The organism is Rhizobium sp. OAE497 (genome assembly GCF_040546565.1).
Classification (GTDB): Bacteria; Pseudomonadota; Alphaproteobacteria; order Rhizobiales; family Rhizobiaceae; genus Rhizobium.
In genome coordinates this window covers 2,501-116,737 of the sequence record NZ_JBEPOA010000001.1, presented here as the reverse complement: position 1 = coordinate 116,737, position 114,237 = coordinate 2,501, and the positions used below count along the sequence as shown (strand labels likewise).

103 protein-coding genes, 2 tRNA genes, 2 rRNA genes, 1 other RNA gene and 1 pseudogene (1 of these 109 running past the window's edge) are annotated in these 114,237 nt (G+C 61.8%); 58 read left to right on the top strand and 51 right to left on the bottom strand.

Annotation, left to right across the window (positions count from 1 at the left end):
• From ABIE40_RS00560 to ABIE40_RS00500, 13 genes are all read left to right on the top strand, one after another.
• Positions 1-741, top strand: partial view of a carbon-phosphorus lyase complex subunit gene (locus tag ABIE40_RS00560; protein ID WP_199629838.1) — the 3' portion only. 366 nt of this gene lie to the left of the window's left edge; the window shows 741 of its 1,107 coding nt (coding positions 367-1,107); the start codon falls outside the window, past its left edge; its stop codon occupies positions 739-741.
• Positions 738-1,616 (top strand): alpha-D-ribose 1-methylphosphonate 5-phosphate C-P-lyase PhnJ, encoded by an 879-nt coding sequence (locus ABIE40_RS00555; protein ID WP_199629839.1) that lies wholly within the window; start codon positions 738-740, stop codon positions 1,614-1,616. Before ABIE40_RS00560 ends, ABIE40_RS00555 begins: the two co-directional genes overlap by 4 nt.
• The gene (phnK, locus tag ABIE40_RS00550; protein ID WP_199629840.1) at positions 1,613-2,389 is read left to right on the top strand and encodes a phosphonate C-P lyase system protein PhnK; all 777 of its coding nucleotides are present in this window, start codon (positions 1,613-1,615) and stop codon (positions 2,387-2,389) included. The genes ABIE40_RS00555 and phnK overlap by 4 nt, the downstream gene beginning before the upstream one ends.
• A 2-nt stretch (positions 2,390-2,391) precedes the next feature.
• Entirely contained in the window at positions 2,392-3,102 is a 711-nt protein-coding gene (gene phnL / locus ABIE40_RS00545; protein WP_112714130.1) for a phosphonate C-P lyase system protein PhnL, read from the top strand.
• Positions 3,099-3,716, top strand: coding sequence for a DapH/DapD/GlmU-related protein (locus tag ABIE40_RS00540; RefSeq protein ID WP_199629841.1), 618 nt, complete (start codon positions 3,099-3,101; stop codon positions 3,714-3,716). The genes phnL and ABIE40_RS00540 overlap by 4 nt, the downstream gene beginning before the upstream one ends.
• 115 nt (positions 3,717-3,831) lie before the next feature.
• Positions 3,832-4,677, top strand: a complete 846-nt coding sequence (gene phnC, locus ABIE40_RS00535; protein WP_199629842.1) for a phosphonate ABC transporter ATP-binding protein — start codon at positions 3,832-3,834, stop codon at positions 4,675-4,677.
• Between the two features lie 91 nt (positions 4,678-4,768).
• Positions 4,769-5,674: a phosphonate ABC transporter substrate-binding protein gene (phnD, locus tag ABIE40_RS00530; protein ID WP_199629843.1), complete on the top strand. Its 906-nt coding sequence runs from the start codon at positions 4,769-4,771 to the stop codon at positions 5,672-5,674.
• A 68-nt stretch (positions 5,675-5,742) separates the two neighbouring features.
• The gene (phnE, locus tag ABIE40_RS00525) at positions 5,743-6,714 is read left to right on the top strand and encodes a phosphonate ABC transporter, permease protein PhnE (protein ID WP_199629844.1); all 972 of its coding nucleotides are present in this window, start codon (positions 5,743-5,745) and stop codon (positions 6,712-6,714) included.
• Between the two features lie 8 nt (positions 6,715-6,722).
• Positions 6,723-8,063, top strand: coding sequence for a phosphonate ABC transporter, permease protein PhnE (gene phnE, locus ABIE40_RS00520; RefSeq protein ID WP_199629845.1), 1,341 nt, complete (start codon positions 6,723-6,725; stop codon positions 8,061-8,063).
• 131 nt (positions 8,064-8,194) lie between these two features.
• Positions 8,195-8,890: a DUF1045 domain-containing protein gene (locus ABIE40_RS00515; RefSeq protein ID WP_199629846.1), complete on the top strand. Its 696-nt coding sequence runs from the start codon at positions 8,195-8,197 to the stop codon at positions 8,888-8,890.
• 11 nt (positions 8,891-8,901) lie between these two features.
• Positions 8,902-10,041, top strand: coding sequence for an alpha-D-ribose 1-methylphosphonate 5-triphosphate diphosphatase (locus tag ABIE40_RS00510; protein WP_199629847.1), 1,140 nt, complete (start codon positions 8,902-8,904; stop codon positions 10,039-10,041).
• Positions 10,038-10,637, top strand: a complete 600-nt coding sequence (gene phnN, locus ABIE40_RS00505) for a phosphonate metabolism protein/1,5-bisphosphokinase (PRPP-forming) PhnN (protein ID WP_130279371.1) — start codon at positions 10,038-10,040, stop codon at positions 10,635-10,637. Before ABIE40_RS00510 ends, phnN begins: the two co-directional genes overlap by 4 nt.
• Before the next feature lie 12 nt (positions 10,638-10,649).
• Positions 10,650-11,147, top strand: coding sequence for a GrpB family protein (locus ABIE40_RS00500; protein ID WP_199629848.1), 498 nt, complete (start codon positions 10,650-10,652; stop codon positions 11,145-11,147).
• A gap of 33 nt (positions 11,148-11,180) precedes the next feature.
• On the opposite strand, the gene ABIE40_RS00495 is transcribed toward ABIE40_RS00500, so the two are convergent.
• The gene (locus ABIE40_RS00495) at positions 11,181-13,613 is read right to left on the bottom strand and encodes a DNA translocase FtsK (protein ID WP_199629849.1); all 2,433 of its coding nucleotides are present in this window, start codon (positions 13,611-13,613) and stop codon (positions 11,181-11,183) included.
• A 165-nt stretch (positions 13,614-13,778) separates the two neighbouring features.
• Complete coding sequence (polA, locus tag ABIE40_RS00490) at positions 13,779-16,775, bottom strand: DNA polymerase I (RefSeq protein ID WP_199629850.1); 2,997 nt, start codon at positions 16,773-16,775, stop codon at positions 13,779-13,781.
• A 413-nt stretch (positions 16,776-17,188) separates the two neighbouring features.
• Between polA and ABIE40_RS00485 the strand changes: the two genes are divergently transcribed.
• Complete coding sequence (locus ABIE40_RS00485; RefSeq protein WP_199629851.1) at positions 17,189-17,605, top strand: MarR family winged helix-turn-helix transcriptional regulator; 417 nt, start codon at positions 17,189-17,191, stop codon at positions 17,603-17,605.
• A 2-nt stretch (positions 17,606-17,607) separates the two neighbouring features.
• Here ABIE40_RS00485 and ABIE40_RS00480 read toward each other — a convergent pair whose 3' ends face one another.
• Positions 17,608-19,986 carry a bifunctional diguanylate cyclase/phosphodiesterase gene (locus ABIE40_RS00480; protein WP_199629852.1) on the bottom strand — a complete coding sequence of 793 codons (2,379 nt, stop codon included), beginning with the start codon at positions 19,984-19,986 and terminating at the stop codon, positions 17,608-17,610.
• A gap of 216 nt (positions 19,987-20,202) precedes the next feature.
• Between ABIE40_RS00480 and ABIE40_RS00475 the strand changes: the two genes are divergently transcribed.
• The gene (locus ABIE40_RS00475) at positions 20,203-21,588 is read left to right on the top strand and encodes a dipeptidase (RefSeq protein WP_199629853.1); all 1,386 of its coding nucleotides are present in this window, start codon (positions 20,203-20,205) and stop codon (positions 21,586-21,588) included.
• A gap of 466 nt (positions 21,589-22,054) precedes the next feature.
• Positions 22,055-22,888, top strand: coding sequence for an SH3 domain-containing protein (locus ABIE40_RS00470; RefSeq protein WP_130279377.1), 834 nt, complete (start codon positions 22,055-22,057; stop codon positions 22,886-22,888).
• Between the two features lie 191 nt (positions 22,889-23,079).
• On the opposite strand, the gene ABIE40_RS00465 is transcribed toward ABIE40_RS00470, so the two are convergent.
• Positions 23,080-23,259 (bottom strand): hypothetical protein, encoded by a 180-nt coding sequence (locus ABIE40_RS00465; protein WP_112714162.1) that lies wholly within the window; start codon positions 23,257-23,259, stop codon positions 23,080-23,082.
• Between the two features lie 243 nt (positions 23,260-23,502).
• Here ABIE40_RS00465 and ABIE40_RS00460 point away from each other — a divergent pair, with 243 nt between their 5' ends.
• The 3 genes from ABIE40_RS00460 (at position 23,503) to dnaJ (ending at position 29,222) form a co-directional block, all read left to right on the top strand.
• A complete protein-coding gene (locus ABIE40_RS00460; RefSeq protein WP_199629854.1) occupies positions 23,503-25,830 on the top strand; it encodes a transglycosylase domain-containing protein in 2,328 nt (775 codons plus the stop codon).
• A gap of 269 nt (positions 25,831-26,099) precedes the next feature.
• Positions 26,100-28,010 (top strand): molecular chaperone DnaK, encoded by a 1,911-nt coding sequence (dnaK, locus tag ABIE40_RS00455; RefSeq protein ID WP_112714166.1) that lies wholly within the window; start codon positions 26,100-26,102, stop codon positions 28,008-28,010.
• Positions 28,011-28,088: 78 nt separating this feature from the next.
• Complete coding sequence (dnaJ, locus tag ABIE40_RS00450; protein WP_199629855.1) at positions 28,089-29,222, top strand: molecular chaperone DnaJ; 1,134 nt, start codon at positions 28,089-28,091, stop codon at positions 29,220-29,222.
• 58 nt (positions 29,223-29,280) lie between these two features.
• Here the strand turns inward: dnaJ and ABIE40_RS00445 are convergent, their stop codons facing one another.
• Positions 29,281-30,219: an AraC family transcriptional regulator gene (locus tag ABIE40_RS00445; protein ID WP_354540943.1), complete on the bottom strand. Its 939-nt coding sequence runs from the start codon at positions 30,217-30,219 to the stop codon at positions 29,281-29,283.
• A gap of 77 nt (positions 30,220-30,296) precedes the next feature.
• On the opposite strand from ABIE40_RS00445, the gene ABIE40_RS00440 reads away from it, so the two are divergent.
• Together ABIE40_RS00440 and ABIE40_RS00435 are read left to right on the top strand one after the other, a co-directional pair.
• Positions 30,297-31,280: an oxidoreductase gene (locus ABIE40_RS00440; protein ID WP_199629856.1), complete on the top strand. Its 984-nt coding sequence runs from the start codon at positions 30,297-30,299 to the stop codon at positions 31,278-31,280.
• Between the two features lie 198 nt (positions 31,281-31,478).
• Positions 31,479-31,685 carry a hypothetical protein gene (locus ABIE40_RS00435; RefSeq protein ID WP_199629857.1) on the top strand — a complete coding sequence of 69 codons (207 nt, stop codon included), beginning with the start codon at positions 31,479-31,481 and terminating at the stop codon, positions 31,683-31,685.
• An 81-nt stretch (positions 31,686-31,766) separates the two neighbouring features.
• On the opposite strand, the gene ABIE40_RS00430 is transcribed toward ABIE40_RS00435, so the two are convergent.
• Together ABIE40_RS00430 and ABIE40_RS00425 are read right to left on the bottom strand one after the other, a co-directional pair.
• A complete protein-coding gene (locus ABIE40_RS00430; RefSeq protein ID WP_112714176.1) occupies positions 31,767-32,120 on the bottom strand; it encodes a helix-turn-helix domain-containing protein in 354 nt (117 codons plus the stop codon).
• 104 nt (positions 32,121-32,224) lie between these two features.
• The gene (locus tag ABIE40_RS00425; RefSeq protein WP_199629858.1) at positions 32,225-33,268 is read right to left on the bottom strand and encodes a SagB/ThcOx family dehydrogenase; all 1,044 of its coding nucleotides are present in this window, start codon (positions 33,266-33,268) and stop codon (positions 32,225-32,227) included.
• A gap of 398 nt (positions 33,269-33,666) precedes the next feature.
• On the opposite strand from ABIE40_RS00425, the gene ABIE40_RS00420 reads away from it, so the two are divergent.
• Complete coding sequence (locus ABIE40_RS00420; RefSeq protein WP_112714180.1) at positions 33,667-33,885, top strand: hypothetical protein; 219 nt, start codon at positions 33,667-33,669, stop codon at positions 33,883-33,885.
• Here ABIE40_RS00420 and ABIE40_RS00415 read toward each other — a convergent pair.
• A complete protein-coding gene (locus ABIE40_RS00415; protein ID WP_199629859.1) occupies positions 33,882-34,685 on the bottom strand; it encodes a helix-turn-helix domain-containing protein in 804 nt (267 codons plus the stop codon). The two genes, ABIE40_RS00420 and ABIE40_RS00415, sit on opposite strands and share 4 nt — an antisense overlap.
• Positions 34,686-34,865: 180 nt before the next feature.
• Here ABIE40_RS00415 and ABIE40_RS00410 point away from each other — a divergent pair, with 180 nt between their 5' ends.
• Positions 34,866-35,066, top strand: coding sequence for a hypothetical protein (locus ABIE40_RS00410; RefSeq protein ID WP_130279381.1), 201 nt, complete (start codon positions 34,866-34,868; stop codon positions 35,064-35,066).
• Positions 35,067-35,220: 154 nt separating this feature from the next.
• Positions 35,221-36,009 (top strand): YdcF family protein, encoded by a 789-nt coding sequence (locus ABIE40_RS00405; RefSeq protein WP_199629860.1) that lies wholly within the window; start codon positions 35,221-35,223, stop codon positions 36,007-36,009.
• A gap of 3 nt (positions 36,010-36,012) precedes the next feature.
• On the opposite strand, the gene ABIE40_RS00400 is transcribed toward ABIE40_RS00405, so the two are convergent.
• Complete coding sequence (locus ABIE40_RS00400) at positions 36,013-36,483, bottom strand: hypothetical protein (RefSeq protein ID WP_112714188.1); 471 nt, start codon at positions 36,481-36,483, stop codon at positions 36,013-36,015.
• A gap of 122 nt (positions 36,484-36,605) precedes the next feature.
• On the opposite strand from ABIE40_RS00400, the gene ABIE40_RS00395 reads away from it, so the two are divergent.
• On the top strand, positions 36,606-37,241 hold the full coding sequence (locus ABIE40_RS00395) for a trimeric intracellular cation channel family protein (RefSeq protein ID WP_199629861.1): 636 nt from the start codon (positions 36,606-36,608) through the stop codon (positions 37,239-37,241).
• Between the two features lie 3 nt (positions 37,242-37,244).
• On the opposite strand, the gene irrA is transcribed toward ABIE40_RS00395, so the two are convergent.
• Complete coding sequence (irrA, locus tag ABIE40_RS00390; RefSeq protein ID WP_130279385.1) at positions 37,245-37,664, bottom strand: iron response transcriptional regulator IrrA; 420 nt, start codon at positions 37,662-37,664, stop codon at positions 37,245-37,247.
• A gap of 300 nt (positions 37,665-37,964) precedes the next feature.
• On the opposite strand from irrA, the gene fabA reads away from it, so the two are divergent.
• From fabA to ABIE40_RS00365, 5 genes are all read left to right on the top strand, one after another.
• Positions 37,965-38,471 carry a 3-hydroxyacyl-[acyl-carrier-protein] dehydratase FabA gene (fabA, locus tag ABIE40_RS00385; RefSeq protein ID WP_199629862.1) on the top strand — a complete coding sequence of 169 codons (507 nt, stop codon included), beginning with the start codon at positions 37,965-37,967 and terminating at the stop codon, positions 38,469-38,471.
• A 53-nt stretch (positions 38,472-38,524) separates the two neighbouring features.
• Positions 38,525-39,748 carry a beta-ketoacyl-ACP synthase I gene (gene fabB / locus ABIE40_RS00380; protein ID WP_112714194.1) on the top strand — a complete coding sequence of 408 codons (1,224 nt, stop codon included), beginning with the start codon at positions 38,525-38,527 and terminating at the stop codon, positions 39,746-39,748.
• 4 nt (positions 39,749-39,752) lie between these two features.
• A complete protein-coding gene (fabI, locus tag ABIE40_RS00375) occupies positions 39,753-40,559 on the top strand; it encodes an enoyl-ACP reductase FabI (protein WP_112714196.1) in 807 nt (268 codons plus the stop codon).
• A gap of 103 nt (positions 40,560-40,662) precedes the next feature.
• A complete protein-coding gene (locus ABIE40_RS00370; protein ID WP_199629863.1) occupies positions 40,663-40,845 on the top strand; it encodes a type II toxin-antitoxin system HicA family toxin in 183 nt (60 codons plus the stop codon).
• A 10-nt stretch (positions 40,846-40,855) separates the two neighbouring features.
• Complete coding sequence (locus ABIE40_RS00365) at positions 40,856-41,281, top strand: type II toxin-antitoxin system HicB family antitoxin (RefSeq protein WP_354540942.1); 426 nt, start codon at positions 40,856-40,858, stop codon at positions 41,279-41,281.
• Here the strand turns inward: ABIE40_RS00365 and ABIE40_RS00360 are convergent.
• The 9 genes from ABIE40_RS00360 to rimP form a co-directional block, all read right to left on the bottom strand.
• A complete protein-coding gene (locus ABIE40_RS00360) occupies positions 41,256-42,272 on the bottom strand; it encodes a class I SAM-dependent methyltransferase (protein ID WP_199629865.1) in 1,017 nt (338 codons plus the stop codon). The genes ABIE40_RS00365 and ABIE40_RS00360 overlap by 26 nt on opposite strands.
• 75 nt (positions 42,273-42,347) lie before the next feature.
• Positions 42,348-44,486: a polyribonucleotide nucleotidyltransferase gene (gene pnp / locus ABIE40_RS00355; protein ID WP_112714200.1), complete on the bottom strand. Its 2,139-nt coding sequence runs from the start codon at positions 44,484-44,486 to the stop codon at positions 42,348-42,350.
• Positions 44,487-44,815: 329 nt separating this feature from the next.
• Complete coding sequence (rpsO, locus tag ABIE40_RS00350; protein ID WP_026283114.1) at positions 44,816-45,085, bottom strand: 30S ribosomal protein S15; 270 nt, start codon at positions 45,083-45,085, stop codon at positions 44,816-44,818.
• A gap of 169 nt (positions 45,086-45,254) precedes the next feature.
• Positions 45,255-46,187: a tRNA pseudouridine(55) synthase TruB gene (gene truB / locus ABIE40_RS00345; RefSeq protein WP_199629866.1), complete on the bottom strand. Its 933-nt coding sequence runs from the start codon at positions 46,185-46,187 to the stop codon at positions 45,255-45,257.
• 14 nt (positions 46,188-46,201) lie between these two features.
• Complete coding sequence (rbfA, locus tag ABIE40_RS00340) at positions 46,202-46,606, bottom strand: 30S ribosome-binding factor RbfA (RefSeq protein WP_112714204.1); 405 nt, start codon at positions 46,604-46,606, stop codon at positions 46,202-46,204.
• Between the two features lie 74 nt (positions 46,607-46,680).
• On the bottom strand, positions 46,681-49,377 hold the full coding sequence (gene infB / locus ABIE40_RS00335) for a translation initiation factor IF-2 (RefSeq protein ID WP_199629867.1): 2,697 nt from the start codon (positions 49,375-49,377) through the stop codon (positions 46,681-46,683).
• Between the two features lie 98 nt (positions 49,378-49,475).
• Positions 49,476-50,162 carry an RNA-binding protein gene (locus ABIE40_RS00330; protein ID WP_210341259.1) on the bottom strand — a complete coding sequence of 229 codons (687 nt, stop codon included), beginning with the start codon at positions 50,160-50,162 and terminating at the stop codon, positions 49,476-49,478.
• Positions 50,162-51,766 (bottom strand): transcription termination factor NusA, encoded by a 1,605-nt coding sequence (nusA, locus tag ABIE40_RS00325; protein WP_112714210.1) that lies wholly within the window; start codon positions 51,764-51,766, stop codon positions 50,162-50,164. The genes ABIE40_RS00330 and nusA overlap by 1 nt, the downstream gene beginning before the upstream one ends.
• A 60-nt stretch (positions 51,767-51,826) precedes the next feature.
• Positions 51,827-52,432: a ribosome maturation factor RimP gene (gene rimP, locus ABIE40_RS00320; protein ID WP_112714212.1), complete on the bottom strand. Its 606-nt coding sequence runs from the start codon at positions 52,430-52,432 to the stop codon at positions 51,827-51,829.
• Positions 52,433-52,683: 251 nt separating this feature from the next.
• On the opposite strand from rimP, the gene ABIE40_RS00315 reads away from it, so the two are divergent.
• Both ABIE40_RS00315 and ABIE40_RS00310 read left to right on the top strand, forming a co-directional pair.
• Positions 52,684-54,315: an MFS transporter gene (locus ABIE40_RS00315; RefSeq protein ID WP_199629868.1), complete on the top strand. Its 1,632-nt coding sequence runs from the start codon at positions 52,684-52,686 to the stop codon at positions 54,313-54,315.
• Between the two features lie 11 nt (positions 54,316-54,326).
• Positions 54,327-54,776 carry a GNAT family N-acetyltransferase gene (locus ABIE40_RS00310; RefSeq protein ID WP_199629869.1) on the top strand — a complete coding sequence of 150 codons (450 nt, stop codon included), beginning with the start codon at positions 54,327-54,329 and terminating at the stop codon, positions 54,774-54,776.
• A gap of 3 nt (positions 54,777-54,779) precedes the next feature.
• Here the strand turns inward: ABIE40_RS00310 and ABIE40_RS00305 are convergent, their stop codons facing one another.
• Together ABIE40_RS00305 and recR are read right to left on the bottom strand one after the other, a co-directional pair.
• Positions 54,780-56,039, bottom strand: coding sequence for a lytic murein transglycosylase (locus ABIE40_RS00305; RefSeq protein ID WP_130279393.1), 1,260 nt, complete (start codon positions 56,037-56,039; stop codon positions 54,780-54,782).
• Positions 56,040-56,045: 6 nt separating this feature from the next.
• Positions 56,046-56,651, bottom strand: a complete 606-nt coding sequence (gene recR, locus ABIE40_RS00300; RefSeq protein ID WP_199629870.1) for a recombination mediator RecR — start codon at positions 56,649-56,651, stop codon at positions 56,046-56,048.
• Positions 56,652-56,708: 57 nt separating this feature from the next.
• Between recR and ABIE40_RS00295 the strand changes: the two genes are divergently transcribed.
• Entirely contained in the window at positions 56,709-57,338 is a 630-nt protein-coding gene (locus tag ABIE40_RS00295) for an MOSC domain-containing protein (protein ID WP_354540941.1), read from the top strand.
• Here ABIE40_RS00295 and ABIE40_RS00290 read toward each other — a convergent pair.
• The 4 genes from ABIE40_RS00290 to ffs all read right to left on the bottom strand — a co-directional run bounded on the left by ABIE40_RS00290 (position 57,328) and on the right by ffs (position 60,334).
• Positions 57,328-57,939, bottom strand: a complete 612-nt coding sequence (locus ABIE40_RS00290; protein WP_130279466.1) for a LysE family translocator — start codon at positions 57,937-57,939, stop codon at positions 57,328-57,330. The two genes, ABIE40_RS00295 and ABIE40_RS00290, sit on opposite strands and share 11 nt — an antisense overlap.
• Positions 57,940-57,976: 37 nt before the next feature.
• The gene (locus ABIE40_RS00285) at positions 57,977-58,300 is read right to left on the bottom strand and encodes a YbaB/EbfC family nucleoid-associated protein (RefSeq protein ID WP_112714224.1); all 324 of its coding nucleotides are present in this window, start codon (positions 58,298-58,300) and stop codon (positions 57,977-57,979) included.
• Between the two features lie 22 nt (positions 58,301-58,322).
• A complete protein-coding gene (locus ABIE40_RS00280; RefSeq protein ID WP_130279396.1) occupies positions 58,323-60,191 on the bottom strand; it encodes a DNA polymerase III subunit gamma/tau in 1,869 nt (622 codons plus the stop codon).
• Positions 60,192-60,237: 46 nt separating this feature from the next.
• Positions 60,238-60,334, bottom strand: an RNA gene (gene ffs / locus ABIE40_RS00275) — signal recognition particle sRNA small type.
• 89 nt (positions 60,335-60,423) lie between these two features.
• Here ffs and ABIE40_RS00270 point away from each other — a divergent pair.
• From ABIE40_RS00270 to ABIE40_RS00250, 5 genes and pseudogenes are all read left to right on the top strand, one after another.
• Positions 60,424-60,834, top strand: coding sequence for an HIT domain-containing protein (locus ABIE40_RS00270; RefSeq protein WP_199629872.1), 411 nt, complete (start codon positions 60,424-60,426; stop codon positions 60,832-60,834).
• Entirely contained in the window at positions 60,831-61,790 is a 960-nt protein-coding gene (gene nudC, locus ABIE40_RS00265; protein WP_199629873.1) for an NAD(+) diphosphatase, read from the top strand. The genes ABIE40_RS00270 and nudC overlap by 4 nt, the downstream gene beginning before the upstream one ends.
• 3 nt (positions 61,791-61,793) lie before the next feature.
• Entirely contained in the window at positions 61,794-62,489 is a 696-nt protein-coding gene (locus ABIE40_RS00260; protein WP_199629874.1) for a helix-turn-helix transcriptional regulator, read from the top strand.
• A 67-nt stretch (positions 62,490-62,556) separates the two neighbouring features.
• Complete coding sequence (locus ABIE40_RS00255) at positions 62,557-62,781, top strand: hypothetical protein (protein WP_354540940.1); 225 nt, start codon at positions 62,557-62,559, stop codon at positions 62,779-62,781.
• Positions 62,782-62,880: 99 nt separating this feature from the next.
• Positions 62,881-63,249, top strand: a pseudogene (locus ABIE40_RS00250) (VOC family protein).
• Between the two features lie 32 nt (positions 63,250-63,281).
• Here ABIE40_RS00250 and ABIE40_RS00245 read toward each other — a convergent pair.
• Positions 63,282-64,142 carry a prephenate dehydratase gene (locus ABIE40_RS00245; protein ID WP_112714238.1) on the bottom strand — a complete coding sequence of 287 codons (861 nt, stop codon included), beginning with the start codon at positions 64,140-64,142 and terminating at the stop codon, positions 63,282-63,284.
• A 10-nt stretch (positions 64,143-64,152) separates the two neighbouring features.
• Positions 64,153-64,908, bottom strand: a complete 756-nt coding sequence (locus tag ABIE40_RS00240; RefSeq protein ID WP_199629876.1) for a 3-deoxy-manno-octulosonate cytidylyltransferase — start codon at positions 64,906-64,908, stop codon at positions 64,153-64,155.
• Positions 64,909-65,063: 155 nt separating this feature from the next.
• Between ABIE40_RS00240 and ABIE40_RS00235 the strand changes: the two genes are divergently transcribed.
• Entirely contained in the window at positions 65,064-65,642 is a 579-nt protein-coding gene (locus ABIE40_RS00235) for a c-type cytochrome (protein ID WP_112714242.1), read from the top strand.
• A 72-nt stretch (positions 65,643-65,714) separates the two neighbouring features.
• Here the strand turns inward: ABIE40_RS00235 and ABIE40_RS00230 are convergent, their stop codons facing one another.
• A complete protein-coding gene (locus ABIE40_RS00230; protein WP_130279403.1) occupies positions 65,715-66,662 on the bottom strand; it encodes an AEC family transporter in 948 nt (315 codons plus the stop codon).
• Positions 66,663-67,074: 412 nt separating this feature from the next.
• Here ABIE40_RS00230 and ABIE40_RS00225 point away from each other — a divergent pair, with 412 nt between their 5' ends.
• A complete protein-coding gene (locus ABIE40_RS00225; RefSeq protein ID WP_199629877.1) occupies positions 67,075-68,067 on the top strand; it encodes an adenosine kinase in 993 nt (330 codons plus the stop codon).
• On the opposite strand, the gene ABIE40_RS00220 is transcribed toward ABIE40_RS00225, so the two are convergent.
• The gene (locus ABIE40_RS00220; RefSeq protein WP_112714248.1) at positions 68,060-68,599 is read right to left on the bottom strand and encodes an SH3 domain-containing protein; all 540 of its coding nucleotides are present in this window, start codon (positions 68,597-68,599) and stop codon (positions 68,060-68,062) included. The genes ABIE40_RS00225 and ABIE40_RS00220 overlap by 8 nt on opposite strands.
• Positions 68,600-68,783: 184 nt before the next feature.
• Here ABIE40_RS00220 and ABIE40_RS00215 point away from each other — a divergent pair, with 184 nt between their 5' ends.
• On the top strand, positions 68,784-69,785 hold the full coding sequence (locus tag ABIE40_RS00215; protein WP_112714250.1) for a 2-hydroxyacid dehydrogenase: 1,002 nt from the start codon (positions 68,784-68,786) through the stop codon (positions 69,783-69,785).
• On the opposite strand, the gene ABIE40_RS00210 is transcribed toward ABIE40_RS00215, so the two are convergent.
• The 3 genes from ABIE40_RS00210 to recF are packed head-to-tail and all read right to left on the bottom strand — an operon-like array spanning position 69,782 to position 72,182.
• Positions 69,782-70,252, bottom strand: coding sequence for a GNAT family N-acetyltransferase (locus ABIE40_RS00210; RefSeq protein ID WP_199629906.1), 471 nt, complete (start codon positions 70,250-70,252; stop codon positions 69,782-69,784). The two genes, ABIE40_RS00215 and ABIE40_RS00210, sit on opposite strands and share 4 nt — an antisense overlap.
• Positions 70,252-71,061, bottom strand: coding sequence for a molybdopterin-synthase adenylyltransferase MoeB (locus tag ABIE40_RS00205; protein WP_199629878.1), 810 nt, complete (start codon positions 71,059-71,061; stop codon positions 70,252-70,254). The genes ABIE40_RS00210 and ABIE40_RS00205 overlap by 1 nt, the downstream gene beginning before the upstream one ends.
• Positions 71,058-72,182, bottom strand: a complete 1,125-nt coding sequence (gene recF / locus ABIE40_RS00200; protein ID WP_199629879.1) for a DNA replication/repair protein RecF — start codon at positions 72,180-72,182, stop codon at positions 71,058-71,060. The genes ABIE40_RS00205 and recF overlap by 4 nt, the downstream gene beginning before the upstream one ends.
• A gap of 68 nt (positions 72,183-72,250) precedes the next feature.
• Between recF and ABIE40_RS00195 the strand changes: the two genes are divergently transcribed.
• Together ABIE40_RS00195 and ABIE40_RS00190 are read left to right on the top strand one after the other, a co-directional pair.
• Entirely contained in the window at positions 72,251-73,429 is a 1,179-nt protein-coding gene (locus ABIE40_RS00195; RefSeq protein ID WP_199629880.1) for a hypothetical protein, read from the top strand.
• 373 nt (positions 73,430-73,802) lie between these two features.
• Entirely contained in the window at positions 73,803-74,390 is a 588-nt protein-coding gene (locus ABIE40_RS00190; protein WP_199629881.1) for a transglutaminase-like cysteine peptidase, read from the top strand.
• A 123-nt stretch (positions 74,391-74,513) separates the two neighbouring features.
• Here ABIE40_RS00190 and ABIE40_RS00185 read toward each other — a convergent pair.
• Both ABIE40_RS00185 and ABIE40_RS00180 read right to left on the bottom strand, forming a co-directional pair.
• Positions 74,514-74,589 (bottom strand) — tRNA-Ala (locus ABIE40_RS00185).
• A 151-nt stretch (positions 74,590-74,740) separates the two neighbouring features.
• Positions 74,741-75,130, bottom strand: coding sequence for a TIGR02300 family protein (locus ABIE40_RS00180; RefSeq protein ID WP_112714260.1), 390 nt, complete (start codon positions 75,128-75,130; stop codon positions 74,741-74,743).
• 219 nt (positions 75,131-75,349) lie between these two features.
• On the opposite strand from ABIE40_RS00180, the gene ABIE40_RS00175 reads away from it, so the two are divergent.
• The 3 genes from ABIE40_RS00175 to rpsA all read left to right on the top strand — a co-directional run bounded on the left by ABIE40_RS00175 (position 75,350) and on the right by rpsA (position 78,521).
• A complete protein-coding gene (locus tag ABIE40_RS00175) occupies positions 75,350-76,003 on the top strand; it encodes an FMN-binding negative transcriptional regulator (RefSeq protein WP_199629882.1) in 654 nt (217 codons plus the stop codon).
• Entirely contained in the window at positions 76,000-76,644 is a 645-nt protein-coding gene (cmk, locus tag ABIE40_RS00170) for a (d)CMP kinase (protein WP_199629883.1), read from the top strand. Before ABIE40_RS00175 ends, cmk begins: the two co-directional genes overlap by 4 nt.
• A 176-nt stretch (positions 76,645-76,820) precedes the next feature.
• Positions 76,821-78,521: a 30S ribosomal protein S1 gene (gene rpsA, locus ABIE40_RS00165; RefSeq protein WP_112714266.1), complete on the top strand. Its 1,701-nt coding sequence runs from the start codon at positions 76,821-76,823 to the stop codon at positions 78,519-78,521.
• Positions 78,522-78,599: 78 nt separating this feature from the next.
• Here the strand turns inward: rpsA and ABIE40_RS00160 are convergent, their stop codons facing one another.
• The 3 genes from ABIE40_RS00160 to ABIE40_RS00150 form a co-directional block, all read right to left on the bottom strand.
• The gene (locus ABIE40_RS00160) at positions 78,600-80,099 is read right to left on the bottom strand and encodes a hypothetical protein (protein ID WP_199629884.1); all 1,500 of its coding nucleotides are present in this window, start codon (positions 80,097-80,099) and stop codon (positions 78,600-78,602) included.
• Between the two features lie 230 nt (positions 80,100-80,329).
• The gene (locus tag ABIE40_RS00155) at positions 80,330-80,956 is read right to left on the bottom strand and encodes a ribonuclease D (protein WP_112714270.1); all 627 of its coding nucleotides are present in this window, start codon (positions 80,954-80,956) and stop codon (positions 80,330-80,332) included.
• Between the two features lie 81 nt (positions 80,957-81,037).
• The gene (locus tag ABIE40_RS00150) at positions 81,038-81,847 is read right to left on the bottom strand and encodes a MerR family transcriptional regulator (RefSeq protein WP_112714272.1); all 810 of its coding nucleotides are present in this window, start codon (positions 81,845-81,847) and stop codon (positions 81,038-81,040) included.
• Between the two features lie 204 nt (positions 81,848-82,051).
• Between ABIE40_RS00150 and ABIE40_RS00145 the strand changes: the two genes are divergently transcribed.
• Both ABIE40_RS00145 and ABIE40_RS00140 read left to right on the top strand, forming a co-directional pair.
• A complete protein-coding gene (locus ABIE40_RS00145; RefSeq protein WP_112714274.1) occupies positions 82,052-83,332 on the top strand; it encodes a 4-aminobutyrate--2-oxoglutarate transaminase in 1,281 nt (426 codons plus the stop codon).
• A gap of 22 nt (positions 83,333-83,354) precedes the next feature.
• On the top strand, positions 83,355-84,836 hold the full coding sequence (locus ABIE40_RS00140; RefSeq protein WP_199629885.1) for an NAD-dependent succinate-semialdehyde dehydrogenase: 1,482 nt from the start codon (positions 83,355-83,357) through the stop codon (positions 84,834-84,836).
• A 40-nt stretch (positions 84,837-84,876) separates the two neighbouring features.
• Here ABIE40_RS00140 and ABIE40_RS00135 read toward each other — a convergent pair whose 3' ends face one another.
• The gene (locus ABIE40_RS00135) at positions 84,877-85,086 is read right to left on the bottom strand and encodes a SlyX family protein (RefSeq protein WP_112714278.1); all 210 of its coding nucleotides are present in this window, start codon (positions 85,084-85,086) and stop codon (positions 84,877-84,879) included.
• Between the two features lie 159 nt (positions 85,087-85,245).
• On the opposite strand from ABIE40_RS00135, the gene uxaC reads away from it, so the two are divergent.
• Entirely contained in the window at positions 85,246-86,661 is a 1,416-nt protein-coding gene (gene uxaC, locus ABIE40_RS00130) for a glucuronate isomerase (RefSeq protein ID WP_199629886.1), read from the top strand.
• Entirely contained in the window at positions 86,658-88,112 is a 1,455-nt protein-coding gene (locus ABIE40_RS00125; RefSeq protein WP_199629887.1) for a mannitol dehydrogenase family protein, read from the top strand. Before uxaC ends, ABIE40_RS00125 begins: the two co-directional genes overlap by 4 nt.
• Before the next feature lie 223 nt (positions 88,113-88,335).
• On the opposite strand, the gene ABIE40_RS00120 is transcribed toward ABIE40_RS00125, so the two are convergent.
• The 7 genes from ABIE40_RS00120 to ABIE40_RS00090 all read right to left on the bottom strand — a co-directional run bounded on the left by ABIE40_RS00120 (position 88,336) and on the right by ABIE40_RS00090 (position 97,064).
• On the bottom strand, positions 88,336-90,786 hold the full coding sequence (locus tag ABIE40_RS00120; RefSeq protein ID WP_199629888.1) for a GcvT family protein: 2,451 nt from the start codon (positions 90,784-90,786) through the stop codon (positions 88,336-88,338).
• A 1-nt stretch (position 90,787) separates the two neighbouring features.
• A complete protein-coding gene (locus tag ABIE40_RS00115) occupies positions 90,788-91,663 on the bottom strand; it encodes a phosphotransferase (protein WP_199629889.1) in 876 nt (291 codons plus the stop codon).
• Between the two features lie 72 nt (positions 91,664-91,735).
• On the bottom strand, positions 91,736-92,812 hold the full coding sequence (locus ABIE40_RS00110) for an ABC transporter ATP-binding protein (protein WP_199629890.1): 1,077 nt from the start codon (positions 92,810-92,812) through the stop codon (positions 91,736-91,738).
• 23 nt (positions 92,813-92,835) lie between these two features.
• Positions 92,836-93,909 (bottom strand): Gfo/Idh/MocA family protein, encoded by a 1,074-nt coding sequence (locus tag ABIE40_RS00105; protein WP_199629891.1) that lies wholly within the window; start codon positions 93,907-93,909, stop codon positions 92,836-92,838.
• Positions 93,910-93,929: 20 nt separating this feature from the next.
• Complete coding sequence (locus ABIE40_RS00100) at positions 93,930-94,817, bottom strand: carbohydrate ABC transporter permease (protein ID WP_112714290.1); 888 nt, start codon at positions 94,815-94,817, stop codon at positions 93,930-93,932.
• Positions 94,810-95,772, bottom strand: a complete 963-nt coding sequence (locus tag ABIE40_RS00095) for a carbohydrate ABC transporter permease (RefSeq protein WP_199629892.1) — start codon at positions 95,770-95,772, stop codon at positions 94,810-94,812. The genes ABIE40_RS00100 and ABIE40_RS00095 overlap by 8 nt, the downstream gene beginning before the upstream one ends.
• A 5-nt stretch (positions 95,773-95,777) precedes the next feature.
• Positions 95,778-97,064 carry an ABC transporter substrate-binding protein gene (locus ABIE40_RS00090; protein WP_199629893.1) on the bottom strand — a complete coding sequence of 429 codons (1,287 nt, stop codon included), beginning with the start codon at positions 97,062-97,064 and terminating at the stop codon, positions 95,778-95,780.
• A 207-nt stretch (positions 97,065-97,271) separates the two neighbouring features.
• Here ABIE40_RS00090 and ABIE40_RS00085 point away from each other — a divergent pair, with 207 nt between their 5' ends.
• From ABIE40_RS00085 to ABIE40_RS00065, 5 genes are all read left to right on the top strand, one after another.
• Positions 97,272-97,949, top strand: a complete 678-nt coding sequence (locus ABIE40_RS00085; protein ID WP_199629894.1) for a TetR/AcrR family transcriptional regulator — start codon at positions 97,272-97,274, stop codon at positions 97,947-97,949.
• Positions 97,950-98,080: 131 nt separating this feature from the next.
• Entirely contained in the window at positions 98,081-99,229 is a 1,149-nt protein-coding gene (locus ABIE40_RS00080) for a Gfo/Idh/MocA family protein (protein ID WP_199629895.1), read from the top strand.
• A gap of 2 nt (positions 99,230-99,231) precedes the next feature.
• The gene (locus ABIE40_RS00075; RefSeq protein WP_199629896.1) at positions 99,232-100,398 is read left to right on the top strand and encodes a dihydrodipicolinate synthase family protein; all 1,167 of its coding nucleotides are present in this window, start codon (positions 99,232-99,234) and stop codon (positions 100,396-100,398) included.
• A gap of 24 nt (positions 100,399-100,422) precedes the next feature.
• Positions 100,423-101,253 carry a sugar phosphate isomerase/epimerase family protein gene (locus ABIE40_RS00070; protein WP_199629897.1) on the top strand — a complete coding sequence of 277 codons (831 nt, stop codon included), beginning with the start codon at positions 100,423-100,425 and terminating at the stop codon, positions 101,251-101,253.
• 42 nt (positions 101,254-101,295) lie between these two features.
• Positions 101,296-102,570, top strand: a complete 1,275-nt coding sequence (locus ABIE40_RS00065) for a Gfo/Idh/MocA family protein (RefSeq protein ID WP_199629898.1) — start codon at positions 101,296-101,298, stop codon at positions 102,568-102,570.
• A gap of 33 nt (positions 102,571-102,603) precedes the next feature.
• On the opposite strand, the gene ABIE40_RS00060 is transcribed toward ABIE40_RS00065, so the two are convergent.
• From ABIE40_RS00060 to ABIE40_RS00050, 3 genes are read right to left on the bottom strand one after another with little or no spacing between them, the layout of a single operon-like run.
• Complete coding sequence (locus tag ABIE40_RS00060) at positions 102,604-103,617, bottom strand: hydroxyacid dehydrogenase (protein ID WP_199629899.1); 1,014 nt, start codon at positions 103,615-103,617, stop codon at positions 102,604-102,606.
• Positions 103,614-105,467 (bottom strand): DUF2264 domain-containing protein, encoded by a 1,854-nt coding sequence (locus tag ABIE40_RS00055; protein ID WP_199629900.1) that lies wholly within the window; start codon positions 105,465-105,467, stop codon positions 103,614-103,616. The genes ABIE40_RS00060 and ABIE40_RS00055 overlap by 4 nt, the downstream gene beginning before the upstream one ends.
• Before the next feature lie 9 nt (positions 105,468-105,476).
• A complete protein-coding gene (locus ABIE40_RS00050; protein ID WP_130279428.1) occupies positions 105,477-106,502 on the bottom strand; it encodes a LacI family DNA-binding transcriptional regulator in 1,026 nt (341 codons plus the stop codon).
• 137 nt (positions 106,503-106,639) lie between these two features.
• Here ABIE40_RS00050 and ABIE40_RS00045 point away from each other — a divergent pair, with 137 nt between their 5' ends.
• The 3 genes from ABIE40_RS00045 (at position 106,640) to ABIE40_RS00035 (ending at position 110,158) form a co-directional block, all read left to right on the top strand.
• The gene (locus ABIE40_RS00045) at positions 106,640-107,926 is read left to right on the top strand and encodes an ABC transporter substrate-binding protein (protein WP_199629901.1); all 1,287 of its coding nucleotides are present in this window, start codon (positions 106,640-106,642) and stop codon (positions 107,924-107,926) included.
• 168 nt (positions 107,927-108,094) lie between these two features.
• Positions 108,095-109,906, top strand: coding sequence for a class I SAM-dependent methyltransferase (locus ABIE40_RS00040; RefSeq protein WP_199629902.1), 1,812 nt, complete (start codon positions 108,095-108,097; stop codon positions 109,904-109,906).
• Positions 109,907-110,002: 96 nt separating this feature from the next.
• Entirely contained in the window at positions 110,003-110,158 is a 156-nt protein-coding gene (locus ABIE40_RS00035; RefSeq protein WP_199629907.1) for a hypothetical protein, read from the top strand.
• 144 nt (positions 110,159-110,302) lie between these two features.
• Here the strand turns inward: ABIE40_RS00035 and ABIE40_RS00030 are convergent.
• From ABIE40_RS00030 to ABIE40_RS00020, 3 genes are all read right to left on the bottom strand, one after another.
• Positions 110,303-110,379 (bottom strand) — tRNA-Met (locus tag ABIE40_RS00030).
• Between the two features lie 290 nt (positions 110,380-110,669).
• Positions 110,670-110,784: ribosomal RNA gene (rrf, locus tag ABIE40_RS00025) — 5S ribosomal RNA — on the bottom strand.
• A gap of 209 nt (positions 110,785-110,993) precedes the next feature.
• Positions 110,994-113,795 (bottom strand): 23S ribosomal RNA (locus tag ABIE40_RS00020).
• Positions 113,796-114,237: the final 442 nt, after the last annotated feature.

Below are 114,237 nucleotides of genomic sequence, written 5' to 3'. Positions count from 1 at the left end.
GACTATACGCACCGCTTGCTCGACCCGTCGCTGCTGACGGATGAAGAGGTTGAAGAGCCGGCTCAGCGTCAGGCCGAAACCGGCCGCGTCATCCGCGTCTCCGAAATCCTCGGCCAGGAAGGCCTGATCGAAGACGATGATTCGATGCCCGAAGATCACGAGATCGGCGACCTGACGCGCGAGCCGATGGAATTCCCGATGAGCCGGGATCTGCGCCTGCAGGCGCTGGCCCGCGGCGACGAAGGCTTCCTCCTGGCGCTCGGCTACTCGACGCAGCGCGGCTACGGCCGCAACCACCCCTTCACCGGCGAAATCCGCATCGGCGAAGTCGAGGTGGAGTTCGACGTGCCCGAACTCGGCTTTGCCGTTTCGCTCGGCACGATCCAGGTCACCGAATGCCAGATGGTCAACCAGTTCAAGGGTTCGGCCAAGGCTCCGCCGCAGTTTACCCGCGGCTATGGCCTGGTCTTCGGCCAGAGCGAGCGCAAGGCAATGTCGATGTCGCTCGTCGACCGCGCGCTGCGCGCCGGTGAGCTCGGCGAGGACGTGACGGCACCGGCTCAGGACGAGGAATTCGTCATCTCGCATGCCGACAACGTCCAGTCGACCGGCTTCGTCGAGCATCTGAAGCTGCCGCATTACGTCGACTTCCAGGCCGAACTCGACCTCGTGCGCCGCATGCGGCGCGACTTCGAGGCAAGCCGCAACAATGGCGAAGCAATGAAGGAAGCAGCAGAATGACCGATCTTGCCAGCTACAATTTCGCCTATCTCGACGAGCAGACGAAGCGGATGATCCGCCGGGCGATCCTGAAAGCGATCGCCATTCCCGGCTACCAGGTTCCCTTCGCCAGCCGCGAAATGCCGATGCCCTACGGCTGGGGCACCGGCGGCGTTCAGGTGACCGCCTCGATCATCGGCCCTGACGATGTGCTCAAGGTCATCGACCAAGGCGCCGACGACACGACGAATGCCGTCTCGATCCGCGCCTTCTTCCAGAAGGTCGCCAATGTCGCGGTGACCACGCATACGAAGGACGCGACGATCATCCAGACGCGTCACCGCATTCCCGAAGAGAAGCTCGGCACCAACCAGGTGCTGGTCTACCAGGTGCCGATCCCCGAGCCGCTGCGCTTCCTCGAACCGCGCGAGACCGAGACCCGCAAGATGCACGCGCTCGAGGAATACGGCCTCATGCATGTGAAGCTCTACGAGGACATCGCCCATAACGGCCGGATCTCCAAGACCTATGCCTATCCGGTGAAGGTCGCGGGCCGCTACGTCATGGACCCGTCGCCGACCCCGAAATTCGACAATCCGAAGATGCACATGTCGGATGCGCTGCAGCTCTTCGGCGCCGGCCGCGAGAAGCGCATCTATGCGGTGCCGCCCTATACGGAAGTCGTCAGCCTCGACTTCGAGGACTACCCCTTCGAGATCCAGCGCTTCGGCAAACCCTGCGCGCTCTGTGGCGCCGAAGAGGTCTATCTCGACGAAGTCATCCTCGACGACAAGGGCGGGCGCATGTTCGTCTGCTCCGATACCGACCATTGCGAAGACCGCCGCGAGCACGGCCATGCCGGCGAAATGCTTGCGCCCAAGGAGGCTGCGGAATGACCGAAACACCGCTTCTCAAAGTCAACGACGTCTCGAAGTTCTATGGCAACCGTATCGGCTGCCGGAATGTATCCTTCGAGCTCTGGCCGGGCGAAGTGCTTGCCATCGTCGGCGAATCCGGCTCCGGCAAGACGACGCTGCTCAACTGCATCTCGACGCGCCTGATGCCGACGACCGGCAGTGTCGAGTATCATATGCGCGACGGCAGCTACCGCGACCTCTATCGCATGAACGAGGCCGAGCGCCGCTTCCTGATGCGCACCGACTGGGGCTTCGTGCACCAGAACCCGGCCGACGGCCTGCGCATGACGGTTTCGGCCGGTGCAAACGTCGGCGAGCGGCTGATGGCGATCGGTGACCGGCATTATGGCAAGATCCGCTCGACGGCCATCGACTGGCTGGAGCGTGTCGAAATCAATGCCGAACGCATCGACGACCAGCCCCGCGCCTTCTCCGGCGGCATGCGCCAGCGCCTGCAGATCGCCCGCAACCTCGTGACCGGCCCCCGCCTCGTCTTCATGGACGAGCCGACCGGCGGTCTCGACGTCTCGGTTCAGGCCCGCCTGCTCGATCTCGTCCGCGGGCTCGTCAACGATCTTGGCCTCGCGGCGATCATCGTGACCCACGATCTCGCGGTCGCGCGCCTGCTCTCGCACCGGATGATGGTGATGAAGGACGGCAATGTCATCGAACACGGTTTGACCGACCGCGTGCTCGACGATCCGCGCGAGCCTTATACCCAGCTTCTCGTTTCCTCCATCCTGCAGGTGTGACCATGGCAACGCCACTCGTCGTTTCGGAAGTCGCAAAAAGCTTCACAATGCATCTGCGCGACGGCATCAAGCTGCCGGTCGTTTCGGATGTCACCTTCTCCGTTGCAGCCGGCGAATGCGTCGTGCTCGGCGGCCCCTCGGGCATCGGCAAGAGCTCGCTCCTGAAGATGATCTACGGCAACTATGCCGTCGACACCGGCCAGATCCTGGTCAACCACCAGGGCCGCGTCGTCGACCTTGCATCCGCCGATCCGCGCACGATCATCGATGTGCGCAAGCGCTCGCTCGGCTATGTCAGCCAGTTCCTGCGCACGGTACCGCGCGTTGCGGCGATCGATGTCGTGGGAGAGCCGCTCGTGGCACGCGGCGTGCCGGTCAGCGAAGCCCGCGAGAAGGCAGCCGAGCTTCTCACGAAGCTCAACCTGCCCGAAGCCCTCTGGCAGCTGCCGCCAGCAACCTTCTCCGGTGGCGAACAGCAGCGCGTCAACATCGCCCGCGGCTTCATCACCGATCACACGATCCTGCTGCTCGACGAGCCGACGGCGTCGCTCGATGCCACCAACCGCGCTGTCGTGGTCGGCATGATCGCCGAGAAGAAGAAGGCTGGCGTCGCCCTGCTCGGCATCTTCCATGACGAGGAAGTGCGCGAGGCCGCCGCCGACCGCATTCTCGACGTCCAGAAGTTCTCTCCCAGAAAGGCCATCGCGGCATGACCCGGAAAATCGGTGAAAAGCCCTACATCCACGAGACGGCATCGGTCAGCGATGCCACGCTCGGCCGCTATACCGAGGTCTCGGAGCGTTGCCGGATCAGCGAAGTCGAGTTCGACGACTATTCCTACATCATGCAGGATGGCTCGATCTGGTGCGCGACGATCGGCAAGTTCGTCAACATCGCCGCCGCGGTGCGCATCAACGCCACCAACCATCCGACCTGGCGGGCGACGCTGCATCACTTCACATACCGCGCCAGCGACTACTGGCCGGATGCCGACATGGAGACGGAATTCTTCGAGTGGCGCCGCTCCAACCGCGTCACCATCGGCCATGATGTCTGGATTGGGCATGGCGCCACGGTCCTGCCCGGCGTGACTGTCGGCAATGGCGCAGTCATCGGCGCAGGCGCGGTCGTCTCCAAGGATGTCGCCCCCTACACGATCGTCGGCGGCGTTCCCGCAAAGCTCATTCGCGAGCGCTTTGCGAAGGGTGTCGGCGAGCGGATGGACAAGCTTGCCTGGTGGGATTGGGAGCATTCGAAACTGCGTTCGGCGCTCGACGATTTCCGCGCGCTTTCGGCCGAAGATTTCCTTAGCCGGCATGGTACGTAAAGCACCTTCGCCGGTGGCCTTTATGACAGTCATTACACAAAACTGACATTGGAGGTTCATCAAGCAGGACTAATGCACTCCGAGACGAAGACCCTGGATTGCAAGGAAGAGCATGATGTTCGAGCTGAAGAATGTCACCCGCCGTTTTGGCAACAAGCTGGCAGTGGATTCCGTAACGCTCGATATTCCCCAGGGTCAGATGGTCGGCATTATCGGCCGTTCCGGCGCCGGCAAATCGACGCTTCTGCGGATGATCAATCGCCTGCAGGAGCCGACCTCCGGCTCCATCCGTTTCGGCGGCGTCGAAGTCTCCTCGCTGCGTGGCGAGGCTCTCCGTAACTGGCAGCGCGACTGCGCGATGATCTTCCAGCAGTTCAATCTCGTGCCGCGTCTCGATGTCCTGACCAACGTGATGCTCGGCCGCCTGAACCATCGCCCGACGATGCTTTCGCTCCTCAACATCTTCAGCCGCGAAGAGCGCATCCACGCGATCGCGGCTCTCGAGCGCCTCGGCATCGAACAGACGGCGTTGCAGCTTGCCGGTACGCTTTCGGGCGGTCAGCAGCAGCGTGTGGCAATCGCCCGTGCCCTGATGCAGAAGCCGAAGATGGTTCTGGCCGACGAGCCGATCGCCTCGCTCGACCCGCTGAACGCCAAGATCGTCATGGACGCGCTGCGCGACATCAACGAACGCGAAGGCATCACCGTCGTCACCAACCTGCACACGCTCGACACGGCGCGCAGCTATTGCGAGCGGATCGTCGGCATGGCCGGCGGGCGCGTCGTCTTCGACGGCAAGCCGGCCGATCTCGACGCCTCGGCCGTCAAGGAAATCTATGGCACCGACAAGGACGGCGCCGGCATCGACGAAACCATGACGTCGACCTCGATCAACATTCCTGCGGCAGCTGCCGCCCATCAATCCGCCGGCCTGCAACCGCTGGCGTTGGCCGGTCTCTGAGCGAGACGGCTGCGATCGACCGCCCGCGTCAAGGGCACAGTTCTTCGTAACAGAGAGACCACCGGGGACACCGGTCAATCAGGAGAGTACCATGTTGAAGAAAGCACTCTTTGCCGCGACGGCGCTTTTCGCGCTGGCCGGCGTCTCGCATGCTGCAGACCTCAAGGAATTCCGCGTCGGCATTCTCGGCGGCGAAAACGAAACCGACCGTCTGCGTAACTACGCCTGCCTCGCCGACCACCTGAAGCAGGAATTCGGATTCGAGAAGGTTTCGCTCTTCCCGGCCGCCGATTATGACGGCGTTATCCAGGGCCTCCTCGGCGGCACGCTCGACTTCGCAGAACTCGGCGCTTCCGGCTACGCAGCCGTCTACCTGAAGGACGCAAAGGCCGTTACCCCGATCCTGACGACGCAGCAGAAGGACGGCTCGACCGGTTACTACTCGATCGGTCTCGCTCTGAAGTCCTCCGGCATCAAGACGATCGCCGACGCCAAGGGCAAGAAGCTCGGCTACGCCGATCCGGACTCCACCTCGGGCTACCTCGTTCCGCTGACGCAGATCCCGAAGGACACGGGCATGCCGAACGACCAGTTCTTCGCCTCCACGCAGTTCAACGGCGGCCACGAGAACAACCTTCTCGCCGCCTATGACGGCAAGGTTGACGTTGCAGTCGACGACTCCTCGGGCCTCGGCGATTTCAAGGACGGCTACACCTCCGGTACCTTCCGCAAGGAAGTAGACAAGGGCGCAGTCGATCCGAACAAGCTCGTCGAAGTCTGGCGCTCGCCGCTGATCCCGAACGGCCCGCTCGTCGTTCGCAACGAGCTCGGCGAAGAGTGGCAGAAGAAGCTGGCTGCCTTCTTCACGGCCCTGCCGGAGAAGGACCACAAGTGCTTCACCGCCATCGAAGGCGGCGACTACAAGGGCTACGCCCCGGTTACCCACGAATTCTACAACGCCGTTGTAGACGTTCGTAAGGCTGCTATCGGCGGCTGATCGACCTGCATTCATCGGGGGCGGCCGTCATCGGCCGCCCTTTTTCCTGCGAAGAAGCGGACGACCCCATGACCCTTGCCGATTCCCGGACCCACACGCCCGAACTCCAGCAGAGCAGCCGCGATATCGGCGATGCCTGGGGCCGCATGGTGTCTCGCCGCCGTCTCTATACCGGCATCGGCCTCGTCCTGCTGCTGATTGCCTTCGTGAGCTCCGTGCGCTTTGCCGACGAGAGCAATGCCGGCCATTTCTTCGACCGCCTTCCGCATCTCTTCGACTTCCTGAGCTGGCTTATTCCCAAGGACTGGCACGACGTCTGGCGCGCGCTGTTCGATATTGCGAGCCCGAACGACAAGGGCGGCGAGGAGTTCAACTTCGCCAAGGGCCGGGTCTACGTTTTCGGCGATTTCTATATTCCTGAATATTTCGAGCTGATGATCATCACGATCAACGTCGCTCTCGTATCGACGATCATCGGTTTCATCTTTGCGGTGCCGCTGAGCTTCTTCGCGGCTCGCAACCTCACCAAGAACTGGCCGCTGCGCGTCTTCGCCAAGCGCGTCATGGAATTCCTGCGCGCCTTCCCTGAGATCGTTATCGCCGGCCTGTTCTCTGCCATCCTTTCGATCGGCCCGGTCGCAGCCATCATCGCCGTGTCGCTGCATACGATCGGCGCGCTCGGCAAGCTGTTCTACGAAGTCGTCGAGAATATCGACATGAAGCCGGATGAGGGCATGAAGGCGGTTGGCGCCAACTGGCTGGAGCGCGTGCGCTTCGCCGCCATGCCGCAGGTCCTGCCGAATTTCGCCTCCTATGCGCTGCTGCGTCTGGAAATCAACGTGCGCGCTTCGACCATCATCGGTGCGGTCGGCGGCGGCGGTATCGGCGAAGAGCTGAAGCTCTCGATCTCGCGCGGCTTCGGCGCCAAGACGGTCGCTCTCGTGCTGCTGCTCTTCATCACCATCGTTGCGGTCGACCAGTTCTCCGCATGGCTGCGCCGCCGCCTGGTTGGCGAGCACGCTTTCCTTCTGCAACATTGAGGCCCGCCATGACGGTTATCGACGCAAACCGGATGCACGAGATCGAGGCGCGCTATCCCGAATATTTCCACCGCTCCTTCCGCCAACGCTTCGGCGGTCTGGTGGCGGTCATCGCGACGCTGCTCTATGGCATGTATGCCGTCTGGTTCTTCGATCTGCCGAAGCTGCTGGCCGAGGCCCATTGGGAGCGCGTCGGCATCTATATGAGCCAGTGGGTGAGCTACGACGTTCAGCCCGAATTCCGCATTCAGGACGACGGCTCGATCGAGACCCGCTATCCGCGCTTCTCGCCGCTCGGCGACGATCCGCATCCGGAATGGGTGAAGAACGAGCCCGGCAGCGTCACCGTCTTCGTCAGCGGCACGAACCGCACTGTCGTGGTCACCAAAGCTATGACGACGGTGACGGCGCACGGCATCAGCGTTCCTGTCGACCTGTCGTCGGGCCAGCCGAAGGTCGTCGGCGAGGTGCCCTCCTGGATGACCGTTTATGACGACAACGTGCTTGCCGACCTTGGCTTTGCAGGCGACGTCAGCATCGCATCGGACCGCGTGAAGGTGCGCAAGCGCTTCCTTGGATGGGCAAACTTTGTCTTCGACACGCACTCGCCGTTCTTCGACAAGCCGGCCGGTGAAGTCGCCAGCCTGATCGTTTCAGGCCCGCGTCTCGACCCCAGCCAGTCGAACCTGTCGCTCGCCTTCGACAATATCTGGAACAACTCGGCCTGGCAGCATGGCGACGTCTGGACCAAGCTTTTCCAGACGATCGTGATGGCCTTCCTCGGTACGCTGCTCGGCTCGCTGGCGGCCTTCCCGCTCGCCTTCCTTGCTGCCCGCAACATCACGCCAAACCGGTTTCTGAACCAGATCCTGAAGCGCTTCTTCGACTTCCTGCGCTCGGTCGACATGCTGATCTGGGCGCTGTTCCTGACGCGCGCCTTCGGCCCCGGCCCGCTTGCAGGCTCCGGCGCGATCTTCCTGACGGAAACCGGCACGCTCGGAAAGCTCTATTCCGAAGGTCTCGAAAACATCGACAACAAGCCGCGCGAAGGCATCAAGTCGACGGGCGCCTCGACGATGCTGGTCCATCGCTACGGTGTCATGCCGCAGATCGTCCCGGTGATCGTCAGCCAGACGCTCTACCAGTGGGAATCGAATGTTCGTGGCGCGACGATCATCGGCGCAGTCGGTGCCGGCGGTATCGGCCTCAAGCTCTGGGAAGCGATGCGCACGAATTCCAACTGGGAAAACGTCGCCCACATGGTCATCCTGATCCTGATCGTCGTCTTCCTGTTCGACATGGCCTCGAACGCGCTGCGCCACCGGCTGATGGGCACCAAGACGCATTAAAAAGATGATGGCGCCACGGCGTCATCATCATTCTGTCACGGAAATCTTTTAGCCGGAAGCAAGCTTGCAGTCCGCGGTCAAATCACTGACATTGCGACCCCTGCCTCAGACATTTTTCCGGGATAAGACCTTTGCGATACGCCCTCTATTTTTCGCCGCCGCAGGATGATTCCCTGACGCGCGCCGCTGCAGAATGGCTCGGCCGCGATGCCTTTTCTGAAGAAACTTACCCGGCTCCCGAAGAGCCCGGCCTGCCCGGCGCGGAGCAGTTCGAGCTCACCGCCGATCCCCGCCGCTACGGCTTCCACGCGACGATCAAGGCGCCCTTTGCGCTTGCCGCTTCGGTGACGGAAAAGGATCTGATGGCTGTCGTCGAGGATTTCGCGGCGCGCACGCCGGCCTTCGAAATCCCCGAACTCGTGCTTGGGCAGCTCGGTCGCTTCTTTGCGCTCGTTCCCGGCTCGCTGCATCAGCCGCTTCAGGATTTCGCCGCAAGCGTGGTAAAGTCCTTCGAGCCGTTTCGTGCCGCCCTTTCGGAGGCCGACATTGCCCGGCGCAAGCCCGAGAAGCTGACGGAAAGCCAGCGCGCCAACTTGATGCGCTGGGGCTACCCCTACGTCATGGACGACTTTGGCTTCCACATGACGCTGACGGGGCAGGTTCCCGAGGAGCGCTCGGCGCTGATGAAATCGATCCTGGAACAGCGCTTTGCCGCCTTCACCGGCCGGCCGCTTCCGATTTCCGGCATTGCCGTCTTCACCGAGGAGACGCGCGGCGCCCCATTCAAGGCTCATAGCTGGCTGCCGCTTGCCGGCACCAAACGCTGAAAGACAATGACATGACCAAAGAGACCGTGCTTTCCAATGCCCGCATCATTCTCGAAGACGAGATACTCCACGGCTCGCTGCTGATCCGGGATGGCAAGATCGCCGATATTTCCGAAGGCGCGTCTGCCCACGGCGAGGACTTCGAGGGCGATTATCTGCTGCCCGGCCTCGTCGAACTGCACACCGATCATCTGGAAGGCCACTACTCGCCGCGCCCCGGCCTGCGCTGGAACATGACGGCAGCCATTCAGGCGCATGACGCCCAGATCGTCACGTCGGGTATCACCACGGTTTTCGACTGCCTGCGCATGGGCGCCGATGAAGACGGCGGTTTCGACCATGGCGAGATGCGCGGTATGGCTGACGCCATCCAGAAGGCCGAGCAGGAAGGGCGTCTGCGAGCCGAGCACCTGCTGCATCTGCGCTGCGAGGTTTCCGCCGACAACGTGCTTGAGCATTTCGCCGATTTTGAAAACGATCCCTATGTCCGCCTCGTCTCGCTGATGGACCATGCACCGGGCCAGCGTCAGTTCCAGACCATGGACCAGTACATCTTCTATTACCAGAAGAAGCGCGGCCTCTCCGACGAGGCCTTTGCCAAGTTCATCGAGAAGCGCCTTGGCGAATCCGCCCGCAACTCGACCCCGCACCGCATTGCCATTTCCAAGGTCTGCAACGAGCGCGGCATCACCATTGCCAGCCATGACGACGCGACCATGGAACATGTCGACGAGGCGATCGAGAACGGTGTTCGTCTGGCGGAATTCCCGACCAGCTTCGACGCCGCCAAGGCTTCGCACGAGCACGGCATGAGCGTTCTGATGGGCGCGCCGAACATCGTGCGCGGCAAGTCGCATTCCGGCAATATCGCTGCCCGTGATCTCGCCGAGCGCGGCGTTCTCGATGTTCTCTCGTCCGACTACGTGCCGCTCAGCCTGCTCTATGCGCCGTTCATCATCGCCGACGAGGTCGAATCCATCTCGCTGCCGAAGGCGATCGCCATGGTCACCTCGACCCCGGCCCGCACGGTCAGCCTCGACGACCGCGGCCGCATCGCCACCGGCCTGCGCGCCGATCTCGTGCGCGTATTCCGCGACGAGGGCGTTCCGGTGACGCGTTCCGTCTGGCGCGAAGGGCGCCGTGTCGCATGAACCCGTCGCACGAACCCCACATCGTTCCCGGCACCGAACACGGCATCATGGTCGTCGTCGTCGGACCGAGCGGCGCCGGCAAGGATACGCTGATGGCGCTGGCGGCCCAGCATTTCGGCAGCCGCCCCAATGTTCACTTCGTCCGCCGCGTCATCACCCGTGACGGCGATGCCGGCGGCGAGGATCATCTCGCCGTTTCCGAAGCCGGATTCGCATCGATGGAACAGTCCGGCAGCTTCGCCGTCTGGTGGGAAGCGCATGGCCTGAAATACGGCATTCCGGCTGAGGTGTCGGTTGCGCTCTCGAAGGGGCACTTGGTGATCGCCAATGGCTCCCGCTCGGCGCTGCATCGTTTCCACGCTGCCTTCCCGCGGCTGAAGGTGATCAATGTCACGGCGCGGCCGGAAGTACTTGCGGGGCGCCTCGAAGCGCGCGGCCGCGAGACCCATGAGGACATCATGGCCCGCCTCGCCCGTGGTTCGCTGACAGTGCGCGGCGACTATGACGTCATCAATCTCGACAATAGCGGGTCTCTGGCCGAAGCCGAGCGCAAGATCATCGACACGATGAACGGTTTTCTGGCGGAAGTCGCCTGACGGGGAGAGATCATGGCCATCGTCGTCCTGCCTTATGATGACAGATGGCCCGAACTCTTCGCACAGGTTTGTAGTGAGCTTGCGCCGATCTTTGCGGGACTGGCGCCGGCTTTCCACCATGTCGGCAGCACGTCCGTTCCCCGTCTCGCGGCAAAGCCGAAGATCGACCTGCATGCCGCCTTCGCGGATCTGGCGACCGTCGCCGCAGCGGTCGAGCGGATGCAGACCGTTGCCGGTTACACCTATCATGGCGACAAGTACGGCGATGAGAGCTGGACCTTTACCAGCGGCAAGACCTACGGCTCCCGGCTCTATCTCTGCACGGCAGACAATCGTGTGCTCCGCGACCGCATCCTGTTTCGCGATTATCTCAGGACCCATCCCGAGCGGGCCGATGCCTATGCCGCACTGAAGCTGCGGCTGATGAGCGAGGCCGATGACGACTGGGATTATTATACCGGCGGCAAGACGGAATTCGTTCGCGAGACGGTGCGGCTGGCGCAGCTGTAAGGTTTGAGGGACTTCCCCCTCAAACCCTGATCTTTATTCGCCCTCGTTCCGGGCCGAGACGATTTCGCGCTTGCCGACATGGTTTGCCGGGCCGACGAGGCCTTCCTTTTCCATGCGTTCGACGAGCGATGCGGCGCGGTTATAGCCGATGCCGAGGCGGCGCTGGATGTAGGAGGTCGAGCACTTCTTGTCGCGCAGGACGACCTTGACCGCCTGCTGATAGAGCTCGTCGCCATCCTCGGCGCCCATGGCGCTCTTGTCGAAGACGGCGCTGTCTTCGGCTTCCTCTTCGTCCTCATCACCTGCCGTGACCGTATCCAGATATTCCGGACGGCCCTGGGTCTTCAGGTGTGCCACGACCTTCTCGACCTCGAGGTCCGAGACGAAGGGGCCGTGGACGCGAGCAATGCGACCGCCGCCCTGCATGTGCAGCATATCACCCTGGCCGAGCAGCTGTTCGGCACCCTGTTCGCCAAGGATCGTGCGGCTGTCGATCTTCGAGGTCACCTGGAAGGAGATCCGGGTCGGGAAGTTCGCCTTGATCGTGCCGGTGATGACGTCGACCGAGGGGCGCTGTGTCGCCATGATCAGGTGGATGCCGGCGGCACGCGCCATCTGCGCCAGACGCTGGATCGCGCCTTCGATATCCTTGCCGGCCACCATCATCAGGTCAGCCATTTCGTCGACGATGACGACGATGTAAGGCATCGGCGTCAGGTCGAGTTCCTGCTGCTCCTCGATCGGCGCACCGGTGCCCTTGTCGAAACCGACGGGGACCATGATGTGGATCGTCTCATCCTTCTCGCGGGCCTGCGCCACGCGGCCGTTATAGCCGTCGATATTGCGCACGCCGAGGCGCGACATCTTGCGATAGCGCTCTTCCATCTCGCGAACGGCCCATTTCAGCGCCATGACGGCCTTCTTGGGGTCTGTCACGACAGGGGTCAGCAGGTGCGGGATGCCGTCATAGACGGAGAGCTCCAGCATCTTCGGATCGACCATGATCAGGCGGCACTGTTCCGGCGACATGCGGTAGAGCAGCGACAGGATCATCGTGTTGATGGCGACCGACTTGCCCGAACCGGTGGTACCGGCAACGAGCAGATGCGGCATCTTCGCGAGCTCGGCGATGACAGGCTCGCCGCCGATCGTCTTGCCGAGGCCGAGCGCCAGCTTGTAGCTGCTCTTGGCGAAATCCTGGCTTTCGATCATCTCGCGGAAATAGACGGTTTCGCGCGTCTGGTTTGGCAATTCGATGCCGATGACATTGCGGCCGGGAACGACGGCGACACGGGCCGAAAGAGCCGACATCGAGCGGGCGATATCATCCGCAAGGCCGATGACGCGCGAGGACTTCACGCCCGGCGCAGGCTCGAATTCATAGAGCGTGACGACAGGGCCGGGACGGACATGGATGATCTCGCCCTTGATGCCGAAATCTTCGAGAACGCTTTCCAGCAGGCCGGCATTCTGTTCCAGCGCTTCCTGCGTCATGATCTCGCCCAAGCGCTCGGGCGGCTGCTGCAGCAGTTCGTTCGGCGGGAATTCGTAGCCGGATGCGTCGACCTTGGCAGCTACGGGCTTTGCAGCGGCAAGACGCGGCGCCGGCATCGTCACGGGCGCGACGGCAGGCGTGCGGACCGGGATCGGTGCAATCGGCTGCGTGCGGGCTTCTACCGGCACTGGCTGCAGCGCGGGCGCGGCGGCCTCAACCGGCTTTGCCACGGGCGGAGCGACCACGGGGGCGGGCGCGACAGGCTGCGGTGCTGCAGCGACGGGCGCCTGTGCAACTGCGATTGGAGCGACGACCGGGGCCGTCTCGATGCGCCGGTGCGGGTGCCATTCCATGACACGGAAACTGGCGATGATCGACTCGGGCGATACCTCGACCCTCGGCATCGGAACCGGCTGGAACTGCGGCGCGGCGGGCATAGCGCCATCTTCGAAAGCCATGACTTCCCAGAAGGCGAAATCCGAAATCGACGCGAGCTCACCGGCTGCGTGATACGGCTCAGCCGCGACGGGCGCTTCGGGGAGCGGTGCGACCTGAACAGGTGCGACGGGCTGGACCGGTGTGCGGACGATCGGCAGCAGCGGCGCCCGGGTCGGCTGAACCGGAACTCGGGCAACAACAGGCGGTACCGGCGTGCGGACGATGGGCGCGGTCTGCGGCGCGTGAGTGTGGGCGTCGAAGGGTACGTCGACGACGATCGGCGTGCGGCTCTCGGCAGCGATAGGCGCCTCGTCCATGTATGGCGCGGGCTCATCCAGCTGCGGGATTTCGGGCGGGGTACGGCGCAACAGGTTTTCCGGCGTGCGGGTGAACCGGACGTTCGGCGCCAGGGAAAAATTGCTCTGCCAGATCGGCGCCGACGGGCGCTCGCCTGCGCCCTCTTCAGCGTCATGCACGTCAACTTCCGCGGAAAACTCCGCGGCATCCGTCAAGTTCGTTCTGGGAAAACGCATACGACCTGCTGCTCACTCAAATTACCGACCTGAACGGATTAGAAAATGAAGGTTAATAAGTTCCTTCCGTCGGCACTAAAATTGCGCAGGCATTTCGCCCTTAATCGAGCGAAATCAGATACTTGCCTCTTTAAGAAAAATCTTCGGGAAAGTTGGACGAAGCGCTCAGTGTGCTTCGTCCCAGTTGCTTGCCGCGCGCGCATCAACCTTGAGCGGAACGCGCATTTCGAGCGCCGGCATGGTGGCGTTTTCCATGACCGAGACGATGATCGGCATGGCCTTTTCGACCTCTGCGTCCTCGACTTCGAAGATCAGTTCGTCGTGGACCTGCAGCAGCATGCGCACGCGATCGCCAATACCCGCCTCGGCAAGCGCCGGTTCCATCTTGATCATGGCACGGCGGATGACATCGGCGGCCGAGCCCTGGATCGGTGCGTTGATCGCAGCGCGTTCGTTGAAGGCACGGACGGAGGGATTCGAAGAACGGATTTCCGGATAGTTGATTCGCCGGCCGAAGATCGTCTCGACGTAGCCCTTGTCGCGCGCCATCTGCTTGCGGCTGTCCATGTAATCGCGGATGCCGGGGAAACGCTCGAAATACTTCTTGATGTAATCGCCTGCTTCCGAGCGCTCGATCGACAGCTGGTTCGCGAGACCGAAGGCGGAAATGCCGTAGATGATGCCGAAGTTAATCGCCTTGGCGCGGCGGCGCACCTCGCTCGGCATGCCTTCGACGGGAACGCCGAACATTTCCGAGGCCGTCATCGCGTGAATGTCGACACCATCGGCGAAGGCCTGCGTCAGCTGCGGGATATCGGCAACGTGGGCGAGCACGCGCAGTTCGATCTGGCTGTAGTCGGCCGAGATCAGCTTGTGGCCGGGCGTCGAGATGAAGGCGGTGCGGATTTTGCGGCCTTCGGCGGTGCGAACCGGAATGTTCTGCAGGTTCGGTTCCGACGAAGACAAGCGGCCGGTCGTGGTGGAGGCCAGCGAATAGGAGGTGTGCACGCGCTTGGTCTGCGGGTGGACATATCCCGGCAAGGCATCGGTATAGGTCGATTTCAGCTTGGTGAGCTGGCGCCAGTCGACGATCTTGCGCGGCAGTTCGAAACCGGCAGCGGCCAAGTCTTCGAGGACACTTGCCGAGGTCGACCACTGGCCGGTCTTGGTCTTGGTGCCGCCTTCTAGGCCCATCTTGCCGAACAGGATATCGCCGAGCTGCTTCGGCGAGCCGATGGTGAAGCGCTCACCGGCGAGCGTGAAGATCTCGTCTTCGAGACGCGCGGCACCTTGTGCCAGCTCGCCAGAGAGACGCGACAGGATTTGCCGGTCGACGGTGATGCCGCGCTCTTCCATATTGGCGAGCACCGGCAGCAGCGGGCGTTCCAGGCGTTCATAGATCGTCGTCAGCTTGTTGGCCGCGAGCCGCGGCTTCAGCAACATCCAGAGCCGCAGCGTCACATCGGCATCCTCTGCCGCATAGTGCGTGGCCTTGGCGATATCGACGAGGTCGAAGGTGACGTTCGACTTACCGCTTCCCGCAACGTCCTTGTAGGCGATCGGCTTGTGGCCGAGGAATTTTTCGGACAGCGGGTCCATGCCGTGCGCGCCGGTACCGGCGTCGAGCACATAGGAGATCAGCATCGTGTCGTCGAAATTCTTCGTCTCGACGCCGTAGCGCTTCATCAGCAGGTAATCGTACTTCAGGTTCTGGGCGACTTTCAGGACCGATTCGTCCTCAAGCAGCGCCTTCAGCCGCGGAAGCGCGTCGCGCATGGGGACCTGGTTTTCGGCGAGCCCGCCGCCCAGGAGATCGCCGAAGCCGGTCTTGTGGCCGATCGGCACGTAGGCGGCGCGGATCGACACGCCGGTCGGATCCTTGGCATTGTCGGCAATCGCCAGCGAGAAGCCGACGAGCTCCGCCTGCATCGCATCAAGCGACGTCGTCTCGGTATCGAAGGCGACGAGGCCGGTTTCACGGGCGGCGGCGATCCATTGATCGAGCGTCGCGAGATCGCGGATCGTCAGATAGGTCGAATGATCGAAGGGCAGCGAGGCGAAGGCGGCAGCGCGCTGTGCGGCAAAATCTTCAGGCACGAAGCTGCCTTCCACGACGGCAGCCTTGGCCTTCGCGGACACCGGCACGGCAGCCCCGGCAACCTCGGGAATGCCACCGGCGACGGGCGCGGGCTCGGCCGCATCGAGATCCGGACCATGGGCCTTATCGCCCCATTCGACCCGGACATCCGTCGCGTCGATAGCGCTGGCGTCGCATTCGCAGGCCTCGGCGACACGGCGCGTCAGCGTGGTGAACTGCATGGCCTTCAGGAAGCCGATCAGCTTCGGGCCGTTCTGCGGCTCGAGCACCAGATCCTCAACCTTAAGCTCCAACGGAACGTCGAGACGCAGACGGACGAGCTCTCGGGAAAGACGCGCCTTGTCGGCATTCTCCATGATCGTCTGACGGCGTTTTTCCTGCTTGATCTCGTGGGCGCGCTCGAGAAGCGTGTCGAGATCGCCATACTCGGCGAGCAGCGAGGCTGCGGTCTTCGGACCGATGCCGGGAATTCCCGGCACATTGTCGACGGAATCGCCGGTCATCGCCTGCAGATCGATCATCTTTTCCGGCGGCACGCCCCATTTCTCGATGACGTCAGGAATGCTGATCTGCTTGTCCTTCATGCTGTCGTACATGTGGACATTCGCCGTCACCAGCTGCATCAGGTCCTTGTCCGAAGAGACGATGGTGACATCGGCGCCGATCGCTTCAGCCTGACGGGCGTAGGTGGCGATGATATCGTCGGCCTCGAAACCTTCGGTCTCGATGCAGGGCAGATTGAAGGCGCGCGTTGCCTCGCGGATCAGCCCGAACTGCGGAACAAGCTCCTCGGGTGGCGCTGAGCGGTTCGCCTTGTAGGCATCATAGAGATCTTTGCGGAAGGTCTTCGAGGAATAGTCGAAGATGACGGCCAGATGCGTCGGCGTGATGCCCACGGACGTGTCGCGCGCATCCGTCAGAAGCTTCCACAGCATGTTGCAGAAACCGGAGACGGCGCCCACCGGCAGACCGTCTGATTTGCGGGTCAACGGCGGCAGCGCATGGAATGCGCGAAAGATGAAGCCCGAGCCGTCTACGAGGAAGAGATGATCGCCTTTTTTCATGGCAGCATGGATAGCGTGGAGGCCTCGCGAAATCCATATAAAGTTCTGTTGCGTTTCGGATTCAGCCCTTCACCGAACTGTTACCAATTTGTAATCGGCGGCTTATTCGCCTTCCCTTGAAAAACCACATTCCGGATCACAATTCAGAGTCACCGGCGTTTGATCGCGCCGAGGGTTTGGTGACCGGCTTGTCCCCCGCCGCATCAAACTTGGACAAAGGCCTTATCCCCCTCTCCGGGCCTTTGTCCCCATTTTTGAGCCGCCATGGTCCACCTCCTGACCATGGCGGCTTTGTTTTCTGTATCAATGGATAAATCTGAAGCAAAAAGGCCACTTTTGATCCATCGCATGCGATTTGTTGCATTGTTTCAGTCCGGCTTTTGGGCCTAACTACAATCATGGGATTTAATCGGATGGATTCGGGAGCCTACCTTGCCAGTCAGCTGGCGAAGGGTTTTGCCCGCTCGCTGCAACAGCGCGCGGGGCGGCTCGGCTTTTCGCCCGGACAGTTTCCGATCCTGCTCGAACTCTGGGCCGAAGACGGGCTCACGCAGAAGCAGCTTCTGGAGCGGGTGGACATCGAGCAGGCGACGATGGCGAACACGCTGTCGCGCATGGTGCGGGACGGTCTCATCGAGCGGCACCCTCACCCGAGCGACAAGCGGGCACAGCTGATCTTCCTGACGCCGAAGGCGCAAGCGATGCAGGACGAGGCCGTCGATACGGCCCGCGAGGCGGATCTGGCCCTCTTCGACGGTTTCAAGACCTTCGAACGCGAGCTGATGCTGGAATACATCCGCCGGCTTCTGGAAAACGCCAAGAAAATCTGACGTCAGCTCTGACGGGCGGTAGTCCGCTGGAGCTTCAGCACCTCTGTTCCCGCATGGGCCGAGAGATAGCTGTCACGCGCCGCCTGCTTGATGCTCGGCTCGATATCCGGCTTGCCGAGCAGCAGGCCCTGGACCTGGGCGCAGCCCTCTTCCATGACGATCCGGCGCTGCACCTCGGTCTCGACGCCTTCGGTGACCACGGGCATGCCGAGGCTATGGCCGAGACCGATGATGGCACGGACGATGGAGCGCGCCGCGGCATCATGTTCCAGCGCGCCGGTGAAGCTGCGATCCACCTTGATCTTGTCGAAAGGGAAAGTCCTGAGATTGCTGAGCGAGGAGAAGCCGGTGCCGAAGTCGTCCATGACGATGCGCACGCCGAGCTCGCGCAGCCTGACGAGCGTTGCCATCACCCGGGCGCGGTCGCGCACCAATGCGGCCTCGGTGATCTCAAGTTCCAGCCGCTGCGGCGCCAGCGCCGTCTCGGCAAGAATGCCGGCTATCTGATCATAGAGATTGGGCAGCATGAACTGCACCGGAGATACATTGACGGCTATCGATAGCGGATCGGGCCAGCGCGCCGCCTCGGTGCAGGCCTGCCGGAGGATCCACTCGCCGAGCTGCACGATCGTGCCGCTCTCCTCGGCGATCGGGATGAAGATGTTCGGCTCACTCATGCCATGTCCCGGCCGGTTCCAGCGCATCAGCGCCTCGTAGCCGCTGATCTGATCGGTCTTGGTGTCGATGATCGGCTGGTAACTGACATGGATCTGGTTGCGGATGATGGCGTGGCGCAGATCATTCTCGATCTGGCGGCGGGCGCGCACCGCTTCATCCATCTCGGCATCGAAGAAGCAGGCGCTGCCGCGGCCGGCATGCTTGACGCGGTAAAGAGCGGTATCGGCATTGTTGCAGAGATCTTCGGCCGACTTGCCGTCGGACGGGTAGAGCGCAATGCCCATGCTGACGCCGACGGCGGTCGGGTCGCGTGCGGTATCCATGGCGGCGGTGAATTCATCGAGAATGCGGCTTGCAAGCCTGCGGGCCGCTTCCGGCTGCTTGCCCGGCTGGATGATGGCGAACTCATCACCGCCCAGGCGGGCAACCGTTTCGCCATCGGCGGCGCAGCGCTTGAGGATCGCCGCCACCTTGCAGAGGATGCGGTCGCCTTCAGCATGGCCGAAGATGTCGTTCACCGCCTTGAACCGGTCGAGATCGAGGCAGAAGACTGCGACCTGGCCGCGCTTGCGGTGCGCTACCTGCAACGCCTGGCGTATGCGGGTATCGAAGAGCGAGCGGTTCGGCAGATCTGTCAGCACGTCGTGATGGGCGAGATGTTCGATCATCTCCTCGGCGCGTTTGCGCTCGGTGAGATCGCGGATGACAAGAACCTCGCAGCCGCGGCCGCGATAGACGATCTTCTTTGCGGCAACCTCGACAGAGATTTCGGTCTCATCCCGCGCAATCAGCAGCATCTCGCGGTGACCGTCGTCTCCAGTGCCGTGCGGGATGAGGACGATATCCGGGACGTTGCCCTGCAACTCGGCAAACTTCCAGCCGGACAGTTCCTGAAAGCGCTCGTTGGCATCGATGATCCGGCCGTCGCGCAGGATCAGCAAGCCTTCGAGCGAGGCGTTCGCAAGGCCGCGCAGATCGGTCAGATGGCTTTCGAGGAAGACAGCGCCGAGCGCAACGAGGATCAGCGCGGTCGAGACAGCCATGACGACAGCTGCGAGCACGTCGGTGGCGATCGCCATGCCGGCAACGTCCTTGGTGGGATCGGGCACCAGCACGATGCCGCTCATCGAGGTGAAATGCAGGGCGCAGATCGCCAGAACGAAAATCAGCGACGAGGCGACGATCCGCCTGGCACCGCTGAGCTTGAAGAAGGCGAAGAAGGCGAGCGCAGCGAGCGCGGCGCCCAACAGCACCGCGGCGAGCGTGACATAGGGATCATACTCGATCGTTGCCTGCGCCTCGATCGCCTGCATGCCTGTCAGGTGCATGGCGGCAATCGCCAGCGCCATCAGCACGCCGCCGGAAGCAAAGGAATAACCGCTGGTGCCTTCCGAAGCGATGAGGATGGCGCCCCAGGAGCCGGCGATCGCCAAGACGACCGAGAGACTGGTAAGCCACAGGCCGTAGCTGATCGGCAGACCGCCATCATAAGCGAGCATGGCAATGAAATGCGTCGCCCAGATGCCGATACCGCAGGCGAAGGCGGATGCACCGATCCAGACGCGCCGCTGGCCGGCGTCGCATTCCTGCGCCCTGGAGAGGAGCAACATGGTGGCGAGACTGCCGACCAGGCAGACGACGGCTGCAGCGCCGACCAGGCGCCAATCGTGATAATCCCTGATGCAAGCGATCACTGAAAACATCGGCCACCTCACCCTGTTTCCAGCCAAACTAGGTTGCGTTTGCTAAATAACCGTAAATTGCATTAGCGGTTTCTGTTTCGCGATTTACTCGATACAGGACACATATGCCTGAAGCCGCGCCTTTCCTCGAAGGGCGCGCAGGCAGGGTCTTTTTTCTCCTCGAAACCGCCCGGTCTTTGGTCTATCGTCCGGCCGAAATTTCAAGAGGAGTCGGAAATGACTGACGTCACCCCGGTGCTTTCGCGCGCCGACCAAAATCTCAATTCAAGCCTCGAAAAGCTGTTCGAACTCCTGCGGATCAAGTCGATCTCGACCGATCCGACCTATAAGGCGGATTGCCGCAAGGCGGCCGAATGGCTGACGGCCTATCTCAAGACGCTCGGCTTCGAGGCCTCGGTGCGCGATACGCCCGGCCACCCGATGGTGGTCGCTCATCACGCCGGCGCGGCGGCGGATGCGCCGCATGTGCTGTTCTACGGTCACTACGACGTGCAGCCGGTCGACCCGATCGAGCTTTGGGAAAACGACCCTTTCGAGCCGGCGATCAAGGATGCTGGAAACGGCCGCAAAATCCTGACGGGCCGTGGCACGGCTGACGACAAGGGCCAGCTGATGACCTTCGTCGAGGCTTGCCGCGCCTACAAGGAAATCAACGGCGCGCTTCCCTGCCGCGTGACGATCCTGTTCGAAGGTGAAGAAGAATCCGGTTCGCCGTCGCTGAAGCCGTTCCTCGAAGCCAATGCTGCCGAACTGAAGGCCGATTACGCGCTCGTCTGCGATACCAGCATGTGGGATCACGAGACCCCGGCGATCGCCGCCGCCCTTCGCGGCCTGGTCGGCGAAGAAGTAGTCATCACGGCCGCCGACCGCGACCTGCATTCCGGCCTGTTCGGCGGTGCGGCTGCAAATCCGATCCATATCCTGACGGAAGCGCTTGCCGGCCTGCACGACCAGACGGGCCGCATCACGCTCGAAAACTTCTACGAAGGCGTCGAGGAGACGCCCGCCAATATCAAGGCATCCTGGGAAAAGCTCGGCCAGACGGCGGAAACCTTCCTCGGCCAGGTCGGCCTCTCGGTACCGTCGGGCGAAAAGGGCCGCTCGGTTCTCGAGCTCACCTGGGCGCGGCCGACGGCAGAAGTGAACGGCATCTGGGGCGGCTATACCGGCGAAGGCTTCAAGACCGTGATCGCGGCCAAGGCTTCGGCGAAGATCTCGTTCCGCCTCGTCGGCAAGCAGGATCCGGCGGCGATCCGCGAAAGCTTCCGTGCCTATATCCGCTCGAAGATCCCGGCCGATTGCTCAGTCGAGTTTCATCCGCACGGCGCCTCGCCGGCAATCCACCTGTCCTACGATTCGCCGGTCATCACCAAGGCGAAGAACGCGCTCTCGGACGAATGGCCGAACCCGGCCGTCGTCATCGGCATGGGCGGATCGATCCCGATCGTCGGTGATTTTCAGAAGATGCTCGGCATGGAATCGCTCCTCGTCGGCTTCGGCCTTGCCGACGACCGCATTCATTCGCCGAACGAGAAGTACGAGCTCGCCTCCTATCACAAAGGCATCCGTTCCTGGGTGCGTATCCTTGAGGCGCTCGCCTAAGACAGAAAAGGCGCGCAGCTCGAAAGAGCGCGCGCCATCCAGACAGACAAAAAGGCCGGCGAAAACCGGCCTTTCGTCATCTGCTTCGCTTCGGTGCCAGTACATCCGTGGTCAAGGAGGAAGCAGATATTGCAGCCAGACTGATCCCGAAAGGTTAACAAACCATTAAAGGCGTTCCGCCTGCCGCGACCGGAAACTGCCGGCGTCCTGCGCCGTTTGCCGTTTCCAGGCTGCTATCCGTTGATCCCTATATTGGTATTGATCGCCGGCGTTTCAAGAGGCAACCGACCCTTTCCCGTTCAACCTGCATTCATCGGTCAACAGCTACAAGTCTTTGAAAGACAAAGTGAATGAACGCCGGCTGATAAAAGCCGGCAAGCGCTCTAGCTATGTCTGAAGCTGGCAGGAAGCCAGATGCAGAAACTTCAGGCGACGGTTTTGCCGCGCCCAATTAGGGAGTTGAAACGTGAGAAACACCCTTCTCAAGATCGCGGCTGCAGGCATGCTTTTGCTCGCTCCCGCAATCGCACAGGCGGCCGAGGGCTTCGCCACGGCGAATGTCAACATGCGCGCTGGCCCGAGCACCGGATACCCGGCCGTTGCCGTGATCCCGGCCGGCGAATCCGTCGAGATACATGGCTGCCTCGCCGATGTTCCCTGGTGCGATGTCGAGTTCTATGGCGGGCGCGGCTGGGTCGCGGGCCGTTACGTTCAGGCGCTCTACCAGAGCCGCCGCGTCTATGTCGGCCCGGAATATTACCGCCCGCTCGGCATCCCGACCGTCGTCTTCAGCGTCGGCAACTATTGGGACCGCTACTACCGCAATCGCGATTTCTATCGTGACCGTGACCGCTGGCGCCGTGGCCCGGATTTCTACCGTCCGCCGCCGCCACGCGATTTCGATCGCCGCCCGGACTTCGACCGCCGTCCTGATTTTGACCGGCGTCCCGATTTCGACCGGAGGCCAGATTTCGACAGGCGCCCCGACGCGCTTCGCCGTCCCGACTTCAACCGCGATCAGGATCGGCAGCGCGACTTCAATCGCGATAACGACAACCGCAGGCAGGATGCCGATCGCGATCAGAACCGCCGTCCGCCGTTCAATCAGCAGCAGGACTTCCGCCGCGACAACAATGATGGAAACCGCGACCGCGGCAATTTCGAGCGCCGGGGCAACGACGACAACGGCGGTCCTCGCGTCATCCGCCGCGGCGACGGCAACAACAACGATCAGGGGAATGATCGCCGCAGACCGCCGCGCGGCGCCTGCCAGCCGGGCGATCCGAACTGCAACAACTGAACCGAAGGGCGGCAGAAATGCCGCCCTTCTTCTTTCCTTGATGGCGAAGACGAAAAAAGCCCGGCGCTCCGAAGGAGACACCGGGCCTGATTTCGATCGGCGCGTGTTGAGGGGAGACGGCCGATCATGAGCGGAACGTGAGGGGCTGTCCCGCTGCAGAAGAAACAGCCGGGACGCCTAAAGGTTCCAAATTACCAGATAACGACGCTCTTATGCGTCGACACGAGATCGCGCATGGCGGCGAACGGGCCGTGAAGCATCTTCAAACGGCTCTCTTCCATCTTGGTAAGGCGGTACTGTCGAGCGAATTCGGTGACGCTCCAGATTTCCCGCAGACGGGTTTCTTCGATTCTATTGAGATCTATGCTCATAACAAAAATGCCTATGCATTACGCTTATTGCTTTTTTCTTGGGCGCAACATGGCGGCATATATGTCAGTTTTGTGACATGCGCAACGAATGGCAGCCATGCATAAAAGCGGGGGCTGCCGGCGCGTCAAATCGCCTTCGCCAATAATGTTAACGCCCCCTTAAATCGCCGTAATTACAATTCAATCGGGTAGCTCCGCGACGGCGAATTTGGCGCGGGCGGCAGAGGGTGCGACCGGTCCGGAATGGCAGGCAGAAGCAGATCACGCGACAGAATTGAACCGTCCTTCAGCGGCCGCGAGCGCCGTGAAGACGACGAGGACGATTTCGCGCTCGATGACGAAGATCGCATCGACGGCCGCCGTGGCGCGAGACGCGCCTCCCCGCCACCGAAATCCTCATCCCGAAGCCGCGCCCCGGAGCGCAAGCGCCGCGACCGGCGCGAGCCGCCTGAACGCGAGGGCGGCGGCCTCTTCGCTCTGCTGCGCCGAATGATCTACTGGTGCATCGTGCTCGGCATCTGGGCGGGCATCGGCCTTGCCGGCGTGGTCTTCTACTATGGCTCGCGCATGCCGAGCGCCAGCACCTGGTCGATCCCGGAACGGCCACCGAACGTCAAGATCACTTCCGTCGACGGCAGCGTGATTGCCAATCGCGGCGCGACCGGCGGCGAAGCGCTGCCGCTCGAGCAGATGTCGCCCTACATTCCGCAGGCGATCGTGGCGATCGAGGATCGGCGCTTCTATTCGCATTTCGGCGTCGATCCGATGGGCCTTGCCCGCGCCTTCGTCAACAATCTGACCGGTCAGCCGATCCAGGGTGGCTCGACGCTGACGCAGCAGCTTGCGAAAAACCTCTTCCTGTCGCCGGACAGAACGCTGGAACGCAAGGTGCAGGAAGTGCTGCTCTCCTTCTGGCTGGAGCAGAAATACAGCAAGGATCAGATCCTTGCGATGTATCTGAACCGCGTCTATTTCGGTTCGAACGCCTATGGCGTCGAGGCCGCGGCACGCCGCTATTTCAACAAATCGGCCCGTGATGTGAACCTTGGCGAGGCAGCGCTGCTTGCCGGTCTGGTCAAGGCGCCGACGCGGCTCTCCCCGGCGCGCGATCCGGAAGCTGCCAATGCGCGCGCGCAGGTGGTGCTGCAGGCGATGCGCGACCAGGGCTATATCACCGACGACGAAGTCAAGACCGCGATGACGCAGACCCCCGCCAAGGCCAAGAGCTACTGGTCGGGCGCCGGGCAATATGTCGCCGACATGGTGATGGACGAGCTGCCGGGACTGATCGGCGGCGACGTCAAGGAAGACGTGATCGTCGACACGACGATCGACAAGGGTCTGGAAAAGAAGGCCGATCAGGCGCTGAACGACATCCTCTCCAAGGAGGGCGTGAAGCTGGCGGCGTCGCAGGCTGCCCTCGTTTCGATCGACGGCACCGGTGCGATCCGGGCGCTTGTCGGCGGCAAGGACTATGCGGAAAGCCAGTTCAACCGCGCGGTCAAGGCCAAGCGCCAGCCGGGCTCGTCCTTCAAGCCGTTCGTCTATGCGGCAGCACTCGAGAAGGGCCTGACGCCTGCTTCCGTCTTCAACGACGCACCGATCCGTATCGGCAACTGGACGCCGGAGAATTACGAGAAGAAATACAATGGCGAGGTAACGCTCGCGACGGCGCTGGCGAAATCGCTGAACACGGTCGCGGCCCAGCTCGTCATGTATGACGGCCCGGATCAGGTGATCAAGCTCGCCCACCGGCTCGGCATCGAGAGCGAGCTGCAGCCGAATGCCTCGATCGCGCTCGGCACCTCGGAAGTATCGCTGGAAGAGCTGACAGCCTCCTACGCCGCCTTCATGAACGGCGGCTACAAGGCGACGCCGCATGTCATCCGCCGCGTGACGACCGCCGAGGGCAAGGTGCTCTACGAGAACACCTACGACAATCCGCCGCGGGTGCTTTCCGAGACCATCGCCGCCAACATGAACGCGATGATGATGGGCACGATCGAATTCGGCACAGGGCGCAGCGCCAGGATTCCCGGCTGGCAAGCAGCCGGCAAGACCGGCACGACGCAGAATTCGCGCGATGCGCTGTTCGTCGGCTTTACCAGCAACCTGACGACGGGTGTGTGGTTCGGCAATGACGACGGCACGCCGATGAAGAAGGTGACAGGCGGCGGGCTGCCGGCCAAGGCCTGGCAGGAATTCATGATCGCCGCCCATAAGGGGCTGTCGCCCGCGCCGCTCTTCGGCAACGGCCAGTTCGTCACCGATCCCAATACGATCGGCAACCAACCGATGGCCCAGAACGGCGAACCGCAGCCGATGCAGGAACAGCCCTCGACGATCGGCGGCATCATTTCCGGCGTCTTCGGTGGCGGCTCGGCAGAGCAATATCCGCCGGCACCTGTGCAGCAACAGCAGACTGCCGGTGGCCCGATGCCGCCCGGCGATATCGGCCCGGACGACGGCTATGACGGCGATGTTCCGCCCGGCGATGTCGGCCAGGGCCAGCCGGTCCATCAGGGCCAGCCGAAGCGCACGACGCTGCTTGATCTGATCATGGGACAGTAGAGCCAGAAAAGGACGATCTGCAACGCGCAGTTACGCTGCCTTGCGCCTGAAAACCTTTGTTTTCCGGCTACTGTAAAAATTGAAGGCAACACGCTCGTTTTGCTGGATTTCGGGCTATTTCTCGCCTTGCAGTCCAGAAAACCGCTCCTTATATACGCCGCATCACCGCAATCACGATTGCGTTAGTTCGAAGACCCCCATCCCGTAAGGGGCTGTCAGGGAAATGCCTTACCAAGGGTTCCGACAGCTTGCTTCAAGGAGTAAATGACATGGCAAAAGTAATTGGTATCGACCTCGGAACGACAAATTCCTGCGTCGCTGTCATGGACGGCAAGGACGCAAAGGTCATTGAAAATGCGGAAGGCGCGCGTACGACCCCTTCCATGGTGGCATTCTCCGATGACGGCGAACGCCTCGTTGGCCAGCCGGCAAAGCGCCAGGCGGTCACCAACCCCACCAACACGCTCTTCGCAGTAAAGCGCCTCATCGGCCGCCGCTACGACGATCCGACCGTTGAAAAGGACAAGAGCCTCGTTCCTTTCAAGATCGCCAAGGGCGATAACGGCGACGCGTGGGTCGAAGCTCAGAACAAGGGCTACTCGCCCGCTCAGATTTCCGCGATGATCCTTCAGAAGATGAAGGAAACCGCCGAATCCTACCTCGGTGAAAAGGTCGAGAAGGCCGTCATCACCGTTCCGGCCTACTTCAACGACGCGCAGCGCCAGGCAACCAAGGATGCCGGCCGTATCGCTGGTCTCGAAGTGCTCCGCATCATCAACGAGCCGACGGCTGCTGCACTCGCTTATGGCCTCGACAAGAAGGACGGCAAGACGATCGCCGTTTACGACCTTGGCGGCGGCACGTTCGATATCTCCGTTCTTGAAATCGGCGACGGCGTCTTCGAGGTGAAGTCGACGAACGGCGATACCTTCCTCGGCGGCGAAGACTTCGACATGCGCCTCGTCGAATATCTCGTTACCGAGTTCAAGAAGGACCAGGGCATCGACCTGAAGAACGACAAGCTCGCCCTGCAGCGCCTCAAGGAAGCTGCCGAAAAGGCGAAGATCGAACTGTCGTCCTCGCAGCAGACCGAAATCAACCTGCCGTTCATCACGGCTGACGCTTCCGGTCCGAAGCACCTGACGCTGAAGCTGACGCGCGCCAAGCTGGAAAGCCTGGTCGACGATCTCGTCCAGCGCACCGTCGCTCCGTGCAAGGCAGCCCTCAAGGATGCCGGTGTCACCGCGGCCGAAATCGACGAGGTCGTTCTGGTCGGCGGCATGAGCCGCATGCCGAAGGTGCAGGAAGTCGTCAAGCAGCTGTTCGGCAAGGAGCCGCACAAGGGCGTCAACCCGGATGAAGTCGTCGCACTCGGCGCCGCCATCCAGGCCGGCGTTCTCCAGGGCGACGTCAAGGACGTTCTGCTTCTCGACGTTACCCCGCTGTCTCTCGGCATCGAGACCCTCGGTGGCGTCTTCACCCGTCTGATCGAGCGTAACACCACGATCCCGACGAAGAAGAGCCAGACCTTCTCGACCGCCGACGACAACCAGCAGGCCGTCACCATCCGCGTTTCGCAGGGCGAGCGCGAAATGGCACAGGACAACAAGCTGCTCGGCCAGTTCGACCTCGTTGGCCTGCCGCCGGCACCGCGTGGCGTTCCACAGATCGAAGTCACTTTCGACATCGACGCGAACGGCATCGTGCAGGTTTCGGCCAAGGACAAGGGTACCGGCAAGGAACAGCAGATCCGTATCCAGGCTTCCGGTGGTCTGTCTGACGCCGACATCGAGAAGATGGTCAAGGACGCTGAAGCCAATGCCGAAGCCGACAAGAAGCGCCGCGAAGCCGTGGAAGCCAAGAACCAGGCCGAAAGCCTTGTTCACTCGACGGAAAAGTCGCTCAAGGATTACGGTGACAAGGTTTCCGAAGCCGACCGCACCGCGATCTCCGACGCGATCGCTGCCCTGAAGTCCTCGATCGAGGCTACCGAGCCCGACGCCGAAGACATCAAGGCAAAGACCCAGACGCTCATGGAAGTGTCCATGAAGCTCGGTCAGGCGATCTACGAAGCGCAGCAGGCCGAAGCCGGCACGGCTGATGCGTCTGCAGGCGATGACAATGTCGTCGATGCCGACTACGAAGAAGTCAAAGACGACGACCGCAAAAAGTCCGCGTAATCCGCGGCAAAGCGGTTATGCTCACCAGTGTGATCCGGCTGCCTAACGGCAGCCGGAAATCCATTTTCGGGGTTTAAATTGGCAAAAGCGGACTTTTACGAAACTCTGGGCGTCGCCAAAACGGCGGATGAGAAAGAGCTGAAAAGCGCCTTCCGCAAATTGGCAATGAAGTATCATCCGGACAAGAACCCGGACGATAAGAGCGCCGAAGTCAAGTTCAAGGAAATCAACGAAGCCTACGAGACGCTCAAGGACCCGCAGAAACGCGCGGCCTATGATCGCTATGGTCATGCAGCCTTCGAACATGGCGGCATGGGACCGGGTGGCGGCGGCGGTTTTGCCGGCGGTGGCGGCTTCTCCGACATCTTCGAAGACATTTTCGGCGAGATGATGGGTGGCGGCCGCGGACGGCAGCGCTCTTCGGGCGGTCGCGAACGCGGCGCCGATCTTCGCTACAACATGGAAATCTCGCTGGAAGAATCCTTCTCCGGCAAAACGGCGCAGATCCGGGTTCCGACCTCGATCACCTGCGACGTCTGTTCCGGTTCGGGTGCCAAGCCAGGCACGCAGCCGAAGACCTGCGGCACCTGCCAGGGTTCCGGCCGCGTGCGTGCAGCACAGGGCTTCTTCTCGATCGAGCGGACCTGCCCGACCTGCCATGGCCGCGGCACGATCATTCCAGACCCGTGCACCAAGTGCCATGGCCAGGGCCGTGTGACGGAAGAGCGCTCGCTCTCGGTCAACATCCCGGCTGGTATCGAAGACGGCACCCGTATTCGTCTGCAGGGCGAAGGCGAGGCAGGAACGCGCGGTGGCCCGGCGGGCGACCTCTATATCTTCCTGTCGGTCAAGCCGCATGAGTTCTATCAGCGCGACGGAGCGGACCTATATTGCGCCGTGCCGATCTCCATGACGACGGCGGCGCTCGGCGGCACCTTCGATGTGGCGACGCTCGACGGGACGAAATCGCGGGTCACCGTTCCCGAGGGAACGCAGGCCGGCAAGCAGTTCCGCCTCAAGGGCAAGGGCATGCCTGTGCTGCGCTCCAGCCAGACGGGTGACCTCTACATCCAGATCCAGACCGAGACGCCTCAGAAGCTCTCCAAGCGCCAGCGCGAGCTGCTGCAGGAGTTCGAGCAGCTCTCCTCGAAGGAGAACAATCCTGAATCGACGGGCTTCTTTGCCCGGATGAAGGAATTCTTCGAGGGCTGAGCCGGCGCTCATCAGACAATCGAAAGCCGGTGGCGCTCCCACCGGCTTTTTTGTTGCCTCAAACCGGCTGCCTGATGCGGCCCTGATAATGTTTGGGGGCACAGCCCATCGCCCGCTTGAAAGCGGCGCTGAAGGCGCTCTCGGACTCGTAGCCGACCGACAGGGCGATTTCCGCAAGCCGCGCGCGCTCCGGCGAGAGCAGTGCACGAGCCGCAAGCCGCATGCGCCATCGCAGCAGATAATCGAGCGGCGGCCAGCCGACCAGCGCCTTGAAATGCAGCGCGAAGGCCGTTCGCGACATGCCGGCTTCACCGGCGAGCTGCTCCAGCGTCCAGCGGCGCGCCGGCTCGGCATGAATCGCCCTCAGAGCCCTGCCAATCCGCGTATCATTCAGCCCCTTCAGCCAGCCAGGCGCCCCCTCGCCTTCGCTTGCCATATGCAGGCGCAGGGCGTTGACGAACAGGATGTGGCCGAGATGCTCCGACATCAGCGCGCCGCCGGGGCGCATCTCGGCGAGTTCCTTTGCCAGCTGCTTCAGCGTCCAGCGCAGCGTTTCCGCCTCGTCGGCAGCAGCCGGAATATGCATCACCGCCGGCAGGGCGCCTGTCAGCAGCACCTGATGGCTGGCATCGAACATCAGACGGCCGCCGACCAGGAACGTGTCGTCATGCGGTCCATGCTGCGCGACGCGGGTTTTCAGATCGACGAAGATCGTGCGGGCATCGGTACCAGGGAGCTCAAGGTCGGTTCCGAGCCAATAGGGCTGGCCGGTCAGCAGGTAGCAATCACCCTCCTCCAGCTTGAAGGGCTGCGGCTCGCCGGAGACGCGCAGCCAGCAGCCGCCGCGGGCGACAGCACCAAACTTGATGCCCTCATAGCGGCGCGGAAAGTCGAGCGCCCAGTCGCCGCCGGAGACGACGCCATAGGTCTCGACGCTTTTCGGCTGCAGCAGGGCGAGGATATCGGAGAGCGGATCCATATCTGAACGATCAAGCAAGAAATCGGAATTTTGTTACATGGATCATCCCGAAACCGCAATCTATATCCGGCTGTGTTTGCAAAAGGAGCTTACCTGTGACGACTGAACAGCAGCCTATTCATTCGGGATTCAATGCCAAGAGCACGGCACGCGACGCGATTGCCGGGATCGATCTGAGCGGCAAGATCGCCATCGTCACCGGCGGCTATTCCGGCATCGGCGTGGAGACGACGCGGGCGCTCAGCGAGGCCGGAGCGACGGTCGTCGTTCCCGTCAGGACGCGCGCCAAGGCGGAAGCCAATCTCGCCGGTATTGCCCGTGTCGAGCTCGCGCCGCTCGACCTTCTCGATCCTGAAGCAATCGACCGCTTCGCGGAAGGCTTCCTTGCGAGCGGCCGGCCGCTTCACATGCTGATCAATAGTGCCGGTGTCATGGCGTCGCCGCTGACGCGGGATGGCCGCGGCTATGAGGTTCAATTCTCCGGCAATCACCTCGGCCATTTCCAGCTTACAGCTCGGCTCTGGCCTGCCCTGGCGAAGGCCAAGGGTGCGCGCGTGGTCGCGGTATCGTCGCGCGGCCACCGGTTCGCTCCCGTCGATTTTGCAGACCCTAACTTCGAGAAACGCGCGTACGACAAGTGGAGGGCCTATGGTCAGTCGAAGACCGCCAACGCACTCTTCGCCATCGGTCTCGACAGGCGCGGCCAGGCATCCGGTGTGCGGGCCTTCTCGGTCCATCCCGGCGCGATCATCACCGATCTGGTTCGCCATCTGACCGATGATGACTTCAAGGCCTTCGGCATTACCCGGCATGCCGATGGCGGGATGGATGTCAGCGAGGAAAGCCAGCGCAGCTTCAAGAATGTCGAGGAGGGTGCGGCGACCTCCGTCTGGTGCGCAACCAACCCGAAGCTCGACGGCCTCGGCGGCGTCTATTGCGAAGACTGCGACATCTCTCCGCTGGTTCCAGAAGGTCATACCGGGCCGACCGGCGTCTGGCCCTGGGCCTGCGATTCGCGGGCGGCCGACAAGCTCTGGGCACTCAGCGAGAAGCTGACCGGGTGCAGCTTTACGGCGTAGATGGAGGCGCCGTTGCACGTCCTATAATCAGTCAAAGGCGTTTCATAGCGGCACGGATGGCCTTTCCGTGCCGTTTTGAGACGCTGCGAAATGCCCATATGTCCGGCGTTAACGCAGGCCCTGAAACGGACTTGCAACTTCTCTAAATCACTTCACTCTTCAGCACGGAATTGGGGAACGAACCAAAGGGCACTTCACATGACCGCAGCACTTTCCATGTCCAATCCGGCGGATGATGTCGATGTCCTCGCCGGCGCGCTTTACTCCTGGTGCGCAGAGCGAAACGTCAAGCTTCGCAGTCAGCAGGGCCTGTCGATCGCCAGCATCGCGATCGACCTCTATCACGCCGGCCATCATACGCAGGACGAGCTGCTGACGGCGCTTCACGAGCGCGAACTGCACTGACAAAAAGAAAGCCCGCCACGAGGGCGGGCAAAATTTACCGGGAAGCGAAGTGGCCCTGGCAACGCCGGTTTGCGGGGCGGATTAAGCCGCCGTCTCGTTGCTCATCAAAGTCAGGATGGTCTTGACCGCTTCCTTGCCTGCCGGCGAGTGAAGCTTGTCGTAATGCAGGGCGAGTTCGTAGGCTTCCGGGCTCAGCTCGATCTTCTCGGGCTGATTGGTCTCGGCACCTTCGAACAGAGCGGAGATTTCCACGCCGAGAAACTGCGCGATCTGGTGCAGCTTGCTGGCGGAAACGCGGTTCGTCCCCTTCTCATATTTCTGGATCTGCTGGAAGGTCAGCCCGAGGGCTTCCCCCAGTTCGAGCTGGGAAACGCGGCGCCGGGCGCGCAACTGTCTTACATTGCGACCGACTAGGATATCGACTGGATCTGGCACGTGAGCGTTCCCTCATTTAGAAACGAATTGCTCACCATAATATGCCGGGTATTTTAAATATCGCAACCCGCGAGTTGCAAAATTCAACCGACTTTTTTTGGTCTTTACGTTGCGTCAGGCCAACCCAGAGTAAGGGCGTAGACCGGCGCATGGGAGGGATTGCCAATTTCGAGCAATTTGCAGATCGCGCTATGGCTGAGTGCGGCCGTGGGACAGGCGGTCAGGCCATGCGCGGTTGCCGCGAGCATGATGTTCTGGCCGATGTGTCCCGCCTCGATCATCACCACCCGGTAGGCATTGGCATCCTCGTATTTCCACATGGTGCGGTCCATATGGGCGACGAGTACGATCATGCAGGGCATGGTATCGGCCCATTCCTGGCCGCCGACCAGGGTTGAGAGCTCGGGCGTCTCATCCGAGACGCGCGCCAGCGAGTGCTCCAGCGCCGAATAGTGATAGATGCCCGGCTCCAGCCCTTCGACGTTGCGGGCGAAGACATAGGCTTCATAGGGATTGCGGGCGCCGCCTGACGGAGTCATCGACAGCGGCAGCTCGACCACGGCGTTGCGCGCCTTGCCGGTGATGCCGAGGCCGGCGAAGAGCGCTTCGGAGAGCTCACTGACCGAAATCGGCTTCGCCAGGCCCTTTCGCTGCGTGCGACGTCGCGACATCAGCTGCAGCAACGCATTGCCGTTCAGTGCCGGAGGCAGCTGGATGACGTCCTTGCGACCGGAATTCAGGCTGTAGAGTTCGATCTCGCCCTCCGCCGCCAGCGTCGAACGCTGTAGGTCCTCAGCCTCGTTAAGCGACATATAGTCGGGATCCTGGACGCAGAAGTGCAGGAGAGCAGCCGGCACGCCCCATTTCCAGTTCCGGGTAAAGGCGTCTTCGCGCGCATGCAGCGCCGAATTCTCTTCGACGAGTGCCGACATCTCGACCAGCGAGGCGAGTGTCTCGGTCAGTTCCTCTTCGCTGTAACCCGGCGCCAGATCGCGGATCGCGGCGGTCGCGCTCCAGTCGTCGAGGGCGCGAAGGAACTCCAGGAGATCAGGGCTGCATTCGAAAACAGCCTTGGTGAGGAAGTTGCAGGCGACGAAGGCGTCGCCGTCGTTGTGAAAGACGAGAGTGCGTGAGGAGCGGTAGCGCATCGAATCACATGCGCCTGCCGCGGAGCCCGCAGCAGGCGCTTATGAACTTAATCAATACGGAACATCATGCCGCGGCTGACAAAGGTCGGCTTGGCCTTGACCGGCGTTACCTTGAGGTTCGGCTTCGTCTTGTTCTGCATGATCCATCTCCACGGTTGTAGGAGCGATCCCCTTGATCGCGGCTGGAGGATGAAACAGCAACCAGAAATATTCAATTAATACGGAAATATTGTTTTGATACATCAGAGTGATGCATTGCTTCAATTGAAGTCAAAAACAGGAAATTTCTGAATTAAATCCGTTATTTTTGCGTTTACATAGAAATGTGTAGCCCAAAAATGCGAACTATGACAATCATAGTCATGAGAATAATTCGGTAGGACCGCCGGAGAAGCAGAATGGGCCTTAAAAAGACTGCGCAAGCCAAAGAAGAGCTGACTTTGGATGATGCCGTCGGTGGATACACCATCGACATGCTGAACACGCTGATCGCGCAGAGCAGGAGCGCGAAGCAGCCGATGCTGACCTATCTTCTGTCGATGGCACTCATCGAGGCACACCGCGTCAGCGTCGAGCCGGCGGCGGCCACCCACGATATGGGGTTGTCGCTGAACTAATTGAGGTCGCGCGTGACTGCGGAGATGAAGTCGGCGCGCTGTTGAACGATCATATCCCTGACGATGCGGGGCACCGCATCATCGGTGGTGCGGTAGACCTTTGCGAGGCGGAGCGCGGTGCGCAGGTTGATCCTGCTGTTGAGCGGCACCATGACGACGGCGCTGAAGGATGGACCGGCCGGCGTGAAGATCATCGAATGGCCGCCGAGCAGCTTTTCGGAGAAAGGCAGCCATCTAAGACGCATCAGGGTCGGCTCCTGCGTACCGATCTGGTTTGCGGCAGCGAATGACAGGCAGTTCAGGCGCTCGACGACGATGCCCTTGTGATCGCCGGTGAAGCGGGACCAATATTCGCCCTTCTTCACCGCCCGGTTCGTGAGGCGGCGAAACGTAGTGGCGTTGCCCTGCTTGGCAATGACGATGACGGCGCAGAGCAGGCTGTCCGGCGTACTCGGGATCGTCATATAGGCATGGTATAGGCCCGGAGCGATACCGGCAGCAGGATCCGCGAAGAGCAGCGGCTCCAGCGCGTCACGGGCGGCGGAAAGCACACGCTGCGCCGACGGGCGGCCATGATCGAGGTCGACCGAGATCGGCCGCTGATACATTTCTTCCTCGGTGACGCCGAGGTACTGACAGATTTTCTTGACCGAGGCACGCCCAGGCGCCCGGCGAGCCTGAAGATAGGATTCGATCTGCGAGCGGCCAATTTCCATGCCGCGCGCGGCAGCGCTGATGCTGCCCGCCTTTGCGAGGCACAGCCGCCGGAGATTTTCGGCAAAGTTCTCGAGTGCAGACATGTCCGCAGTGGCTTTCAGGAGATGAGTCGGTGCTCAAACTATCTGCAAGCCAAGCGGAATACAAAGGGGGATAGGCCACAATTTGCGGGCTGATCCAATTGACAGATGGCTGCGTAAGGATAGGTAATTCCCGCCGGGAACAAAAAGAATCCGCCGCCCAATGGAGGCACGATCACTGCAATGAAATTCGATATTGAATTGCCTGAAGCGCCGCCGAACATCGCAGCCGATGAAACGCAGCGAAACCTTTCCACGATACTTGATGGACTCTCGGCGCTGCGCTTAAATATTAATCACCAGCCCGAAATTCTTTACTGGATTGAACGCGCGGTCGCCGAGACTGAAAACCAGCTGCGGATGATCGCACCTCCCTTTCACTAATCGATTGAATGGGAATCCATTTCATTCCTTCGATGACACTTCGCCGTTGATCCCTGCCATTATCTGAGACGATCAACCGCATCCGGCCTGCGTCCATTTCCTCGACAACCGAATCGCATAGGATGCCGCCCAATTCGATATTGGGAGCGTTTTCGTGTTTCTGTTTTCCAAGCTTGTCTGGGTCTTCGGCCAGCCGCTATCCCTCGCGTTCTTCCTGACCGTTCTCGGCTTCCTTGCGCTGGCCTTCCGGCTGCGCAAGAGCGCGCTCCTGCTCTCCGGGCTTGGCGCTGCCGTGCTGTTCGCGACGCTTTACACGACGGCGGGCAACTATCTGCTGCAGGGGCTGGAGAACCGTTTCCCCAAACCGGCGCAGGATCCCGATAGCCTGCAATGCATGATCGTGCTCGGCGGCGCTTTCGAGAACGAGGTGAACACCGCCCGTCACGGCATCGAATTCAATGCCGCTGCCGACCGCTTCATCGAGACGCTGCGGCTGGCACAGAAATTTCCGCAGTCGCGGATCCTGATTTCCGGCGGCGATGGCTCGATATCGGGACACTATGAGGGCGACGCGGCCGCCTCGGCGCGTTTCTTCCCGCTCTTCGGCGTGGCGCGGGAGCGGCTGGTCGAGGAGACCACGTCTCGGACGACCTTCGAGAATGCCACCAATACCAAGGACCTGCTCGCCACGAACGGCCTGTCGAAGTGCCTGCTGATCACCTCGGGCTATCACATGCCGCGCTCGGTCGGCATCTTCCGCAAACTCGGGATCGACGTGGTGCCGTGGCCGACCGATTTCCGCACCGATGGGGAGGTCCATCTCGGGCTGGATTTCACCCAGCCGAGCCTCAACGCCCAGAACACTGCGACGGCCGTGCGCGAATGGTTCGGCCTGGTCGGCTACTATCTGGCAGGGCGCACCTCGGAGCTCTATCCGAAGTAATCGCTATTTCTTGGAGATGGTGACGAATTTGGTGCCGCGAACGCGGGCCGTGACGATGCAGGGGTCACCTTCCGTGCGATCGCAGAAGCGCGGATGCATCTTCATGGCCAGAACCATATTGCCGAAGCGCTGGACGAAGTCGTAGCCGTAGATCTGCGCCGTGGCGATCATGAAATAGCCGCCCTCGGCCACCTGCAGATAGAAGTTATAGGGGCAGCCGTCGTCGTTGCACTGCGGTCCCTTTTCGCCGTCGCAGGTGAGCTCACCCTCGTTGACGACAGCATCGATGAGGCCGTCATTGTTGATGTCCTGGCGGGTCACGTAGCCCTCGCCGAACTCCGCCTTGGTGCATTGTTCGGTGAAATGCTTCTTCTCGTAGATCTCCGGATCGGAGATCAGGGACTGCTGGGCGAAGGCGGCAACCGGCACCACGAGCAGCGCTGCGAGATTGAGGGCGATTAGAAGCGCTTTCACGGCTTTCCTCTTTTTGGCGGATAAGGACACTGACAGCGGCGCATTCTCTACGCCGCGCCTTGCGCCGCCCTTGCCGCCGTGATTCAGTCGCCCGACGATCTCCGCCGCCTTGGGACCCTGAAATGTCGCTGCTCGCCTATCTCGATTATGCCGGCATTGCTCTTTTCGCGGCGACCGGCGCGCTTGCGGCATCGCGCAAGCAGCTCGACCTCATCGGCTTCCTGTTCTTCGCGACGGTGACGGGTATTGGCGGCGGCACCGTGCGCGATATCGTGCTCGGCCGCGTTCCGGTCTTCTGGGTCTTGAACCCGGCCTATATCATCATCTGCTGCATCACCGGCGTCGTCGTGTTCTTCACCGCGCATCTGGTGGAATCGCGCTACCGGCTGCTGATCTGGCTCGATGCCATCGGCCTGTCGGCCTATTGCGTCATGGGCGCGGCGAAGGGACTGGCGGCCACCGGCTCCCCCACCATCGCCGTCGTGACGGGAACGCTGACCGCGACCTTCGGCGGCGTGCTGCGCGATCTCATGGCGAACGAGCCTTCGGTCCTGCTGCGGCCTGAGATCTATATCACCGCGGCGCTGATCGGCGCCGGCGTCTTTACCGGCGCAACGGAGCTCGGCGTGCCCCTCTATGCCGCGTCAGCGCTCGGCGCAGCGGCAGCCTTCGCGATCCGCGGCGGCGCGCTGTGGTTCGGATGGACGTTCCCGACCTACAAGCACAGGCCCGGCCGTCACCCTGACGATGTGATGTAAGATTTAGCGGTTCTTCGGGCGCAGACGGATCACCACGTCGACATGGGCGATTTCCATGCCTTCGGGCGGCTCCGGCAGATTGCCGATCGTCAGATTGCTGACGGGGATATCGAGCACGTCGTTTTCACCTTCGACAAAGAAGTGATGGTGATCGGAGACGTTGGTATCGAAATAGGTCTTCGCGCTTTCCACGGCGAGAACGCGGATCATCCCGGCCTCGGTGAACTGGTGCAGCGTGTTGTAGACGGTCGCCAGCGACACGGGCACGCCGGCGGTGACGGCTTCCTCGTGCAGTTCCTCGACCGTCAGGTGCCGGTCGCCCTTGGCAAACAGGAGATCCCCGAGGGCAACGCGCTGGCGGGTCGGACGAAGGCCGGCACTGCGCAGTCGTGCTTCGATGCTAATCGGGGCTTCTGGCGCCATCAAGGAGCAACTCCGGTTAATTCTAGCGTCAAGTAATCAGGTTTCCTAAGCCATATAACTTTTGCGCAAAAGCCTTTCAATAGTTTCAATGGGGACAATAGGGGCGGAAATGCCTTAAAATCCGGCCTTTGACGCATTTAGCTCTGGCCGCGGCCTTGGCCTTCCTGTATGCGACCACCAAATAAGGCAGATCGCCGGTCCGGCGCGGAATGAGAGGCAGCCATGCTTATGCTTCATTTTCCGAAGAACTTGGACTAAACACTCACTCCATCAGCACGTTGCGGGGGACACAGACTTTTCATGACGACGAGACAATCCAGCTTCAACTATGAGGAAATCCTGTCCTGCGGCCGCGGCGAACTGTTCGGCCCCGGCAACGCACAGCTTCCCCTGCCGCCGATGCTGATGGTCCATCGCATTACCGACATCTCCGAAACCGGCGGAGCGTTCGACAAGGGTTACATTCGCGCCGAGTACGACGTTGAGCCCGACGATTGGTATTTCCCCTGCCACTTCCAGGGAAATCCGATCATGCCGGGCTGCCTCGGCCTCGACGGCATGTGGCAGCTGACGGGCTTCTTCCTCGGCTGGCTCGGCGAGCCCGGCCGCGGCATGGCACTGTCGACAGGCGAAGTGAAGTTCAAGGGCATGGTTCGCCCGGAGACGAAGCTCCTCGAATACGGCATCGACTTCAAGCGCGTCATGCGCGGCCGTCTGGTTCTCGGCACCGCCGACGGCTGGCTGAAGGCTGACGGGGAAGTCATCTACCAGGCAACCGACCTGCGCGTCGGTCTGTCCAAAGCCTGAACCGCGGTCACGATCGCTCCAAATACAAAGACGTTTTAGAAGAGGTCATCGACATGAGACGGGTTGTTGTCACGGGTCTGGGTATCGTTTCCTCCATCGGAAATGATGCGCAGGAAGTCACCGCGTCGTTGCGCGAAGCCAAGTCCGGTATCTCGTTTTCCAACGATTTCGCCGAGCACGGCTTCAAGTGCCAGGTCTGGGGTTCGCCGAAGATCGACGTGACCGACCTCGTCGACCGCCGTGCAGCCCGCTTCCTGTCGCAGGGCGGCATGTGGAACCACGTCGCCATGAAGCAGGCGATCGCCGATTCCGGCCTCGAAGAGTCCGACATCGGCGGCAACGAGCGCACCGGCATCATCATGGGTTCCGGCGGCCCGTCCACCCGGACGCTGATCGAAGCGGCCGACATCACCATCAAGAACAACAGCCCGAAGCGCATCGGCCCGTTTGCCGTGCCGAAGGCTATGTCCTCGACGGCTTCGGCAACGCTTGCCACCTGGTTCAAGATTCACGGCGTCAACTACTCGATCTCGTCGGCCTGCTCGACCTCTGCACACTGCATCGGCAATGCCGCTGAAATGATCCAGTGGGGCAAGCAAGACATCATGTTCGCCGGCGGCCATGAAGATCTCGACTGGACGATGTCGAACCTCTTCGACGCCATGGGCGCGATGTCCTCCAAGTATAACGATACGCCCGATACCGCCTCGCGTGCCTATGACGTCAGCCGCGACGGCTTCGTCATCGCTGGCGGCGCCGGCGTTCTCGTTCTCGAAGAACTCGAGCATGCCAAGGCACGCGGCGCGAAGATCTACGCCGAAATCGTCGGCTACGGCGCGACTTCCGACGGTTACGACATGGTCGCTCCGTCGGGCGAAGGCGCCATCCGCTGCATGCGCCAGGCGCTGGCGACGGTGAAGGGCAGCGTCGACTACGTCAACACGCACGGTACCTCGACGCCTGTTGGCGACAGCAAGGAAATCGGTGCGATCCGCGAAGTCTTCGGCGACAAGATCCCGCACATCCAGTCGACCAAGTCGCTGACCGGCCACTCGCTCGGCGCAGCCGGCGTGCAGGAATCGATCTACTCGCTGCTGATGATGCAGGCGGGCTTCATCGGTGAAAGCGCCCATATCAAGGAACTCGACCCCGAGTTCGACGGCGTGCCGATCGTTCGCAAGCGCATCGACGATGCCAAGATCGACATTGCCCTTTCCAACTCCTTCGGCTTCGGCGGCACGAACGCTACGCTCGTCTTCCAGCGCTACAACGGATAATACCATGACGGGATTCATGCAGGGTAAGCGCGGCCTCATCATGGGCGTCGCAAACAACCATTCTATCGCCTGGGGCATTTCGAAGGCGCTGGCCGCCCAGGGCGCCGAGCTGGCTTTCACCTTTCAGGGCGAGGCGCTCGGCAAGCGCGTGAAGCCGCTTGCAGCTGAAGTCGGCTCCGACTTCGTCCTGCCCTGCGATGTCGAGGACGTCGCTTCGGTCGATGCTCTCGTCGAGTCGATCAAGGAACGTTGGGGCAAGCTCGACTTCGTCGTTCACGCCATCGGTTTCTCCGATAAGAACGAGCTGAAGGGTCTTTACGCAGACACCACGCGCGAGAACTTCAGCCGCACGATGGTGATCTCCTGTTTCTCCTTCACCGAGATCGCCAAGCGCTGCGCACCGCTGATGAGCGACGGCGGCTCGATGCTGACGCTGACCTATAACGGCTCGACGCGCGTCATCCCGAACTACAACGTCATGGGCGTTGCGAAGGCTGCTCTGGAAGCCTCCGTGCGCTACCTGGCGGCCGATTACGGCCCGAAGGGCATCCGCGTCAACGCGATCTCCGCCGGCCCGATCCGCACGCTCGCAGGCGCCGGCATCTCCGACGCCCGCGCGATCCTCTCGTGGAACCAGCAGAACGCACCGCTGCGCAAGACCGTCAGCATCGACCATGTCGGCAATTCGGCGCTCTACCTGCTGTCCGACATGTCGGCCGGCGTCACCGGCGAAATCCATTTCGTCGACGCAGGCTTCAACATCACCTCGATGCCGACGCTGGACGCGCTGCGGACTGCAGACGTCGAATAGCATCGAACAGCCATTAAGCCTTGCCAGGCCGTGCGCATCATGATGCGCACGGCCTTGTCGTTTCTACTCCGGCAGCGTATATTGGCGAAGGGGTGGGAGACCGATGGAGCGAAACAGTCAGAAGATCATTTCGCGACTAAAGCGCGACGGATTCGCGCTCATCTCCGTAAAGGGATCTCACCATAAATTCCGGAAAGGCGACCGGACGATCATCGTCCCGCACCCGAAGAAAGATTTGCCCGCAGGCACGGCGCACGCGATCGCCAGGCAGGCCGGATGGGTATGAGGAGCAATCGATGAAATACTTCATCGCTCTCGTCCACAAGGACGAAGACAGCGCTTTCGGGATCAGCTTTCCCGATCTGCCATCCGTCTTTTCAGCTGCGGATATAGAAGACGACCTGACGGCGAATGCCATCGAAGCCCTGCGGCTCTGGGCCGAGGATGAGGTACTTCCCGTGCCGTCATCCTTCGAAACCATCAGCAGCCGCGCCGATGTTCGCGAACAGTTGGCAGCAGGCGCATTTCTCACACGTGTACCGTTCATCGAGGACGAAACGCGGATCGTGCGTGCGAACGTGACTTTTGAGAAGGGTATGCTCGATGCGATCGACGCCGCTGCCAAAGAGCGGGGCCTGACCCGGTCGGCCTTCCTTGCGAGCGCCGCCCGCAAGGAACATCGAAGCGGCTTAGTGCTTACTTTTTCGCCCAGAGAACCTTGAAGCGGGCGTTGCGGCAGGTCTCGCCGCTTTCGCGGAAGCTTGCCGCCAGAACCGGCTCGTAAGGTAGGCCGCGATTTGCCACCAGCATGAGGCGGCCGCCGCCGCGTAGTGCCGAGGCTGCGGTCTTGATCATCGCCTGACCGAGCGAGGGCTCAGCGGCGTGGCCTTCATGGAAGGGCGGGTTCATGATGATGAGGTCATACTTGTCCTTGACCGGCTCGGCCGCCAGATCGTGCCAGAAGAAGCGAGCAGGCGCCTTCGGGAAGTTCTCTGCCAGATTGTCCTTGGCGGCTTCCAGCGAGGCGTGGTTGGCCTCGTAGAGGTCGAGACGCTCGAGGCGCGGCGACTTCTCCATCAGTTCGACCGAGAGATAGCCCCAGCCGGCGCCGAAATCGGCGGCGTCGCCGGTGAAATCGGTCGGAAGGCGCGAAGCGAGCAGTTCCGAGCCGTCGTCGATACGATCATGTGAGAACATGCCGGGAGCCGCGATGAAGCGGCCGTCGACACGCACCGATGTCTTGGCGAATTTGGCGACGGCTTCGCTGACATCAGCCGGGCGGATGAACCAGAAGGCAACGCCGTGATATTTCGGCATGTGCTCGATTTCGAAGCCGAAGCCGTCCATGCGCTTGCGCAGTGGCTGGATGCCGTCTTCCTTGCCGCCGGCGATGACGATCAGGCCACCCGCCTTCACCAGGGAGAGCGCGGCGGCGATATTCGCCTCGTTCTCGCCCTTGTGCTTGGTGCAGAGAACTAGAGCCGCATCGTAATCTTCACCATCGATCTCAGGCGTGGTTTCGATGCGCTGGGCCTGCAGCTGCCGGAACAGCGGGCGGAAGCCCTGTACGGCGCTCAGCGAGGCCGCGAAGCCCTCAGGCAGAGCGAAACCTGCCTCGGCGCCCAGGAACAGCACGCGCTGCCCCTCGCCCGGCGCATCGACAGTGCCGCTGGCAAAGGGGTGGAACAGGGTTTTCAGCGTTTCGCGGCTCATGGGCTCATCTCGTCTTTGAATACAAAAAGGGCGCGGAAACAGTCCCGCGCCCATGAAGTCCTGGAAAGGCGCAGCTTACTCGGCTGCTTCTTCCTTCTTCTTGTCGGCCGGGATTTCCTGGCCGGTCGCCTGATCGACAACCTTCATCGACAGGCGGACCTTGCCGCGCTCGTCGAAGCCGAGGAGCTTGACCCAAACCTTCTGGCCTTCCTTGACGACGTCCTGGGTCTTGGCAACGCGCTCGGAAGCCAGCTGCGAGATGTGGACGAGGCCGTCACGGGCGCCGAAGAAGTTGACGAATGCGCCGAAGTCGGCGGTCTTGACGACCGTGCCTTCGTAGATAACGCCGATTTCCGGCTCGGCAACGATCGAGTGGATCCACTTGCGGGCCGCTTCGATTTCCTTGCCCGAGGACGAGGCGATCTTGACGGTGCCGTCGTCTTCGATGTTGATCTTCGCGCCGGTCTTTTCGACGATTTCGCGGATGACCTTGCCGCCGGAGCCGATGACTTCACGGATCTTGTCGACCGGGATGTTCATGACTTCGATGCGCGGAGCGAATTCGCCGAGCTGGCCACGGCTCTCGGTGATGGCCTTGGCCATTTCGCCGAGGATGTGCTTGCGGCCGCCCTGTGCCTGGCCGAGAGCGACCTTCATGATCTCTTCGGTGATACCGGCGATCTTGATGTCCATCTGCAGCGAGGTGATGCCGTCAGCGGTACCGGCAACCTTGAAGTCCATGTCGCCGAGGTGGTCTTCGTCGCCGAGGATGTCGGAGAGAACGGCGAAGCGGTCACCTTCGAGGATCAGGCCCATGGCGATACCGGCAACCGGCTTGGCAAGCGGAACGCCTGCGTCCATGAGTGCCAGCGAGGTGCCGCAAACGGTTGCCATCGAGGACGAGCCGTTCGACTCGGTGATTTCGGAGACAACGCGCAGCGTGTAGGGGAACTGTTCAGCCGACGGCAGCATCGGGCGGATAGCGCGCCATGCGAGCTTGCCGTGACCGATTTCGCGGCGGCCCGGGGAACCCATGCGGCCGGTTTCGCCGACAGAGTAGGGCGGGAAGTTGTAATGGAGCAGGAAGCGCTCCTTGTACATGCCCGTCAGGCTGTCGACATACTGTTCGTCTTCGCCGGTGCCGAGCGTGGCAACGACGATCGCCTGCGTTTCACCGCGGGTGAAGAGAGCAGAACCGTGGGTGCGCGGCAGGAGGCCGACTTCGGAAACGATCGGGCGAACAGTTTCGAGGTCGCGGCCGTCGATGCGGCTCTTGGTGTCGAGGATGTTCCAGCGAACGATCTTTGCCTGCAGGTGCTTGAAGATCGCGCCGACTTCTTCAGCCGTGTACTTGGCTTCGCCTTCTTCCGGCAGGAAGTGTGCCTTGACCTTCGCCTTGACGGCGTCAACGGCAGCGTAGCGTTCAGCCTTCTGCGTGTTCTTGTAGGCGGTGCGGAGTTCGGCTTCGAAATGCTTCAGCATCTCGCCTTCGAGTTCCGAATAGTCTTCCGGCTGGAAGTCGCGCGGTTCCTTGGCAGCCACTTCGGCGAGCTTGATGATCGCGTCGAGAACCGGCTGGAAGCCCTTGTGGCCGAACATGACGGCGCCGAGCATGATTTCTTCGTTGAGTTCCTTGGCCTCGGATTCAACCATCAGAACGGCGTCATGCGTACCGGCAACGACGAGATCGAGAACCGACTCGTCCATCTCGTCGAGATGCGGGTTGAGGATGTATTCGCCGTTGATGTAGCCGACGCGAGCGCCGCCAACCGGGCCCATGAAGGGAACGCCGGAGAGCGTCAGGGCTGCGGAGGTCGCAACCATCGACAGGATGTCCGGGTTGTTTTCGAGGTCATGCTGGATGACCGTGACGACGACCTGGGTGTCGTTCTTGTAGCCTTCCGGGAAGAGCGGGCGGATCGGGCGGTCGATCAGGCGGGAAACGAGGGTTTCGTTTTCCGACGGACGCCCCTCGCGCTTGAAGTAGCCGCCGGGGATCTTGCCGGCTGCGTAGGTCTTTTCCTGGTAGTTGACGGTTAGCGGGAAGAAATCCTGGCCGGGCTTCGGAGCCTTGGCGGAAACGACGGTCGCGAGAACGACGGTTTCGCCGTAGGTGGCGAGAACGGCGCCGTCAGCCTGACGGGCGATCTTGCCGGTTTCGAGCTTCAGCGGGCGGCCTGCCCACTCGATTTCCACGCTATGGGTATCGAACATATGTCTTGTCCTTCAATGCGGGAACAGGCGCCACGACCCTTTCAAGGCATAGCGCGCGATCGACCGCAATTATGTGACGCATCATGGGCAAGACAACGGGAGGCTTTGCGGCAGCGGCTTTCGAGAAAGCCGGGCCAAGGCTTCGGTACCTTGGCCGGAAAGCATCCGGCAATCCTGCCATGACAGGTCAACGGTTGTTTTGGCAAAACCGGCCCATCCGGGTCTGCCTCAGTTCCGCCGTGCGAGATGTCAAACGCGGCGGTCAGTCTGTGGGGCACCAAGCCCCGAATAAGCAACCGGCGGGCGTCCGAAGAGCCCGCCGGAAAACATTAGCGACGGATACCCAGGCTGGTGATCAGCTTGGTGTAACGGCCTTCGTTCTTCTTCTTGAGGTAGTCGAGAAGCGAACGGCGGCTCGAAACCATCGTCAGCAGGCCACGGCGGGAGTGGTTGTCCTTCTTGTGGCCCTTGAAGTGTTCCGTGAGGTTGTTGATCCGCTCGGTCAGGATAGCAACCTGGACTTCCGGAGAACCGGTGTCGCCTTCGAACGTTGCGTATTCCTTGATCAGGGCGGTCTTGCGCTCAGCAGTAATCGACATCGGATGTTCCTTTCAATGAGAGGAGATAAGGTCGCCAAAAGCCGGGATGTCGTCCAGCTTTGGCCGCGAATTGCATTCAGGCCTGCCTGATGCTGGCGCTGCCTATAAACCATTCAGACAGCGAAGGGAAGAGGCATGACTGGCACGCCTCCTCAAGGCTCCTGTGGCCTCAGCCGAAGACGCGCTTCGGGCGGAATTCGCCCTGGCCGATCTCGCCGATGGCGATCAGCTTGCCGCGTGCCGTCGCATAGGCTTCGCTCTCGGTGATCGGCGCATCGCGGCCGCGCACCAGGATCGGATTGCCCATTTTCAGGCGGTGCGCCTGGTCGTCGTTGACGATGAGATGCGGCAGCGCGGAAAGCGCCTCGCTGGTGTCGATCAGCAGCGCGTCGAGGGCGACCAGACGCTCGTCCTGATCCTCGATCGCTTCGAGAGCGACCAGATCGGCGAGCGGGATCATGCTGTCTTCGGCGAAAGGAGCGACGAAGGTGCGGCGGAGACCCGAGATATGACCGTAGCAGCCGAGTTCGCGGCCGAAATCACGGGCAAGAGCGCGGACATAGGTGCCCTTGCCGCATTCGACTTCGAAATGCGCGGTGCTGGCATCCGGGCAGGAGAGCAGCGTCAGGCGGAAGATCTCGACTTCGCGCGACGGGATCTCGACAGCCTCGCCCTCACGGGCGAGGTCATAGGCGCGCTCGCCGGCAATCTTGATCGCCGAAAACTGCGGCGGGACCTGATTGATGACGCCGGTATAGCCCGGCAGCAGGGCGTGGATCTGTTCTTCCGACGGGCGCTTGTCCGAGCTCTGGGTGACGTCACCCTCGAGGTCGTCGGTGGCGCGCTCTTCGCCCCAGGTGACCGTGAATTCGTAGATCTTGCGGCCATCCATGACGTAAGGAACAGTCTTGGTGGCGTCGCCAAGCGCGATCGGCAGCATGCCGGAGGCGAGCGGATCGAGCGTGCCGGCATGGCCGCACTTCTGCGCCTTGAACAGCCACTTGATCTTGGAAACGGCTTCCGTGGAGCCGAAATCCACCGGCTTGTCGAGGATCAGCCAGCCGGAAACCGGGCGGCCCTTGGGTTTACGTGGTTTGGACATGTCTTCTTCTGTTATCAGGCGTCAGCGTCGTCATCGAGGTCGCGGCTGACCTCCGGAGAGCGCAGGAGCTCATCGATCTTCTTGTAATTGTCGAAGCTCGTATCGTCGCGGAAGCGGACTTCCGGCATGTATTTCATCTGGCGCAGCTGATTGCCGAGGCGGCCGCGGATGTATTTCGCATTCTTGTTCAGCGCCGCGATCACCTTGTCATGATCGGAGACGCCGAGCGGCGTCACGAAGGCGGTCGCGATCTTCAGATCGGGCGACATGCGCACTTCGGAGATGGAGATCACGGTCTTTTCGATCACGTCGTCGCGGACTTCGCCGCGCTGCAGGACCTGCGTGATCGCAGCGCGCACCTGCTCGCCGACGCGCAGCATGCGCTGGGAAGGAGCGGAGGTTGTCGGTCTTGTTGCCATTTTTCTTTGCCTCAAAAGGTTCGGGCGCCGGCCTTATGTGATCCGGCGCCCGTCCATGATACAGGTCCGCGCGATCAGAGCGAGCGGGTGATATGCTCGACGCGGAAGCACTCGATGACATCGCCGGCGCGGATGTCTTCGTAGTTCTCGAAGGCCATACCGCATTCCTGACCGACCGGAACTTCCGATACTTCGTCCTTGAAGCGCTTGAGCGTCTTGAGCTTGCCTTCGTGGATGACGACGTTGTCGCGGATGAGGCGCACGCCTGCACCACGCTCGACCTTGCCTTCCGTGACGCGGCAACCCGCGACCTTGCCGGTCTTGGTGATGTTGAACACCTCGAGGATCTCGGCATTGCCGAGGAAGGTCTCGCGACGTTCCGGCGACAGCAGGCCCGACATCGCCGCCTTCACGTCATCCACCAGATCGTAGATGATGTTGTAGTAGCGGATCTCGATACCACCACGCTCGGCAGCGGTACGTGCCTGTGCATTGGCGCGGACGTTGAAGCCGATGATCGCAGCATCGGAGGACTCGGCAAGCGAGATATCCGACTCGGTGATGGCGCCGGCGCCCGAATGAACGATGCGGGCACGCACTTCGTCGGTACCGAGCTTGTCCAGGGCGCCGATGATGGCTTCGATCGAGCCCTGCACGTCACCCTTGATGACCAGCGGGAATTCCTTGTAGCCCGTATTCTGCAGCTTGCTCATCATCTGTTCGAGCGAACCGCGCTGGCCGGACTGGCGGGCAGCTGCCTTGTCGCGCGCCAGACGCTGGCGGTACTCGGAGATTTCGCGAGCACGGGCTTCGTTTTCGACGACGGCAAACTTGTCGCCCGCAGCCGGCGTGCCGGAAAGGCCGAGAACTTCGACCGGGGTCGCCGGACCGGCTTCCTTGACATGGTCGCCCTTGTCGGTGACGAGCGCGCGGACGCGGCCCCACTGATCGCCGGCAACGATGATCTGGCCCGGCTTCAGCGTACCCTTCTGGACCAGAACGGTCGCAACAGCACCACGGCCACGGTCGAGCTGGGCTTCAATGACGGTGCCTTCGGCAGTACGGGTCGGGTCGGCCTTGAGGTCGAGAATTTCGGCCTGCAGCAGGACGGCTTCGAGCAGCTTGTCGAGGTTCGTCTTGTTCTTGGCCGAGACTTCGACGTCGAGCACTTCACCGCCGAGCGATTCCACGAAGACTTCGTGCTGCAGAAGCTGCTGCCGGACGCGGTCCGGCTTGGCTTCGTGCTTGTCGATCTTGTTGATCGCCACGATGATCGGAACACCAGCCGCCTTGGCGTGGTTGATGGACTCGATCGTCTGCGGCATCACGCTGTCGTCGGCCGCGACCACCAGGATCGCGATATCCGTCGCCTGCGCACCGCGGGCACGCATGGCCGTAAAGGCGGCGTGGCCGGGGGTGTCGATGAAGGTGATTTTCTGGCCGTTCTGTTCGACCTGATAGGCACCGATATGCTGGGTGATGCCACCGGCTTCGCCCGAGACAACGTTTGCCTGGCGAATGGCGTCGAGCAGCGAGGTCTTGCCGTGGTCGACGTGACCCATGATGGTGACGACAGGCGGACGCGAAACCATTTCGCCGGCATCGTCGGCCTTGTCGAAGATACCTTCTTCGACGTCGGATTCCGAGACGCGCTTGACGGTGTGGCCGAATTCGCTGGCGATGAGTTCTGCGAGGTCGGCGTCGATGACGTCGCCCGGCTTCATCATCTGGCCTTCCTTCATCAGGTACTTGATGACGTCGACGGCGCGTTCAGACATACGCTGCGACAGTTCCTGAATGGTGATGGTTTCAGGAAGGATGACTTCGCGAATGACCTTTTCGCGGGTTTCCTGCATCTGGCTGCGGCGGAACTTTTCCTGACGGCGGCGGGTGGCAGCCATCGAGCGGCCGCGCGCACCTTCGTCGTCAACGCCGGCCGTGCCGATCGTCAGCTTGCCGCGACGGCGATCTTCCTCGCCCTTCGGACGGGTGGTGACGGGCTTTGCCGGTTCCGGGCGGACAACACGGCCGCGTGCCGGAGCACCGCGCGCAGCACCGCTGCGATCATCTTCTTCGCCTTCGCGGCGGCCGCGGGCGGCTGCCGGAGCAGCTGCAGATCCGGGACGCGCGGCGCCAGGGGCCGGTGCGGCATCGGGGCGGCGGGCAGCAGGTGCCGACGGCTGAGCCGCACGGGCCTGAACAGGCTCTGCAGCCGGAGCCGGTGCCGGGGCTTCAACGACCGGAGGTGCCGGCGGACGGGCAGCTTCTTCAGCGGCGCGGCGCGCAGCCTCTTCAGCTTCAGCGGCCTGACGGGCGGCTTCTTCGACAGCGCGGCGCTTCTCTTCCTCGACACGGCGAGCCGCGTCTTCAGCTTCGCGAACCTGCGCCATGGCAAGAGCGCGACGGCGCGCATCCATTTCTTCCGGCGACAGATGGTTCAGCACCACCGGACGCGGACGGTCCTGCTGGCGCGGAGCCTGCTGCTGAGAGCTGGGCTGCTGGATACGGGGTGCCGGTGCCTGCGGCTGCGGACGAGCCTGGACAGGCGCGGGTGCAGGCTCGGCTGCGCGCGGCGCTGCCGGAGCAGGTGCGACCGGACGTTCGTCTTCAGGGCGCATCGGGCGCCGCTTGCGGGTCTCGACGACGACCGCTTTGGTGCGACCGCGACCCATATCCTGGCGCACGGTGCCCTGGCTTATCCCCGACGGTTTCAGGGTCAGCGTCTTCTTGCCCGTTGCACCAAGTGTCTTGTCGTCATTGCTATCGGTCATTCGATCCCGTTCCTTCGGACAGGGATCGATGACGTCATCAGACCCTGTCAATCACATAAGTCGATCAATGATGGGCCGGCAGATGCCGGTCGCCCGTATCATTGTTTTTGCCGGCCAGCGCTGCCCGGCGCTCGCGACTGACCGCCATTGCGGTACTGCTCGAGCATCTTTGCGCGCTTCACTACACCCTCACCTGCCTGCCCTGCAAGCACTGCGGCATGGATAAAAGCATTCTGGCCCATCACCCCTTCCATTTCGCTCTCCGAGAAGAGACGGAAGGAAGGTATTTCTTCCTCGGTTTCCATTCCGAGGTGCCAGGCCTTGCGAGCCTGATCTATCTTTCGCACGCCATCATCGGCCGCTCCGGTCGAATGAAAGACCGCGATCGCCGCGCCAGCGCGGATCGCAGCATCCACTTTCGAGGCGCCGGTGATGAATTGACCGGCCTTGCGGGCCATATTCATCATCTGCATCAGCTGCTGTGCCAGCAGCCGGTCGACGGTTTCGCCGAGATCATCGGCAGCCTTCACGTCGGCCTTCAAAGCGCGGGCGAAGGTCTTCTTCGCCACCGCCTTGTCGACCAGCGAACGGTCGATCTTCACCCAGCATCCCCGGCCCGGAAGCTGACGCTTGAGGTCCGGAATGATGGAGCCATCGGGAGCGGCCACGAAGCGGATCAGCTCATCCGGCGATCCGCTTTCGCGCGTCACGATGCACATGCGGCCGTTCACGTCGTAACCTGCAAGATCATCATCCTCAGGAGAAGTGTCCGGCTGCGCGGTCATTATGCGTCCTGCTCGGCAGCATCGGCCTCAACGGCTTCGGCTTCCTTCGCAAGGTCTTCCTCGGTGATCCAGCCAGCCAGCAGGCGGGCCTGAACGACCATCTGTTCAGCTTCGACGCGCGAAACATCGAACTTCGAGAAGAGACCCTCGAACTTCTTGGTTTCGCCATTCTTGCGCTCGGTCCAGCCGACGAGATCGTCTGCTGCGCAACCGGCGAAGTCCTCGACCGTCTTGATGCCGTCTTCACCGAGGGCGACCATCATCTGGGCGGTAATGCCGTTGATCTGGCGCAGCTCGTCGGTAACGCCGAGCGCCTTGCGCTTCTCGTCCATCTCGGCTTCGAGCTTTTCGAGATATTCGCGGGCGCGGGTCTGGATTTCCTGCGCGGTGTCTTCGTCGAAACCGTCGATCGAGGCGATTTCGTCGAGATCGACATAGGCCAGCTCTTCAACGGCTGCGAAGCCTTCGGAAGCCAGGACCTGACCGACCATTTCGTCAACGTCGAGAGCATCCATGAATAGGTTGGTGCGCTCGTTGAATTCCTTCTGACGGCGCTCCGACTCTTCGGCTTCCGTCATGATGTCGATGTCCCAGCCGGTCAGCTGCGAGGCCAGACGAACGTTCTGACCGCGGCGGCCGATGGCGAGCGACAGCTGCTCGTCGGGAACGACGACTTCGATGCGCTCTGCATCTTCGTCGAGAACGACCTTGGCGACTTCAGCCGGCTGCAGGGCGTTGACCACGAAGGTCGCCGGATCCTGCGACCACGGAATGATGTCGATCTTTTCGCCCTGGAGCTCACCGACAACGGCCTGAACGCGCGAACCGCGCATACCAACGCAGGCGCCGACCGGATCGATCGAGCTATCGTTCGAGATAACGGCGATCTTGGCGCGCGAACCCGGATCACGGGCAACCGAGCGAACCTGGATGATGCCGTCGTAGATTTCCGGAACTTCCATGGTGAAGAGCTTCACCATGAACTGCGGATGCGTGCGCGACAGGAAGATCTGCGGGCCGCGCTGTTCGCGACGGACATCATATACGTATGCGCGGACGCGATCGCCATAGCGGACGTTTTCGCGCGGGATCATTTCGTCGCGACGGATGATGCCTTCGCCACGGCCGAGGTCGACGATGACGTTACCGTATTCGACGCGCTTGACGGTGCCGTTGACGATCTCGCCGACGCGGTCCTTGAACTCGTCGAACTGGCGATCACGCTCGGCTTCGCGAACCTTCTGGACGATGACCTGCTTTGCGGACTGCGCCGCGATGCGGCCGAAATCCATCGGCGGCAGCGGATCGGCGATGAAATCGCCAAGTGCTGCGTCGGGGTTGCGGTCGCGGGCCAGTTCCAGCGGGATCTGCGTGGAGTAATCCTCGGCCTTCTCGACGACTTCGAGCAGACGCTGCAGACGGATTTCGCCGGTCTTCGGGTTGATGTCGGCGCGGATGTTCGATTCCGAGCCGTAACGGGAGCGAGCCGCCTTCTGGATCGCATCGGCCATAGCGGCCAGCACGATTTCGCGGTCGATGACTTTTTCGCGCGCCACTGCATCTGCGATCTGCAGAAGCTCAAGCCGGTTCGCACTGACTGCCATTGTTTTATCTCTCCGTCTTGGCCTTCCGGGTTCCCGTCCCTGGAGCCTGTAGTTGATCGGTTATTCTTGGTCTTCCGCGTCGTTCTGGTTCGCGGCTTCCGCCTTCGCAGCCTTGTCGGCGCGAAGAGCGTCGCGGATCAGATCGTCGGTCAGGATAAGCTTGGCGTCGGAAAGGGCCGTGAAGGGGATTTCCACCTTCTGCTCTTCGCCATAGGCAACCTGGTCACGCTCGAGCGTGAAGCCATCTGCATTCGATTCCAGAATCTTGCCGCGGAACCGCTTGCGGTTGCCGATCATGATCGACGTTTCGCACTTCACAAGGTGTCCCTGCCAGCGGACGAAATCCGACTTGCGCACCAGAGGGCGGTCGATACCGGCAGACGACACTTCGAGATGATACTCCCGATCGATCGGATCTTCCACATCGAGGACCGGCGAAACGGCCGTGGAGACCTCTTCGCAATCCTCGACGGTCATGGTGCCATCGTTCTTCTCTGCCATGATCTGCAGCGTCGCGCCGTTCTGATTCAGCATGCGGACGCGGATCAGGCGGAAGCCCATGCCGACAAGCACAGGCTCGATGATGTCGGCAAGGCGCTGGTCAAGCCCGGTCTCGGTAATCAGCCGCGGCTCAAGTTCGTTTTCTACGTTTGTCTGGTCCGACAAGCGGTGCGCTCCTCGCAAATTTCAAAGCATTTTGCATGATCGAGCTAATAAAAAAGAGCGGGTCCTTGCGGCCCACTCTTCATCGTACGATCAAGAATTTGAGTGGCATATAGGCCCGTTTTTCCGAAAATGCAAGCTCTGGCGCCAAATGCGCCCCGGATGCAAATCCCTGCCTAGCCTCGGCCTCGCATCGTCATATATTGGGCAGGACGAGAACAAGACAAGCCGGAGCAAATCCGGACGGAGGGGACGTGCCGTCGAATTCTTCCACGCTGGGGCCGCTGAAGCATGAAACCTATCGCAGAATCTGGTTTGCGAGCCTTGCGTCGAATTTCGGCGGACTGATCCAGGCCGTCGGCGCCGCCTGGATGATGACGACGATCACCGCCTCCGAGGACATGGTGGCGCTGGTGCAGACATCGACGGCGCTGCCGATCATGCTGTTCTCGCTGGTCTCGGGCGCGCTCGCCGACAATTTCGACCGGCGCCGCGTGATGCTGACGGCGCAATGTCTGATGCTCGCCGTTTCGGCCGTGCTGACGGCCTGTGCGCTGATCGGCTGGATCACGCCCTGGCTTCTGCTGATCTTCACCTTCCTGATCGGCTGCGGCACGGCGCTCAACAATCCCTCCTGGCAGGCTTCGGTCGGCGACATGGTGCCGCGCGAGGATCTGCCAAATGCAGTGACGCTGAACAGCATGGGCTTCAACATGACCCGCAGCGTCGGCCCGGCGATCGGCGGCGTCATCGTTGCGGCCGCTGGTGCTGCGGCGGCCTTTGCAGTCAATACGGTGAGCTATCTGGCGCTGATCTATGCACTGAAGCGCTGGAAGCCCTCCCTGCCCGCCTCGACGCTGCCGCGCGAAAGTCTCGGCAGCGCAATCTTCGCCGGGCTCCGCTATATCTCGATGTCGCCGAACCTCGAGAAAGTGCTCGTGCGCGGCTTCATCTTCGGCGTCGGCGCGAGCTCCATTCTGGCGTTGCTGCCGATCGTCGCGATCAATCTCGTCTCCGGAGGCCCACTGACCTACGGCTTCATGCTCGGCTCCTTCGGCATCGGCGCCATTGGTGGTGGCGCGCTGAACGCGCGGCTGCGCGATGCGCTGAGCAGCGAGACGATCATCCGCTATGCCTTCGCCGGCTTTGCTCTCAGCATGGCGATCACCGCTGCCAGCCCTTTCGCCATCCTCACCTGCGCCGGCCTGCTGATCTCGGGCGGCTGCTGGGTTCTGGCGCTGTCGCTCTTCAACACGATCGTGCAGCTCTCGACGCCGCGCTGGGTCGTCGGCCGGGCGCTGTCGCTCTATCAGACGGTAACCTTCGGCGGTATTGCCGGTGGCAGCTGGCTCTGGGGTATCGCAGCCGACGAGTTCGGCGTTTCCAATGCGCTCTATGGCTCGGCGGCGGTCATGCTCGTCGGCATCGTCATCGGCCTACGCTTCTCGATGCCGGCCTTTGCATCGCTCAATCTCGATCCGCTCAACCGCTTCATCGAGCCGGCGCTCGGCCTCGACATCACGCCACGCAGCGGCCCGATCGTCATCCAGATCGACTACATCATCGGCGACGAGGATCTTCCTGAGTTCCTGAAGCTGATGGGCGAGCGGCGGCGGATCCGCATTCGCGATGGCGCGCGGGCCTGGGCGCTGATGCGCGATCTCGAAAATCCCGGCATCTGGACGGAGAGCTATCATACGCCGACATGGGTCGAATATATCCGCCACAACCAGCGCCGCACCCAGGCCGATGCCGAGAATACCGATCGGCTGCGGGCGCTGCATCGGGGCACGGAATTGCCGCATGTCCACCGTATGATCGAGCGCCAGGCGATACCGCCATCCGACGACGTGTTCCACAAGCCGCCGATCGACATTCATCACTAGGTGCCCGTGCGATGTTCAGACGAGCCAGGGAAAGCGATCTCCCCGCCATCATTGCGATGCTGGCCGACGATGCGCTCGGGATGAGCCGGGAGACGGTTTCCGACCCTATCGACGAGCGCTATACCTCAGCCTTCGCCGCCATCGACTCAGACCGGAACCAGCTGCTTGCCGTCGCGGTCGACGATCGCGACAATCCGGTCGGCTGCCTGCAGCTGACCTTCATTCCCGGGCTTTCGCGCACCGGCATGTGGCGCGGGCAGATCGAGAGTGTCCGCATCGCCGCGACGGAACGCGGCAGCGGGCTCGGCACGCGCTTCATCGAATGGGCAATCGAGGCCTGCCGCGAGCGCGGGTGCAAGCTGGTGCAGCTCACCAGCGACAAGTCGAGATCGGATTCCATCCGCTTCTATGAGAAGCTCGGATTCACGGCGAGCCATGAGGGCATGAAGCTCAGTCTCTGACGACTATTTCAGCTTTCCGATCATCGACGCCTCGGGATAGCAGGTCGGCTTCTCACCGTTCTTTACCTGCCACTGGCCAATCGAACGGCGTGTCTTGTAGCCCGGCAGCCCGTCGGAGCCGCCGACATCATAGCCCTGGCGCTCCAGCGCCTTCTGCATCGCCGCCACATCCGAGCGCAGCATCTTCCCGACATCGCCCCAGGCGCCCTGGAAAGAGTCGGAGCCATAGGCGATGCGATCGGCGAGATTGCCGATATAGAGCGCGTAGAGGTCGGAGTTGTTGTATTCCTTGATGACGTAGAAGTTCGGCGTGACGATGAATTCCGGGCCGTCGCGGCCGGCCGGCACCAGCATCATGCCATCCGCCTTCAGTTCCGAAGACGGGAAACCCTTGCCAGTGATACGGTCTATGCCGAGCGAGGCCCATTGCGACAGCGGCTTGGCAAGATCGGGACCTTCCTGGGCGCAAGAGACCGAGGCGGGGATCGTCACCTCGAAGCCCCAGTCGCGGTCGCGCTGCCAGCCTTTCTTGACCAGATAGTTGGCTATCGATGCCAGCGTATCCGGCACCGAGGTCCAGATATTGCGATGGCCGTCGCCATCGAAATCGACGGCGTATTTCAGATAGCTCGTCGGCATGAACTGCGGCTGGCCGAGCGCACCGGCCCAGGAGCCCTTGAAGTCCGCAGGGGTCACATCACCGCCGTCGATGATGTGGAGCGCCGCGATCAACTCGGTGCGGAACATCTCCTTGCGGGTCGACATGAAGGCCTTGGTTGCCAGAACCTGGATCGCCGAATTGGGGATCTTGGCGGCGCCGAACCCGGTCTCTCGGCCCCAGATGGCGAGGACGATCGAGCCCGGCACGCCATAGGTCTTCTCGATCCTCTTGAGGGTAGAGGCGTATTGCGAGGCGAAGCCGCGGCCGGTCATGGCGAGCTTCTTCAACCGATCCTCGTTGAAATAGGGAGCGGGAGAGGAGAATTCGGCCTGCGTCTGCTTGCGGTCCTTCGGCGGCGGGAAACCGGGCGGCGCCAAATCGGGAAGATCCCAGTTGAGCTCGATACCCGAAAAGGCCGCCTGAAAGGTCTTGGCCGAGATGCCGTTCTTCTCGGCTTCCGGCCGCAGGTCGTTCTGCACCCATTTCTCGAACTGCGCTTCGACGGCGGCCTTGGATGGCGCGGCTTGCGCTGGAAGATGAAACGAGACAGCGAGTGCGGCGGTCAGGATCGAAAGACGCGCAAGGATCTTCAATTCGGACATTCCCCCTCAGATGGCCGTTCGTGCACGAAGTGCCGCCGCCAACGTTCCCTCATCGAGATAATCAAGCTCGCCGCCGACCGGCACGCCATGGGCGAGACGGGTGATCTTCACCTCGAGCCCGGAGAGCTGGTCGGTTATATAGTGCGCTGTGGTCTGCCCTTCGACGGTGGCGTTGACGGCGATGATCAGCTCGCGGATGCCGCCCTCGCCGACCCGATCGATCAGGCCGCGGATGTTGAGATCATCGGGCCCGACGCCATCGAGCGGCGACAGCGTGCCGCCGAGAACATGGTAGGCGGCGTTCATGGCGCCGGCGCGCTCCAGCGCCCAGAGGTCGGACACGTCCTCGACGACGATGATGACGGATTGGTCGCGGTGGTCATCGGTGCAGACGGTGCAGGGATCGACAGTATCGACATTGCCGCAGCGCGAGCAGACCTTCACCTTGTCATAGGCATCGCCCATGGCATGGGAGAGAGGACCGAGAAGCTGGTCCTTCTTCTTGATCAGATGCAGCGCGGCGCGGCGCGCCGAGCGCGGCCCGAGGCCCGGCACCTTCGCCAGAAGCTGGATGAGTTTTTCGATTTCGGGGCCGGTGACTCGCGTTGCCATGTGCCGTTCTTAGCCCATATGTCGCCAAAACGGAATCGCGGAAGGAATGCCGCCGCCATGAAAATAAAAGCGGTCTGCACCGGCAGCCCAGAGCGGCTGCCAGGCAAGAAATACAAGACCGGTATCTTCAAGCATGCGGTCGGCGGCGGCGTGATGATCGATGCCGAGGGACTGGTCGGCGACGCGATCTGCAACCGCACCTATCACGGCGGCGTCGATCAGGCCGTCTATATCGAGGGGTCGGAGACACTCGACTGGTGGAGCGACGAGCTCGACAGGGAGATTGCGCCCGGCACCTTCGGCGAGAACCTCGTCATCGACGGGCTCGACAATCGCGACGTTTCGGTCGGCGACAGGTTTATCGCAGGCGATCTTGTTCTGGAGGTCACTTCCGCCCGCATCCCCTGCGCGACGTTTGCCGCCAGGATGGACGATCCGCGCTTCGTCAAGCGCTACACCAAGGCTGGACGGCCGGGCATTTATTGCCGCGTGCTTGCCAATGGGATCGTAGAAGCCGGGATGACAGTCGAATATCGCCCGTTCGCCGGCGCGAAGGTGACGATGCCTGAGATGATGGAGACGTTCGGGCGAAAACTTTCTGCCGAGGACCGCGAGCGCTATCTGGCAGCGCCCATCCATTACAAGCTGCGGGCACAGCTGGAGGCGCAGCCGTCAATCAACGGGTAGCGATCGCCATGGCGGCACCGGCCATGGTGGCGGCGCTGGCGCGGTTGGCGATCATCACGGCGCGGCGGCTCTTGAGAAAGCTGCGGGCCTTCGCGGCCAAGAACATCCAGGTGAAATCGACGACCGCGAGAACGACGAGCAGTGTCACCACCAGCTCCGCCCAGCCGCCGAAGGAGACGGCGCGGATGTCGATGATCGACGGCAGCAGCGCGATGTAGAACATCATGATCTTCGGATTGCCGAGCGCGATCGCCAGGCCCGTCAGGAACATCCGGCCGCGCGAGCGGGCCTGCGGCAATTCCTCTTCCTCGACGTCAGGCTTGGCGAACCACATCTTCCAGGCGAGGTAGAGAAGATAGAGAATGCCGAGCCACTTGATGACGACGAAGGCGTGGTAGAAGGTTTCGGCGATCGCCGATAGGCCGGCGATGGCGCAGGTCAGCCAGATGGCATCCCCCGCCCACATGCCGAACAGGAAGGGCAGCACATCGCGCGCGCCCTTCGAGATGACGCGGGCGACGAGGGCCGCAACGCTTGGGCCGGGCGTACCGGCAGCGATGAAAAGAGCGCCGGCAAAAACCAGCAGCGTCGTCAGCGTCAGCATGTCAGTTCTCCTCCCGGCAATAAGATTTCAGCGATCAGAACGGCATTTTGAAGCCGGGCGGGATCGGCAGGCCAGCGGTCAGCGCCTTGGTCTTTTCGGCAGCGACGGCTTCGGCCTTGTCCTTGGCATCCTTGTGGGCGGCAACGATCAGGTCTTCGAGGATTTCAACATCGTCTTCCTTGAAGAGCGACGGATCGATCTTCAGGCTCTGCATCTCGCCCTTGCCGTTCAGGACAACGGTCACGAGGCCGCCGCCTGCCTTGCCTTCGGCCTTGAGCTCGGCGATTTCCGCCTGCATCTGCTCCATCTTGGCCTGCATTTCCTTGACTTTGCCCATCATTCCCATGAGGTCGCGCATCGTCTTGTCCTTCTCTGAAAGTCTAGAATTCTATGTCATCGCCCGGGAGGATGTCACCCTCGGCGGATTCGGCAGCGGCGGGCGGAGCGATATCGCCCTCTTCCTCCGGCTCCGGCGCCCTGACGCGGACGTCGATGATCTTTGCGCCGGGGAACTGGGCGAGGATTGCGGCGACATCCGGATCCTGGCGGGCATCGATGACCTGCTGTTCCTTGGCCCGAGCCTCGGCCTCGACCATGGTCGGCTGACCGGGCTCGCGGCTCAGGCTGACGATCCAGTGGATGCCGGTCCATTCCTTGAGCTTGACGGCAAGCTCGTTGAGCAGCGTCGACGGCGCGCCCTCGGTCAGGTTGACATCAAGGTGGCCGGGCTCGATCTTGACGGGACGAACGAAGGTCCGCACCAGCGCCTTGACCTTGGCGTCGCGCTTTTCACCGGCCAGATTGACGATATCGGCGATCGAATTGACCGCGACCAGAGGCTTCGGTGCCTCGGCGGGCCGACTTTCGATGCGCCCGGCCTGCATCGGCTGGGGATTGGGATTGGGCACGGCGCGCAGCATCGCGGTCGGGCCGCCATTCGGCTGCGGGCGCGGCGTGGTTTCGGGCGCACGCGCCAAAGCTGCCGACTGATAGGAGACGTGGGCGCCTCCGCCATTGCCCGACGGAACCGGGCGGCCGGAACCACCACCATTGTCGGAGAATTCCGCAAGCCTGCGGGCGGCATCTTCCGGTGCGGGAAGATGTGCGGCATGGGCAAGACGAATCAGCACCATTTCGGCAGCACCTGCGGTGCGCGAAGAACCTTCCGTCTCCGGAATGCCCTTCAGCAGCATCTGCCACATGCGCGAAAGCGTCGTCACCGCCACGCCCTGTGCAAATTCGGAAGCCTTGGTGCGCTCGATCTCGCTCAGCGACGGATCATTGGCGGCATCGGGCACATATTTCAGGCGCGTCACGAGATGCGTGAAATCGGCAAGATCGGTGAGCACGACGACGGGGTTGGCACCCGCTTCATACTGCGCCTGGAATTCGTTGAGCGCCGAGGCGACATCGCCCTTCACCACATGCTGGAAGAGATCGACGATACGGGCGCGATCGGCAAGACCCAGCATGCCGCGCACGGCCTCGGCCTGAACCGCGCCGCCGCCATGGGCAATCGCCTGGTCGAGCAGCGAGAGGCCGTCACGCGCCGAGCCTTCGGCGGCACGGGCGATCATGGCGAGCGCATCCGGCTCAGCCTCGATGCCCTCCTTGGCAGCGATCGTCGTGAACAGGCCAACGAGATCCGACGCGCTGATGCGGCGCAGATCGAAGCGCTGGCAGCGCGACAGGACGGTGATCGGAACCTTGCGGATTTCGGTGGTGGCGAAAATGAACTTCACATGCTCGGGCGGTTCCTCGAGCGTCTTCAACAGCCCGTTGAAGGCTGCTGTCGAGAGCATGTGCACTTCGTCGATGATATAGACCTTGTAGCGCGCCGAAACCGGACGGTAGCGCACCTGCTCGATGATCTCTCTGATGTCATCGATACCCGTATGCGAGGCGGCGTCCATCTCGATGACATCGACATGGCGGCCTTCCATGATCGCCTGGCAATGTTCGCCAGGGACGCGCAGGTCGATCGTCGGCTTGTCGATGTCAGGGGTCTTGTAGTTCAGCGCACGCGCCAGAATGCGCGCCGTCGTGGTCTTACCCACGCCGCGAACGCCGGTCAGCATGTAAGCCTGCGCGATGCGCCCGGTCTCGAAAGCGTTGGTCAGGGTGCGGACCATCGGCTCCTGGCCGACCATCAGGTCCGTGAAGTCCTTGGGGCGGTATTTGCGTGCCAGCACCCGGTAACCGGTGCCCGTCGAGGCGGCATCTTGTGATTGTCGCTCGGTGTCGCTCATCGCCCTGCTTGTCGCCCGGCAATGCGGGCAAAGAATGGAGAGAAGGGTGGGAGGCTGGCACGATGACCCGTGCCGGGCTCGTTAGGGCTGCTTCCTTCCGGACCTGACCCGGTTGGCGAGTGGCTCGTCCACCACCAACCTCCCGGAGCCACATATCGGCAATATCGTCATCAAAAGCAAGCCAAGCTCAAAAAAAACTGCTAATCATTGGAAAACAATGGAGGAAAGCACTTTGGCGGATTTCGCGCTCGACCCCCGGCTCGAAAATGACAGCACCAGTATCATGCTCACAGGCCTCTGCGATCTCCGATTGTCGAAGGATGCGCGCTGGCCGTGGCTGATCCTCATTCCCCGCCGCGCGGAGATTACCGAGATCTTCGAGCTGACGCCACTCGACCAGGTGATGCTGACCTTCGAGACCGACATGGTGGCGAGCGCGCTGAAGACGGTGACCGGCGCCACAAAAATCAATGTCGGGGCCCTTGGCAATGTCGTGCGCCAGCTTCATGTTCATGTCGTTGCCCGCTTCGAAGGCGATGCCAACTGGCCGGGACCCATCTGGGGGTTCGGCAAGGCCGAGCCTTACGAGGACGAGAAGCGAGCGCAGTTCATAACGACATTGCGGGAAGCCCTTTCATCATGAATTCTTCAATTTTCGATACGGACATTCCGCATCCGGAGCCGAGCAACCTCACCGCCTTTGCGGCAAACGACCTGAACCGCGACTCCGAACATCGCGACGAGAAATCGGTCGAGACGGCGCTCGCCAAGGATGGCACGCATATCTTCGCCTTCGCCAAGGACAAGCTGGTCCTCAAGCATGACGGCCAGGTGCTCGATCCGCTCTTTGCGCGCTATGAACTGCAGGAGCTGCAGCCGCATTGGGACGAGACAATTCTTCTCGGCTATCGCAAATCCGGTGAACCCCGGCTTGCCGTCCCCGTCGGCGTGCCGGAAGAAGAGCTTGCCAGCCACTACAAGCCGGCCGACGGGCGCACGCTCTATCGCGACCAGCTTCTCGACGACGTGCTGCTCGGCGAATTCGCCCAGGCAGCGAGCCTGATCCGCTGGAACGGCGACAACAAATTCTGCGGCCGCTGCGGCGGCGGCATGGAGCTGAAGATCGGTGGCTACAAGCGGATCTGCAATGCCTGCGAACACATGATCTTCCCGCGCACCGATCCTGTCGTCATCATGCTGACGATCGACGAGAAGCGCGATCTCTGCCTGCTCGGACGCGGGCCGCATTTTGCGCCGGGCATGTATTCCTGCCTTGCCGGTTTCGTCGAGCCCGGCGAAACGATCGAGAACGCCGTGCGCCGTGAGACACTGGAAGAGTCCGGGATCAAGACCGGTCGTGTGCGCTATCACGCCTCGCAGCCCTGGCCGATGCCGCATACGCTGATGATCGGCTGTTATGCCGAGGCGAAGTCGAGCGAGATCAATCGCGACGAGGCCGAACTCGAAGACTGCCGCTGGTTTACCCGCGAGGAGACGATCGAGATGCTGGAGCGCCCCGGCGCCAACGGCCAGGCCTCGCCGCCGAAAGGCGCCATCGCCCATCGCCTGATGCGCGACTGGGTGGAGTGGAAGCGATAGGTCATGCCGGTCTCGCGCTCGGAAAGGCTTCTTGCTCTTCTCCAGGTGCTTCGGCGGCACCGCCGCCCCGTCAGTGGCGTGATCCTGGCCGAGCAGACCGGCGTCAGCCTGCGCACGCTCTACCGCGACATTGCCAGCCTGCAGAGCCAAGGGGCGATGATCGAGGGCGAAGCCGGCGTCGGCTATGTGCTGAAACCCGGCTTCATGCTGCCGCCGATGATGTTTTCCGAAGAGGAACTCGAAGCGCTGGTGCTGGGATCGCGCTGGGTGAACCGCTCGGCGGAGCCCCGGCTTGCGGGTGCAGCTGCCGATGCGCTGGCAAAGATCGCTGCCGTCCTGCCCGAGGAGATGCGTGAGACAATCGAATCGGCGACGCTGCTCGTCGGCCCGAAGCGCGCCAATGAGGACAAGGCCGACGTCGCCCTGATCCGCAAGGCGATCCGCACCGAACGCATCCTCGAACTGCATTACAGCGACGAGCAGGGCCGCATCTCGCTGCGGCGGGTCTGGCCGTTCGCGCTCGGCTATTTCGAGCATATCCGCATGGTGATGGCCTGGTGCGAATTGCGCCGCGGCTTCCGCCATTTCCGCACCGACCGCATCATCGACATGACGCCGCATGACGAGCGCTATCCGCGCCGCCGCAGCGCGCTGATGAAGGAATGGCGCGAGATCGAACACGTGCCCGTCGAACGCTAAAGGCTACTGCCAGAATCTGACAGTAGAGCGCGCTATTATCGGTACCAATCCAGAAGGAGAACCGATGATGACGAGCGTGAAACTCAGCACCGCGAAATACAGCGACCGCCTTGTCGAGACATCTTCTGCCGATGCGGGTTATCGGCAGTCCCTGATGCTGCGCATGATGCAGAACGCATCGCGTAACATGGCGAGGGGCGACGCTCCCCGCCTCGATCCGCAGTCGATGTCTTCGGGCATGCGGCGCGACCTCGGCCTGTCCGCCTGGACCTGCCAGGAAGCCGAAGCCTAGCCGGCAACCGATAATACCCAAGACCAGAAATTTCATACCGCCGCAGCGGATCGCTGCGGCACGCATTCATGCAGCCATCTCCAACAAAAGGATACGACCATGACCAGTCCCAACCTCATCATTCTCTATGTCAAGGATCCGGCCGAAAGCGCCAGTTTCTACAAGGACATCCTCGGCCGCGAGCCGGCCGTTGCCGCACCGAACTTCGTCGCCTTTCCGCTCGACGGCGGCTTCACGCTCGGCCTCTGGCGCCGCAGCAATGTCGAACCGCAGCCTTCGGCGATCGGCAATCGCGGCGAAATCGCCTTCATGGTGCCCGGCGACAACGGTGTCGCCAAGTAGTATGACGACTGGCGCAAGCGTGGCCTGCCGATCGCCCAGGAACTCGTCGATCTCGACTTCGGCCCGACCTTCGTGGTGCTCGACCCCGATGGCCATCGTCTTCGGGTCTGTGAGCCCGACAAGTGAAACGAAAAAGGGCGCCCGAGGCGCCCTTTTTGTTACTTGTGCAGCAGGCCGCGCATGGGATGGCCCTTGTACACCCCGAGAATGCGGACCTTCTCCGAGAAGAAGCGCAACTCCTCCAGCGCCTGACGGACATTGCTGTCATTCGCATGGCCTTCGATATCGGCATAGAACTGCGTGGCAATGAACTTGCCGCCGATCTGGTAGCTTTCCAGCTTCGTCATGTTGATGTTGTTGGTCGCGAAGCCGCCAAGCGCCTTGTAGAGCGCGGCCGGAATGTTGCGGACGTTGAAGACGAAGGTCGTGACGATCTTCTCTTCCTCGTTCGAGCGGCTCGCCCACTCCTCATCGCGCGACAGCACGACGAAGCGCGTCACGTTGCTCTCGGTGTCCTCGACATTTTCGGCGACGATATCCAGGCCGTAGAGATCGGCGGCGAGACGCGGCGCAAGCGCTGCCATCGTCCGGTCTCCGGTTTCCTGCACCATCTTGGCAGCACCCGCCGTATCGCCGGCGATGACGGGCTTCCAGCCGTTGGCGCGGACAATCTTGCGGCACTGGCCAAGCGCGTGAATGTGGCTGTGGACGGTGCGGATCTCATCCTTGGAGACGCCCGGCAGCACCATCAGCTGAAAGCGGATCGGCATGAAATATTCGCCGACGATATGCAGCCTGGAATCGGGAAGCAGATGATGGATATCGGCGACGCGGCCGGCGATCGTGTTCTCGATCGGGATCATCGCGAGATCCGCCTCGCCGCTTTCGAGCGCCGTGAAGGCATCCTCGAAGGTCTGGCAGGGCAGCGGCTCCATGGTCGGGAACATGTCGCGGCAGGCCATGTCGGAGTTGGCGCCGAACTCGCCCTGGAACGAAATCCTGTTTGTCTTGGTGTTCATGTCTATGTCCTCAAGCCTGTCTTGCCGAAAGAATGCGGCGGGCCTTTTCGAGATCGGCGGGCGTATCTACGCCGAGCGGCACGGTGTCAACGATCTCCGCATCGATGCGCATGCCGGCTTCGACTGCTCGCAGCTGTTCCAACGATTCGCGCAGCTCGAGCACCGACGGGCCGAGCGAGACGAAGCGCTCGAGGGCCGACCGGCGGTAAGCATAGAGGCCGATATGATGATAGAGCGGGCCCTTGCCATAGGGTGCCGTCGCCCGGGTGAAATAGAGACCGCGCAGGCGTGTCCCGGAAAGCGGCGAACCGACGACCTTGACGATATGCGGCGCGGTCTTGTCTTCCTCGTTGTCGATCTCGATCGTCAGCGTAGCGATATCGACCGATGCATCCTCGAGCGGACGGAGTGACGCGCGGATGGTTTCCGGCTCGATGGTCGGCAGGTCGCCCTGGACGTTGACGATGATCTTCGCCTTGCCTTCCGGATCGACCTTCTGCAGCGCCTCGTGAATGCGGTCCGAGCCGGACTGGTGATCGGAACGCGTCATGATGACCTCGAAACCGGCCTTGGAAACGGCGTCGAACACACGCTGATCGTCGACGGCAACGACCACGCGGCCGATGGCCGCCTCCTCGGCGCGCTTGGCGACCTGAACGATCATCGGCAGGCCGCAGATATCGGCAAGCGGCTTGCCCGGCAGCCGGGTCGAAGCCATGCGTGCCGGGATCAGAACGAGGACGTCATCTAAATTTGAACCAGTCATCTGTCGGGCCTTCTATTCCGGGCGGAAAAGTGTCAAAAAGTCTCACGTACAGGACCATTTAGACAGTTGCAACGAACAGCCAAAAGACATAGGTTCCGCGCGATTTCAAGATGGTACCTTTTTAGGGTCTGCCGACTGCACGGGGAGCATTGCAGATGAATTCTTACGTCAATACGGCCGTTGGTGCGCTGCTCGGAACGATTTTCGTCCTGATGTCGGTCTCCATCGCGTCCGAAGGAATCTTCCATTCAGAAGCGCCGGAGAAGGAAGGCTTCACGATCGTCGCCGAGGAGACGCCAGCTGCTGGCGGTGGCGAAGCGAGTGCTGCCGCTGCAATGGTCCCGATCGCAAAGCTGCTGCCGACGGCTGACGCCAAGGCCGGCGAAACGATTTTCAAGAAGTGTCAGGCCTGTCATGACGCGACCAAGGGGGGGCCGAACAAAGTCGGTCCGAACCTCTATGGTCTCGTCGATCGCCCGATCGCTTCGCATGAGGGCTTCGCCTATTCGTCCGCTATGAAGGACTTCTCCAAAGGCGGCGCTGAAAAGTGGACCTTCGACCACCTGAACCACTTCCTGATGGCTCCGAAGAAGCAGGTCCCGGGCACCGCCATGGGCTTTGCCGGTCTGCCGAAGGAACAGGATCGCGCCAACGTCATCCTTTACCTGCACACGCTGGCCGATTCGCCGGCCCCGCTGCCGGACCCGAACGCTCCGGATACGATCACGCAGTAAGCTGATCGACATATCGGAAAAGAGATTGAAGCCCGGCCGCAAGCCGGGCTTTTCTTTTGCGCGCCTGCGGCGTCAGGCGCCGAGGATATAGGCCCAGAGCGAGACCGAAATGGCGCCGAGTGCGGTAGTCACGGTGATCGTCGAGGCCGCGAGGCTGTGGCCGACGCCGAAGCGGTTGGCGATCAGCCAGGCGTTGACGCCGGTCGGAACCGAAGCGATCAGCACCAGCGCCGCCGTCCAATCAGGCGCGAGCCCGACGAGGTGGCTGGCGATCCAGACACAGCAGGGCAGCAGCAGAAGCTTGCAGGCGGAGGTGACGCTGGCGATGCCGAGATTGCCCGATACGCCGTATTTCTCCAGAGCCATGCCGAGCGAAATCAGCGCGACCGGACCGGCAACACCGGCAATCTGATCGACGATGTTTTCGACCGGACCCGGCATCGTCAGGCCAAGCAGGTGCATGGCAGCACCAGCCGCCAGGCCGATCACCAGCGGATTGCGGATGAGATTGAGGCCGATCTGCCGGAGAAGCTTCAGGATGCTGCGGTCGGCGGCGCCGGAGATCTTGTGTTCGGCACGCTCCATCAGGATCGTGCCGACGATCATCATGACGGGGAGATGCACGGCAATCAGGATCGAAAGCGGCACGAGACCCTTGTCGCCGACGGTGCGCTGGACCAGCGGCAAGCCGACGAAGATCGTGTTGGCGAAGGCCGAGGAGACGCCGGCGAGAACGCCGATGCGGGCATCGCGGCCGAAAAGCCTGGTCGCGGCGATATGGCCGACAGTCCAGGTGACGGCGACGCCGGAGAAATAGGCGATCCAGAGGCGGAAGGGCGAAGCGCCGTGGAAGTCAGCCTCGGCGATGGTGCGGAAGAGCAGCATCGGCACGGCGATTTTGAAGACGAAATCGCTGAGCGCGTCCCCCGTATCCGACTTCATCAGCCCCGCTTTCACGATCAGCCAGCCGATCAGGATCATGATGAAGATGGGGAGGACGTCGAAAACGATAGCTGTCATGCGGGGAGAACTGCCTTGGCGCGGGGAGCTCAAGGTCTAACAGCAAAGGCGGCGCGTTGACAAACCCGTTGGTCCCAACATTCGAAGCCGCGAAAACAAAAAAAGCGGGCAAGGCCCGCTTTTCCGCATCCGGTCTTGCCGGACACCCGGTGCGCGATGCTGCCAGTTCATCCGTGGTCAGCGCCGCTTCCGGAACAGTCGAAGGGCATCATCCCTTCTCACCCGGCCACATCCTTGGATGCTCATGCCGGTCTGCTTGAGAGCTTATTTAGGTGTCCATGGTGACAGCGGCATGACGGATTGGCGGCATTTTTGCGAAGAAAACCGCCGCCAAAGCCTTTTTCCTTTCCATCAGCGGAAATTCCGCTAAGACCAAACCCCGGCTATCACAAAATCCGGGACCTCCCATTTCATGACCAAATTCGATGTTCTGACTGTCGGCAACGCCATCGTCGATATTATCGCGCGTTGCGACGACCAGTTCCTCATTGACAACAAGATCACCAAGGCGGCGATGAACCTCATCGATGCCGAACGCGCCGAGCTGCTCTATTCCCGCATGGGACCGGCTCTGGAAGCATCGGGCGGCAGCGCCGGCAACACGGCAGCCGGTGCCGCAAGCCTCGGCGCCAAGGCCGCCTATTTCGGCAAGGTCGCCGACGACCAACTGGGCGAGATCTTCGCGCACGACATCCGCGCCCAGGGCGTTCACTACCAGACCAAGCCGAAGGGCAAGTTCCCGCCGACGGCGCGCTCGATGATCTTCGTCACCGATGACGGCGAGCGTTCGATGAACACCTATCTCGGCGCCTGTGTCGAGCTCGGACCCGAAGACGTCGAGAGCGATGTCGTCGCCGATGCCAAGGTCACCTATTTCGAGGGGTACCTCTGGGATCCGCCGCGCGCCAAGGAAGCGATCCGCGAATGCGCCCGCATCGCCCATGAGAATGGCCGCGAGGTGTCGATGACGCTCTCGGACAGCTTCTGCGTCGGCCGCTACCGTGCGGAATTCCTCGACCTGATGCGCTCCGGCACTGTCGACATCGTCTTCGCCAACAAGCAGGAAGCGCTGTCGCTCTATGAGACCGACGATTTCGAGGAAGCGCTGAACAAGATCGCCAAGGACTGCAAGATTGCCGCCGTGACGATGAGCGAAGACGGCGCGGTGATCCTGAAGGGCAGCGAGCGCTGGTATGTCGATGCGATCCACATCAACGAGGTCGTCGATACGACGGGCGCCGGCGATCTCTTCGCTTCCGGCTTCCTCTACGGCTACACGCAGGGCCGCACGCTCGAGGATTGCGGCAAACTCGGCTGCCTGGCGGCCGGCATCGTCATCCAGCAGATCGGCCCCCGGCCGATGAAGTCGCTTGCCGAAGCAGCCCGCGAGGCGAAGCTTATTTAAAGGCTTCGCCGGGGTAAGCACCCCAGATTTCCGACTGCGCCACCCATCCTTCGGCGCCGTCGGCATCTGCATGGCACCAGTCGCCATTGCACTCGCCGATATGGATCATCACGCCAGGCTCCAGCTTGGCGACGATGGTTGCCGAAGACTGCGGTTCGCGGCGCATGTTGACGAAGACAGATTTCCCCTTGCCCTTCATCCACGGCGCAGCAAGCGCCGAGCGCTGGCCTGACAGCAGCGACTGGTTGACCCAGCCTTCCGTGCCGTCGGCATCGCGGATGCGGCGCCAGTTGTCATATTCCTGGATGATCTCCACCGGCAGGCCGGCCTTGAGGTACATCCAGGAAGCGGCATAATCGGTTCCGGGGCCGATGCGCAGATTGACGCGCTTCGACTTCAGCGTCACGAAGCGCGGCAGCGGCAGGCCGCTCGGGCCCTTGGCCGCTTGCGCATACGCAGATTCGACGGCGCTTGCCGACAGCATCAGACCAACCGCAATAGCAAGGCAGGACTTCAGAGTGATTCCACGCATGGAGTTTCCGTTCGCTCGAAATGGTAAGCGGGCGCGCCCGCTCATCAGCCGGGCCGTGACATTCGCCGGAAACCGCTCGCGAGTTTTGTTTGTCTTCGCGTGCGGGTCTGGTAGAAATTGCCCGAACGTTAAAATTATCCCCCGTCTTGGTTAAAGACATCTGAACAAGGCATGGCCGGCCGCGATGACATCGAAGAAAAAACCGAAGGTCTACATCACCCGGAAGCTGCCTGACGCGGTCGAGACCCGCATGCGCGAGCTGTTCGACGCGCAACTGAACATCGACGATTCGCCGCGCTCCATGCCCGAGCTTGCCGAGGCGGTGCAGACTGCCGACGTGCTGGTGCCAACGGTGACCGACCGGATCGATGCCGCGCTGATCGAACAGGCAGGGCCGCAGCTGAAGCTGATCGCCAGCTTCTCCAACGGTACCGACCATATCGATGTCGAGGCTGCCGCCCGCAAGGGCATCACCGTTACCAACACACCGAACGTGCTGACCGAAGACACGGCCGACATGACGATGGCGCTGATCCTCGCCGTACCGCGCCGGCTCGGCGAAGGTGCGCGCGTCCTTACCGACAAGCCCGGCGAATGGGCCGGCTGGTCGCCGACCTGGATGCTGGGACGGCGCATTCACGGCAAGCGGATCGGCATCGTCGGCATGGGCCGGATCGGCACTGCCGTTGCGCGGCGCGCCAAGGCGTTCGGCCTGTCGATCCACTATCACAACCGCAAGCGCGTGAACCCGGCGACCGAAGACGAGCTGGAGGCGACCTATTGGGAAAGCCTCGACCAGATGCTGGCCCGGGTCGACATCGTCTCCGTGAACTGCCCGTCGACACCGGCGACCTTCCACCTGCTCTCGGCCCGGCGCCTCGCGCTTCTGCAGCCGACTGCCTATCTCGTCAACACCGCGCGCGGCGATGTCGTTGACGAAGCGGCGCTGATCAAATGCCTGCGGGAGGGACGGATTGCGGGTGCAGGGCTCGATGTCTTCGAGAACGAGCCATCGGTCAATCCGAAGCTGATCAAGCTCGCCAACGAAGGCAAGGTCGTGCTGTTGCCGCATATGAGTTCGGCAACGATCGAAGGCCGTATCGACATGGGCGACAAGGTGATCATCAACATCCGCGCCTTCATCGATGGGCATCGGCCGCCGAACCGCGTGCTGCCCGGCCGCTAGGCGAGCGTCTTTCGCATCTCGACATAGGTCACGCGCTCGTAGCCGGGATGCGATTTTTCCGCTGTGCGCGCAAAACCCAAGGCTGCGAAGGCGGCGTGGTTGCCGGTGAGTTCGATGCGGGTGTCGAGCCGGATCGACCTCAGCCCACGCTCGCGGGCGACCGTTTCGGCCACCGCAAGAAGCCGCTTGCCGATCCCCTTGCCCTGCCATGCCGGCGCGACCGCGAGCTTGCCGAGGTAGAGGCAATCGGCTTCCGGACGGAGGAACATGCATCCGGCAAGCGCGCCATTCTCAAGGGCGACATAGCCGATCTCTACCGCCGCCTTTGCCTTCAGCGCCGCCGGCGTCAAGGAGAGAGCCGAGGACGGCGGATCGATGCGGCTGTTCATATAGGCGAAAGAGGAGAGGATCAGGTCGAGCAGCTCCGGCCAGCGGCCGAAGCTTTCATCCAGTCTGACGATATCGATCATGCTGTCCGCCGGCGCTTGTATCGTATGGTATCGAAACGGGCGCTCAGCGCGTCGTAGAGCAGCAGGCGACCGATGAGCGGCTCACCATTACCCGTGACGAGCTTGATCGCCTCCATGGCCATCAGCGTGCCGATGACGCCCGTCAGGGCGCCGACAATCCCGGTCTCGGCGCAGGCGGGTATCAGCCCCTCGGGCGGGATTTCGGGGAAGAGATCGCGATAGGTGGGGTTCAGGCTGCCATCAGCGGCCGTCTCGTAAGGCTTCAGGACCGTTACCGAGCCGTCGAAGCGGCCGACGGCACCCGTTACCAACGGTATCTTTGCCCGCTCCGCGGCATCGGCGGCGGCATAGCGGGTGTCGAAATTGTCGGAACCATCGATCAGCAAGTCGAAGCCCGAAATCTGGCGTGCCGCCGCCTCCGGGCAGAAACGCTCCTCGAAGCGTATGACCCTTACATGCGGATTGAGGCGGGCGATGGCGAAGGCGGCGCTCTCGGTCTTCATCTCGCCGATCGTGCCGGAATCGTGGATCACCTGGCGCTGCAGGTTCGACAGCGACACCCGGTCATCATCGGCAATGCCAAGCGTGCCGACGCCGGCCGCCGCCAGATATTGCAGCAACGGGGCGCCGAGGCCACCGGCACCGATGACGAGTACGCGCGCCGCCTTGAGCTTCTGCTGACCCGCGCCGCCGATCTCCGGAAGCAGGATATGACGCTGATATCGTGCAATTTCTTCGGGACTAAGAGGTTCCATGGGAGCGATGCTATCATGGCCGGGCGCGAAGAAGGAAGCGCCGCCGCTCATGCGCCGACATGCCCTTCGGATACGGTGAAGAACTGCGCCCGCTCGCCGAGCGCCGAAAACATCGACCGGTCGGTGCCGGTCATGAAGGACTGACCGCCGAGACCATCGATGAGATCGAAGAGCGCCGCGCGGCGGCCTTCGTCGAGATGTGCGGCGATCTCGTCGAGCAGCAGAATGGGCGCGTGACCCGTCAGATTGGCGACGAGGCGCGCGTGCGCCAGGATGAGGCCGACCAGCAACGCTTTCTGCTCGCCGGTCGAACAGCGCGCGGCCTCCATCTGCTTGTCGCGATGACGGACGATCAGATCGGCGCGGTGCGGGCCATCGAGCGTGCGGCCTGCAGCAGCATCGCGGTAGCGGCTCGCCGCCAGCATCGCCGCATAGTCATCCTCGAGATCGACGGCCGGGCGTGAAAACTGGCCGTCCATGAAGCCTGACAGTTCGAGCGCAGCGGAAGGAAACGGCGATGTCTCGCGTGTTTCCTCGATCAGCCGGGCCAGCAGGCCCAGCATTTCCTGGCGGGCAAGCGCCATCGCGATACCGAGACTTGCCATCTGCTGCTCGATTCCCGAAAGCCAGGAGGGATCAAAGCGGCCATCGTCGAGCAGCTTGTTGCGGCTGCGCATGGCACGCTCGAAATCGCTGGCGCGGCGGCCATGGGACGGATCGAGCGACAGAACGAGACGATCAAGGAAACGGCGGCGATCCGAAGAGCCGCCGGTAAAAAGGCCGTCCATGGACGGCGTCAGCCAGAGAACGCGCAGGTGATCGGTGAGTTCGTCGGCCGTCTTCGCCGCAGTCCCATTGATGCGCAGGCGGCGCGCCGCATTGTCATCGGCGGTATCGGCACCGGTGCCGATCTCGACATTGCCCTCGATGCCCTCGAGTTCGGCAAAGATCGAAAAGCCGTTGGAAGCGCCGACGCGAGTGACATCCGCATAGGTCGCGCGCCGCAGACCGCGTCCAGGCGACAGGAAGGAGACCGCTTCCATCAGATTGGTCTTGCCCGCACCGTTATTTCCCGTGAGCACAACATGGCGCCCGTCGAGCGCCAGCGACACTGCCGCGTAGTTGCGGAAGTCGGTGAGCTTGAGCAGGGAGAGGTAGACCTTGTGAGGCATCGCTTGTCCGGATTCGATATGCGGCAGAGCTAAGCCGAACGGGCGGGTATGGCAAGGCTGTCGATGGAATGGCCGATCGCGCTACGCCGGCTATGGAGCGCGCGACACTCCGTCAGGCGGATATTGTCGACAGCCAGGAAAGAACGAAGCCCGGCTTTTCAGCCGGGCTCCTCGTCATCGTTGATCGCTGGGCAGCAGGATCACTGGTTATACTTGCCACCTCCGTGACCGCCACCCTGGCCGCCATTGCCCCCATCTTGGCCGCCATTGCCACCACCGTGGTTACCATTGCCGCCACCTTGGCCGCCGTTACCGCCACCGTGGTTGCCGTTACCGCCACCGTGGTTGCCGTTGCCACCACCTTGGCCGCCGTTGCCACCACCCTGGCCGCCATTGCCGCCACCGTGGTTACCATTGCCGCCACCTTGGCCGCCGTTACCGCCACCGTGGTTGCCGTTGCCACCACCCTGGCCGCCGTTACCGCCACCGTGGTTGCCGTTGCCACCACCCTGGCCGCCGTTACCGCCGCCATGGTCGCCGTTACCGCCGCCATGGTTGCCGTTGCCACCACCCTGGCCGCCGTTACCGCCACCGTGGTTGCCGTTGCCACCACCGTGGTTACCATTGCCACCACCCTGGCCGCCATTGCCGCCACCGTGGTTACCATTGCCGCCACCTTGGCCGCCGTTACCGCCGCCATGGTTGCCGTTACCACCACCTTGGCCGCCGTTACCGCCGCCATGGTTGCCGTTGCCGCCACCCTGGCCGCCGTTGCCACCACCGTGGTTGCCATTGCCGCCACCTTGGCCGCCGTTACCGCCGCCATGGTTGCCGTTACCACCACCTTGGCCGCCGTTGCCACCACCGTGGTTGCCATTGCCACCACCTTGGCCGCCGTTGCCACCACCGTGGTTGCCATTGCCACCACCTTGGCCGCCGTTGCCACCACCGTGGTTACCATTGCCGCCACCTTGGCCGCCGTTACCGCCACCATGGTTGCCGTTACCGCCACCGTGGTTGCCATTGCCGCCACCCTGGCCGCCGTTACCGCCGCCATGGTTGCCGTTACCACCACCTTGGCCACCATCGCCACCACCGTGGCCACCGTCACCACCACCATGGCCACCGTCGCCACCGCCAGGGTTACCGCCGTCCCCGCCACCAGGGTTGCCGCCATCGCCACCACCGGGGTTACTGCCACCACCGGGGTTGCCGCTGGAACCGCCTCCAGACGTCGAAGCCTGTGAAGAAGTCCTCAAACTGCCTGAATCGTCGCCGAAACCGTGATAGTCATCGGTCGGGATCGCAGCTGTGGGGCGACAGAGGCGGGCCTCGATGGTTCCAGGCTTGACGATGCGACAGTCGATCTGAAGAGGGGCAGACATCCCGAGGCTGGTTGAAGCCATGAGGTAAGCGATGACTATGCTGTATTTCGCTGTTGTTCTTAACATTGGGCAACTCCCTAGGTTAACGAAGCGCTAACGAAATACATTTTATATTAGCTATTTGTTATCCCTAGTCAGCAAGCCCGCCAGTAACGGTACATCTTAATACATAGCTAACCTCGAATGCATAAAGTTTTAGCTTAAACGGACTAGCACTTTCGAAGGAGGGCAGACCATGCGTTACTTCCTGTTGACTAGCGTAGCTGTTGCGTTGAGTTTTCTTTCACAAAGTCAGTCATTTGCCGGGACGGCTCTTCCCCAGGACCGATCGATCGGCGCGCCTCCAGGTTTCGCGGGAGCCTGTGCGCGATATGGCTGGGTTTGCAGGAATGGCGGGGGCAAGGAGCTGGACGACGCTTCGGCGATGGCGCTGATCACCCGCGTCAATAGGAGCGTCAATGCCGCCACCCGGCCCGCGCCGGATACGGTAACGTCAGGCAAGAGCGAGTTCTGGTCGCTGCCGATCGACAACAAGGGCGATTGCGAGGATTACGCCCTCCTGAAGATGAAGACCCTGCTCGATGCCGGCTTTCCCTCGCAAAAGCTGGCGCTCTCCGTCGTCATCGAGCGGCACGGACAGAATCACGTCGTCCTCGTCGCCCGGCTGAAATCCGGGGACTACGTGCTCGACAGCCTCAACGGCTCGGTGAAGTCCTGGCAGAGCACCGGTTACACCTTCCTGGCGACCCAAAGCTTCACCAGCAAATCGTCCTGGCGGGTTTCACTTGCCGGGCCGAGAGCCAGCGAGTTTTCGGGAATCTAGGCAGATTGCCTGCAGGGCTTGGCATGGCGGCTCGATGGGCCGCCTCAGACTTTCCCTTAGGTAAGCTCAGACGCCAAGTTGCGTTTCTGTCGAGCCGTGTTGATTTAGTTCAAGGGAAAGATTTGGTGGAGCTAAGCGGGATCGAACCGCTGACCTCTTGCATGCCATGCAAGCGCTCTCCCAGCTGAGCTATAGCCCCATCAGGGTGGTCCGGTATTTTCCGGTCCTGGGATACTCCGAAGCGGGTTAACCCGGTGGAGTGGCGGCTTATTACTTGCGGTTTTCGCAGATGGCAAGCCAAAAAAACGGCCCGGAGAATTTTTGTTGTCCGGGCCGTGGATTATGCGGGATCAGACTTCGTCTTCGTCGCCGGTGACGCCGATGATGTCGCTCATGTCGTCATCTTCATCGTCTTCGTCGGCTTCGAGGAAGGTATCGTCGTCGTCATCGCCTTCGATTTCGACGTCGTCGTCGCCCATGTCAGGAATGTCGTCGCCGCTTGCGCCTTCATCGGCGTCCTCGAGCGAAACGAGTTCGACTTCGGTGTTCTCGGTATCGACTTCCTGAACTTCGTCCTCGTCGTTCAGCTCGGCAGCAGCGGCGGCCGAGGTTTCCTGGAAGAAGGACAGGGGATAGGATTTGCCGGTGTAAGGAGAAACGATCGGGTCCCGGTTCAGGTCGTAGAACTTCTTGCCGGTTTCCGGATCGGTACGCTTGGTTCCAAGTTCCGCTTTCGCCACTATAAGCCTCGTGAGAATGGCCGAATGCTAGATTCGGCAAATGCCGTGTAAACCGGCGTTCTATTCGGAATTTATATAAGCCGGTCCCCTTAATCGTTGCGGCCAATTATGTCAAAGCGAAACTTCGCGGCCGGCGCATGGCGTGGCCGTGATGACGGGATGACCGGCTGGCGGCAGTGTGTTAGGAAACGCCGAAACGACAAAACCGGCGAGAAAACCATGTATCAGCCGCCCCATTTCCGCGAAAAGGACCTGGCAACGCAGCAGGCGCTGATCCGCGCCCATCCGCTGGGTCTGCTGATCACAGCCGGGGCAAGCGGGCTGATCGCCAATCCCGTCCCGTTTCATATCGATGCCGAAGCATCGGAGAAGGGAACGCTGCGGCTGCACCTGGCGAAAGCGAATGCGCAGTGGCGCGACATCGCTGACGGCGCTGACGGCGCTGACGTTCTCGCCGTTTTCCAGGGGGCCAACTCCTACGTGACGCCGTCCTGGTACAAGACCAAGCAGGAGACCGGCAAGGTCGTACCGACCTGGAACTACGCGATCGTCCAGGCGCGCGGCACGGCCCGCGTCATCGACGATGCCGGCTGGCTACTGTCGCAGATCAACGCGATCACCGGCCAGCATGAGGCAAGCCGCGAGAAGCCATGGGCGGTTGCCGATGCGCCGGACGATTTCATCCGGGGGCAGATGAAGGGCATCATCGGCATCGAAATCGAGATCACGGCGCTTGAAGGCAAGTGGAAGGTAAGCCAGAACCGTCCCGTTGCCGACCGCGAAGGCGTTGCTGCCGGACTGGACGCGGCTGGCGGCCAACAAGACATGATCGAGCTCGTCAAACGCTATGGCGGGCTGGAAGGAAACCATTGAAGACGACATTCACGATTGCCATCGACGGGCCGGCTGCGGCCGGCAAGGGCACGCTTTCACGCCGGGTTGCCGATGAATACGGCTTTCACCATCTCGATACCGGACTGACCTACCGGGCGACGGCCAAGGCGCTTCTCGATGCCGGCCTGCCGCTCGACGACGAGGCGGTGGCAGAAAAGATCGCCCGCGAGGTTGAACTCGGCGGCCTCGATCGCGATATCCTGTCGAAACACGAGATCGGCGAAGCCGCCTCGAAGATTGCCGTGATGCCCGCAGTCCGCCGCGCGCTGGTCGAAGCGCAGCAGCGATTTGCGCAGAAGGCGCCGGGAACCGTGCTCGACGGCCGTGACATCGGCACCGTCGTCTGCCCGGACGCTCCGGTGAAGCTCTATGTGACCGCCTCTGCGCAGGTGCGCGCAAGGCGCCGTTACGACGAAATCACCGGCAAGGGAACGGCGGCCGATTTCGAGGCGATTTTCGAGGATGTGAAGCGACGCGACGAAAGGGACATGGGAAGGGCCGACAGCCCTTTGAAACCAGCCGAAGACGCGCACTTGCTTGATACGTCGGAAATGAGTATAGAGGCCGCGTTTCAAGCTGCGAAATCGTTGATCGACGCGGCCTTGAACCGAAATAACTGAATTCGAGCACGCTTTCTGCGCTTTGCGCCGCGAGATGCTTTTGAGAAAGCCTGAAATTCCGTCCAAGCGCCGGATTGCTTCCTTCGAGGAGGCGGACTGGGTTCAGGCCTGTTCAACACGAACCAACCGGCGCATACGTGAGCCTTGAAGCTATCGAAGGCCACGCAGGAGATTTTATGTCAGTAGCTACTCCCTCTCGCGAGGATTTCGCGGCCCTTCTCGAAGAATCCTTTGCCAAGAACGATCTGGCTGAAGGCTATGTCACCAAGGGCATCGTCACGGCCATCGAAAAGGATGTTGCCGTTGTTGACGTCGGCCTGAAGGTCGAAGGCCGCATCGCGCTCAAGGAATTCGGCGCACGTGCCAAAGACGGTTCGCTGAAGGTCGGCGACGAAGTCGAAGTTTACGTCGAGCGCATCGAAAATGCACTTGGCGAAGCTGTTCTGTCGCGCGAGAAGGCTCGCCGCGAAGAAAGCTGGATCAAGCTCGAAGCCAAGTTCGAAGCTGGTGAGCGCGTCGAAGGCGTGATCTTCAACCAGGTCAAGGGCGGCTTCACTGTCGACCTCGACGGCGCGATCGCCTTCCTGCCGCGTTCGCAGGTCGACATCCGCCCGATCCGCGACGTTTCCCCGCTGATGCACAACCCGCAGCCCTTCGAAATCCTCAAGATGGACAAGCGCCGCGGCAACATCGTGGTTTCGCGCCGTACGGTTCTGGAAGAATCCCGTGCCGAGCAGCGTTCTGAAATCGTTCAGAACCTCGAAGAAGGCCAGGTTGTTGACGGCGTCGTCAAGAACATCACCGATTACGGTGCGTTCGTTGACCTCGGCGGCATCGACGGCCTGCTGCACGTCACCGACATGGCATGGCGCCGCGTCAACCATCCGTCGGAGATCCTGAACATCGGCCAGCAGGTCAAGGTTCAGATCATCCGCATCAACCAGGAAACCCACCGCATCTCGCTCGGCATGAAGCAGCTCGAGTCGGATCCGTGGGATGGCATCCAGGCCAAGTATCCGGAAGGCAAGAAGATCTCCGGTACCGTTACGAACATCACCGACTACGGTGCGTTCGTCGAGCTGGAGCCGGGCATCGAAGGCCTGATCCACATCTCGGAAATGTCCTGGACCAAGAAGAACGTACACCCCGGCAAGATCCTGTCCACGAGCCAGGAAGTCGAAGTCGTCGTTCTCGAAGTCGATCCGTCCAAGCGCCGTATCTCGCTCGGCCTCAAGCAGACGCTGGAAAACCCGTGGGCAGCATTCGCCCGCAACCATCCGGCTGGCACTGAAGTCGAAGGCGAAGTCAAGAACAAGACCGAATTCGGCCTGTTCATCGGCCTCGACGGCGACGTTGACGGCATGGTGCACCTTTCTGATCTCGACTGGAACCGTCCGGGCGAACAGGTCATCGAAGAGTTCAACAAGGGCGATGTCGTCAAGGCTGTCGTTCTCGATGTTGACGTCGAAAAGGAGCGCATCTCGCTCGGCATCAAGCAGCTCGGCAAGGATGCAGTTGGCGACGCCGCTGCCTCTGGCGACCTGCGCAAGAATGCAGTCGTTTCCTGCGAAATCACCGCAGTCAACGATGGCGGCATCGAAGTGAAGCTCGTCGAGCACGAAGACATCACCTCGTTCATCCGCCGTGCAGATCTCGCACGCGACCGCGACGACCAGCGTCCGGAACGCTTCTCGGTTGGCCAGGTTGTTGACGCCCGCGTCACCAACTTCTCCAAGAAGGACCGCAAGATCATGCTGTCCATCAAGGCTCTGGAAATCGCAGAAGAGAAGGAAGCCGTCGCTCAGTTCGGTTCGTCCGACTCCGGCGCTTCGCTCGGCGACATCCTTGGCGCGGCTCTGAAGAACCGCGGCGAGTAATCGCTATAAGCTTTGAAATGAAGAACCCGCCGGAGCGATCCGGCGGGTTTTTCTTTGTCCTGATTTTTTAAACCGCCGTTATTCCCAGCCGACCATGCGCTGGTAGAGCGCGAAGACCGGATCGGCGACGCGCGGCTCTTCCGGGCGCGCCTCGATCTCGGGCAGATCGGCGGGCACCCTGCCCTGCGGACGCTGTTGTTCCTGCTGGCCGGCGGACTGCTGTTCTTCGCCCGACTGGGCTTCCTGCTCATCGTCGCCGGCACCGCCCTCATAATCACTGCGATGCATCTGCGGATCGCGGCGCTCGGCGCCATCCTTGGCGAAATGATAGGGCGTCGCCATGTAGCCGACGCCATCGGCTGGACGCAGGAGTCCGGACTTTTGTGCCATCTCGGTGAGATCGGAGGGAAGTACCTGCGGCTGCGCGGCAATTTCCCTCTGCTGGCGGGCGATCTGGGCAGCGTCGGCGGCGACAGCGCGCACGGCGGCAGCATCTGCCGGCTGTGCCTGCTTCTGCGTGGCGGCCTGTTCCGGACCATCCATCGCCTCCTTCATCTCGTCGCTCATCGCCTGCTCGGGCATAGCTTCGGGATCGTCGGCTTCGACGGCCAGCGCATCGAGCAGCGTCGCCACTTCCTGCTCGCCGATGATGGCGACCAGGAGCTCCGAGGCTTCCTCGGTGATCGATGCCAGGACGGCGGGCCAGATCTTCGGGATCACAGGCTCAGCGCGATCCTTCACGACCATCGGCGCAGTTTGATGTGTTTCGGCTTCGGCAAGCTGCTGCGGTTCTTCGGCTGCAGGCTCCTTAGCTTCCATTACCTCATCCGCGGTTTCGACCTGCAGCAGCTCGTCCGCCATTTCCGGCTCGGCGGCGATCTCCTCGATCGTTTCGACGGGCAGAGAGGAGAAGGCTGCGAGCGGCAGTTGGGCGGCCGGTTCAGCCGTCTGCCGGGCAGGGGCCTGGGCCTGCGTCTCGCGGGCCGGGACGGTATCGCCCTTCGGCTGCGGCAGGATGCTGTCTTCCTGCAGAACGATATCCGGCCGCTGCTCGGGGCGCAGTGGCGAGGCGTCGTTCTGGCGATAGGAGCGCACGACCGCGCGAGCGGCAAGATCGCGATCCTTGTAGCGGATGGTTTCGAGATAAGCGACGACGCGCGCGGCTTCGGGACCGGCCGGGTTCTTCAGCGCCTCGGTGATCAGCCGCAGCGGCAGCGTGTGGCCGTCGGCAGCAAGCTGCGTTTCGATCTCGTTGATGCGGGCGGCCGGAAGCTTCTGGATCGTATCCGCGAGGCGGGCCGCAAAGGCGAGATTGGTCTCGCCGTCCTGACGCGGCAGCGGCAGGGCTTCGGATGCGGCATTGATCGCATCGAGAAGCGCATCGAACATCCGTTCGCGCGCGGCGGCCAGAAGCAGGTTGAGTTTGCCGGCGATTGCCGAATTCAGATCGGAGCCTTCGACGGCCTGAACCGGGGCCGGGGCAACGATGGAACGGGCAAGACCGCTCGCGACGATCGCGACAGACTGGCCGTTGGAAGAGAGACTCGTATTTGACGCTGCACGAACCGGAGTCAACATGGCATGCTCCTACTTTCGCAAGTGACAATCGAAGCAGAGGACAAGAAGACCGTGCTCATCCGGCCCTTCGCATTCCCGCGCGGCTCCTCCCGCCCGCTTGGCGCGTCATCGCGCCGCCGAATGCTTAAAAATTGATGATGATTCTACCGATTGGCCGTTAATGAAAAACTAACGGCCGGGCGGGATGCGAAATCCTGCCCGGCCGTTCCGGCGTAAATATGCGATTTTGCTCAACTATGAGCGAAAATATCGGCCTCTTCCCAGCCGAGAAGATCGAGCTTGGCGCGGGTCGGCAGGAATTCGAAGCAGGCGGTGGCGTGATCGAATCGGCCGTCGCGCAGCAGGCGCTCGGTCAGCTTGTCGCGCAGGGCATGGAGATAGAGCACGTCGGAGGCCGCATATTCGAGCTGCGCCTGCGACAGCGTGGCCGCCGCCCAATCCGACGACTGCTGCGCCTTGGAGATATCGACCTCGAGCATTTCCTTGAGATTGTCCTTCAGGCCATGACGATCCGTATAGGTGCGGCAGAGGCGCGAGGCGATCTTGGTGCAGAAGACGGGCGTCGTGGTGACGCCGAAAGTGTGGAACAGCACGGCGATATCGAAGCGGCCATAGTGGAAGATCTTCTGGCGCGCCGGATCGGCAAGCATCATCGTCAGGTTCGGCGCTTCCTTCTGGCCGGAAGCGATGCGGATCACATCGGCCGTACCGTCGCCCGGCGAAAGCTGCACGACGCAGAGGCGGTCGCGGCGCGGCACGAGGCCCAGCGTCTCGGTATCGATCGCGATTGCGCCCTTGTAGCGAGCGGCATCCGCCGCGGAGATGTCGCCTTCGTGATAACGGATGGTGGCGGCCATGGCTGTCTCTTACCTCGCGTGTTTCTTCCGGCGCTATAGCGCAAAGGCGGCGGCGGCGATACCGGCATTCGCCTCCGGACCCTAGAAGGTCGGCGGCGTATTGATCCAGAGCAGCACCGTTTCACCATCGTGCTGGTTGCGCCAGGAATGATAGCGGCGGCTTTCGAAATAAAGCGAGTCACCCGGGCCGAGATCGAAGAACTGGTCGGAATCGAGCACCAGTTCCAGTCGGCCGGAGAGCACATGCATGAATTCTTCGCCCTCATGCCGGTAGGCGCCTTCGCTGGTGGCGCCGGGTGCCAGCACGAAGCGGTGGCAATCCATCATCCGTCGCCCCTCGGCGAGAAGCTGCACGGTGACGCCGGGCGTTGTTTCCGGCCAGGTCCGCCATTCGCCGGAGCGGACGACGGCGGTCGCATCATCGGCTTCCTCGCCAGACAGGCGCGAGACCGTGGTTCCGTAATATTCGGCAAGGTCATGCAGTGTCTTGAAGCTGACGCCCTGCGAGGTGCGCTCCAGCGTCGAAAGCGTCGACGAGGTGACGCCCATGTCGCCGGCGACCTGATCGAGCGTCTTGCCGGCGGCGTGACGCAGGCTACGCAGCCGGCGGCCGATATCCGATGCGCCGCCGCTTTCCCCGGTATCGGCGGACGGCTCTTCGCTTTCCAGCGCTTCGCGAATGGCTGCAGGGTTAAGACCACGCTCGACGCGGTACCAGGAGATCTTCTTCAGCCGCGCGACGTCATCGGCGCTATATTGCCGGTGGCCGGTCTCCGAACGATCGGGCACCAGCAGGCCCTGGCTCTCCCAGAGGCGGACGGTGGACGCAGATATGCCCGCCAGCCGCGCTGCCTCGGCGACCTTGTAGCGCACCGGCCCGTTATTGTTCATTCGCCAATAAATCCCTGATTCCGTGGTGCTTTATGCATCCTGCCGCGACAGAATCTCTTGTCCCGAGCATCCATCAAAAGGCGTGATGTTTGAAGCAGAAAATGCCGCTTGATTTCTTGCAGGAAAAATGTAGGACTTTTCTACATATCTTGCAGAAGTTATGCAAGATAATTCACAAACCCTTTTGAGCGCAGGAGCGCATCGATGACCGCAACCACTCTTACGGACCGGAAGAATGCTGCAATTTCCCGCGGCGTCGGCATGACCACCCAAATCTACGCCGATCGCGCAGAGAATGCCGAGATCTGGGACAAGGAGGGCCGCCGCTACATCGATTTTGCCGCCGGCATCGCCGTTCTCAACACCGGCCACCGCCATCCGCGCGTCATTGCCGCCGTCAAGGATCAGCTCGATCACTTCACCCATACCTGCCACCAGGTCGTTCCCTACGAAACCTACGTGCATCTCGCAGAACGCCTGAACGAGATCGCGCCGGGCAACTTCGCCAAGAAGACGATCTTCGTGACGACGGGTGCGGAAGCTGTCGAGAATGCCGTGAAGATCGCCCGCGCCGCGACCGGCCGTTCGGCCGTCATCGCCTTCGGCGGTGGCTTCCATGGCCGCACTTTCATGGGCATGGCACTGACCGGCAAGGTCGTGCCTTACAAGGTCGGCTTCGGCGCCATGCCGGGCGACGTCTTCCACGTTCCCTTCCCGGTCGAGCTGCATGGCGTCACCGCCGAGCAGTCACTCGCAGCGCTGAAGAAGCTGTTTGCCGCCGATGTCGATCCCCAGCGTGTTGCGGCGATCATCATCGAGCCGGTTCAGGGCGAAGGTGGCTTCTATCCGGCACCCGCCGCCTTCATGAAGGCGCTGCGCGAGCTCTGCGACCAGCACGGCATCCTGCTGATTGCCGACGAAGTGCAGACCGGCTTTGCCCGCACCGGCAAGATGTTTGCGATGGATCACCATGAGGTCGCTCCCGACCTGATGACCATGGCGAAGAGCCTTGCCGGCGGCTTCCCGCTTGCCGCGGTCACCGGCCGCGCCGAGATCATGGACGCGCCCGGCCCCGGCGGCCTTGGCGGCACCTATGGCGGCAATCCGCTCGGCATCGCTGCAGCACACGCCGTTCTCGATGTCATCAAGGACGAGGACCTCTGCAACCGCGCCAACCAGCTGGGCGGCCGCTTGAAGCAGCGCCTGGAATCGCTGCGCGACAGGGCGCCCGAGATCGTCGATATCCGCGGCCCGGGCTTCATGAACGCCGTCGAGTTCAACGACAAGACAACCAAGCTGCCGAGTGCCGAGTTCGCCAACAAGGTGCGCCTGATTGCGCTGGAGAAAGGTCTGATCCTTTTGACCTGCGGCGTGCACGGAAACGTCATTCGCTTCCTTGCCCCGATCACCATTCAGGACAATATCTTCGGCGAAGCGCTCGATATCCTCGAAGCCTCCATTCTTGAAGCAAGCGCGGGCAAGTAACCGTCCCTTCGGAGTAAATGACATGGCATTCACGACTGGACTGACGAAACACGTCCCCTTCTCCTCGCAGTTCCTGCGCGACACCGGCTATATCAACGGTGAATGGACGAAGGGCGATGCGACCAAGACCTTCGACGTGCTGAACCCGGCGACCGGCGAAGTGCTGGCCTCGCTGCCTGACATGGGCGCTGCCGACACCCGCAAGGCGATCGACGCGGCCTATGCCGCCCAGCCCGCCTGGGCGGCAAAGCCTGCCAAGGACCGCAGCGCCATCCTGCGCAAGTGGTTCGACCTGATGGTCGCCAATGCCGACGAGCTGGCCGCCATCCTGACGGCCGAAATGGGCAAGCCGTTCGCGGAGGCACGCGGCGAAATCCTCTACGCCGCCGCCTATATCGAATGGTATGCGGAAGAAGCCAAGCGCATCTACGGCGAGACCATTCCGGCACCGTCAAATGACAAGCGCATGCTGGTGATCAGGCAGCCGGTCGGCGTCGTCGGGACGATCACCCCCTGGAACTTCCCGGCGGCGATGATCACCCGCAAGATCGCTCCGGCGCTTGCGGTCGGCTGCACCGTCGTTTCGAAGCCCGCCGAGCAGACGCCGCTTTCAGCGATCGCGCTTGCGGTTCTCGCCGAACAGGCCGGTGTCCCCGCCGGTGTCTTCAACGTCATCGTCGGCGAAGACGGTCCTGCGATCGGCAAGGAACTCTGCGGCAACGACAAGGTGCGCAAGATCAGCTTCACCGGCTCGACGGAAGTCGGCCGCATCCTGATGCGCCAGTGCTCCGACCAGATCAAGAAGGTGAGCCTCGAACTCGGCGGTAACGCGCCGTTCATCGTTTTCGACGATGCCGATCTCGATGCGGCCGTCGAAGGCGCGATCGCCTCCAAGTACCGCAATGCCGGCCAGACCTGCGTCTGCGCCAACCGTCTCTACGTCCAGTCCGGCGTTTACGACGCCTTTGCCGCCAAGCTGGCTGCCAAGGTGGAAGCAATGTCGGTCGGCGACGGCTTCACCGCGGGCGTGACGATCGGTCCGCTGATCGACGAACAGGGGCTCGCCAAGGTCGAAGACCATGTCAGCGACGCGCTTTCGAAGGGCGCCAAGGTTCTGACAGGCGGCAAGCGCATCGAAGGTGCCGGCACCTTCTTCACGCCGACGGTACTGACGGGCGTTGCCAAGGGCATGAAGGTGGCCAAGGAAGAAACCTTCGGCCCGGTCGCCCCGCTCTTCCGCTTCGATACCGTCGAGGAAGTGATCCAGCAGGCCAACGACACCGAGTTCGGCCTCGCCGCCTATTTCTTCGCCGGCGATCTGAAGAAGGTCTGGAAGGTGGCTGAAGCGCTCGAATACGGCATGGTCGGCATCAATACCGGCCTGATGTCGACTGAGACCGCCCCCTTCGGCGGCATCAAGCAGTCCGGCCTCGGCCGCGAAGGCTCGCGCCACGGCGCCGACGATTATCTCGAGATGAAATATCTCTGCATCGGCAATCTCTAAGATCGAAAGGGCGCCTCCTGGCGCCCTTTTTCATTTCCGCTCAGTAATGCGGCGGCCTGGTAACCGCCGGCGCTTCCAGCGATTGTTCCTCGAGCGACAGGAAGCGCTCGGTCAGCCGGTCGAGCTTTGCCCGCGTCTGCTCCACGACCTTCCACTGCTCGGCAAGCTGGTCGGAAAGCTCGTCGATCGTCTTTGCCTGATGCGCCACCATTTCTTCGAGCGCTGTGATGCGGCTGATATCCTCGGCCATAGCTTTCTCCTGCCGTTTGCTGCCCTTCCAAAACGCAAAGCAACGGCTGCGTCAATGGGCCTCTTATAGCGTATTCTAAAGTGAACCGTTTGGTTACCGATAGGCCTTGCCGTGTCCCTTGAGGTGGAGTAGGCCCTACGCCAACAGGGAGGAAATCTGATGGACGTAGGAAACGGCTTTCTTCATCCGGACCGGCTTTTTCCAGCCGATCCCGCAACGCGGACGATCGCGCGCGATCTCTATGAGACGGTCCGCGCGCTGCCGATCGTCAGCCCGCACGGGCATACCGAGCCGTCTTGGTTCGCCGAGGACAAGCCCTTCGAGGATGCCGCCTCGCTGCTCGTCATTCCCGACCATTATCTCTTCCGTATGCTGCACAGCACCGGCACGAAGCTCGACGAGCTCGGCGTTCCCCGTCTCGACGGCAAGCCTGTTGCCAAGGGCCGCGACATCTGGCGCTCCTTCGCCGCGAAGTATCACCTCTTCCGCGGCACGCCTTCCAGCCTCTGGGTCGACCACGCAATGTCGGCCGTGCTCGGCTGTACCGAGCCGCTGACGCCTCAAAATGCGGACACGCTATACGACCATATTAACGAGCAGCTCGCCAAGCCCGAGTTCCGCCCGCGCGCCCTGCACCAGCACTTCGGCATCGAGACGATCGCCACGACGGAAGGCGCGCTCGACCCGCTCGTGCATCACCAGAAAATGCAGCAGGACGGCTGGATCGGTAAGGTCCGCACGACATACCGCCCTGACAGCGTGACCGATCCGGATGCTGTCGGCTTCCGCGACAATCTCGTCAAGCTCGGCGAGATCACCGGTTGCGACGTCACCAAATGGGACGGGATGATCGACGCGCATCGCAAGCGCCGCGCCTATTTCCGCCAGTTCGGCGCCACAGCGACCGACCATGGCGTACCGACCGCCTTCACCGCCGATCTCTCCGCCAGCGAGCGCCAGGCGCTGCTCGACAAGGCGCTCAAGGGACCGCTCTCTGCCGCCGATGCCGAGCTGTTCCGCGGCCAGATGATGACCGAGATGGCGGGGCTTTCGGCCGAAGACGGCATGGTGATGCAGATCCATGCCGGATCGCGCCGCAACACCGATTCCGGTCTTTTCGCCACGCGCGGTCCGAACATGGGCGCCGATATCCCGACCCGCACCGACTGGGTCGGCGGGCTCAGCGCGCTGCTTTCGAAATACGGCCATGCGCCTGGCCTTCGCGTCCTGCTCTTCACGCTCGACGAGACGACCTACGCTCGCGAGCTGGCGCCGATGGCCGGCCATTGGGAATGCCTGATGATCGGCCCGCCCTGGTGGTTCCACGACAGCCCGAACGGCATCCGCCGCTATCTCGACCAGGTCGTCGAGACTGCCGGCTTTGCCAATCTCGCCGGCTTCAACGACGATACGCGTGCCCTGCTCTCGATCCCCGCCCGCCACGACGTCTGGCGCCGCGAGGCCTGCGGCTTCCTGGCGCAGCTGACGGCCGAGCACCGGATCGGCAAAAAGGACGCCGAGATCGTCGCGCGCGAGCTCTCCTATGACAACGCGAAGAAGGCCTACAAGCTGTGAGCGATCGACTGAAGGACCTGAACGGCCTGGCGCCGACGGCGAAGCTTCCCGCCTATGACCGCAGCAAGCTGAAGGCAGGCATTCTGCATCTCGGCCCCGGCGCATTCTTCCGTGCCCACTTCGCGCCCTTCACCGATGCAGCCCTCGCCGCCACCGGCGGCGACTGGGGTATCGAGGTCGCGAGTTTGCGCACCCCTGACGTTGCCGACAATCTGACGGCGCAGAACGGCCTCTACACGATGCTGATCCGCGACACCTCCGGCACGACGGCCGAGGTCATCGGCCCGATCCTGAAGGCGCATGTGGCGCCGCGCGATCCGGCGCTGCTGCTGTCGCGGCTCGAAGATCCGGCGATCCGCATCGTCAGCCTGACGGTGACGGAAAAGGCCTATGGCCTCGATGTCCGCACCGGTGGACTTGATCTTACGCATCCGGATGTTGCTGCCGATCTTGCCAACCGCCATGCACCGCGCGGCGTCGTCGGTTATCTGGTCGAAGGTCTTGCGCGCCGCCGGGCAAAGGGTGTTGCGCCCTTCACGCCGCTCAGCTGCGACAACCTTCCGAGCAACGGCGCCGTGCTGAAGCGCCTCGTCCTCGAATTCGCAGGCCGTATCGATCCGGAGCTTCACGCCTGGATCGAGACCAACGTGCCCTTCCCGTCGACCATGGTCGACCGCATCACCCCAGCCAGCACCGACGCGACCTATGCCGATGCCGAGCGCCTGACCGGACAGCAGGACCTTGCCGCGATCGAGACCGAGCCCTTTACGCAATGGGTGATCGAAGATCATTTCGCCAACGGCCGCCCGGACTGGGACAAGGCCGGTGTGCTGATGGTCGATGAAGTCTCGGCTTACGAAAAGATGAAGCTGCGCATGCTGAACGGCGCGCATTCGCTGCTCGCCTACCTCGGCTACATAGGCGGCTATGAATATATCCGCGACGTCATGGATGACGAGGGCTTGGCGGCTCTGGCGCGGCGGCAGATGAATGCGGCGGCCAAGACGCTCGATCCGGTGCCGGGTATCAATCTGGAGCACTATGCGGACGAGTTGATAGCCCGCTTTGCAAACAAGGCAATCGCCCATCGCACCTACCAGATCGCCATGGACGGTACGCAGAAACTGCCGCAGCGCCTGCTCGAACCGGCAACGGAAGCGCTCGCCCGCGGCAGCCAGGCCGAGACCTACGCCATCGCCGTCGCCGCCTGGATGCGCTACGCACTCGGCGTTGATCGAAACGGCAAAGCCTACGAACTGCGCGACCCCCGCGCGGAAGAAATCGCCACGCTGCTCGCCGATGTGCCGCGCAACGGCGGCGCGGTTTCGGCAGCGCTGTTCACGCTGCCGGGACTGTTCCCGAAGGCGCTGACTGACAATGTGGTCTGGACTGAAGATGTGGCGAACAAGCTGGATATTCTGATCCAGGATAACAAGTTGCCGTTGTTCTGAGGCCCGCTAGCGGGGGTCAGCAGTCGCAAAACTGCTCCACCCACCGCCCTCATCCCTGTGCCCTTAGGGCTGCGCCCACGGGATGTCACAGGGATCCAGCAGGCCCAAGTCTTTGGGCCGGGAAGACCCTTCCTCTAGCTGACAGATTCATTCACCGCGCAGACGCGCGGTGGCTGGATTCCTGTGACAAGCACAGGAATGAGGGAGAATCCGGGGCGCTCGGCTACCCCTTCACCCTCTTCATCTCGGAATCATACAACGGCTTCAGCGACACCGAGCACGGCACCCGCTCCCGCGCGACATCGAGTTCGTACCTGCCCGACAGCACGAAATCCTCGGTCACGCCTGCAGGGTTTCGGACATAGCCAAAGCCGATCGCTTTTCCGATTGTGTAGCCGAAGCCGCCGCTGGAGAGCCAGCCGACGCGCTGGCCGTCGCGATAGATGGTTTCGCGGCCGAGCAGGACGACATCGGGATCATCAGGCACGAAGCAGGCGAGCATTTTTTTGACGCCGCCGGAGAGTTGCCGCTCGATGACTTCGCGTCCGCGGAAGGGGGTGGCCTTTCTCGTCTTCACCGCCCAGGCGAGGCCTGCCTCAACGGGCGTATGATCCGGGCCGATATCCGATCCCCAGGCGCGGTAGCCCTTTTCCAAACGGCAGCTTTCGATGGCGCGGTAGCCGGCGTTGATGAGGCCGAGGCCGGCACCGGCCGCCATCAGCGTATCGTACACGGTGGTGGCGTATTCTAAAGGCACATGCAGTTCGTAGCCAAGCTCGCCGACATAGGTGATGCGCAGTGCCCTGACGGGACAGCCCCCGATCCCGACCGTCTTGACGCGGCCGAAGGGGAAGGCGGTATTCGAGACATCCGAGGACGTGACTTTCTCCAGCACGGCGCGTGCATTCGGGCCCATCAGCGAGAGGACCGAATAGGCGGACGTCACATCGACGAGCTCGGCCTGCATTCCCTCCGGAATATTGCGGGCTATCCAATCGAAGTCGTGGGTCGCGAAGCCGGTGCCGGTGACGATGTAATATTCGTTCTCGGCGATGCGGGCGACGGTGAGGTCGCATTCGATGCCGCCCTTGTCGTTCAGCATCTGGGTGTAGACAAGCGATCCCACCGGCTTTGCCACGTCGTTCGACGCGATCCAGCTTAATGCAGCTTCGGCATCGCGGCCCTTGAGCACGAATTTGGCGAAGGAGGTCTGGTCGAAGATGACGGCGGCCTCGCGCACCGCCTTGTGCTCGCGGCCAACGGCATCGAACCAATTCTGCCTATTATAGCTGTAGATATCCTTCGGTTCTTCATTGGCGAAGAGATCGGCAAACCAGTTCGGCCGCTCCCAGCCGAGCTTTTCGCCGAAGCAGGCGCCTTGCGCTTTCAGGCGATCGTAGAGCGGCGATTTGCGGCAGGGGCGGCCGCTCGAATGCTCCTCGAAGGGGAAGGCCAGCGTATAGTGTTTGCCATAGGCCTCCAGCGTGCGGGTGCGGACCCAGTCGGTGTCGAAATGCGGGCGGCCGAAGCGGCGGATATCGACCGGCCAGAGATCGTAGGGCGGTTCGCCCTTCGCCACCCATTCGGCGAGCGCCATGCCGGCACCGCCGCCGGAGGCAATGCCAAAGGCGTTGAAGCCGGCGCCGACGAAGAAGTTCTTCAGCTCCGGCGCTTCGCCGAGGATGAAATTGCCATCCGGCGTGAAGCTTTCCGGCCCGTTCAACAGCTGCTTGACGCCTGCCGTTTCCAGGCCTGGAACGCGAGCCAGCGCCTGCTCCATGATCTGTTCGAAGTGATCGTAATTGCTGTCGAGGAGCGTGTAGTGGAAACCCTCGGGGATACCACCCATGGCCCAGGGGATCGGGTTCGGCTCGTAGCCGCCCATGACGAGGCCGCCGACCTCTTCCTTGTAGTAGGTCAGACGATCGGGATCGCGCAGCGTCGGCAGGTTCGAGGGAACGCCGAAGGATTCGGTGATCAGATATTGATGCTCGACGGAGACGAGCGGAACATTGACGCCGAAGCGGGCGGCGAAAGGCCGTGTCCACTGACCGGCGCAGACGACGACGCGCTCGCATTCGATGCGGCCATTGGCGGTTACAACAGCGCGGATGCGGCCTTTATCGATTTCAAGATCGAGGACTTCAGTATCCTCGAATATCGAGACGCCGGCCATGCGGGCGCCCCTGGCCAGCGCCTGAGTGATATCGGAAGGATTGGCCTGGCCATCGGTCGGCAGATAAGCGGCGCCGACGAGGTCATCGATGTTCATCAGCGGCCAGAGATCGAAGGCTTCCTGCGGCGTCAGCAGATGCATTTCGAGGCCGAAGGACTGCGCCGTGGTTGCCTGACGCTTGACCTCCGTCCAGCGTTCCTCATTGCAGGCGAGCCGCAGGCCGCCATTCATCTTCCAGCCGGTGCCAAGCCCGGTTTCGGCCTCCAGCTTCTTGTAGAGATCGACGGAGTAGCCGAGCAGCTGGGTAATGTTGGCGCTGGTGCGCAGCTGGCCGACGAGGCCGGCGGCGTGGAAGGTCGTGCCCGATGTCAGCTTCTTGCGCTCCAAGAGCACGGTATCGGTCCAGCCGAGCTTGCCGAGATGATAGGCCGTCGAGCAGCCGATAATGCCGCCGCCGATGACCACGGCCTTTGCCGTCTTCGGTAATTCCTTCGTCATTCTACTGATCCTGTTCAAATGCCTTATAGGCACGCTCGAAACGCGCGAGATTTTCGGCGGTATAGGCGGCGTAGTCGAAATCGATGGTCGAATGGGTCTCGGAGACCATGCTCCAAAGCGTTTCGCGCAGCAGCGAGGCGCATTTCATTGCGCGATAACGGCGCCACAGATCAGGCGTCAGCGGTTTCTCGAAATAGCTCTCCAGCATCACGCGCTCGGCTACTTCCGAAAGCTCGTTGTTGGAGGCGAGACCGCCGAGATCGAAAAGCGGGGTATTGAAGCCGGCATAGTCCCAGTCGATCAGCCAGAGCCGCTCGCCGTCATCAAGAAAATTGGCGGCCAGGAGATCGTTGTGACCGAAGCCGATCTCGAACGGACCGGCGGCGGCTTCCAGCCGCTCGGTCTTTTCGAGAAAATCCGGCAGCAACGGCGCATAGCTGCTGCCCGCGGACGCAAGGTTAGCCGCATAATCGCGGATGACGTGAAACACCCAGAAGATCATCGCCTGGCCGCGGAAGTGGCGGGCGATGTCGCGATGGCAGGCGCGGATCAGCGGCAGCGTCCGCTGCAGGGTCTGCTCATCCTGCAGGTCGGCAGCGGTCAGCGACCGCGCTTCGATGAAGTCGAGGACGAGAATACCGGGCGCATGATGGATGACGGCTGGCGACAGGCCTGCGGCATGGGCGGCAATACTGGCTGCGAGTTCGTTCGGCCGGCTGATGTGATGGATCGGAATGTCGTCGCCGAGCCGGACGACCCGGCGCGTGCTGCGATCGCGGACGAGATAGTTGCGGTTGGTGATGCCGCCGGTGATAGGTTCGATCTCGACCGGCCCCTGCCATATGCCGAGTGCATGAATCCTATCTTCAGGCGTCACGCTCGTCCCCCTCGCGGCCCATTTTCAAAATGATGGGCCAGAGGAGGATTGGCTGTCAAGCTGAGCAGCCACTCAGATGGTCGCGCCCGAGGCATCGAAGACGTGACAGCGGGCGGGATCGAAGGACGTCTTGACGTTGGTGCCGCGTTCGATCTTCTGCTGGCCATCGAGCGCGATCGTCAGCTGCTGACCGTCGGGCGTCGTGCTGTAGAGCATGGTCGCGCCGCCGAGGTTCTCGACGAGATCGACATTGACGGTCGCGAGCTCGGCGCCGCCCGCGGCGACGGTCAGATGCTCCGGGCGGATGCCGAAGGTGACGTCCGATCCCGCGGCGCCCTTCAGGCGGCGCGGCAGGCGGATCGAGCTGCCGCAAACATTGATAACGGTATCGCCGTCATTCACCTGCTCGATCTTCGCCTTCAGGAAATTCATCTTCGGGCTGCCGATGAAGCCGGCAACGAAGCGGTTGGCCGGGTTATTGTAGAGATCGAGCGGAGCGCCGACCTGCTCGATGCGGCCGGAGTTCAGCACCACGATCTTGTCGGCCATGGTCATGGCCTCCACCTGATCGTGGGTGACGTAGATCATCGTGTTGCCGAGATTGCCGTGAAGGCGCGAAATCTCGACGCGCATCTGCACGCGCAGTTCGGCATCGAGGTTCGACAGCGGCTCGTCGAAGAGGAAGATGCGCGGCTCGCGAACGATGGCACGGCCGATCGCTACGCGCTGGCGCTGACCGCCGGAAAGCGCCTTCGGCTTGCGCTCGAGCAGCTTCTCGATCTGCAGGATCTCGGCGGCGCGGCGCACCTTCGGCTCGATCTCCGCTTTCTTGTAGCCGGCTGTCTCCAGCCCGAAAGCCAGATTCTTGTAGACCGACATATGCGGATAGAGCGCGTAGGACTGGAAGACCATGGCGATACCGCGCTTGGCGGGCGCCACCTCGTTCATCCGCTCATTGTCGAGCAGCAGCGTGCCGCCCGAGATCTCCTCGAGACCGGCGATCATCCGCAGCAACGTGGACTTGCCGCAGCCCGACGGGCCGACGAACACGACGAATTCGCCGGGATCGATCGTCAGGTCGATGCCGTGAATGACATCAAGCGACCCGTAGCGCTTCTCGACCTTCTGAAGAACGACACTCGTTGCCATCTCCCAAATCCTCTCTGATCCCGTTATCGCGTTTTTGCACGCCAGTCGGCGTATTTGGGGCTCTCCGGCCCGATCGGCAGCGCGACGTCAGTCCCGCTGTCCGAGGATTGATAGATCGCCGTCACCAGCTCCAGCGCACGTCGCGCGTCTGCAGAAGTGACCGGCAGCGGTGCGTTGCCACTGAGATAATCATGGAAGCGGACCATCTGCGTGTTGAAGCGCGGGGCGACCGGCTGCCAGTCCGCGAGGACGGCATCGATCCTTGCCTGCACTTCGTCGTTTGCGGCCAGGATCTGCCATGGCCCCTTGCCGGGCGAATAGGCTTCGTGGTTGCTCTCGAAGGTGACGTTTTCGAAATGCAGGCGCAGACGGCTTATTTCCTGCTGCGAACCGAGCGTGCAGGAGAGCGACACGAAGGCGCCGTTCTCCATCTCAAGACTGACCGACGCGCAATCCTCGACCTCGATATCGTTGACGCGCGTCGCAACGCGGCCGAAGACGCGGGCTGCGGGGCCGGCGAGATGGAAGAGCATGTCGTGGAGATGCAAGGCGTGGGTGACGAGTACGCCGCCGAGTTCGGTAGCCCATTTGCCGCGCCAGGGCACGGCATAATATTCCGGCTTGCGCAGCCAGAAGGTCTCCACCGAGCCCATGTAGAACTTGCCCGCGATCCCGGCATCGATGATGCGCTTCGCCTGCTCGATGCCGTCGCCGTAGCGATACTGGAAGATCGGCATCAGCGTGCCCTTGGCGGTCTTCTCGGCTCGCATGATCTCGTCGACGCCTGACAGCGATCCTGTCAGCGGCTTTTCGCAGACGACGTGCTTTCCGGCGGCGAGTGCCGCGATCACCTGCTCCTTGTGGATGCCCGGCGGCGTGCAGATATCGATGATATCGATGCTGTCATCGGCCAGGAGCTCGTCGAAGGAGGTGGTGCGGCGCTCGATGCCGAACTCGTCGCCGACGGTCTTCAGCCGTTCTTCATTGAGGTCGCAGATCGCTGCGACCTTGAAGCGATCGGGATGCGGCAGATAGCCTTCGACGATGTGCGAACGCCCGATACCGCAGCCGACGATGGCAACAGTCTTGATGGTCATGTCATTCTTTCCCATTGGCATCAGCGCTTCATGCCGGTCGTCGCAATGCCTTCGATCAGCAGGCGCTGGAAGAACAGGAAGAAGAAGAACACGGGCACGAGCGTCAGTGTCGACATGGCGAACAATCCGCCCCAATCCGATGCGCTGGTCGAGTCGACGAAAGTGCGCAGACCGAGCTGGATCGTGTAGGTGTTCATGTCGTTCAGGTAGATCAGCGGACCGAAGAAATCGTCCCAGGTCCAGATGAAGGAGAAGATCGCGGCCGTCGCCAGAACCGGCAGCGACAGCGGCAGCATGATTTTCCAATAGATGCGCCAGGCGCTGCAGCCGTCCATCATCGCCGCCTCATCCAGCTCGCGCGGAATGCCGCGGAAGAACTGCACCATGAGGAAGATGAAGAAGGCGTCGCTTGCCAGGAACTTCGGTACGACCAGCGGCAGGATGGTGTTGACCCAGCCGAGGTTGAGGAACAGCACATATTGCGGGATCAGCGTCACGTGGTACGGGATCATCAGCGTGCCGAGCATGATCGCGAACCAGAAGTTACGGCCGGCAAAACGCAGGCGGGCAAAGGCGAAGGCCGCCAGCGAGCAGGCGATGACATTGCCGGTCACTGTCAGCAGCGAGATGACGAGCGAGTTCCAGAAGAAGCGGCCGAAGGTGATATCGAGGCCGGTCCAGCCGCGGACGTAGGAGCTGAAATCGATCGACGACGGAATGATCGAGGTCGATGAGAAGATTTCGTTTTCCGGGCGCACGGAGGCCGAAACCATCCAGAGCAGCGGATAGAGCATCAGCAGCGATGCGCCGATCAGCAGGATATGGACGACGATCGAACCCGGCAGACTGCGCTTGTTGACGTCGGATGGCGGCCTGGCCGCGGTCACTGTAGCGGTCATCTCAGTCATCGTAGTGAACCCAATAGCGCGAGGACAGGAACGAGAAGGCGGTGAAGATCGCGATGATGACCACCAGGATCCAGGCGAGCGCCGAGGCATAACCCATGCGGAAATTGCCGAAGGCTTCCTGGTAGAGATAGAGCGTGTAGAACAGCGTCGAATTGATCGGGCCGCCGGTGCCGCCGGAGATGATGAAGGCCGGCGTGAAAGCCTTGAAGGCTTCGATCGTCTGCACCACCGCGTTGAAGAAGATCACCGGCGTCAGAAGCGGCAGGGTAATCTTGTAGAACTGGCGGAACTTCGAGGCGCCGTCGAGGCTTGCGGCCTCATACATATCCTGCGGGATCTGACGAAGACCGGCGAGGAAGATGATCATCGGTGAACCGAACTGCCAGACCGACAGCGCTACCAGCGTATAGATCGAATAGCTCGGATGCGAGATCCAGCTCGGCCCCTGGATGCCGATCTGTGCCAGCGCCGCATTGACGAGGCCGTCACCGGCAAAGAGCTGGCGCCAGAGAACGGCGATCGCCACGCTGCCACCGAGAAGCGACGGCAGGTAGAAAATGGCGCGGTAGACCGGCAGGCCACGGATACCGCGGTTCAGCGCCATCGCGACCATGAGCGCGAAGGTGAGCTTGAACGGTACCGAGAGCACCACATAGGTGAGCGTCACCGACATCGCGGCTGCGAATTTCGGATCGGCAGTTGCGATGCGCACATAGTTGGCCGTGCCTACCCAGCCCGGCGCCCTCAACATGTCGAAATCGGTAAAGGACAGGTAGAGCGAGATCAGGGCAGGTCCGAGCGTCAGCCCGAAGAAGCCCAGAAGCCAGGGCAGAAGGAAGAGATAGCCTGGAGCATTGGCATTCCACAGCCGCCTGAAACGGCTGTCTGCCACTGCTCCCTGGTAACGTTCCACCGTCACGGCTCCGTCGGCCGTCGTGCGCATCGCATTGCTCATATGGTTCAACCCCGCGCGAGAACGCGCGTAATTTCATCCACAAGCTGCTTGCCGGCATCAGCAGGGGTTACCTGACCGAAGGCGACCTGCTCGGCGAGCTGACGCAGAACCGTCTGGCCTTCGCCGGCGCCTGTCGGCGGCGGCGGCGGCAGCGGGCCGGCGAGATCACCGAGATTTGCCACGTAGTTCAGCGGGATCTTGCCGACATCATCGAGCGTACCGGCGACGACATCACGCATCGACTTCGATTCCGGAATGCCGCGCTCGACATCGAGCACCTTGGCGGCATCGGGATTCATCACGAAGAAGTTGACGTAATCGACGGCCTGATCGAGCACCTTCGACTGCGCCGACACCGAGAAGAACATCGACGGCTTGCGGTAGTGGCCGCCCTTAGAATCCGCCTTGATGCGCGGGTAGTTGCTGAGCGTCAGCTTGTCCTTGACGACGGCCTGGAAGCCGACGAACTGGTTGCTGTGCGCGTAGTCGATCGCGGCCTTGCCCATCGTGAGCGGGGCCGTGTCGATCGTGTCCTTGTAGAGCGCCTGAACGTCAGGCGGCACACAGGCACCGGCTTCGCGGAACTTCGCCCACATGTCGAACCATTCGGAAGCATCATCGACACCGAAGGCAATCTTCGAATCCGCCGTGTACAGCGCCTTGCCGCGCTGGCGCACGTAGTTTTCGAAGAGCGGCTCGGCGCCGCTGCCGTCGGCAAAGCCGAAGAAGCCCTTGCGCTTGCCAGACTTGGTGATCTCGGCGCCCATCTTGCCGAGTTCTTCCCAGGTCGTCTTGTTGTTCGGCGGCTCGATGCCTGCTTCCTGCAGCGCAACGGTATTGACGACCGTTGCCGCAGAATTGGCGCCGAGGCTGATGCCGTAGAGATGGCCGTCGACCTTGCCGCCTTCGATCTGGGCCGGATCGAAATCACCAAGCTGCAGCTTCGAGGGCATGTAGGATTCGAGAGGAGCAAGAGCGCCGCGCCGGGCATACTCGACGATATAGCGGTAATCCATCTGGATCACGTCGGGGGCGTTCTTGCCGGCGACCTGGGTCGCGAGCTTCTGCCAGTAATCGCCCCAGCCCAGGAATTCGCCGGTGATCGAAACACCGGAATTCTTGGCCTTGTAGAGATCCGACACCTTGTTGGTGCGGTCTGCGCGGGGCTGCGAGCCCCACCAGATAAGGCGCAGGCGGGCATCCTGCGCAAATGCAGGCATACTCATACCCGAAAGCGCGAGAAGCGAGGCCCCTCCCGCCATGAAACCACGTCTATTAATGCTGAATGTCATCTGTTTTTCCTCCTCCCTTGGGGAGCGCCTCCACACGCTCCTTGCTGGTTTCTCTTGCAACAAATAACTAATTGGTTACAAGCTATGGACAAGCATCGAGCCTGTCAAGCGGTCATAATTCAGCGAGGTTTCCTCCTCGAATTTCGCTTGTACAACCTCGCACCGAAGCCTTATGAGCGCAACATTAGCGTCTGGGGAGATAAGCCGATGAACGATACCGGCCAGACTGGTGAAAAGAAAAAGTCGAAGCGCACCGCCGGCGAACGCGTGCTGCAACGCGACCCGGAAAGAACCAAGGCTGCGATCCTAGAGGCGGCAACGCAGGAGTTTGCCGAAAACGGCATGGGCGGCGCCCGCGTGGACGCCATCGCCGAGCGCGCCGGCACCAACAAGCGCATGCTCTACCACTATTTCGGCGACAAGGAGCAGCTCTATCTGCGCGTCCTCGAAGAGGCCTATGTCGGCATCCGCACCGCCGAACGCGAACTGCATATCAGCGACCGCAATCCGGAAGAGGGCATTACCGAGCTCGCGCTCTTCACCTGGCGATATTTTCTCAAGCACCCGGAATTCCTGAGCCTGCTCGGAACCGAAAACCTGCATCGCGCCCGCTGGCTCCGGCAATCGGTGCGGCTGAAGGAACTGCATTCGCATCTGATCGGCGAACTCGCCCAGGTGCTCGAGCGCGGCAAGAAGGAAGGCGTCTTCATCGAAAGCGCCGATCCGCTGCATGTCTATCTGACCATCGCATCGCTCGGATATTTCTATCTTTCCAACCAGTACACGCTCTCGACAATCTTCGGCCGCCCGCTGATCGAGGTCGAAAATCTCGATACCTGGGAGCGCCATATCGTCCATGTGACGCTCGCCTCCATCAAGCGCTGAAAAGTCGAATCCGGATTTGCCTATTGACAGGTCCGGTTTTCATCTGCCATCAAGTAACCGTTTAGTTACCGGCTTGGGAGGGCCGGGCCAAGCCCGCTCCCCGCTGGAAACCGATTGGCAGGGAGGAAAAAATGGCGCGTCTCGGGATCATTTTGCACGGCGTTACCGGCCGCATGGGATACAATCAGCACCTGGTGCGATCGATCCTGGCGATCCGCGATCAGGGCGGTCTTCTGCTGAAATCCGGCGAGAGACTGGAGATCGATCCCATCATCGTCGGCCGCAACCGCGACAAGATGGAAGAGCTTGCCCGCAAGCATAACATCAAGCGCTGGTCGACAGATCTCGACGCAGCGCTTGCCAATCCCGACGATCACATTTTCTTCGATGCCGGCACGACGCTGATGCGCGCCGAGCTGCTGTCGAGAGCGCTCGATGCCGGCAAGCATGTCTATTGCGAAAAGCCGATCTCCGATGATCTGCAGGTAGCACTCGACCTGGCGCGCAAGGCCCGCAAGTCTGGCCTGAAGCATGGCGTGGTGCAGGACAAGCTTTTCCTGCCGGGCCTTCGCAAGCTGGCGCTGCTGCGCGATTCCGGCTTCTTCGGCAAGATCCTCTCGGTCCGCGGCGAATTTGGTTACTGGGTCTTCGAGGGCGACTGGGGCGTTCCGGCGCAGCGCCCGTCCTGGAACTACCGCAAGGGCGACGGCGGCGGCATCATCCTCGATATGCTCTGCCACTGGCGCTATGTGCTCGACAACCTGTTCGGCGAGGTCAAGGCCGTCTCCTGCCTCGGCGCTACCCATATTGGCAGCCGCGTCGACGAGCAGGGCAAGACCTATAATTGCGATACCGACGATGCCGCCTATGCGACCTTCGAGCTTGATGGCGGCGTGATTGCGCAGATCAATTCCTCCTGGGCCGTGCGCGTGCGCCGCGACGATCTCGTGACCTTCCAGGTCGACGGCACCCATGGATCGGCCGTTGCCGGCCTGACGAAATGCTGGACGCAGCACCGCGTCAACACGCCGAAGCCGGTGTGGAACCCGGACCAGCCGCAGACGATCGATTTCTACAAGACCTGGGACGAAGTGCCGGATACGCAACTCTTCGACAACGGCTTCAAGGCACAGTGGGAAATGTTCCTGCGCCACGTCGCCGAGGACGCACCGTGGCCTTACGGCATGGAAGCCGGTGCCAAGGGTGTGCAGCTCGCCGAACTCGGCCTGAAATCCTGGGCCGAACGCCGCTGGCTCGACGTTCCCGCGCTGGAGTTCTGATCATGGCAGGCACGATCAACCTTCCGCTCGACGGCAAGATCGCCGCCTACCAGCTGACCGGCACGCCGATCGAAGTGAAGAAGCGCAAGGCCAGGGATTTTCCTCGCGTGGTCTATGCCGCCGCACATGTGGTCGCCGATCCGTTGGCCGATAACGATCCCTGGCTGACACCGGCGATCGACTGGGAGCGGACGCTCGCCTTCCGCCACCGCCTCTGGGATCTCGGGCTCGGCGTTGCCGAGGCGATGGACACCGCGCAGCGCGGCATGGGTCTCGGCTGGCCCGAGGCCCGTGACCTGATCCGCCGTGCGCTGCGCGAGGCGCGCGGGCGCGACGATGCGCTGATCGCCTGCGGCGCCGGTACGGATCACCTGACACCCGAACCCGATGTGACGATCGATACGATCATCAAGGCATACGAAGAGCAGATCGAAACCGTCGAAGCCGAAGGTGGCCGGATCATCCTTATGGCGAGCCGGGCGCTGGCGGCTGCGGCCAAAGGGCCGGACGACTATATCCGCGTCTACGACCGGATCCTTCGCCAGGTAAAGGAACCGGTGATCATCCACTGGCTCGGCGAGATGTTCGATCCCGCGCTCGAGGGCTATTGGGGCAACGCCGACCACATCAAGGCGATGTCGACCTCCCTAGAGGTCATCGAGGCCAATGCCGCCAAGGTCGACGGCATCAAGATCTCGCTTCTTTCCAAAGAGAAGGAAGTGGCGATGCGCCGGCAGCTACCGAAATCCGTGCGCATGTATACCGGCGACGACTTCAACTATGCGGAGCTCATCGCCGGCGACGAACAGGGCCATTCCGACGCGCTTCTTGGCATTTTCGATGCAATCGCGCCGGCGGCCTCCGCCGCCATGGAGGCGCTCGGGCGCCAGAGCAACAACGAGTTCTTCGATTTGCTCGACCCGACCGTTCCGCTGTCGCGGCATATCTTCAAGGCGCCGACCCGCTTCTACAAGACCGGCGTCGTGTTCCTCGCCTATCTCAACGGCCTGCAGGATCATTTCGCGATGGTCGGCGGGCAGCAGAGTACGCGGTCGCTGACGCATTTGGCTGAACTCTTCCGGCTCGCCGACAAGGCACGCGTGCTTGCCGACCCGGATTTGGCCGTCAGCCGCATGAAGCAGGTGCTCGCCGTTCACGGCGTGCAGTGACCGGTCAGACAGGGAGGACAGGACATGCAGGTGGACGGGCTTTCGATCAATCTCGCAACGATCCGCGAGCAATGCGGCTTTGCCGAAGCAGTCGATATCTGCCTGAAGCATGGCATCACCAGGATTGCGCCCTGGCGCGATCAGGTGGCCAAGGCCGGCCTGGACGAAGCCGTGCGCATCGTCCAATCGAACGGCCTGAAGCTGACCGGTCTCTGCCGTGGCGGCTTTTTTCCGGCGGCCAATGACGGCGACTGGCAGAAGAACCTCGACGACAACAGACGGGCGATCGACGAAGCCGCGGCACTCGGTGCTGATTGCCTGGTGCTCGTTGTCGGCGGCCTGGCAGGTGGATCGCGCGATATCGGCACTGCCCGGCAGATGGTGTCCGATGGCATTGCCGCGGTCCTGCCCCATGCCAAGGCGTCCGGCGTGCCGCTGGCGATCGAGCCGCTTCATCCGATGTATGCCGCCGACCGCTCCTGCGTGAACACGCTGCGCCAGGCGCTCGACATGTGCGAGCAGCTCGGCACCGATGTCGGCGTCGCTATCGACGTCTATCACGTCTGGTGGGATCCGGAGCTTGCCGAGCAGATCGCCCGCGCCGGCCGCATGAAACGCATCTTCGCCCACCACATCTGCGACTGGCTGGTTCCGACCAAGGACATGTTGACCGATCGCGGGATGATGGGAGACGGTGTGATCGATCTCAAGGGCATCCGGCGCATGATCGAGAAGGCAGGCTTCTTCGGCGCACAGGAGGTGGAAATCTTTTCGGCAGACAATTGGTGGAAGCGTCCGGCGGAAGAGGTCATCGCGACCTGCGTCGACCGGTATCATAGCTGCTGCCTGGTTTAATTGGATATATTCGTTTCAGCACGTATGAAGGAGGATCATTCGATGGAGAAACGCCGCTTTGCACTGATCGGGACCGGCAATCGCGGGACCACCATGTGGGGGAAGGACCTGCTCGCCGGCTGGCGGGAGCATGTCGATCTCGTCGCCATCGTCGAGAAGAATGCGCTGCGCGGAGAACGCGCCCGCACGATGATCGGCAGCAACGCCCCGATCTATGACGACATCGACGCGATGCTGAAAGAGGTCAAGCCTGACCTCGTCATCGTCTGCACCCCTGACCACACCCACGACGCAATCGTCGTTCGGGCGCTCGAGGCAGGCATCGACGTCATCACCGAGAAGCCGATGACGACGGCGGTCGACAAGATCCGCCGGATCATGGATGCCGAGAAGCGCACCGGCCAGCGTGTCGACGTGTCCTTCAACTACCGCTACGCGCCGACGGCGGCGCGCATCAAGGAACTGCTGAATTCCGGCGAGATCGGCCGCGTCACATCGGTCGATTTCCATTGGTACCTGAACACCAAGCACGGCGCCGACTATTTCCGCCGCTGGCATGCCTATACCGAGAATTCCGGTAGCCTTTTCGTTCACAAGGCGACCCACCATTTCGACCTGCTGAACTGGTATCTCGACAGCGATCCGGAAGCCGTGACGTCTTTCGCCGACCTGCAGAACTACGGCCGCAAAGGCCCGTTCCGCGGACCGCGCTGCAAGCTCTGTCCCCACACCGCCGAGTGCGACTACTATCTCGACCTCGGCGCCGATCCCTTCCTCGACACGCTCTACGAGGATCCCTCGAAGGTCGATGGCTATTTCCGCGACGGCTGCGTCTTCCGCGAGGATATCGACATTCCCGATACGATGGTCGTCAGCATCCGCTATCGCAATAACGTCCACGTTTCCTATTCGCTGAACACCTTCCAGCCGATCGAGGGCCATCACCTGGCGTTCAATGGCACCAAAGGCCGCATCGAGATCCGTCAGTACGAGGCGCAGCCCTGGGAGATGAAGCGGGAAGACGAAATCCTGCTGATCCGCAACTTCCCCAACGGCAAGGAAGCCGTCGAGCGTATCACCGTTCCGCATTCGTCGGGCGGCCACTACGGTGGCGACGACCGGATGCGCAACATGATCTTCAAGCCCGATATGAACGACGCCCTGCATCAGCGCGCCGGAACGCGGGCGGGCGCCATGTCGGTTCTGTGCGGTATTGCGGCGCTGCAGAGCTCGCGAACCGGCAAGGTCGTCTCGATCGCCGAGCTGATGCCCGAGCTTGCCAATGACGGCTCGCCGAACAGCATAAAAGCCGGCTAATCAAATCAGGCCTGAGGCGTCGCTTTCGCCGCCTCAGGCAACCCGGTCGAGATCGGCGAGCGTCAGTGCATAGCGCAGCGGCTGGCCTTTCAGGAAGCGCTCCACCTCGTCAACGGCCATTTCGCCCAGCCTTGCCCGCTCTAATCCGACCGCCCCCGCAATGTGGGGCGTCAGGAAAACGTTCGGCAGGTCGTAGAAGGGCGATGCCTTCTCCGGAACTTCCGGATCGGTCACGTCGATGACCGCATCGATGCGGCCGGTGGCGAGGGTCGCGAGCAGCGCGGCCTCATCGAGAATCGCGCCACGCGCCGTATTGATCAGCGCCGCGCCGTCCTTCATCAGCGCCAGTTTCGCCGCATCGATCATGTGACGCGTCGAGGGCAGCGATGGTGCATGCAGCGAAACAATATCGGAGATGCGCATCAGCGTATCGAGATCGCATTTTTCGGTGCCAAGGACCGCGCATTCGGCGGCGCTAAGCGTCGGGTCGAAGAGGACGATCTTGAATTCGAACGGCTTCAACAGTTCGATCACCCGGCGGCCGATCCGCGAAGCGCCGATGATGCCGACGGTGCGGCCGTAGTTGCCGATCGCCAGCCGCTGCATCGGATAGGTACGGTCACGGTCGCGGTCGGCGGTATAGAAATCCCGGAAGCGGAAAACCTGCTTACCGGCGAAGAGAATGGCCGCAAGCGTAAACTCGGCCACCGGCACGGCATTGGCTTCCGCCGCATGCGTGACCTTCACACCAGCATTGAATATCTCCTCGCCGACGATGCCCTTCACCGTGCCCGCCGCATGCGCCACGAGCTTCAGGCCCTTGGCGAGCGAAAGGACGTTTTCTCCGGCAAAGGGGGCGCCCCAGCCGGTGATCAATATCTCGGTGTCCGCCAGAACCCGTCTGGCGCGCTCGTCATCGAAATTCTCGAGCGGTTGCCGGTCGAGAAGCGTGCCGAGACCCGCCAGCCGGTCGAGAAGCTGATCCGGCAACACGTGTTCGGTCCGCTGGCCGGGCTGCATGGCAAGCGCAATGCCGGGACCTGTCATGGCATCTGCCCCGGCGCTTCGATGGCGCTGACGGTGACGCCTTCCTTGGAAACCAGCGCCTCAAGCGCCGCAAGATCGGGTTTTGCGGGAGGCTTCAGCCAGGCCGTCTTTGCCGCCTGCTGATCTCCGGTGGCAATCACGGCCGTCACAAGCACGGTTTCACCGGCCTTGATCGCACCGCGGAGCTGGGGCACGAGGGTCTTGGCAACTATCATATTGATGTTCGGCAGCGCCTTCTGCACGAGGCCCTGTCGCTCGATGCTGGAGCCGAGATCAACTATACCGGAGAAATCCGCTTCACCGATGGCATGCGCAGCGCCGGTCTCCGCCTCCAGTCTATCGAGATCGAAATCCCGCTTAGCGATCGCAAACCCACCTTCGGCGATCTGCAGAGCGCGATCCGATCTGATGCGGTGAACGCGCAGATGCCAAGGTGCGGCGGGCACCAGCCAGGTTTCCACGCTGACATCGCTGAAGGGCGACCACTTCGCATAGAGCACGTCGCCGGCGATCTTTGCTTCCCTGTTGGTTTCCCTGACGCGGTAATGCAGGCCGTCATCGCTGAAGGCCAGCGCGGAATCGAAAGCGGCGCCGGCAAAGCTGCGCTCGTCTGCCTCGACGCTGAAGCCGTAGCGGGCCGAATATGCGAATTTTGCGTATTTTTCGGTACCAAACCGCATCTGGAGATTTTCCTGCCCTGACGACAGGGCCACCGCATCTTCGCCGGTATGCATGACGACCATGCCGGGGTGACGCTGCGGCGTCACGGCTGCCGCTGCAGGGACTTTCTCCTCGGCAGTCCAGAACGGATGGCTTTCGGGGATCGCCAGCGGCAGGAATGCCTTGAAGGCCCAATAGGGGGAACCGGCGGAATTATAGCTCTCCGACATCAAGAGGTTCGGATAAGCAAAGCCGATCGACAGGATGCCGTCGCGATTGGTCATCGGCTTGTCGCGCCACCAGCGCAGATGCTGCAGGCAGAGATGCTTCACCTCGCCCCAGGGCAGCGCCTCGAGATCGGCAAAGGCAAGGGCCGACCAGAAGCCAGCGCAGGCAAAGCGGTAGGTAAGGCTGCGGCCGAACGGGATCGTCGCGCCATCATCGGCAAACCAATGGCGAAAATCCCTGGCGAACAGCAGCGCCCGCTCGCGATAGCGCCTGGCATAATCGTCATCTACCAGCCTCGAATAGATAAGGCCGTAGAAGTGCATGGCGAAGGGAATGTAGTGATCGACGCGACGCACATTGCCATCGCGATACCAGCCGTCGCCGACATAGAAGCCTTCGAGCTCTTCGAGATATTGCCTGGTCAGGCTGCGATCGAAATCCGCACCGACGCGATCAAGCGCGATATCGACGAAGATGCGGAAGAACTTCCAATTATTGTCGGCATAGTCGAACTGCCGGGCATGCTTGAGATAGGCAATCACATTGGCGCGCTGCTTTGCGTTCAACGGCTCCCAGACCTTTTCGGGTGTGAGTGCGATTGCAAAACCAAGCGCAGCGAGCTCGACCATGCGCTGGTCGCGGCCATTGACGGTGCCCCAATATTCCGGGTGATCCGGATCGGTACCGTTGGCGATGCCTTCCGCAAAGCGGTGCCAGTGCCCGAATTCCCCCTTGCCGGCGCCGAGCGGCGCAAGGCCCCAGAGCGGCCGGGCAAAACCTTCGAGATCGGCTGCTGCCCGGTCGAAATGCGCACCGGCGCCATCAAGCCGGACACGCGCATTGCCTTCCGAAAAATAGGGCAGCAGCGGATCAAAGAGAGCATGAAGGGCGCGGCTCATATCGTCGCGCGTCTTCAGGGGATTGCCCGCAAGCGGATTGGCGCTGGCCGGATCATATGTCATCTGCATCACTCATCGATTCTTTGCATCTGGCACAGTCCCCCCGGAGACCGGGACGACCGCTTGGCATAGGTGGCGCGCAGGCGCAGTCCTGTCGCGGAAGCGGGCAATCATCAGCGCGATCGCTTCGCGCCCCAGCGCAGCCCGGTCGACACGCATCGTCGACAGGGGCGGATTGGTCATCATCGCGCAGGGAAGATCATCGAAGCCGACGATGGCGAAATCTTCCGGCACGCGAAGACCGGCCTCGGTGACGGCCTCGAGAACGCCGACGGCGATGAAATCATTCATGCAGAAGGCGGCCGTGTAGCTCTTGTCCTTGGCAAGCAGTGCTGCGGTGCGCTCATGGGCTTCCCGGGTCGCGCTGCCGGAGAAATCCATTGGCACCAACAGGCTTTCCGCGCCGCGGGTCGCAATTGCCGTATCGAAGCCGCGAACGCGCTCGCGGATCGTGTGGCGATGCGAGCCGGTCAGATGCAGGATCTTCCGGTGCCCTGCGTCGAGCAGCCGCTCAGCCGCCTGGAAGGCACCGAAGAAATTCGAGGGCGATACGCCATCGAGCTTCAGCTGCGGATCCGTGCCGTTGACCAGCACGACAGGCACATTCTCCTCCTCGATCCATTGGCGCAGCACGTCCGAAGGGTCGATACCGACGAGGAACAAGCCCTCGGACTTCGTAGCTTCCATATGGCCCCTGATCGCATCGGGGGACGCGCGGTCTTCACGCAGCAGCCGGACTTCGAATGGCATGCCCGCTTCCATCGCCCCGGCGCGCAGGCCTTCTACGATCGATTCATAGAAGACGCTGAGACCGCCGGTAACGCTGTCGCTGGCGATCAACGCCAGACCGCCCGCCGGCGCTTCCATCAGTGACTTCGGCTGATAGCCGCGCTCGGCCGCCACCCGCAGAATATGTTCGCGCACGCTGCCGCTAATGCCCGGCTCATTGGCAAGCACACGCGACACCGTGGAGATGGAGACGCCCGCCAGCGCCGCAATATCGGCCTGGCGCGGCCGTTTGGATTTCGTTTCGCTCATAGGGCGACATTATGCAAATCATGCAAATTTGCAAGTTTTATATAATTTCTTGCAAACGGACATTTTTTGCGTAGGCTGTGCCGCCAGATGCCCGGACAAAGTTGGAGGACGGCGAGGGCAGCCAAAGGAGGAACATCATGCAGATCAACAGGCGTTCATTTCTGATGGGTACGGCCGGCGTGACGGCGGGCCTGGCTTTCGGTGCCGGCGGCGTACCGGCTTTTGCGGCGGACGCGCAGCTGCGCGCCATGTGGTGGGGCTCGAACGACCGCGCCAAGCGCACGCTCGATGTCGCCAAGCTCTACCAGGATAAGACTCCAGGGGTAACGATCGTCGGCGAATCCATGAGCGGCGACGGCTATTGGACCAAGCTTGCGACGCAGATGGCCGGCCGCGCCATTGCCGACGTCTTCCAGCTCGAGCCTGGCACGATTTCCGACTATTCCAAGCGCGGCGCCTGCCTGGCGCTCGACGAATTCGTGCCCTCGACGCTGAAGGTCGATGCCTTCGGCAAGGACATGCTGAAGCTGACCACCGTCGACGGCAAGCTCTACGGCGTCGGCCTCGGCCTCAATTCCTTCGCACTGTTCTTCGACCAGCCTGCCTTCGAGAAAGCCGGCCTGCCGCTACCGACGACGGATCTGACCTGGGACGAATATGCGAAGCTGGCCGTCGAGCTCACCAAGGCATCGGGCAAGGACAATTACTGGGGCGGCCCTTATGGCGCCCGCTATACCTATGTCTTCGACGCCTGGCTACGCCAGCGCGGCAAGAGCCTCTATGCCGATGGCAAGCTCGGCTTCGGTGTCGACGATGCCAAGGAGTGGTACAGCTTCTGGGAAGATCTTCGCAAGAAGGGTGGCACAGTCGGCGCCGACGTCCAGACGCTCGACCAGAACACGATCGATACAAACGCGCTGGCGCTCGGCAAATCGGCGATGGGCATGGCCTATTCCAACCAGCTCGTCGGCTACCAGCTGATCTCCAAGAACAAGCTGGCGATCACCACGCTTCCGCGCGAAAAGAAGGGCGGTCCCTCCGGGCACTACTACCGCCCAGCATTGATCTGGAGCGTAGGCGCGACGACCAAGAACGGCGAGGCGGCGGCGAAATTCATCGACTTCTTCGTCAACAGCCCCGACGCCGGCAAAATCCTCGGCGTCGAACGCGGCGTGCCGATGTCGCCTGCCGTGCGCGAGGCAATCCTGCCGGGCCTCAACCCGACGGAACAGGCGACGGTTCAATATGTCAACCTGCTCAAGGACCAGGTCGGCGATTACCCGGCGCCGGCCCCGCTCGGCTCGACCGAATTCGACCAGCGCCTGTTCCGCCCGATCGCCGACGAGCTGGCGTTCGAGCGGACGACGCCCGCGGAAGCGGCGCAGCGGCTTGTCGATGAGGGCAAGGCGACGATCCGGAGCTGAGTGGCAATTGAAAGAAACAGGGAAGCCCGCGAAAGCGGGCTTCTTTCGTTTTCAGCGACGTCTTGGGCAAGCCGCACACCGGTTTGTCCGTCAGCTTCGGTCCAGCCTCTTCTGCGATTGGTCTCTCAAACCTTCGTCAGAATCAGCCGCGGCTGTATTGGAGAATTCATGCAAGACCTCTTACAGGCATCGGGTTACCGCAAGAACGGCAAGGTCTGGAGCCACGAGACGACGCGCGACGCGTTCCGCTACAATGACGGCGACGCATCGGAAATGCGGATCCTCGATGTCATGCGCTTGTCCGCCGATACCTCGCTTTTCTCCAAGGAACTTGAGCGGGCGATCACCGACTGGCCTTCGAACTACCATCTCAATCCGACGCGCACCAATCTGTTCCGGCCGATCAAGCACCTGATCCGCGGCCCCGTCCTGGAAATTGGCGCTGGCGCCGGCGCCATGACGCGCTTCCTCGGCGAAGAAGGCCACGAGGTACTTGCCCTCGAAGGCAGCCCGCGCCGTGCCGCGACCATCGCCGAGCGCTGCCGCGACCTGCCGAACGTCACTGTTCTCGCCGAGCCGCTGCAGAATTTCGAAATCGATCAGAAATTCGCGACGGTGACGCTGATCGGCGTGCTGGAATATGCCCGCGTCTTCTTCGGTGCCGAAGATGGCCAGGATGCGATCGAGCGGATGCTTGCCAAGGCGCGCTCGCTGCTTGCACCGGGCGGCGTGCTGATCATCGCCATCGAAAACCAGATCGGCCTCAAATATCTCGCCGGCTTCCCCGAAGATCATCTGGCGCGGCCGATGGTCGGCGTCGAGGATCAGTATACGCAGAACGGTCCCGTTACCTTCGGCAAGCGCGAGCTGTCGCATCGCGTCACGGCCGCCGGCCTGCCACATCAGAAATACTGGTTCCCCTTCCCGGATTACAAGCTGCCCCGGTTCGTGCTGAACGAGGAAGCCCTGACCGCGGACCTGCCGACCGATTTCTCGCCGCTGATCCGCGGCGCGACGGCGACCGACCCGCAGCGCCCCGGCATTCTTGCTTTCGAACAGGACCTCGCTTGGGACGTCATCGCGCGAAATGGCCTGCAGGGCGATCTCGCCAACTCCTTCCTGCTTGTCTCCTCCGACCAGCCGCTGGCGGCGGACGATGTCATGGCCACGCACTTCACCGGCGGCCGTGACGCGCAGTATCAGAAGCTGGTGCGCTTCGTGCGCAAGGGCGAGCAGCTCGTGGTCGAGCGGGAAGCCATTCAGGCTGACAACAACGGCATGAATCTATCGCCGCTGAAGATCAATCTTGAAGACGAGGTCTTTGAAACCGGTCTGGTGTGGCGCGATATCGGCAAGCGTTGCCTGCTGCAGGACGGCTGGTCCGTCGAGCATCTTGCGAACTGGACCAGTGTCTGGAAACAGGCGCTCGACCAGCATCTTGCCGGCATGGGCATCCCCGCGCCGATGCAGCTGCAGGACCGCGTCCCCGGCTCGCTGCTCGATGCGATCCCGCGCAACCTCATCGTCGGCGAAAAGCTGAGTTTCATCGATCTCGAATGGGTCTACGACCAGCCGATCGAGTTCGGCTACCTGATGTTCCGCGGTCTGTGGGATCTGATTTCCGACACGCGTGCCGCTGCAACGCCGGCCGCCGGCACTCCGAACAAGGTCGGCGATCTGATCTTCCAGATCATGGAATATCTCGGCTATCCCGTCGCCGCGCAGACGGTGATCGATTATCACGCTCAGGAAGTCCGCTTCCACAGCTCGGTGACCGGTCGCGCGCTCCAGACCAATTCAGCCGACCTTCTATTGACCATCGGCCGCCGGCTCAACTTCGCCGATATCCGCGAACTGCAGGTGCAGATCCAGCGGCTGAACGCACAGAACCAGGCGCTGACGCAGGAACTCGAGGGCGAGCGCCGCAAGGTCCGCGATATGCTCGATGCCGTGAACGGCTACAGCCTGCGGGCAGGTTGATCCGGCTTCGATTGCTTTGATGAAGTCCAGAAGGGCGCGGCAGATGTCGCGCCCCTTTCTGTTCTGGCATTGGAAGAGCTTGGCCGGACTGTGGCTATGGCGCGCACGACCTCCAAGGAGCAGCAATACACCTTGCTAGTCCTGCCCGGCATGCCGGTCGAAGTCTTCATCTCGACACAGGAGCGGACGGCGATGTCGTTTTTGACGAAACCGTTGACGGATCAGTTCAGCCGTGCGTTTCGGGAGGAGTGAGGCTGCGGTTTAGCTAGCCCAGAAACGCAAAAACCCGCCTGATGGCGGGCTGTCATGTGTGTCGGGATCGTTGGTTTCGGTGTCATCGCCCGGGAAAGCGAAGCTTTTGCGCGAGCGATAGGTCGATAGGATTTCGGGGAGATTTGGTTGCGGGGGCAGGATTTGAACCTGCGGCCTTCAGGTTATGAGCCTGACGAGCTACCGGGCTGCTCCACCCCGCGTCCAGCGCAAAACCCTTTGGGTTTTGTCGCGATAGCGTAAATCGCCGAAGGCGTTTTACGCTTACTGCCGGAGCAACTCCGAAGGAGTTGTCTCCTGTAAGGGACGCACCATTATAGATCCGGTGCATCGCTATTTCAGTCTACATATAGGGCTCGAAAGCAAAAAGGCCGCTTTGCGAGCGGCCCTTTGATCGGCCAGGGGCCGTAGAATGTGATGAGAAGATTTTTTGTTTCGCATGCAGCTTTCCGAAGCTTTTCAGCTTCGGGCGCATGCGTGTTGCGTTTAGCAGACCTGGCAGCGACCGACTCTCCCGCGTCTTAAGACGAAGTACCATAGGCGCTGGGGCGTTTCACGGCCGTGTTCGGAATGGGAACGGGTGCAGCCACCCCGCCATGACCACCAGGTCAGCGAAGCGCAACAATTGAGAAGCTGGCGCAGCCGCTAGGCTGCATTTTTTGAACACGTCTTTGATCTTGCTCTACACTCCCGGCCGAAGGCCGCAAGCGCAAGGCGCGTCGCCAACAGTTTGGCGCGCCGTCCGCAGCGCCATTGGCGCGTGAGGACAAAAGGTCAGGCATCATCGAACGAAGTTCGATGAGCACAAGCAATGAGAACGATCAAGCCAATCGAGCTATTAGTACCGGTAAGCTTCATGCGTTGCCGCACTTCCACACCCGGCCTATCAACGTGGTCGTCTTCCACGGCTCTGATAGGGAACACTCGTTTTCAGGTGGGTTTCCCGCTTAGATGCCTTCAGCGGTTATCCCGTCCATATATAGCTACCCTGCTATGCCCTTGGCAGGACAACAGGTCCACCAGAGATATGTCCATCCCGGTCCTCTCGTACTAGGGACAGATCCTGTCAATATTCCTACACCCACGGCAGATAGGGACCGAACTGTCTCACGACGTTCTGAACCCAGCTCACGTACCGCTTTAATTGGCGAACAGCCAAACCCTTGGGACCTGCTCCAGCCCCAGGATGCGATGAGCCGACATCGAGGTGCCAAACAACCCCGTCGATATGGACTCTTGGGGGTCATCAGCCTGTTATCCCCGGCGTACCTTTTATCCGTTGAGCGATGGCCCTTCCACGCGGGACCACCGGATCACTATGACCGACTTTCGTCTCTGCTCGACTTGTCAGTCTCGCAGTCAGGCGGGCTTATGCCATTGCACTCGACGACCGATTTCCGACCGGTCTGAGCCCACCATCGCGCGCCTCCGTTACTCTTTCGGAGGCGACCGCCCCAGTCAAACTACCCACCATACACTGTCCCGGATCCGGATAACGGACCGCGGTTAGACATCCATGACGATAAGGGTGGTATTTCAAGGATGGCTCCACGGAAACTGGCGTCCCCGCTTCAAAGCCTACCACCTATCCTACACATGCCGACACGAATGCCAGTGTAAAGCTATAGTAAAGGTGCACGGGGTCTTTCCGTCTGACCGCAGGAACCCCGCATCTTCACGGGGAATTCAATTTCACTGAGTCTATGTTGGAGACAGCGGGGAAGTCGTTACGCCATTCGTGCAGGTCGGAACTTACCCGACAAGGAATTTCGCTACCTTAGGACCGTTATAGTTACGGCCGCCGTTTACTGGGGCTTCGATTCAAAGCTTGCACCTCTCCTCTTAACCTTCCAGCACCGGGCAGGCGTCAGACCCTATACGTCGTCTTGCGACTTCGCAGAGCCCTGTGTTTTTGATAAACAGTCGCTACCCCCTGGTCTGTGCCACCCCATCTCACTTGCGTAAAATGGGGTCACGCTTCTTCCGAAGTTACGCGTGCAATTTGCCGAGTTCCTTCAACATAGTTCTCTCAAGCGCCTTGGTATACTCTACCTGACCACCTGTGTCGGTTTCGGGTACGGTCTATACGGTGGAGCTATTTCCTGGAACCGCTTCCCTGCCCACTCAATCCAATAAGAATGAACAAGTTACGCAATCCGTCACTACCACCAGGCCCACGAATATTAACGTGGTTCCCATCGACTACGCGTGTCCGCCTCGTCTTAGGGGCCGGCTAACCCTGCTCAGATTAACTTTAAGCAGGAACCCTTGGTCTTTCGGCGAGAGGGTCTCTCACCCTCTTTATCGTTACTCATGTCAACATTCGCACTTCCGATACCTCCAGGATGTCTCACGACTGTCCCTTCACAGGCTTACGGAACGCTCCGCTACCACTTGCATTGCTGCAAATCCTCAGCTTCGGTGCATGGCTTCAGCCCCGTTACATTTTCGGCGCAAAGACCCTTATTTAGACCAGTGAGCTGTTACGCTTTCTTTAAATGATGGCTGCTTCTAAGCCAACATCCTGGTTGTTTTGGGATCCTCACATCCTTTCCCACTTAGCCATGACTTGGGGACCTTAGCTGGAGGTTAGGGTTGTTGCCCTTTTCACGACGGACGTTAGCACCCGCCGTGTGTCTGCCGAGTAGTACTCCCGGGTATTCGGAGTTTGGTTAGGATCAGTAAGACGGTGAGTCCCCATAGCCCATCCAGTGCTCTACCCCCCGGGGTATTCGCTCGACGCTCTACCTAAATAGATTTCGCGGAGAACCAGCTATTTCCGAGTTTGATTGGCCTTTCACCCCTAGCCACAAGTCATCCCAATCTATTGCAACAGATGCGGGTTCGGTCCTCCAGTTGGTGTTACCCAACCTTCAACCTGCTCATGGCTAGATCACTCGGTTTCGGGTCTAATGCAACAAACTAAATCGCCCTATTCAGACTCGCTTTCGCTTCGCCTACACCTACCGGCTTAAGCTTGCTTGTTACACTAAGTCGTTGACCCATTATACAAAAGGTACGCCGTCACCCTTGCGGGCTCCGACTGTTTGTAGGCATCCGGTTTCAGGTTCTATTTCACTCCCCTTGTCGGGGTGCTTTTCACCTTTCCCTCACGGTACTTGTTCGCTATCGGTCATGCACGAGTACTTAGGCTTGGAGAGTGGTCTCCCCATGTTCAGACAGGGTTTCACGTGCCCCGCCCTACTCTAGGACAATCATGGTATCTACGCGTACGGGGCTGTCACCCACTACGGCCAAGCTTTCCAGCTTGTTCCACTTTAACCACAATTGCCACTGGCCTGGTCCGCGTTCGCTCGCCACTACTTGCGGAGTCTCGGTTGATGTCCTTTCCTGCAGGTACTTAGATGTTTCAGTTCCCTGCGTTCGCTTCTTACACCCTATGTATTCAGGTGTAGATACCTTATCACAATGCTTGGAAACCACTCGGGTTGCCTAAACAACCAGAATGATTTTCCAAGCATTTAAGGTGGGTTGCCCCATTCGGAGATCCATGGATCAAAGCTTATTCGCAGCTCCCCACGGCTTTTCGCAGCGTATCACGTCCTTCATCGCCTGTGCATGCCAAGGCATCCACCAAATGCCCTTACGACACTTAATCGTTCTCATTGCCAATGCTCATCCTTAGTTGGATTTGGAATTCCTATCCTTCTCGCTTGCGCTCGAAGGGGTTCCAAATCTGACCATACGGACAATCTTGCGATTGCCGCACGCTCAGCTCCAACAATCTGGTTACCTTTTACAACCAGACCATTCAGATGCCATCGACGTGTTCGACCGGATTGCTTTATTGGAGCTACGCCGAGCAGCTCGCTTGCATCCGGTCTTAAGACCAGCTTCTCGAGATTAAATCCGGGACCGCGCGGTCAGGCAACGGTCATCCGATCATCCATCAGACGACACCCGAAAGTGCCGAACAACACACGATCAAGAGCGACAAGCTTCCTACCTACCTCCAATCCCTCCACCATATCCGGCCGGCTAGGCCATCCATGGTTTCTCAGGAACTGGGCTCGGACATTGGGCAGAACCCAACACCTGGA

Bases quoted from the DNA above. Each gene is read 5' to 3' on its own strand.
- ABIE40_RS00330 (WP_210341259.1), bottom strand. From the start codon at position 50,162: ATGACCGCGCAGCCGGACACTTCTCCTGAGGATGATGATCTTGCAGGT.
- recR (WP_199629870.1), bottom strand. From the start codon at position 56,651: ATGGCAACGCGAGTCACCGGCCCCGAAATCGAAAAACTCATCCAGCTT.
- fabA (WP_199629862.1), top strand. From the start codon at position 37,965: ATGACGACGAGACAATCCAGCTTCAACTATGAGGAAATCCTGTCCTGC.
- ABIE40_RS00360 (WP_199629865.1), bottom strand. From the start codon at position 42,272: ATGAGCCGCGAAACGCTGAAAACCCTGTTCCACCCCTTTGCCAGCGGC.
- rpsO (WP_026283114.1), bottom strand. From the start codon at position 45,085: ATGTCGATTACTGCTGAGCGCAAGACCGCCCTGATCAAGGAATACGCA.
- ABIE40_RS00235 (WP_112714242.1), top strand. From the start codon at position 65,064: ATGAATTCTTACGTCAATACGGCCGTTGGTGCGCTGCTCGGAACGATT.
- ABIE40_RS00070 (WP_199629897.1), top strand. From the start codon at position 100,423: ATGCAGGTGGACGGGCTTTCGATCAATCTCGCAACGATCCGCGAGCAA.
- ABIE40_RS00245 (WP_112714238.1), bottom strand. From the start codon at position 64,142: ATGAACACCAAGACAAACAGGATTTCGTTCCAGGGCGAGTTCGGCGCC.
- ABIE40_RS00120 (WP_199629888.1), bottom strand. From the start codon at position 90,786: ATGACGAAGGAATTACCGAAGACGGCAAAGGCCGTGGTCATCGGCGGC.
- polA (WP_199629850.1), bottom strand. From the start codon at position 16,775: ATGAAAAAAGGCGATCATCTCTTCCTCGTAGACGGCTCGGGCTTCATC.
- ABIE40_RS00395 (WP_199629861.1), top strand. From the start codon at position 36,606: ATGTCGCTGCTCGCCTATCTCGATTATGCCGGCATTGCTCTTTTCGCG.
- ABIE40_RS00215 (WP_112714250.1), top strand. From the start codon at position 68,784: ATGACATCGAAGAAAAAACCGAAGGTCTACATCACCCGGAAGCTGCCT.
- ABIE40_RS00415 (WP_199629859.1), bottom strand. From the start codon at position 34,685: ATGTCTGCACTCGAGAACTTTGCCGAAAATCTCCGGCGGCTGTGCCTC.
- ABIE40_RS00045 (WP_199629901.1), top strand. From the start codon at position 106,640: ATGCAGATCAACAGGCGTTCATTTCTGATGGGTACGGCCGGCGTGACG.
- ABIE40_RS00090 (WP_199629893.1), bottom strand. From the start codon at position 97,064: ATGACATTCAGCATTAATAGACGTGGTTTCATGGCGGGAGGGGCCTCG.
- ABIE40_RS00095 (WP_199629892.1), bottom strand. From the start codon at position 95,772: ATGAGCAATGCGATGCGCACGACGGCCGACGGAGCCGTGACGGTGGAA.
- phnN (WP_130279371.1), top strand. From the start codon at position 10,038: ATGAACCCGTCGCACGAACCCCACATCGTTCCCGGCACCGAACACGGC.
- phnD (WP_199629843.1), top strand. From the start codon at position 4,769: ATGTTGAAGAAAGCACTCTTTGCCGCGACGGCGCTTTTCGCGCTGGCC.
- rpsA (WP_112714266.1), top strand. From the start codon at position 76,821: ATGTCAGTAGCTACTCCCTCTCGCGAGGATTTCGCGGCCCTTCTCGAA.
- ABIE40_RS00555 (WP_199629839.1), top strand. From the start codon at position 738: ATGACCGATCTTGCCAGCTACAATTTCGCCTATCTCGACGAGCAGACG.
- ABIE40_RS00190 (WP_199629881.1), top strand. From the start codon at position 73,803: ATGCGTTACTTCCTGTTGACTAGCGTAGCTGTTGCGTTGAGTTTTCTT.
- ABIE40_RS00425 (WP_199629858.1), bottom strand. From the start codon at position 33,268: ATGCGCTACCGCTCCTCACGCACTCTCGTCTTTCACAACGACGGCGAC.
- ABIE40_RS00480 (WP_199629852.1), bottom strand. From the start codon at position 19,986: ATGTTTTCAGTGATCGCTTGCATCAGGGATTATCACGATTGGCGCCTG.
- phnE (WP_199629844.1), top strand. From the start codon at position 5,743: ATGACCCTTGCCGATTCCCGGACCCACACGCCCGAACTCCAGCAGAGC.
- uxaC (WP_199629886.1), top strand. From the start codon at position 85,246: ATGGACGTAGGAAACGGCTTTCTTCATCCGGACCGGCTTTTTCCAGCC.
- ABIE40_RS00485 (WP_199629851.1), top strand. From the start codon at position 17,189: ATGGATTCGGGAGCCTACCTTGCCAGTCAGCTGGCGAAGGGTTTTGCC.
- ABIE40_RS00105 (WP_199629891.1), bottom strand. From the start codon at position 93,909: ATGACCATCAAGACTGTTGCCATCGTCGGCTGCGGTATCGGGCGTTCG.
- ABIE40_RS00495 (WP_199629849.1), bottom strand. From the start codon at position 13,613: ATGCGTTTTCCCAGAACGAACTTGACGGATGCCGCGGAGTTTTCCGCG.
- irrA (WP_130279385.1), bottom strand. From the start codon at position 37,664: ATGGCGCCAGAAGCCCCGATTAGCATCGAAGCACGACTGCGCAGTGCC.
- ABIE40_RS00365 (WP_354540942.1), top strand. From the start codon at position 40,856: ATGAAATACTTCATCGCTCTCGTCCACAAGGACGAAGACAGCGCTTTC.
- fabI (WP_112714196.1), top strand. From the start codon at position 39,753: ATGACGGGATTCATGCAGGGTAAGCGCGGCCTCATCATGGGCGTCGCA.
- ABIE40_RS00065 (WP_199629898.1), top strand. From the start codon at position 101,296: ATGGAGAAACGCCGCTTTGCACTGATCGGGACCGGCAATCGCGGGACC.
- ABIE40_RS00175 (WP_199629882.1), top strand. From the start codon at position 75,350: ATGTATCAGCCGCCCCATTTCCGCGAAAAGGACCTGGCAACGCAGCAG.
- phnE (WP_199629845.1), top strand. From the start codon at position 6,723: ATGACGGTTATCGACGCAAACCGGATGCACGAGATCGAGGCGCGCTAT.
- ABIE40_RS00110 (WP_199629890.1), bottom strand. From the start codon at position 92,812: ATGGCAACGAGTGTCGTTCTTCAGAAGGTCGAGAAGCGCTACGGGTCG.
- ABIE40_RS00060 (WP_199629899.1), bottom strand. From the start codon at position 103,617: ATGACAGGTCCCGGCATTGCGCTTGCCATGCAGCCCGGCCAGCGGACC.
- ABIE40_RS00135 (WP_112714278.1), bottom strand. From the start codon at position 85,086: ATGGCCGAGGATATCAGCCGCATCACAGCGCTCGAAGAAATGGTGGCG.
- ABIE40_RS00085 (WP_199629894.1), top strand. From the start codon at position 97,272: ATGAACGATACCGGCCAGACTGGTGAAAAGAAAAAGTCGAAGCGCACC.
- ABIE40_RS00150 (WP_112714272.1), bottom strand. From the start codon at position 81,847: ATGAACAATAACGGGCCGGTGCGCTACAAGGTCGCCGAGGCAGCGCGG.
- phnC (WP_199629842.1), top strand. From the start codon at position 3,832: ATGTTCGAGCTGAAGAATGTCACCCGCCGTTTTGGCAACAAGCTGGCA.
- nusA (WP_112714210.1), bottom strand. From the start codon at position 51,766: ATGGCAGTCAGTGCGAACCGGCTTGAGCTTCTGCAGATCGCAGATGCA.
- ABIE40_RS00160 (WP_199629884.1), bottom strand. From the start codon at position 80,099: ATGTTGACTCCGGTTCGTGCAGCGTCAAATACGAGTCTCTCTTCCAAC.
- ABIE40_RS00370 (WP_199629863.1), top strand. From the start codon at position 40,663: ATGGAGCGAAACAGTCAGAAGATCATTTCGCGACTAAAGCGCGACGGA.
- ABIE40_RS00100 (WP_112714290.1), bottom strand. From the start codon at position 94,817: ATGACTGAGATGACCGCTACAGTGACCGCGGCCAGGCCGCCATCCGAC.
- ABIE40_RS00080 (WP_199629895.1), top strand. From the start codon at position 98,081: ATGGCGCGTCTCGGGATCATTTTGCACGGCGTTACCGGCCGCATGGGA.
- ABIE40_RS00205 (WP_199629878.1), bottom strand. From the start codon at position 71,061: ATGAGCGGCGGCGCTTCCTTCTTCGCGCCCGGCCATGATAGCATCGCT.
- rbfA (WP_112714204.1), bottom strand. From the start codon at position 46,606: ATGGCAACAAGACCGACAACCTCCGCTCCTTCCCAGCGCATGCTGCGC.
- ABIE40_RS00040 (WP_199629902.1), top strand. From the start codon at position 108,095: ATGCAAGACCTCTTACAGGCATCGGGTTACCGCAAGAACGGCAAGGTC.
- ABIE40_RS00230 (WP_130279403.1), bottom strand. From the start codon at position 66,662: ATGACAGCTATCGTTTTCGACGTCCTCCCCATCTTCATCATGATCCTG.
- ABIE40_RS00410 (WP_130279381.1), top strand. From the start codon at position 34,866: ATGAAATTCGATATTGAATTGCCTGAAGCGCCGCCGAACATCGCAGCC.
- ABIE40_RS00050 (WP_130279428.1), bottom strand. From the start codon at position 106,502: ATGAGCGAAACGAAATCCAAACGGCCGCGCCAGGCCGATATTGCGGCG.
- ABIE40_RS00195 (WP_199629880.1), top strand. From the start codon at position 72,251: ATGGCCGATCGCGCTACGCCGGCTATGGAGCGCGCGACACTCCGTCAG.
- infB (WP_199629867.1), bottom strand. From the start codon at position 49,377: ATGACCGATAGCAATGACGACAAGACACTTGGTGCAACGGGCAAGAAG.
- ABIE40_RS00285 (WP_112714224.1), bottom strand. From the start codon at position 58,300: ATGCGCGACCTCATGGGAATGATGGGCAAAGTCAAGGAAATGCAGGCC.
- ABIE40_RS00475 (WP_199629853.1), top strand. From the start codon at position 20,203: ATGACTGACGTCACCCCGGTGCTTTCGCGCGCCGACCAAAATCTCAAT.
- ABIE40_RS00420 (WP_112714180.1), top strand. From the start codon at position 33,667: ATGGGCCTTAAAAAGACTGCGCAAGCCAAAGAAGAGCTGACTTTGGAT.
- recF (WP_199629879.1), bottom strand. From the start codon at position 72,182: ATGCCTCACAAGGTCTACCTCTCCCTGCTCAAGCTCACCGACTTCCGC.
- ABIE40_RS00240 (WP_199629876.1), bottom strand. From the start codon at position 64,908: ATGACTGGTTCAAATTTAGATGACGTCCTCGTTCTGATCCCGGCACGC.
- ABIE40_RS00510 (WP_199629847.1), top strand. From the start codon at position 8,902: ATGACCAAAGAGACCGTGCTTTCCAATGCCCGCATCATTCTCGAAGAC.
- ABIE40_RS00225 (WP_199629877.1), top strand. From the start codon at position 67,075: ATGACCAAATTCGATGTTCTGACTGTCGGCAACGCCATCGTCGATATT.
- ABIE40_RS00500 (WP_199629848.1), top strand. From the start codon at position 10,650: ATGGCCATCGTCGTCCTGCCTTATGATGACAGATGGCCCGAACTCTTC.
- ABIE40_RS00310 (WP_199629869.1), top strand. From the start codon at position 54,327: ATGTTCAGACGAGCCAGGGAAAGCGATCTCCCCGCCATCATTGCGATG.
- ABIE40_RS00280 (WP_130279396.1), bottom strand. From the start codon at position 60,191: ATGAGCGACACCGAGCGACAATCACAAGATGCCGCCTCGACGGGCACC.
- nudC (WP_199629873.1), top strand. From the start codon at position 60,831: ATGAATTCTTCAATTTTCGATACGGACATTCCGCATCCGGAGCCGAGC.
- ABIE40_RS00465 (WP_112714162.1), bottom strand. From the start codon at position 23,259: ATGAGCATAGATCTCAATAGAATCGAAGAAACCCGTCTGCGGGAAATC.
- pnp (WP_112714200.1), bottom strand. From the start codon at position 44,486: ATGTTCGATACCCATAGCGTGGAAATCGAGTGGGCAGGCCGCCCGCTG.
- dnaK (WP_112714166.1), top strand. From the start codon at position 26,100: ATGGCAAAAGTAATTGGTATCGACCTCGGAACGACAAATTCCTGCGTC.
- truB (WP_199629866.1), bottom strand. From the start codon at position 46,187: ATGTCCAAACCACGTAAACCCAAGGGCCGCCCGGTTTCCGGCTGGCTG.
- ABIE40_RS00260 (WP_199629874.1), top strand. From the start codon at position 61,794: ATGCCGGTCTCGCGCTCGGAAAGGCTTCTTGCTCTTCTCCAGGTGCTT.
- ABIE40_RS00295 (WP_354540941.1), top strand. From the start codon at position 56,709: ATGAAAATAAAAGCGGTCTGCACCGGCAGCCCAGAGCGGCTGCCAGGC.
- ABIE40_RS00220 (WP_112714248.1), bottom strand. From the start codon at position 68,599: ATGCGTGGAATCACTCTGAAGTCCTGCCTTGCTATTGCGGTTGGTCTG.
- ABIE40_RS00540 (WP_199629841.1), top strand. From the start codon at position 3,099: ATGACCCGGAAAATCGGTGAAAAGCCCTACATCCACGAGACGGCATCG.
- ABIE40_RS00075 (WP_199629896.1), top strand. From the start codon at position 99,232: ATGGCAGGCACGATCAACCTTCCGCTCGACGGCAAGATCGCCGCCTAC.
- ABIE40_RS00435 (WP_199629857.1), top strand. From the start codon at position 31,479: ATGACCGCAGCACTTTCCATGTCCAATCCGGCGGATGATGTCGATGTC.
- phnK (WP_199629840.1), top strand. From the start codon at position 1,613: ATGACCGAAACACCGCTTCTCAAAGTCAACGACGTCTCGAAGTTCTAT.
- ABIE40_RS00255 (WP_354540940.1), top strand. From the start codon at position 62,557: ATGACGAGCGTGAAACTCAGCACCGCGAAATACAGCGACCGCCTTGTC.
- ABIE40_RS00140 (WP_199629885.1), top strand. From the start codon at position 83,355: ATGGCATTCACGACTGGACTGACGAAACACGTCCCCTTCTCCTCGCAG.
- fabB (WP_112714194.1), top strand. From the start codon at position 38,525: ATGAGACGGGTTGTTGTCACGGGTCTGGGTATCGTTTCCTCCATCGGA.
- ABIE40_RS00305 (WP_130279393.1), bottom strand. From the start codon at position 56,039: ATGTCCGAATTGAAGATCCTTGCGCGTCTTTCGATCCTGACCGCCGCA.
- ABIE40_RS00055 (WP_199629900.1), bottom strand. From the start codon at position 105,467: ATGACATATGATCCGGCCAGCGCCAATCCGCTTGCGGGCAATCCCCTG.
- phnL (WP_112714130.1), top strand. From the start codon at position 2,392: ATGGCAACGCCACTCGTCGTTTCGGAAGTCGCAAAAAGCTTCACAATG.
- ABIE40_RS00035 (WP_199629907.1), top strand. From the start codon at position 110,003: ATGGCGCGCACGACCTCCAAGGAGCAGCAATACACCTTGCTAGTCCTG.
- ABIE40_RS00460 (WP_199629854.1), top strand. From the start codon at position 23,503: ATGGCAGGCAGAAGCAGATCACGCGACAGAATTGAACCGTCCTTCAGC.
- ABIE40_RS00145 (WP_112714274.1), top strand. From the start codon at position 82,052: ATGACCGCAACCACTCTTACGGACCGGAAGAATGCTGCAATTTCCCGC.
- ABIE40_RS00155 (WP_112714270.1), bottom strand. From the start codon at position 80,956: ATGGCCGCCACCATCCGTTATCACGAAGGCGACATCTCCGCGGCGGAT.